This is a genomic window from Micropruina sp. (assembly GCF_047602085.1).
Lineage (GTDB): Bacteria > Actinomycetota > Actinomycetes > Propionibacteriales > Propionibacteriaceae > Micropruina.
This window is the reverse complement of the sequence record NZ_JASGID010000007.1, coordinates 401,769-517,111: the sequence shown is the minus strand read 5'-3', so window position 1 is coordinate 517,111 and position 115,343 is coordinate 401,769. Positions and strand designations below refer to the sequence as shown.

Below are 115,343 nucleotides of genomic sequence, written 5' to 3'. Positions count from 1 at the left end.
ACGTACTCACCGACCGCCCACGGGTCGGCCAGCTGGCCGGGGCGCTGCGGGTCGGGCACGTTGTTGTAGGCACCGCCGCGCACCTGGGCGGCGACCTCCTCGCGGCGACGGGCATACCAGCCGTCGAACTCGGCCACCGGACGTTTCAGGTTGAGGTTGTTGCCGAGGAACCAGGTAGCCACACCACCGGCGATCAGCATCAAGCCGACGAAGATCGGAGTCAGGGCCCGGTTTCCCATCGACATCGCGGCGCCCAACCCCGCTGCCGCACCACCGATCAGGATCGCCAGAATGCCCCAACCACGCCAGATGATCATGCGTTCAACGATAATCGCTGCGCGGGTCCATCCCCACGTTCGCTCACGGCAGGCTGGCCTGTTGGTGGCGCTCCGGCTCACCCCCGGCTATCCGGATGGTCTGGGGCAGGTGCCCCGCACCTGCGAAGCGCTGACTTTTCGTTGGTCGAGCTTGTCGAGACCTTGGTCGAAGCAGTACTGGCAAGGGGTTTCGACATAGCTCAACCACCGGTGGCTGCCAGGATCAGCACTTCCTCACTGGCGCAGGGCTTCGTCCACCAGTCCGGACGCCCTGCGCAGCGCAGCCAGTGCGCCTGAGGCCTGCCGCGTGGTGAAGCCGGCCAATCCGCACGCCGGGGTCAGCACCAGCCGGTCGGCCAACACCGGGCCCAGCTCAAGCGGCTGCAACAGCCGCAGCACCCGTCGGACGAGGTCGTCCGGGCGCCAGTCGCGCACCGGTCCTGAGGTCGGCAGGCAGCCGAGATACAGCCGCAACCCGCCATCCACGGTCTGGGCGATGCCGTCGAGGTCGGCGGTCAGGTCCTGGTCGACCGACGCCGCACCGAAGCCGGACGCCCCAGCCAGATCGACCGGAAGGCTGGGCGCGCAGCAATGCAGCACGCTCGACGCGGTCGCCTCGGCGAGCGGGCGGAGTGCTTCGGCGATCTCGGGTGGATGCACCGACCGGTGCCGGAAGTACCCGCCCTCGGTGGGTACCGCGCCGTTGAGGACCGCAGGCAGGGACGGCTCGTCCACCTGCAGCAGAAGCGTCGCCGACGGCAGGCGCCGACCCAGCTGGGCCAGTAGCTCACCCACCCCGTCCGCAAGCGACTGAGCCAGGTCCCGACGTGCGGCACGATCACCCAACACTCGTCCGCCGAGCGGGAGGAACAGGGACGAAGCCAGCGTCCACGGGCCGACCACCTGCACCTTGACCGTGCCGGTGTAGTCGTGGGCGTCCTCTTCGAACCGGTCCAGGTCGTCGCGCAGCGTGGCTTGGGCGCGTCGCTGATCGATCCCCGGATGGTCGCTGAGCCGCCACTCCCCTGCCGCCAGCTCGGTCGGCAGTCCGGTCAGGACCGCGGTGCCGCGTCCGATCATGGACGCCCACGGGCCTCGAGCCGGAAGCTCCGGCAGGTGCGGGATGCCCCCGTCGGAACCGAGGACGTCCATCACCAGTCGGACGGCCGCCGGATAGTCGGTGCCGGGCAGGGAGCCGACACCGGTGAAGCCGACCATCAGCGCCCCGTCGATGAAGGCACGGTCGATGAATGCGGCGTCGGTGAGCGGGACGCCGACGAGCCCAGGGCCGGGGAGGTCGGGGCCGAGTCGCTGGAGGCGATGGTGGCCGAGCCGACGACGCGGTTGCCGTCGTAGCAGACCACGGCCTGACCAGGGGCGATGCCGTGCGCGGGGGTGTCCAGGGTGACGGTGATGCCGTCCGGACGGCCGTCGATGGTGGCTGGTAGCGGTTCACCGTGGGCCCGCACCTGGACCACTCCGCGCCACGGGCCGTAGGCCGGCTGCTCGGCCCAGCTCGGCCGGATGCCGTCGATCACGCCGACCGCCAGTGCCTCGTGCGGACCGACCACCACCCGGTTCCCGGCCGGCTCGATGCCGAGCACGTACCGGGGTCGGCCGTCCGCAGCCGGGACGCCCAGGCGCAATCCACGGCGCTGTCCGACGGTGAACTGGTGGCTGCCGGTGTGCGCGCCGACTACCTCGCCGGTGTTGTCCACGAACTCGCCCTCGGCGGTGCCCAGGTGCCGGTTCAGGAAACCGGCGGTGTCGCCGGAGGGAATGAAGCAGATGTCGTGGCTGTCCGGCTTCTTGGCGAGATACAGCCCACGGGCCGGCCGCCTCGGCCCGGACGTCGGCCTTGGCGGTGTCGTGGCCGAGCGGGAACAGGCAGCGGCTCAACTGGCGCTGATCGAGCACCCCGAGCACGTAGCTCTGGTCCTTGGCGGCCTCGGCGGAGCGCCACAGCTGGGTGCGGCCGTCCACCTCACGCAGCACTGCGTAGTGACCCGTGGCGATGGCGTCGAAACCGAGCGCGATCCCCCGCTCCAGCACGGCGGCGAATTTGATCTTCTCGTTGCAGCGCAGGCACGGGTTCGGCGTCCGTCCCGCGGCGTACTCGGCGAGGAAGTCGTCGACCACGTCGGCGGCGAACCGGTCGGAGAAGTCCCACACGTAGAACGGAATGCCCAGCACATCGGCGGCACGCCGGGCGTCATGGGAGTCTTCCAGCGAGCAGCAGCCGCGAGCCCCGGACCGATACGTCTGTGGGTTCTTCGACAGGGCGAGATGGACGCCGGTGACGTCGTGTCCGGCGTCGACCATTCGCGCGGCCGCCACCGCTGAGTCGACGCCGCCAGACATGGCTGCCAGAACACGCACCGGGTGATTCTACAAACACTGGATCAAGACTGCGCCGAGGCTAGGCCGCCGCACGGGCCCTGGCCACTGCTGGTCGAGCTCGTCGAGACCTCGGCCGTCACGCTGCGGCAAGGCGTCTCGACAAGCTCGACCAGCGCTTCCCTAGATGAGTAAGTCCAAGGTCGGTGTGGCGTCTGGGGGTTGAAGGGGAGGGTGTCGCAGAGTCGGTGTTGCTAACCCATGTCAAGCTCTGGAGGCTTTGATGGACACCGATCTGGACACCCTCGCGACTGCACTCTACGTGACTGCTGATGATCTGTTGAAGGCTCACCCCGAACAGGTTCCTGCCCGGCCGGAGGTCGGGTTCGTGGAGCGGATCAGTGATGCTGAGCTGATCGTGTTGGCGGTGATGCAGGCGTTCCTGGGTTACACCTCGGAGGCCCGCTGGTTGCGGTACGCCCACCGGCATCTGAGGCCGATGTTTCCGTATCTGCCGCGTCAGTCCGGCTACAACAAGCGGTTGCGGAAGCTGAACGGCACCATGGCGTGGCTCGCTGCCGAGCTGGCCCGACATGTGCCGGTCGCGAGTGATGATGTGTGGGTGGTGGACTCCACCCCGGTGGAGTGTGGCCGGTCTCGGGAGACCGCGAAACGCTCTGACTTGGCCGGATGGGCCGAGTACGGCTATTGCGCGTCCCATTCCCGTTACTTTTGGGGGCTCAGGTTGCATCTGGTGTGCACCCTGCACGGATTGCCGTTGGCGTGGGCGTTGACCGGCGCGAAAGCCAACGAACGTGACGTGGTGGAGCACCTGCTCGATTCCACTGCGGCGTTGCAGGACCGGCCCACCCGGCGACGCCAGATCATCATCGCGGACAAGGGTTACAGCGGCCGCGAGTTCGAAACCGGACTGACCGAGGTCGGGATTGATCTGCTCCGCCCGGCCCGTAAAGGAGAGAAGCCCCGACCCGGGCAGCGGTTCTTCAAACCACTGCGCCAAATCATCGAATCGGTCAACGACACGTTGAAAGGCCAACTCGACCTCGAAGCCCACGGCGGACGCACCCCAGCCGGTGTCGCCGCCCGGGTCGCGCAACGCATCCTCGCCCTCACGACCGCCATCTGGCACAACCACCAAGCAAACTCCCTAGCCAGAAGAAACCTGGTCGCCTACGACCACTAACACCCCCTGGGACTTGGTCATCTAGGCCGCGGCACGGGCCCTGGCCACCGCTTCGGGCAGCACATTCAGCAGCCGTTCGACCGCCGAGTCGTCGGTGCCGGGGCCGAACGAGAAGCGCAACGACGCCGACGCGTCCGCCTCACTGCGCCCCATGGCCAGCAGCACCTCACTGGGCTGATGGACGCCCGCGGTGCAGGCAGACCCCGTCGAGCAGTCCAGCCCGGCGGCGTCCAGCATCAGCAGCAGGTCATCAGCCCGGCACCCGGTGAAAGTGATGTTGACGATCGCCGGGCTGACCGGCGCGGTGCCGTTCACGACCACCCCGGCCACGCTCGCCGTAACGCCGCCGACCAGTCGCTGCCGCAACACCCCCAGCCGTGCCGCCTCGTCGGTCAGAACGGCCACCGAGGCCCGCGCTGCCGCCGCGAAGCCGACCGCGAGCGCCGTCATCGCCGTGCCGGAGCGCAGCTTGCGCTCCTGCCCCCCGCCGAACCCCGGTGCCGCCAGCGCCAGGTTGCGCTTGACCACCAAGGCCCCGATGCCCACCGGGCCGCCCAGTTTGTGCGCGGTCACGGTCAGCCCGTCGACGCCCAGAGCGGCGAAGTCCAGCGGCACGTGGCCGAAGGCCTGGACGGCGTCGGTGTGCAGCCACGCTCCTGCCTGCCGGGCCTTCGCGAGCGTGGCCTCCAGCGGCTGCACCACGCCGGTCTCGTTGTTCACCAGCATCACCGACACCAAAGCGGTCTGGCTGCCGATCCGTTCCAGGGCCGAGGGCAACAGCCGTCCGTCGGTGTCGACGTCAAGCACGTCCACCCGGCCGGGCAGCCGCTCCAGCACCCCGGTGACGGACGGGTGCTCGGTGCCGCCGATCGCCAAGCGCGGCCGATCCGTCCGCCCCGCCGCCGCACCCAGCAACGCCAGGTTGTTGGCCTCGGTGCCACCGGAGGTGAAGACCACTTCCGTGGGGTGTGCCCCCAGGCATTGCGCCAACGATTCCCGGCTCTCTTCGAGCAGGCGGCGCGCGGTGCGCCCCGCGGCGTGAAGCGACGAGGGGTTGCCGGGCAACCGCCAGACCTCGCCCATCGCGGCATATGCGACCTCGAGCAGGGGTGCCCCGGCCGCATGGTCGAGGTAGACCGGCTCGTTCACGGCGCTCCCGTCCTGTCGCATTTCGTTGCCCCCTGCGAACCACCCAGAATGTATCCACACCTGGTGAAATACTTGCTTCGGCGAAGACTTGCGGCACTATGTACCGGTACTCCCCGCCCCGCCGAGCAGCCAGTCGTCGGCGGCCAGGGCATCGACATCCGATCGATCGAAGGCAGCCTATGTCCGAGCCCGTGCCCAGCGCACCGGCCATCACTGTTCGTCTGGGCGCGCACCCTCGCGACAACGGCACCCAGTTCGCCCTCTGGGCGCCACGGGCCGAGCGAGTGGAGCTCTCCCTCATCGACGACGACAACAATCAGACCAACGTCGATCTCACCCTGAACCCAGACGAGGGTATCTGGACCGTGTTCGTCCCCGGCGTCGGAGCAGGCCAGCGTTACGGCTACCGGGTGCACGGTGCTTGGAAGCCCGAGGAGGGCCAGCGGTTCAACCCGGCAAAGCTGCTGCTCGACCCCTACGCGCGGGCCATCACGGGGTACGTCGACTACCGCGGCCCGATCAGCGACCACACCACCACCTCGAATTTCGAGAGCGACATCACCGACAGCTTCGGGGCCGTTCCGCTCAGCGTCGTAGTGGCACCCAGCCCGCCGCCCACTCCGTTGACCAGGCCGCTGCCACTGGCCGAGATGGTGATCTACGAGACGCACCTCAAGGGGTACACCCAACGTCACCCCGAGGTGCCCGAGGGGCTGCGCGGTACCTACGCGGGGTTTGCCGACGACGCGGTCATCCGGCACCTGGTCGACACCGGCATCAACGCCGTTGAGTTCCTGCCGGTGCACCACTTCGTCTCGGAGCCGTTCATCGTCGGCCGAGGCCTGGTGAACTACTGGGGCTACAACACGATGGGCTTCTTCGCTCCGCACGCCCCCTACGCCAGCGCCACCGCCGGCACTCTCGGCGGCCAGGTGACCGAGTTCAAGCACCTGGTCAGCAAGCTGCACGAAGCCGGTATCGCGGTGATTCTCGATGTGGTCTACAACCACACCGGCGAGGGCGGCCACGAAGGCCCGACCATGTCTTTTCGGGGCATCGACCACGGCGGCTACTACCGGCTGACCACCGACCACCGCAACGACTACGACGTCACCGGCTGCGGCAACGCCGTCGACACCAGCAACCCGCGAGTGCTGCAAATGGTGCTCGACTCGCTGCGCTACTGGGCAACCGACATGGGGGTCGACGGCTTCCGCTTCGACCTGTGCACCACGCTGATCCGCGACGCGGCCCAGCACGTCGACCAACACCACGAGTTCAAGCGCCAGGTCGCCGCCGACCCGCTCCTGGCCGGCAAGGTGATGATCTCGGAACCCTGGGATCTCGGCCCCTACGGCTACCAGGTCGGACGCTGGGGCAAGGGCTGGTCGGAATGGAACGACCATTTTCGCGGCTTCACCCGCGACTTCTGGCGCGGCGCCACCACCGGCGTTCAAGAGTTGGCGACCCGGCTGTCGGGGTCGTCCGACACCTTCGACCACGGCGGACGTCCGGCCACCAGCTCGATCAACTTCGTCACCGCGCACGACGGCTTCACCCTGCGCGACGTGGTGACCTACGACCTCAAGCACAATGACGCGAACTCCGAACGCAACCGCGACGGCACCGACGACAACCGGTCGTGGAACCACGGCTACGAGGGCGAGACCGACGACCCCGAGGTGAACGCCGCCCGGCAGCGTACGGCTCGCAACATGATGGCCACGCTGCTGTTGGCCGCGGGCGTGCCGATGATCACCGCGGGCGACGAGATGGGCCGCACCCAGAACGGCAACAACAACGCCTACTGCCAGGACTCGCCCACCTCGTGGATCGACTGGCACACCACCGACGAGTGGCCCGGCCAGGTGGCCCTGACCCGAACCCTGCTCAAGCTGCGGGCCGAACACCCGGTGCTGCGCAACCCGCGGTTTCGCGCCCATCGCGAGGTGGTGGACGATTCGGGCGTCGGCCTGGGCCGCACCGAGGTGGCCTGGTTCACCGAACACGGCACCGAGATGGCGATCGAGCACTGGCACGATTCCGGACGCCGCACGCTCGGTCAGTACGTCTCTGACGTTGACGACGCATTCCTGATCTTCGTGCATGCCGGGGATTCCCCGATCGTGCTCACCCTGCCCGGTCAGCCCTGGGCCGGACGGTGGACGATCGTGGCCCACACCGGGCTCGACAATGAATTGCCGCACCGGCCCATGGCGGTCGGCTCGATCGTGACCGTGCCGGCCAAGACCGTGGTGGTGCTGCGCGCCGCTGTGTTGGGCCACCTGCCGGAGGTGGTTGCTTCGCCGACCACCCCTGAGGATCCGGACGACTCCGGGCACGAGCCGATCGGCGAAGCTGTGCCCGACCCGGCCATTCAGAAACGCTGACCACCACGCCCATCGGCGGTTGAGCCTGTCGAAACCCCCCACCGCAGCACCTCCACGGTCTCGACAAGCTCGACCAACCAAAGCTGGCGCGGGGCCTGCATCTGCGAGGCGTCAGCCGCTAGGTTGTTGCCGTGAGCGAACCGACGAAGGGCATCGAAGCCCCGCTACCAGTCGACCTGTCCCCCGTGATGACCGGCCCGTTCGGGTTCGGCCGCATTCCCGTCGCCAAGGTGTGGCCGGTAATCGAGGGTGGCGCCTACCCGGCCAAGGCCACGGTGGGCGAACTGATCCCGATCCGGGCCAAGGTTTTTCGCGAGGGCCACGACGCGGTGAACGCCTCGGTGATCTTGACCAGCCCCGACGGTGTCGAGACCCGCACCGACATGCAGCCGTCCGGACCGGCCGGTCTCGACGGTTGGGAGGCCTGGGTGCGGCCCGACTCCGAAGGTCCCTGGACGTTCCGGGTCGAGGGCTGGTCCGACCCGTGGGGAACCTGGCACCACAATGCCGAGGCCAAGCTTGCCGCCGGCATCGACCTCGAGTTGGTCTGCCTCGAAGGCCGCGACCTGTTCGAGCGCACCGCGGTGGTCGCCGACGCGGCCGGCGATCCGGTCGAGGCGTCCATTCTGCGGGCCACCGCCCAGTTGCTGATTCCGCAACGCAAGGCGTCCGACCTGCTCGAGGTGGCCAACGGCGCCGGGCTCGCCGCCGCAATGAAAACCTACGGCCCGCGTGAACTGGTCTCGCCCACCGCCGACTTTCCGCTCTGGGTCGACCGCGAACGGGCCCTGTTCAGCGCGTGGTACGAGTTCTTCCCACGCTCCCAGGGCGCCAGCTACGACGCGGCCACCGACATCTGGACGTCCGGCACCTTCGATTCTTCGCACGAGCGGCTCGAGGCGGCTGCCGCGATGGGCTTCGACGTGATCTACCTGCCGCCGATTCACCCGATCGGCAGCGCGTTCAAGAAGGGCAAGAACAATACCCTCGACGCCACCGAGAAAGACCCGGGCTCGCCGTGGGCGATCGGCAGCCCGGCCGGCGGCCACGACGCCATTCATCCCGATCTCGGCGACTGGAGTTCGTTCGACCGGTTCGTGGCCCGCGCCACCGAATTGGGCGTCGAGGTGGCGCTCGATTTCGCGCTGCAGGCCAGCCCCGACCACCCCTGGGTGACGGAGCACCCGGAGTGGTTCACCACCCGGATCGACGGCACCATCGCCTATGCCGAGAACCCGCCGAAGAAGTACCAGGACATCTACCCGATCAACTTCGACAACGACCCGGTGGGCATCTTCAACGAGGTGCTCCGGTTGTTCAAGCTGTGGATGAGTCACGGCGTGCGGATCTTCCGCATCGACAACCCGCACACCAAGACCGTCCAGTTCTGGGCCTGGATCATCGAACAATTGCGCCGCACCGACCCTGACGTGATCTTCTTGGCCGAGGCCTTCACCAAGCCCGAGATGATGCACGCGCTGGGCAAGGTGGGCTACCACCAGAGCTACACCTACTTCACCTGGCGCACCAGCAAGTACGAGCTCACCGAGTACGCCAACGAATTGGCCGGCGACATGTCGGCCTTCTACCGGCCCAACTTCTTCGTGAACACCCCCGACATCAACCCCTTCCACCTGCAGTCGGGCAACCCTGCGATGTTCAGCATTCGCGCAATTCTGGCGGCCACCCTGTCGCCCACCTGGGGGGTGTACTCCGGCTTCGAACTGTTCGAGCACGAGGTGCTGGCGCCGGGCCGCGAAGAGTACCTGAACTCTGAGAAGTACGAGTTCCGGCCGCGGGACTACAACGCCGAGCCGAACCTGAATCTGTTGTTCGGCATGCTGAACTCGATTCGTCGGGCGCACCCAGCACTGCAGCAGTTACGCCAACTGCACTTTCACCACGCCGGCCACGACGGGGTGATCGCCTACAGCAAACGCGACGGCGACGACGTGGTCATTGTGATCTGCAGCCTCGATGCCGACAACCAGGTCGAGTCCGACGTGTGGCTCGACCTTGGTGCGCTGGGCCGGGCCGGTCACGACTCGGTGCAGTTGCGCGACGAGCTGACCGGTGCGGTGTTCAGCTGGGGCGAGCGCAACTTCGTCCGACTCAGCCCCGGCACGCCCGCGCACATTCTGCACGTGCTGCCCGGCTGAGGTAAAAGCTGTTGTCCGCAACGCTTTACTGACAGGATGGTCGGGTGATCGACGAGCCGCTCGCAGCATGGTGGAGGGTGATCGCGAACGCGCGCTGGTTCGGCGGCAAGGGCCTCTCGGCCAGTCTCGAGGCGCTCACTCCGCTGCCCTGGCTCACCGATCCCGGCACTCTGCCGGCGGTTCGGCCCGAAGTGGCCACGGTGCGCTATGTCGACGGACGCACCGAGCACTATGTGCTGCTGGTGGGCCATACAGCCAGCCCCGCCGTCGGTGTGGTTGCGCAGGTCGATCACGAGGGTCTGGGCCGGGTCTCGGTGGTGGACGCCACGGCTGACCCCGACTGCATGGGAGCGCTGCTGAGCGCCCTGACCGACCCGCGGCACGCCGCCATGGAGTGGCTCGACGCCTCAGCCATCGAGCCCAGTGCCGAATGCCGGGTGTGGCCCGGCGAGCAGAGCAACACCACGATCTGCATCGGCCCCGACCGCATGCTCAAGCTGTTCCGCAAGGTCGAGCCGGGCCGCAACCTCGACGTCGAGGTGCTCACCGCCCTGAACGGTTCGGGGGTCACCCCTGAGGTGTACGGGACGCTGCTGGGCGACCTGCCGGACGGGGTGGGCCGTGCCGATCTGGGCATGTTCGTCGAACGGGTGCAGAACGTGCGCGACGGCTGGGAGTGGGCCTGTGCGGCCTGCGCCGACGACCGCGACATCAGCGCCGAAGCCATGCAACTGGGCGGCGCACTGCGGGCGGTGCACCAGCGGCTCGCCGACGTATTCGGCACCGCCGTGGTGCCGGGCGCCGAGCTGGCGGCGCTGATCGGCGACCGGCTGGACGCCGCCGAGGCGCAGGTCGGTGAGTTGGCCGCCGTCCGTTCGTCGGTGCAGGTGGCGCTGAGCGCGCTGGCCGCCACCGAACTTGTGGTGCAGCGGGTGCACGGCGACTTTCACCTGGGCCAGGTGCTGCGCTCGGCCGACGGCTGGACGATCATCGACTTCGAGGGCGAACCGTTGAAGACCCTGGCCGAGCGGCGCCGCCCCGACAGCGTCTGGCGCGATGTCGCGGGCATGGTGCGCTCGTTCGACTACGTGCGCGGCGCCCACCCCGAACCCACCTCAGCTCAGGCTGTGGCCTGGGCAGCAACGGCCCGTCAGGCATTTCTCGACGGGTATTGCGAAGAAGCCGCGCCCGATCGTCCGGTACTCGATGCCTATGAGCTCGACAAGGCGATCTACGAGGTGGTGTATGAAACCCGCAATCGGCCCGATTGGGTACACATCCCCTTGGGAGCCGTCCACAATGTGGCTAGGCGGACGACGCCGTCCCCCACGCACAATTCGAAGGAGAACTGATGGCACACGATCAAGCCGGCGGCCTGACCGGTTGGGATCTCGAAGGGTTCCACAACGGTGGCGACACTGAGGCGTGGCGCCGGCTGGGTGCCCACCGGGTGACGATCCACGACGATGAACGAGGCGAGATCAGCGGCACCCGGTTCGCGGTGTGGGCACCCAACGCGCAGGCGGTACGGCTCAACGCCGACTTCAACTGGTGGACCGGCGACGCCATGCAGTTGATCCCCGGGTCGGGAGTCTGGGGCACCTTCATCGAAGGCGTCGGCGATGGCGCGTTGTACAAGTACAACGTGCTCGGTAGCGACGGGGTCTGGCGTGAGAAGGTCGACCCGATGGCACAGTTCGCCGAGCAGGCGCCCGCGAACTCGTCGATCGTCTACACCAGCCAGTACATCTGGTCCGACGACGAGTGGATGGCCAAGCGCGCGCAAACCCAACCGCACGAGTCCCCGATGTCGATCTACGAGGTGCATCTCGGCTCCTGGCGCAAGGGCAAGACCTACCTCGACCTCGCCGAGGAACTGGTGGAGTACGTCACCTGGCAGGGCTTCACCCACGTCGAGTTCCTGCCGGTCACCGAGCACCCGTTCGAGCCGTCCTGGGGCTACCAGGTGACCAACTACTTCGCCCCGCAGTCTCGGCTCGGCAAGCCTGACGAGTTCCGATACCTGGTCGACCGGCTGCATCAGGCCGGCATCGGCGTCATTCTCGACTGGGTGCCCGGTCACTTTCCCAAGGACGAGTGGGCACTGGGTCGCTTCGACGGCACGGCGCTGTACGAGCACGCCGATCCGCGCCAGGGCGAGCACATGGACTGGGGCACCTACATCTTCAACTACGGCCGCAGCGAGGTGAAGAGCTTCCTGGTCAGCAACGCGCTGTACTGGGTCACCGAGATGCACATCGACGCGCTGCGGGTCGACGCAGTGGCGTCCATGCTCTACCTCGACTACAGCCGCAAAGACGGCGAGTGGGTGCCCAACCAGTTCGGCGGCAACGAGAACCTGGAGGCGATCGACTTTCTGCGCTACGTCAACAAGCACCTGTACGAACGGGTGCCGGGCGTGTGCATGATCGCCGAGGAGTCCACCTCGTTCGGCGGAGTCACCAAGCGGGTTGATCAGGGGGGTCTGGGATTCGGCTTCAAGTGGAATATGGGCTGGATGAACGACTCCCTGCGCTACCTGGCGCTGGAACCGATCTACCGGCAGTACCACCACCACGAGATGACCTTCGCCATGGTCTACCAGTACTCCGAGAATTTCGTGCTGCCGATCAGCCATGACGAGGTGGTGCACGGCAAGGGGTCGATGATCAACAAGATCCCCCAGGACTCGTGGCGCCAGTTCGCCACGCTGCGCGCCTTCTACTCGTTCATGTGGGGCTTCCCCGGCAAGCAGTTGCTGTTCATGGGCTGCGAGTTCGGCCAGCGCACCGAATTCAACGAGGCGACCTCGCTGGAGTGGTGGGTTTCGGACCTGTGGGGCCACCACGGTCTGCAGCGGCTCGTGAAGGATCTCAACGAGCTGTACACGACCAGTCCGGCACTGTGGAAGCTCGACAGCGACCCGGCCGGGTTCCGCTGGATCAACGCCGACGACGCCAGCGGCAACACGTTTAGCTGGGTGCGCAGCGACGGTCAGGGCGAACACATTGCGGTGGTGGTCAACTTCTCCACCGAACCGTGGACGAACTACAAGATCGGCCTGCCCGCTAGCGGCGTCTGGAAAGAAGTACTCAACTCAGACGCCGGCATCTACGACGGTTCGGACTCGCACGGCAACCTCGGGCAGGTCCAGGCGTACCCGGAGCACTTCAACGGCTTCGGTGCGGCGGCGACGATCGTGGTGCCTCCGCTGGGCGCCGTCTACTTCCGGTACGAGGGTTGAGCGAGGGCAGCCACGAGTTCCAGGTACACCTGCGCGTCGGCGAGGCCGGCGTTGGGGTGTTGGATTGGTCTGGGCGGGCGCCGCAGCAGGCGATCGACGAGGCGGTCAGCCTTGCCTCCGACGACGGGCTGATCGCCCGCGGGCTGCGACGCATCGAGGTGTCGTTGCCAGCCGCTGACGTGGTGGGACGGCGGGCTCTACAGCGGGCGGGTTTCCGGCTTGAGGGCACCCGACGACAGGCCTACGCGCTACCGGACGGCAGCTTCGACGACGTCGTGCTGTATGCCCGGCTGGCCAGCGACCTGGTGTACGGCGCGGGTGGCTTCACCGGGGTGATGAACTCGGTGCTCCCCCGCAAGCGGCTGATCGCGCACGCCCTGATCACCGACCCGTGGGATCGGGTGTGCGTGCTCGAGACAACGTTCAAGCCCGACTGGGAACTGCCGGGCGGCATCGTGAACCCGGCGGAGTCGCCGTGGCAGGGGGCGGTGCGTGAGATCGACGAGGAATTATCGCTCGACGTCGGTCTCGGCCGGGTGCTGGTGATCGACTGGCTGGCGCCCTATCTGGGCTGGGACGACGCAGTCGAGCTGATCTTCGACGGCGGCCAGCTCACCGCGGAACAGGTGGACGCCGTCGTGCCCGACCCGGGCGAGATCCGCGCCGTGCACTGGCTGCCCCCCGACAAGGCCGCCGACAAGATGGCGCCGTTCGCCCGGGGCCGGATGCTGGCCGCGGTGGCGTGCCGGCTGGGCGGCGGCACCCAGTACCTGGAGCGCGGGCTGCCGCGCCGCGAGACCGAGTAGAGACCGCCGCTCGCCAGTCGAAACCGCTGGTTGAGCCTGTCGAAACCCCTGGTTGAGCTTGTCGAAACCGCTGGTTGAGCTTGTCGAAACCCCTGACCAGAGCACTCCAACCGAGGTCTCGACAAGCTCGACCAACGAAAACTCAGCGGTCCCTTCGGTAAGCGCCGATCAACACAGCCCTCGCCCCCTGCGCCGGCTCCGAGCAGAGGTAAAGATGAGTGCCCGAACTTCATGAACCATCACAAATTGGGGGCCGGCTCGCCGTCCTCGTCGAGCAGGTGAAGTTCGTGTCGGCCAGCGGTCTCGACCAGCACGGTCAGCGCCGCCGCGCGACGTGCCGGAAGTGCCCGGATCGTGACCTCTCCCGACTCGACCTGGTTCACGATCTCGGCCACCGCCGTGTCGAGCCGGCCAGAGATCGGCTGACCCGGATCGCTGTCGTGCCCCATCTCAACCACGCGTACCCCTCGAAGACGTGCGTCGTGTACGGCGCGGCGAATCTGCTTCGTCTGCAATTGGGGTGCGCGGATGCGGTCGCGAATGGAGGCCTCGGTCATCACCAGTTCAATCTGCTCCACGGCCAGCCCCTCCCGCAGCCGGGAGAGCACGTCCGCCGCCTCGTCACGAACCAGGCCCAGTTCGTCGACCGTTCGACGCTCTGCCTCCCTCGCCAACTGGGCGGCGAACTCGGCCTGGGCCGCGTCAGTTCGATACGTTCTCTCACGCTCTGCGATCCACAGCGCCAGCCAGCGCCACAGGCAGGCCCAGACCAGTGCCGCCGGCGGAACGAATTGCGGCAGGCGCTCTGCGACCGGAATGTCTCGCACCAACGCCCAGCCAACGCCGACGGCCACCGACGCACCGGCACCGAACCAAGCCGCCACCATGTGACCGCGTATCGCCAGGACGGCCAGAATGAGCAGCGTGGCTTGAAACGCCGCAGCGGAGCGCAGATCTGAGGTATCGGTGACGATCACGATCGTTGCGGCCAGCAACGTGCACCCGAGCACCGCTGCGATTCGGAGCGGAGCGAGACGGTGTTCGCCCTGCTCGGTGAGCAGCAGGCAGGCGAAAGCCCCCAGCGCGTAGGCACCGAATCCCATCACGTTGTGGGCGCCGAGATACCCGGTCGCGATCCCGTTCACGGTGTACAGCAGCGCGACCAGCAAAAGGGCGTACCGGAGGACCGGAGTACCGATGCCCAAGCCTCCAACTGCGGAATCGGTCACCCTGGCCATCGGATGTTCACTGTCGTTTCCCCCCCGACCCGGCTGACGACGGACGCGTCTCCCCCGACGCCGCGGGTGCGCGCCAGAATGCTCTCGCGCACCCCCATCCGCGTGCCGGGCACCGCTGCCACGTCAAACCCGAGCCCGTCATCACGCACCAGCACGTCGACTGACCCATCCAACAGCCGCGCCTCGATCGTCCGAGAGGCGCGTGCGCCCGCGTGATACACGCTGTTTCGCAACGCCTCGCAGGAGGCGTCCTCGATGGCCGCTGCGACTGTGAAGGGGACTTCTCCCAGACCGACGTCTAGCGAAATCGGGCACCGTGGATCGATGCGCCGCCAAGCCTTCTCCAATCGGTTCGCCATCACGCCGAAGGCCAGCCAGGTGTCGTCGGGCTCACCGACTCGCTCGGTGGAGTTGAGCCGGCCCAGGGCGATGCCTGCCTCGGTACGCAGCGCCGCCGGTGACGCTCCTTGCAGGGCGATCGCGGCGTTGAGGACGGACAGGACGTGATCGTGCACGAACCGGGATACCTCGTTGTGACGCTGCAACTCGACCTCCGCTCGCGCCCGTCGCTCCCCTGCGTCGCGCGCGCGCTGCTCGTGTGCGTGGAGGCGCAGCAGCCGCCTGCGCATCATCAGGAAGAAGACCGTGTAGATGAACTCGCTGATGCGGATCGGCACGAGAGCGGCGAGGTCCGGCGGGATCTCGCCGAGGAAGAACTGAGCGGAGGCAACCGTGAGCAGCGGCAGCACCACCGGTCCGACGAATGCCCAGATTGCTCGGAATACCAACAGCGTCAGGTAGCCGTATGCCGTCGGGAACATCGCCCAGGGCCAGGCATTGGGGTCGGTGGGCAACACGCCGTCGCGGGGGGCGAAGGCGGTCGCGCTGAGCAGCGACAGGCCCAACGGCACCGCCGCCCAGATAGCCGTCAGTGCGCGCATGGGCAGGACGAGCCCGAACAGCGCCAACAGCATGATGAGCGCGGCGATCGCCACACCACCGGCGTTCCACCAGGGCGGGTGTTGGGACGCGGCGGGCAATGCCGGCCAGGCAGTGCCCGCGAACAGGAGGAGTCCTGCCACCGAGAGCATCCAGCCGAGCCACCGTTCGACCACCCCGGGCGCACCGAACCTGTTCGGCTCAGCAAGCAAACCGGGCGTCGGCAGCGGAGTGGCAGTCCGACCGTTGCTCATGGCCGGATGATGCCGTCTTCGACCGCCCGCTGGTACAGGTCGACCTTGTTAATGGCGGTCCGATCCACCGCCGCGTACTTCGCGCGGATCCGGCGGATGTGGTCGATCACGGTCACCCGCGAGATGTAGAGCCGCTGAGCGACCCGCTCCGCGGTCTCCCCCGAGGCGTAGAGCGCGAGCACCTCGGCTTCCCGAGCCGTCAACTGTGCCGTCACGAACTCGTCGTCGGTGTCGATCGCGGCAGCCCAATCGGGCGAGACCACGACCTCACCGCGCAACACGGCGTGAATCGCTGCGATCAGCCGCTTCGGGGGCTCGGACTTGCGGATGACACCCATCACTCCCGCCCGGCCCGCCTCCCTGATGAGTTCCGGACGGTCCCCGCTGGTGTACGCCAGCACCGGTACACCGCGAGACACGAACGCCGAGACATTGCCCGCGGTCCGTGCGCCATCGGCCAGGATGAGATCCAGCAGCACGATGTCATAACTAGCGCCGGAGGCCAGAAGCGCCGCGGCCGAGGCACCGGTTCCGGTGACGACCAAACCGGGGTGAGCGTTGATCAGGACTGACGTGCCCAGGATCAGCGCCGGGTGATCGTCGACGATCCCCACCTTGGCCTGATCCACTGTTTGACCTCCCCGGTTCCCGCAGCGGTGTCACGCCCCGCTCCCCGCGGGCATGGTCACCAGTTGAGGTCAACAATCTAGATCAGCGAAAGCCGAGAAGCATCCCTGCCCGCCCAACCGGGAAAGGGAGCGTCGATCGAGCCGACCAAGCCGATCGCCATCATGAACCGACCGGCGCTTCGTTTGCATGCCCAGTGGATCTTTGACGTCTGCCGGGTTGGCCGGGACCTGCTTCTTGCTCGTTGAATAGTCAGCAAATTCTTGTCGAACGGACGGCGTCTGGTCGGTAACGCCTTCGCCTCGTCACGGGTGCTCCCCATTCGTGAGGCTGGCCCACGGAAGCGCTGATCAATGCGCCCACCCCTGGTGCAGGTTGTCGAAAGCGCAGATCTTTCGCTGGTCGAGCTTGTCGAGACCTCAAAGAGAGCGCTCTGACTAGAGGTTTCGACGTCTCGATCAATGACACTCAGCGCATTCTTAACCACCCGTTGGGCCCGCCGAAACACCTTGCCAGGAGCGTCGTATCCAAGGTCTCGACACACTCGGCCAACGCCCCTTTAGGCAAGCAGCATCCCGACGCCGCAGGCGACCACCAACCCGACCACCATCAGCGGAAAGCCGAACCGGGTGAACTCGGCACGGGAGTAGCCGATCGGATCGATCACCATCAGGTTCGTCTGGTGGGCGAACGGGTTCAAGAAGGTAAACGAGATGCACGTTCCGATCAGCGCCAACAAGACCACCGGGTGCATCCCGACCTCCATCGCGACCGAGATGCCCACCGGGGTAAGAATGGACGCGGCCGCGGCGTTCGACACCACGTTGGTCAGCAGAGCCGTGACCAGGGCGAAGATGAGAATCACCAGCAGCTTGTTCCCCCCGACGGCGTGACGGATGCCGACCGCGAGCAGGTCGGCCAGGCCGCTGCTCTGGACGATCACGCCGAGGCCGACCGATCCGGCCAGGACTGCCAATACATTCCAATCCAGGGCTCGCGAGGCCGAGGCCGGCGTCAGCACTCCGGTCACCACCATGGCCAGGGCTCCCCCGACCGAGGTGAGTTCTATCGGCGTGAGCCCGAACGAGGCCGGCAACACCACGACGGCCAGAATGAGCAGCGCCTTCCAGGTGTTCCCCGGCTGTGGCACCCGGCCGCCGATCATCTGCCACAACGCGACGTATTCGCTGCGCTCCACCGCCTCGGCGTTCGGAGCCGAGACGTAGCAGGTGGCACCGGCGACCAGTGGAGTACGGCGCAACGGCCTGGCGGTCTTGGCCGCAATCACGTCGATGTCGTCGTCGGAGGTCCCCAGGTCGTGCAACGTGCCGCTCTCGCCGGACCTCACCGACACCTCGAACAGCCGCTGCGGTGCCAACCCGAACAACGGGCTCCCCCACAATGCGCGCACGCCCGCCTGCGTCGCCTCGAACACCAGGACGTCGCCGACCGCGATGATGCTGTCGGCGAGGAGTACCTGGCCTTCGCGCCTCACCTCGCGCAACTGGTAGTCGAGCGCGCTCGCGAGACCCAGCAGATCGGCCCGGCGACCGCTGGCGAGCGCTTCGGCACCGATCGGGATCTCCACCCGCCAGTCGCGAGACTTCGGCTTGAGCACGTCCACGCCGCGCAGCATCCGCGGCGCGGTGAAGTAGAGCAGCACAATGCCGGCCAACGCGACAGGCAGGGCGACCGGAGCAAACGAGAGCATCGTTATGCGCACGCCGCGGTCCTCGGCGAGTCCGGCGATCAGCAGGTTCGAGCTGGTTCCGATCAGCGTGATCGACCCGGTCAGCGTGGTCAGGTGAGCGAGTGGGAGCATCAGCTCACGCGCCGGTATCGACCGGGTCTGCTCGAGCTGCTTGGTCGCCGGCACCAGCATGGCCACGATCGGAGTGGTGTTCATCAGCCCCGATGCGACGCCGAGCGGTGCCGCCAGCCTCACAAACGCCCGCTGGGCGCTGCGGACGCTGCTGAGCAGCACCCGGGTCATCCGATCTACCAGCCCGGTCTGCACAATGCCCTTGGCGATCACCAGCATCGCACCGACGGTGATCACGCCGCCGTTGCTGAGTCCGGAGAACAGCTCGCGCGGCGACGCTATGCCGAGAAGCCCGGCGATCACGATGGCGGCGCCGAGGGCGATCACCGGACGCACCCAGCCGACCGTCATCGCCACCAGCGTGCTCACGACCAGGAGTGCCGCGACGACGATCATCGGGTCACCCCCCCTGCCTGGGTGTTATTCGGGTCGGTCAACTCCGAGCGGCCTGGGCGCGAACGTCGGGTAAGCCACGGTCAGAGTCGCATTCGAACTCGGACGTCGAGTGCGACGTGCCAAGTGAACCAAAGGCAAATCCGACATGACGCTCATGCGAACAACAAGGGTACTGTGCCTTTCCCCGTGTCTCGCCGACCGGGAGAGCGCGACGACGCGGCTGGGCGGGGGCGCCTGCCGAGCGCAGTGGAGGCGGCTCAGAACAGCGCGCTCATCAGGTCGCGCCGGGCCTTGAGTACCGCCGGATCGGCGTTACCGACCACCTCGAACAGTTCCAGCAACCGCACGCGCACCGACTCGCGTTCGGCTCCGGCCGTCTCGCGCACCAAGTCGATCAGCCGCTTGAAGGCGGCGTCCGGACGGCCCGACAGCACCTCGAGGTCGGCTGCGGCGAGTTGGGCGTCCACCGAGGTCGGCGCCGCCTCGGCGGCCGCCAGTACCGCGGACGGATTGCCGCCGGCCGAGCGGGCGAGCAACGCGACCTGGGCACGTCCGGCCTTGGCCTCGGGGTCGTTCGGCGACTGGGCCAAGATCTTGTCGTATTCGACCACCGCAGCCGCGAAGTCGCCGCGTTCCAGCGCCGCGTCGGCCTCGGCGAACCGGGGGTCGGCAATATCGGCCTCACCTGCTCCCCCGGCCACTGGTTCGGCCCGTCCGACCAGGCCGTTCTGGGCCGCCACCTGCAGCAACTGCCCGAGCAGTGCCTCGGCCTCGGCCTTCGACCGGGTGCCCTGAAAGAGCGGCGCAAGCTGACCGGCGACCACTCCCATCACCGTCGGCACCGCCTGCACGCCGAAAGCCTGGGCGATGCCTGCGGCCGCTTCGACGTTGACCCGGGCCAGCAGATAGGCGCCCGCAGCGGCGTTGGCGAGCGCGATCAGGTCGTCGGACAAGGCCTGGGCGTTCGCCCGCGGCGAGTACAGCTCGACCACCACAGGGTGCTTCATCGACAGTTGCATCACCTGCTCGAAATTCTGTTCGTCGACCTCGACGACGAACGAGGCACCGGGCGGAACCGGCGGCGCCTTCGCGGCAGCGGCGATTCCAGACAGGTCCATGGCGCGGGAGGTGAACTTCGGCAGACTCATGGCGCCATTGTGTCAAAGTTGGCGCATGCCACCCGCACCGCTCATCGCGATCGTGCAGCATCAGGCGGAATGCCCGGCGGCCTTCCTGGCGGACTGGCTGGACGATGCCGGGGCGCGGTTGGTCACGGTGCGTCCGGACCTCGGGGCCAGGCTGCCGGCCGTTGACGAACTGCAGGGGCTGGTAGTGCTCGGCGGCGTGATGGGGGCCACCGACGACGAGCTCGCCCCCTGGCTGCCTCAGGTGCGGGAACTGATCCGCTGTGCCGCGGCGGCGGGACTACCCACCCTGGGCGTCTGCCTGGGCCATCAACTGGCGGCGGCGGCGCTGGGCGGGCAGGTGACCCGCAACCCTCACGGCCGGCAGCGCGGCCTGCTGCCGATCGGCTATCGCTCCGCGGCGGACGGCGATCCGCTGTTCGGCTCCCTGGGGCGCACTGTGCGCGGCGTGCACTCCAACAACGACGTGGTCACGCGGCTGCCTGGCGACGCGGTCGTGCTGGCCGACGCGCCCGGCGGGGAGGTGCAGGCGGCCCGGTTCGCACCGACCGTGTGGGGGGTGCAGTGGCACCCCGAGGTCGACGCCGACGTGTTCGCCGGCTGGTGCGAGATCGAACCGGCGGCCACCGAGCAGCAGACCCGCGACCAGATCGCCGAGGTGGCGTCCGCCCGGGACGAACTCGACCGGTCGTGGCAGCCGCTGGCAGAGTGCTTCGTGCGGCTATGCCGCGAGGGGGCCTCAATCGGCTGACACGCCTGCCTGCCCGCCGACAAGCACCGACGATGTCGCGGAGTTTTGTCTGGGGGTCGCCCCGACGGCCTCGCGTTGGCATGATGTTGGGTATGGTTCATGAACGCGCCGGGCAGGTCGCACTGCCTGAAGACCTCGTCGATGTCGACGCTTTACTCGCCGCCTACTACGACCTGGTACCGGATCCGAACAACATCGATCAGCGGGTCGTCTTCGGCACCTCGGGGCATCGTGGCTCCAGCCTGAAGACCTCCTTCAACGATCTGCACATCGCCGCCACCACCCAGGCGATCGTCGAATACCGCGCCTCGCAGGGCGTGGACGGTCCTCTGTTCATCGGCAAGGACACCCACGGGCTGTCGCTACCGGCGTGGAAGACCGCGCTGGAGGTGCTGGTCGCCAACGGTGTCGACGTCCGCGCCGAGAACGACGAGGACTACACCCCGACCCCCGCGGTGTCCCGGGCGATCATCGTCTACAACCGCGACCACGAGGGTCCGCGGGCCGACGGCATCGTGGTCACTCCCTCCCACAACCCGCCCACCGACGGCGGCTTCAAGTACAACCCGCCGCACGGCGGCCCGGCCGACACCGACGCCACCTCGGTCATCGCGGCGCGCGCCAACGAACTGATGGCCTCCCCCGGCGACATCAAGCGGGACCGTGCCTACGACCAGATCGCTGACGGCATCGTCCGGCACGACTACCGGACGGCGTACTGCGAGGACCTGAAGAACGCGATCGACCTGGACGCCATCCGGGCCGCCGGGCTGAAGATCGGCGCCCACCCGCTGGGCGGTGCCGCCGTCCAGTACTGGCAGTACATCGCCGAGAACCTGAACATCGGCCTCGAAGTGATCGACGCCACCGTCGACCCGGCCTGGCCGTTCATGACGCTGGACTGGGACGGCAAGATCCGGATGGACTGCTCCAGCCCGTACGCGATGGCGTCGTTGATCGCCAACAAGGACAACTACGACATCTCGACCGGCAACGATGCCGACTCCGACCGGCACGGCATCGTCACCCCCGACCACGGGCTGATGAACCCGAACCACTTCCTGGCCGTGGCGATCTGGTACCTGTACACGCACCGTCCCGGGTGGAAGCCGGACGCCGGCGTCGGCAAGACCCTGGTCAGTTCGTCCTTCATCGACAAGGTGGCTGCCGATCTTGGCCGCACCCTGATCGAGGTGCCGGTGGGCTTCAAGTGGTTCGTGCCCGGCCTGATGACCGGTGACATCGGTTTCGGCGGCGAAGAGTCGGCAGGCGCGTCCTTCCTGACCCTGGACGGCCAGACCTGGACCACCGACAAGGACGGCATCCTGCTCTGCCTGCTGGCCTCCGAGATCCGTGCGGTGACCGGCAAGTCGCCGTCCCAGATCTACGCCGAGATGGAGGCCAAGTACGGCCACAGCGCGTACGCCCGGGTGGACGCCCCGGCCAACCGCGAGCAGAAGGCCAAGCTGGGCAAGCTGTCGCCCTCCGACGTCACCGCCACCGAGTTGGCCGGTGAGCCGATCGTGGCCAAGCTCACCCGCGCGCCGGGCAACGACGCGCCGATCGGCGGGTTGAAGGTGACCACCGAGCACGCCTGGTTCGCGGCTCGTCCATCGGGCACCGAGGACGTTTACAAGATCTACGCCGAGTCTCTGTTGGGAGCCGAGCATCTGGCCGAGGTGCAGGCCGAGGCAAGGGACGTGGTCAGCGCCGCCCTGGGCTGAGATCGGCGCTGGGCGAGACCCCGTCGTGCGATCGATTCACGTGGGAGACGCTGATCCGTCGCCGGTCGAGCTTGTCGAGACCTCGATCATCACGCTGCGGCAAGGGGTTTCGACAAGCTCAACCAACGGTGCCCACACTGACCAGCACTCCCCAGGGGAGACGCTGATCCGTCGCCGGTCGAGCCTGTCGAGACCTCGATCATCACGCGGCGGCAAGGGGTTTCGACAAGGTCAACCAACGGTAGGCATTCAGTCGCCGCTGGCGACGTCGGCTTGGACGCGTCCGGTGAGACCGGCGCTGATCACCACGCGCTGAAACAGGTGCAACCGGGCGTCCGGGTCGCCCACGTAGGTAATCTCACGCAGTCCCTGGTCTTGGGCTGCGCTCTCGAACACGAAGATCGCGTAACCGAAAATCTGCCCCCAGAACGGACGCTGCATCGCGATGTCGAGCACCCGAGACAGCGGCATCGAGGCAAACTTCTGATCGAGCACTCCGTTGACCCGGTACACCCGCAGGTTGGTGACCACGAACCGGTCCATGTACTCGACGTGCATCTTCCAGAACCCGCGCAGACCGAGCAACAGTCCCACGACCAACGCCAGCCACCACGAATGGCCGAGTTGCGGCATGATGCCGAAGGCCATCATGCCGATCACTACCTGGCAGCCCGGCCAGAGCCGGGTCACCCAGTGCCGGTGAATCTCGTCCAGAACGTACTCGCCCTCTTCGGCGATCAGCCGGTCATCGACGTGCGGGTCGATGAAGCGCGACCAACCCAGCTTCAGCCGGGCGGACTGTTTTCCGAGCACGCTCATGGGTCACTTCGACAGGGCGACGAAGAACCGTCCGATCGAGTCGAACGCGCTGAAGAAGCTCTTGACCGCCGAAGCGGCGGCCTCCGGCCTGTTGAACAGGTAGAACAGGCAGAAGCCGACGACGAGCACCAACAGGATGGTCTTGATCCATTTGCTCACATCTGCCTCCGGGGAAGTCGGCCCACCACACTCACCCTGCCATCTTCTGCCAGGCGAAGGCAGTACCCGCTGTGCCACGCCGCCGGAGCGCACGGGTTTGCCAAACCCTCAACCCCGGCTCGAAGGATGTGAAAGCCTGGAGCCATGGACGGTCTGTTTGTTTGCATTGATCACGTAGGTCTCGCCGTACCCGATCTTGACGAGGCAATTCGCTTTCACACCGAGGTGATGGGGTGGCGGGTGCTCCATCGCGAAGAGAACGAGGAACAGGGTGTTGCCGAGGCCATGATCGGTACCGGTGACCAGGGCGTCGAAAACGCCCAGATCCAGTTGCTCGCTCCCCTGAACGAGAACTCGACGATCGCCACGTTCATCGGACGCAACGGCCCTGGCATGCAGCAATTGGCGTACCGTGTGCGCGACCTCGACTCCGTCAGCGCCACCCTGCGCGAGCGGGGCGTCCGGCTGCTCTACCCCACGGCCAAGCGGGGCACCGGGGGGTCGCGGATCAACTTTTGCCACCCCAAAGACACCGGCGGCGTGCTACTCGAACTGGTGGAACCACCCAACCTGTGAGTGTCCCGGCTCAACCGGAGGGCCGCAGTGGGTAGCATCATGGCAACACCCCATAGAAAGGACCCTCGGGTGAGCCAACAGCCAGAAGAGACGGTCGGCCTCGACCTCTTCGACGAGACCGCGAGCGCTGCGGGCAGTTTTCCCCACTCGATGCTGGGTTACGAGCGCCAGGCGGTCGACGCCTACATTCGCGACATCGAGCGCCAGTTGAGTTCGGCCAAGCGCAAGGTGCGTTCGCTGCAGAAGCAGTTACTCACCAAGGCGGACGAGACCGACTACTCCCGGCTCGGTGCCTTCACTGGCGACATGATGCGCAACGCCGAGGCACAGGCCGCCGAGATCATCAAGGCCGCTCAACACGAGGCCGAGCGCATCGAAGAGGCCGCCAAGGCGCGGGCCGGTGACCTGACCAGGCAGACCGACGAGGGCCTGGCCCAAGCGCGGATCGCCGGCCTGGACGACCTGCACCGGCTGCGCGACGACCTGGCCGGGCAGACCGGGGCCGAACTCGCCAACGCTCAAGAAGAATCGCGGGTGCTGCGCGAGGCGGCCGAGAACCACCGCGCCATGGTGCTGGCCGATGCCGAACGCAGCGCCGCCGCGATGCGTGACCAGGCCATCATCGAGGCCGATCGGGTGCGTCAGGCGGCACAGCACGAGGCTGCCGACGTGCGCGCAAAGCTCGCCCAAGAACATGCCGACGCCCTCGACGCATTGCAGCAGCGGCAGGATCAGGTCACTGCACTGCTGCATGAACTGGCCGAGAAGGCGCGGCTGCAGTCGGAGGAGTTCGGGGTCAAGATGGCCGAGTCTTCTGCCCTGATGGCCGAGCGCCGGCAGAAGGCACTCGCCGAGGCTGACCAGATCGTGGTGGCCGCCAACGAGCAGGCCCGGGCCACCGTGGCCGAGGCTCGGGCACGCGCGGCCAGACTGGTCGCCGACGCGCAGGCTGAGGCAGCCGCGAAGAACGAGCAGTTGCGCCGCGAGAACGAGCGGCTGAACCAGCGCAAGGCCGCCATCGTCGGACAGTTGAGCAGTCTGTCGGCGCTGGCCACCACCAGCGTGGCCGAGTTCCCGGGCGACGACGAGCACCCCTCGTCCGCCGACCAGGTCGAGGCCGTCACCGACCAGCTCAACGATTCGGACGAACAGCTCAGCGAGTCCGACGCCGAACCCGACCAGGCCGACGACGACGCCACCCGGGTGCAGCCTGCGGCCTCGGGCGGTTCCAAGCGCCGCTAGCCGATGGCCTCCGCCCAGCCGAACGACATCGGTGACGCACCGGAGGACGGTCGCGCCGACCCGGTCATTCCGCAGGCGGCGGCCACCGCTGGTGCGACCCCGACACAGGGCCGTCCGCGCGGTTGGCTACACCGTCTCCGCCGGGCCACCCAGCCGACTCCGGCCGACCTCGACGCCGACGTGGTCACCGCTGGCCCACGGCATGAGGTCACGCTGGGTCGCCGCAGCCCGTTCGCGATCGGCTTCTTCATCACGCTGGGGGCGCTGACGGCGTTCGGCCTAGTCTTTGGGCTGTACCGCATCTCATCGGTGGTGCTGTTGGTGATGCTGGCGTTGTACTTGGCGCTCGGCCTCAACCCGTTGGTGGAGCGGGTGGCGTCGATCGGCGTGCGGCGTGGCGTCGCCGTTCTGCTGGTCGCGCTGGGCGCCCTTGGGGTGCTGGCGCTGGCAATCTGGGCAGTGCTTCCGGTGGCGTATGAGCAGATCAACCGGCTGCTGCTCAACGCGCCGTCCCTGTTGCAGGAGTTGCGAGCCAATCCGCAGATCGCCGACCTCGATGCCCGCTACGACGTGATCAGCCGGGTGAGTACCTTTCTAACCTCGGGCGAGTTGCTGACCGGCCTGTTCGGGGGCCTGTGGGGGGCGGGCCAGGCGGTGGCCGGCGTGGTCTTCAGCACCATGATGACGATCACTCTGATGCTCTACATCCTGGCCTCGTTGCCCACCTTCACCGACGCTGTTCTCGAATTGGCCCCCGCTTCGCGGCGGGCCCGGGTGCGCTACCTGGCCAACGAGATGTTCAGCCGCATCGGAGGCTACGTCACCGGACTGTTCATCATCATCACGTTGTCTGCCACAGTGGCTTTTCTGTTTCTCAACATCGTCGGACTCGCTCAGTACGCGCTGGCCCTTGCGGTGGTGGTGGCGCTGTGTGCGGTGATTCCGCTGATCGGGTCGACGCTGTCGATGATCATCGTGTCGATCGTCGCGTTCACCTTCTCGCCCACCCAGGGCTTCGTGACCCTGGCGTTCTTTCTCAGCTACCAGCAGATCGACAACTACTTCATTCAGCCCCGGGTTTTTCAGCGTTCGGTCAGCGTGCCGGGGCCGCTGGTGATTCTGGCGGCCGTCTGCGGTGGCCTGCTGTACGGGCTGCTCGGGGCGCTGCTCGCGATTCCGTCCATGGCGGCCCTGATGCTGCTGTACCGCGAGGTGCTGATTCCCGCGCTGAACCGGCGGTAGATCGGCTCCGGATCAACCGGTGGAACCGGTTCCCGTGGCAAGCTGACGAGCGGCGAGGGAGGAGCCGCGAGCGGACGAGCGCAGCGACGTCCGTTCTCCCCTGCATTGGCCATCTTCGCAACGCAGGCCCGTCTGCAGCACTGATCAACCCAACCACCCGCCGGTTGAGCTTGTCGAAACCCTCGCCAGAGCGGCACCTCCGAGGTTTCAACAGGCTCGACCAACAAGAATCAACGCTTCCGATACGACCCGAAAGTGTGCCCAACGAGCCTCAGAACAGCCGATCCTCGGCATCGTCGAGGCCCCGCAGGGCGTCATAGTCGACGCTCACGCAGGCAATTCCCCGGGTACCGGCCAAGGTCTTCGCCTGTGGCTTGATCAACTGCGCCGCGAACACCCCGCGCACCGGAGCCAACAGCGGGTCGGCGTTCATCAACGCCAGATACCGGGTGAGCTGTTCCACCCCGTCAATCTCGCCTCGGCGCTTCACCTCCACCGCCACGTACGCGCCGGACGCGTCGCGAAACAGTAGATCGACCGGGCCGATCGGGGTGAAGTACTCGCGCTGCACCAGCGTCCAGCCGGCACCGAAGGTCTCGGGGTGCTCGGCCAGCAGGGCCTGCAGATGCGCCTCGACGCCGTCCTTGATCAGGCCGGGGTCCACCCCCAACTCATGAGACGAGTCGTGCAGCACCTCGGCGATCGAGATCACCAGGGTGTCGGCGTCCTTGTTCCGCAGCTCCCACACCTCAGCGAAATCGGAGTCGTCGGGGGTGCTGACGCTGAGCGTGCACGGCGGGTTCATCCAGTTCAGCGGCTTGTAGGCGCGGTCGTCGGCGTGAATCGACACTGAGCCGTCCGCCTTGGCCAGAATCAGCCGGGTGGCGAGCGGCAGGTGGGCAGAAAGCCGTCCGGCGTAGTCGACCTGGCAGCGGGCAACGATCAGACGCACCGGCCCACCGTACCCAATCGGGCGCGGCTCACGGGCGCTGGCCCAGCGGGCAGGCACAGCAGGCTCCGCGGCGGTCAGTGCGGACGCCCACCGCCGGTGGTCCGGCCTGGCGCAGTAGGCTCGGTATCGTGCCAAGACGACCCAGCAAACACCTGCGCCCGGCGCGACCGCTGTCGTCGTCGCATGCCTCGGCGGTCGACAAGGCGGACGGCCGCTGGATGACCCAGACGATGCCCGCCCAAGCGGCGCTGAAGGACTACCGCTGCCCCGGCTGCGAGCACCTGATCGCCCAGGGCACCCCGCACGTGGTGGTGTGGCCGAACGTTGCCCCGCTCGGGTCGGCGCGGGCGGTGGACGAGCGACGGCACTGGCACACCTCGTGCTGGAACCGGAGGCGATGATGGCCCTGTTCACCCAGTTGGTCGGCACCGGACGGCCCGACCTGGTGTTTCTGCACGGCCTGTTCGGGCGCGGCAAGAACTGGGCCGGCATTGCGCGTGCCCTGGCCGATCACGACCACACCAGCGTGCTGTTCGACCTACCCAACCACGGCCGCTCAGGTTGGACCGACACCTTCGACTATGGCTGCATGGCTGACGAGGTGGCTGACGAGTTGCGGCTGCGATTGGGCTCGGCCGCCTCGGTGTCGCTGGTCGGGCATTCAATGGGCGGCAAGGTGGCGATGCTGCTGGCCTTGCGCCACCCCGGCCTGGTCAAAAGCCTGGTGGTGGTCGACATCGCCCCCGACTTCTCGTCGAAGGTCGTCACCAATGTGCCGCTGGTCGCAGCCATGCGCGCGCTCGACCTGGAGTCGTTGAGCAGCCGCGGCGAGGCCGAGCGCCTGCTCGCCGCCGCCGTGGACGATTCGGCGGTGCGCCAGTTTCTATTGCAGAACCTCAAGCACACCAAAGAGCCGGGCGGTCGTAACGGATGGCAGTGGGAACTGAATCTCGAGCTGCTGGGCGATCACCTCGACGAGGTCGCCGAGTGGCCTGAGGTTGAGGGCGTAAGCTATGACGGCCCGGTGCTGTGGGTGGCTGGAGCCGACTCGCCCTACATCAGGCCCGAGCATGCACCGCGCATGCGGCAGCTCTTCCCCCGCGTGCGACTGGTCCGGATTCCCGGAGCCGGGCACTGGGTGCACGCCGACGCCCCCGCCGCGTTGACCGCCGAACTGGCGCCCTTCCTGAACTGAGCAGGCACGTGAGGAAGCGCTGAGTTTTCGCTGGTCGAGCCTGTCGAGACCCCAAACAGAATGCTCTCACTAGGGGTTTCGACAAGCTCAACCAACGGTGAACGCATGGACCAGCACTTCCCAAGAACGCAACCATCCGCTGGCTGAGCCCGTCGAAACCCCTCCTTCCACCCTCGATGCAGCGAGGCAGCGCCGGGCGGGCCCCGGGCAAATCACCCCAGCGATCGGCGTCGCTCAGCCGACCGTGACGGATTTGATCGCAAACGGGTTCAGCGGACGTCCGGTGCCATCGCCCCAGCTACCGTCCTGGCCGTCGGCGGCCATCGACTCGATCACCGTCAGCGAGGCAGCGTCCACTCGCCCGAACACGGTGTAGTTCGCGGGCAGTGGCGAGTCACGGTAGACGATGAAGAACTGCGACCCGTTGGTATCGGCGCCGCTGTTGGCCATCGCGACCGTTCCCGCGGTGTATTTTTCAGAGCCGGTCAGCTCGTCGGCGAAGCGGTACCCAGGCCCGCCCTTGCCGCTGCCGGACGGGTCGCCGCACTGCACCATGAACATGCCCGAGTCGGCGAGACGACTGCAGGCTGTGCCATCGAAGAACTTCTGCTTGGCCAGTGACTCAAACGAGTTGAGCGTGCAGGGTGTGGTCGAGCGATCGCCGGTGATGGTGACGGTGCCTCCGGTCATGGCGAGGGTAAAGGTTGCCGTGCCGACGGCGGGCACGTCGCTCGACGGCGGCGGATCGACCGCGCGGGCCGGGCTTCCGGTGCTCGGGTAGCTGCATGTCGTGGTGCCTGCAGCGGGGGTTCGCGGCGCCGGCGCTGAGCCGGATGAGCACGCGGTGAGCCCCAGCAGAGCAACGATCAGCAGGGCGAGCAGGCGAGGCACCCGCCCGAGTCTGCCACACACCCCGCCCTGGGTTGCGTCTATCAGCGCTCCCCCAACGGTTGTGCCAGTGGCGACCGAGCCGGGTTGGTTAGGCTGGCGCCATGGTGCAGTTGAGCAAGATCTACACCCGCACCGGCGACGCCGGCCAGACCCGGCTCTCTGATATGTCGCTGGCGTCCAAGACTGATCTTCGGGTCGAGGCCTACGGGCAGGTGGACGAGGCCAACTCGGTGCTGGGTGTTGCGACCAGCCGGGGTGACCTGCCGGAGGCCCTGCAGAGCGCCCTGCGGCTGATTCAGAACGAGCTCTTCGACCTGGGCGCCGACCTTTCCACACCGCTGGCCGAGAACCCGCCCTGGGAGCCCCTGCGGATCGTCCAACCCTGCATCGATCGGCTGGAAGGCTGGTGCGACGAGCTCTCCGGCCAGGTGGGCCCGCTCAGTTCGTTCATTCTTCCGGGCGGCACGCAAACCGCGGCCCAGTTGCACGTGGCGCGCACGATCGTCCGGCGGGCCGAACGCACCGCCTGGCGAGCGGCTCAGACACACGGACTAGACATCGAGGGCGGTCTGAACCCGCTCGCGATCACCTACCTGAATCGATTGTCCGACCTGCTGTTCCAGGCCGCCCGGGTGGCGAATGCCGCCGAAGGCGACGTGCTGTGGGTACCGGGCACCGACCGGACGCCGGCGGAGCCCAAGGCAGCCAAGCGCCGCCAACGCGCCGCCCGCGTCAATGACCAACAGGCGGACGGCTGACCGCGGTCTCAACAAGGGCGGCCACGGCCGCTGCGACAGCACGCCTACCTGCAAAGAGGGGCCCGACACCAAGGGCCTGACTCGAAGATGGCCCCGCTGTCAGTGGTTTCGACACGCTCAACCAACCCGCTGGATCGAGGCCCAGGAATACGCTGATCCTTCGCTGGTCGAGCGTGTCGAGACCTCAGATGCGCTCTGGCGCGGGGTTTCGACGAGCTCAACCAGCTATGGGCCAAGTGATCACTGCTCTCGCTGGTCGAGCGTGTCGAGACCTCGGTCATCACGCTCTGGCGCGGGGTTTCGACAAGCTCAACCAGCTATGGGCCAAGTGATCGCTGCTCTCGCTGGTCGAGCGTGTCGAGACCTCAGATACGCTCCTGGCGCGGGGTTTCGACAAACTCAACCAGCGCCTCGCCACTGTAGACAAGCGATCGAGGCTCAGCCAGCGGTGCAGGCGCACCCACGCCATGAGCAGAACCGGGAGCCCACTCCGCCATCGACCCCCGCCCCACAACAACGCCCGGCGTTACTCGGGCGAAGTCGGCGACAACCGATAGCGCATCCCCGGCGGGGCCGCCTCGAGCCAGCTCAGCAGGCCGGTCAGCGAATCGGTCTCCATGGCCAGCTCGACGTCGCCCGACGGCCCGTCCAGGCCCAGAATGCGCTGGCTGTCGAGCAGCAGCCCCGCCTCGGCCGGGGTGGGAAGCCGTTGCTCCCCCGCCCGCACCTCGCCGCGATCGAAGCACAGGTCGGGCCACAAAGACAGCGAGAACGACGGAAACCATTCCAGTTCATGGTCCCGATAACGAGCGACTCCGAGCACCCAACGGGAACTCGGAGTCGACGGACGGCGGCGCAAGCTACAGCTGAACGTGGCACCGGCACGCGACAACCAGCGACGGCGCAGCCACAACCATGCGACGGCTAGCATCAGCACGGCGGCCACCGTGATCAGTGCCACTTCAGCAGCCTGAAGCACGGTGCCCACGGTGTCTTCCCTTTTCGCTCAGTTGGCCCGATCGGCCCTCTTGGCGGCGGCCAGTTGCGAGATCGCGCGATCATGATGCTGGCGGGTCTCGTCGCTGTTGTCACCCTGATTGCGCTTCTTGTGGGCCTCCAGCAGTTCGCGCTCGGCCTCCTCAAGCGAAATCTCGTGCGCCAACCGCGCATACTGGCTGAGCAGCGAAACCCGGTTCTCCGACACGGCGATGAAGCCACCGTCGACCGCGATCACCTCACGCTTGCCGTCGGCGGTCAGCACCTCGGCGGCACTGGGCGCCAGCAACGCCAGCACCGGCTCGTGGTTCGGCAGAATGCCGATGTCGCCTTCCAGGGTGCGGGCGATCACCGACAGTGCCTCGCCCTCCCAGACCCTGCGGTCGGCGGCGACCACCTCGACGAACAGCGTGTCGCCCTCGGCCACGATCAGCCCTCCTTCTGCAAGCGTTCCCAGTTCTCCATCACCATGTCCATGCCGCCGACGTTGAAGAACGCCTGTTCGGCGATGTGGTCGACCTCGCCGTCGCAGATCATCTTGAACGACGCGATGGTGTCGGCCAGCGGCACGGTCGAGCCCGGAACATTGGTGAACTTGGTGGCCATGTAGGTGTTCTGGCTCAGGAACTGCTGAATGCGGCGCGCCCGTCCGACCAAGATCTTGTCTTCTTCAGACAACTCGTCGACACCCAGAATGGCGATGATGTCTTGCAGTTCTTTGTTGCGCTGCAGAATCTGCTTCACCCGAGTGGCCGTGTTGTAGTGGTCATCGCCGATAAACTGCGGATCAAGAATGCGGCTTGAGCTGGTCAGCGGGTCGACCGCCGGGTACAGGCCACGGGAGGCAACCTCACGCGACAGCTCGGTGGTTGCGTCCAGATGCGCGAAGGTGGTGGCCGGTGCCGGGTCGGTGTAGTCGTCGGCGGGCACGTAGATCGCCTGCATCGAGGTGATCGAGTGGCCCCGGGTCGAGGTGATCCGCTCCTGCAACTGACCCATCTCGTCGGCCAGGTTCGGCTGGTAGCCCACCGCGGACGGCATCCGTCCGAGCAGCGTGGAGACCTCAGAACCTGCCTGGGTGAACCGGAAGATGTTGTCGATGAACAGCAGCACGTCCTGGTTCTGCACATCGCGGAAGTACTCCGCCATGGTCAGCGCCGACAGCGCCACCCGCAGCCGGGTGCCCGGCGGCTCGTCCATCTGGCCGAAGACCAGGGCGGTGTCTTTCATGACGCCGGCCTCGATCATCTCGTGGATCAGGTCGTTGCCCTCACGGGTGCGCTCGCCCACGCCCGCGAACACCGACGTGCCACCGAAGGTGTGCGCGATGCGGTAAATCATCTCTTGAATGAGCACCGTCTTGCCCACGCCGGCACCGCCGAACAGGCCGATTTTGCCGCCCTTCACGTAGGGCGTGAGCAGGTCGAGCACCTTGATGCCGGTCTCGAGCATCTCGGTCTTGGGCTCGAGCTGATCGAATTTGGGGGCGGCGCGGTGAATCGGCCAGCGCTGGGTGATCTCGACCGATGCGGTGTCTTCGTTGAGGCACTCGCCGGTCACGCCCCAGACCCGGCCCTTGGTCACGTCGCCCACCGGCACCGAGATCGGACGCCCGGTGTCAACGGCCTTGCTGCCGCGGCGCATGCCGTCGGTCGGCTTCAGCGAGATGGCGCGCACCATGTTGTCGCCGATGTGCAGGGCCACCTCGGCATAGATCGTGCGCTTCTCGGCACCGGTGTCGATGTCGACCAGCAGTGCGTTGTAGATGTCGGGCATCTGGTCGGCCGGGAACTCCACGTCGACCACCGGGCCGATCACGCGCGCGACGCGGCCGACGCCACCCAAGGCTTCGGTGTCGGTGTTGTTGGTGTCCAGTGTCACGGTCATTGATCCACTCTCGTCTCTCGAGCCCTAGTCCTGGGCGGCGGCATCGGCCAGCGCGCCCGCGCCACCGACGATTTCACTGATTTCCTGGGTGATCTCGGCCTGCCGGGCCTGGTTGGCCTCGCGGGTCAGCCGCTCGATCAGTTGCTTGGCGTTGTCGGTGGCTGATTTCATGGCCCGCTGCTGGCTGGCCAACTGTGAAGCCGCCGACTGCAACAGGTAGAACCACACCCGGCTGCGCACGTACATCGGCAGCAAGGCGTCCAGCACCGTCTCACCGTCGGGCTCGAACTCGTACAGCGGCAGTAACTCGCCCTCGTTGGGCACGTGCACGCCCTCGACCACCTCAAGGGGCAGCAGCCGCCTGGCCCTGGGATTCTGAACGAGCATCGACTCCATGCGGGTGTAAATACCGTAGATGGCGTCGACACCCCCCTCTTCGTAGGGCGTCATGAAGTCGGCGATCAGGGCGTCCGCGATCTCTTGGGCGTGCGCGAACGTCGGCGAGTCGGAGAATCCCTCCCACTGTTGCCGGATCGGCAGGCCTCGGAAATTCATGTAGGCGATGGCTTTGCGCCCCACGGCATACCGGACCACCTCGACGCCTTCGCGCTCGAGGCGCTCGCGCAGCCGGGCGGCGGTCTTGATCGCGTTGGCCGAATAGGCGCCGTTCATGCCACGGTCGGAGGTGATCACCATCATCGCGACCCGGCGCACCTGCTGGGGCTCCGCGGTCAGCGGGTGTTCGTCGTGGCTGTAGGTGGCCACGGCCGAGACGGCCCGGATGAGTTCAGTGATGAACGGCTCACCCTCCTGAGCGACGCGCTGCGCCTTGATGATGCGGGACGCCGCGATCAACTCCATCGCGCGGGTGATCTTCTGGGTGGCTGCAACCGACTTTCGACGCTGTCGCAGTTCACGCAAGCTGGCTGCCATCGATCAGACCTTCTGCGTCTGAATCGTCTCGACGCCGATGTCCTTGTCTTTCAGCGGCTTGTGACCCATCTCTTGCGCCAGCGGCTTGCCCTGGCTGGTGGTGAACTGCCGTTTGAAGTCGGCGATCGCCTTGGCCACGGCGTTGGCGGTGTCGTCGTCCCAGCCACCGGTCTCGGCGATCGTGGAGAGAATGCTGGTGGAGCGGCGCAGGTGGTCGAGCAGTTCGCTCTCGAACCGCAACACGTCGTTGACCGGAACGTCGTCGAAATGACCGTTGGTGCCGGCCCACACGCTGACCACCTGGTCTTCGACCGGGAACGGGGTGTACTGCGGCTGTCGCAGCAACTCGGTGAGCCGGGCGCCGCGTTCGAGCTGGCGCCGCGAGGTGGCGTCGAGGTCGGAAGCGAACATGGCGAACGCCTGCATGTCACGGTATTGAGCCAGGCCGATCTTCAGCGTGCCGGCCACCTTCTTCATGGCCTTGATCTGGGCGTCGCCACCCACCCGCGAGACCGAGATCCCCACGTCGATGGCCGGACGCTGGTTGGCGTTGAACAGATCGGACTGCAAGAAGATCTGGCCGTCGGTGATCGAGATCACGTTGGTCGGAATGTAGGCCGACACGTCGTTGGCCTTGGTCTCGATGATCGGCAGGCCGGTCATCGAGCCGGCGCCCAGCTCGTCCGACAGCTTGGCGCAGCGCTCCAGCAGCCGGCTGTGCAGGTAGAACACGTCGCCCGGGTAGGCCTCGCGGCCCGGCGGACGGCGCAGCAGCAGCGACATGGCCCGGTAGGCCTCGGCCTGCTTGGTCAGGTCGTCGAAGACGATCAGCACGTGCTTGCCGCCGTACATCCAGTGCTGGCCGATGGCCGAGCCGGTGTAGGGGGCGATGTACTTGAAGCCCGCCGGATCGGAGGCCGGCGCGTGCACGATCGTGGTGTACTCCATGGCCCCGGCCTCTTGCAGCACGCTGCGCAGCGACGCGATGGTGGAGCCCTTCTGGCCGATCGCGACGTAGATGCAGCGCACCTGCTTGCTCGGATCGCCGGTCTCCCAGAAGGCCTTCTGGTTGATGATCGTGTCGATCGCGATGGCGGTCTTGCCGGTCTTGCGGTCGCCGATGATCAACTGGCGCTGGCCGCGGCCGATCGGGGTCATGGCGTCGATGGCTTTGATCCCGGTCTGCAGCGGCTCTTTGACGCTCTGCCGGTCCATGACCCCGGCCGCCTGCAGCTCGAGCGCACGCTGCCCGTCGAGATCGGTGATGGCGCCGAGCCCGTCGATCGGGTTGCCCATGGCGTCGACCACGCGGCCCAGGTAGCCGTCGCCGACCGGCACCGACAGAATCTCGTTGGTGCGCTTAACGGTCTGGCCCTCTTCGATGCCCTCGGAGTCGCCCAGCACGACGACGCCGATCTCACGGACGTCGAGGTTGAGCGCAATGCCGCGGGTGCCGTTCTGGAACTCGAGCAGCTCGTTGGCCATGGCCGAGGGCAGCCCCTCGACCTTGGCGATGCCGTCACCCGACACCACCACCGTGCCGAGCTCTTCGCGGGCCGCAGTGTCGGTGGAGAAGTTCGCCACGAACTTCTGCAGCGCGTCCCGGATCTCGTCGGGACGAATGGTCAGTTCCGCCATGTGTTGGTCCTTGTTCTGTGCTGGTTCGTGCGGTTGCGGATTCGGGTGCAGATGGGTCAGTGAAACTGCCGGCGCGCGCTCTCGAGCCGGCCCGAGACGCTACCTTCGATGAGCTCGTCGCCGACGGTCACCCGGGCGCCACCGATGACCTGCGGGTCGACCACGACCTGCAAGTTGACCGGACGGCCCAACTGGCCGGCGAGCACCGTGGCCAACCGGTCGTGCTGTTCGTCGGTCAGCGGCCGGGCTACCACCACCTGGGCCAGGGCGCGGCCACGTTGAGCGGCGGCGATCGACAGGTAGCTTTCGAGCGTCAGGTCGAAGCTGCGGCTGCGAGCAGCGACCGCCCGCTTGGCCAACTCGACGGTCACGGCGTCGGCACGGCCGTCCAGCAGGTCGGTGATCAACTGGGTGCGCGCACTCAAAGGTGCCGAGCGGTCACTGATCGCGGAGCGCAGCGCGGCGTCGCCGTCGACCAGCCGGCCGAACCGGAACAGCTCGTCCTCCACACTCTCGAGCGTGCCACTGGCCTGGGCGGTCGCGAAGGCGGCCCGGACCGCCTGGCGTTCGAGCGCATCGGCCAGCCGCGCGCCGCCGCCCCAGCGCAGCCCGACGGCTTGGCGCAGCACCTGCTGCGCGGCGGCCGAGACGCGCTGGCCGAACAGTGCGTCGATCAACTGGCCCCGCTCGGCGGGTTCGATGCCCGGATCGGTGAGCACGCGGCGCAGCGCCGGCTGTTGGTCGAGGACGTCGACCACGGCGAACAGCTCTGCGGCCAACTGGGGTACGACCTGCTGGCCGTCCAGCACACCGTCCAGTTCGCTCTGCCTGGCCTCCTCTTGGGTGGTCATACCTTCTCCGTGTTGCTCGCTTCGAGATCGGCGATAAAGCGGTCGACCGTGCGCCGAGCGCGCTCGTCGTCGTCGAGCGACTCTCCGACGATCTTGCCCGCCAAGGTGGTGGCCAGCCCACCGACCTCGGAACGCAACTGCTGCACGGCCTGCACTCGCTCGGCCTCGATCTGCGACGTGGCCTGAGCGATCAGGCGCCTGGACTCGTCCTGAGCCTCGTTACGCATCTCAGCCAGAATCGCCGCACCCTGGGCTTTCGCCTCTTCGCGCAACGCGCTGGCCTCGTCACGGGCCGTGGCCAACTGTTCGTTGTAGCGCCGCAGCGCCTCGGCAGCCTCTTTCTGCGCCTGTTCGGCCTTCTCGATGCCCCCAGCGATCTGCGCGGTGCGCTCGGCGTAGGTCTGCTCGAACCGCGGCACGACGAGCTTTGCGATGCCGAACCAGACGACGATGAACAGGACGATGCCGGCGATGAACTCAGGCAGCGCCGGCATCAGCGGGCCGAAGCTGATTTCGAGAATCATCGGTCGGCGCTCAGAGCACGAAAGCGAGTGCGATGCCGATGATGGCCAGCGCCTCGACCACGGCGAAGCCGAGCCATGCGGTACCCATCAGCGCACCGCGAGCCTCGGGCTGACGCGCCGTGCCGTTGATGACGGCGGCGAAGATCAGGCCGACGCCGACTCCGGGGCCGATGGCACCCAGACCGTAGCCGACCATGTTCAGCGAGCCGGAGATCTCCAGGAGCGTGAGCATCAGTTGTTCCCTTTCGGATTGTTTGGTGAAGCGATCAGTGCTCTTCGGCCAGCGCCGAAGAGATGTACTGGGCGGACAGGACGGTGAAGATGTAGGCCTGCAGGCAGGCCACGAAAATTTCGAGGGCGAAGATAGCCGAGCTCAGCAACCACGAAGCGACCCCCGCCACAGCGAGACCGCCGCCGGCCTGCACCAGCAGGGTGCCCCCGACGATGAACACGATCACCAGCAGGTGACCGGCGAAAAGGTTGGCGAAGAGTCGCAGGGCCAATGTCACGGGGCGCACGACGAAATTCGACAGAAACTCCAGCGGAATCAGCAGCGGCCACATGACCCACGGCACACCCTCGGGCAGCGACATGCGCCGGATGTAGGTGAAGAGCCCCCATTTGCGAATACCGACCGCGTTGTAAGTGATCCACACGATCAGGGCCAGCGCATAGGGAAAGCCTATGTGGCTGAACGTCGGCAGCATGAAGAAGAAGAACTGGCCGAACAGGTTGTTGATCAGGATGAAGCTGAACAATGCCAGCAGAAATGGCACGAACCGCTGGTAGTCGTGGCCCAGAATGTCGCGGGCGATGCCGTTGCGCACCAGGTTGTACAACTGTTCGCCGACGAACTGCTTCTTACCCGGCACCGCCTTGTGCCCACGGGCCAGCCACCACCACACGACGACGGCCAGCAACGCTCCGAGCACGCTTTGAAACAGGTAATTATTGATCCAGTCGACCCCGGCATCGGGGAAGAGCGGACGTGGGTCGAAGCTGTGTACCCCGGGCGGCCAGTGGCTGTCTTCGCCACTACCCTCCATCGGGATGATCAGGCCCGGGCCCATAGCACCTCCGTCGTCTCTTTCGTGGTCATGAGTTGCGCACGAACCGCTGGTGAATCAGGTAAACCCCACCCGCAGCACCGAGCACGATGCCGAGCGGAAGGAGGAAAACGGTTCCCAACCAGCGATCCAGCAGCCAGCCGACACCACCATAGAGGAGCACTCCCGCGATCAGATAGCTGACCGACCGAACGCCCTCGTCAGTGCTGTTCATACCGTTACCCGAACGCACAGTCTCGTGGGTGCCCCGCTGCTGCTCCATGACGTGGGGAGCCTATCAGCAAGCCGTCGGCACGGGCCAGCGCAACTGCCTCAGTGGGACGTGTCGTCGGGCGGGTCGAAAACCGGTATTCGCAGCCGGCTGAACACCCAGATCTCGGCGGCCAACCAGCCCACCACCACACAGATCGTGGTGACCGCGACCGCCAACCGGTCCATTCCGGCGAGCCGTTCGGGGTTGGCTGCGGCGGCGAACAGCACCACGCCGGGAACCCCCACCCGGAGCAGATACGAGACGAACCAGGCGAGCATCATCTGCTGCGGGGCCGCGTCGGCGTACCGCACCTGCACCCACTGGCCCAGCCCCATGAAGGCGAGGGTGGCCAGGGCTGCGACCAGTGCGCTCAACCCGGCGGACGGACCTCGGGTCCAGAGCATCAACGGCACGACGAACAGCGCAACGATGTGGCCGCCCATCGCGCCACCGGCCATCAACTGGCGGGCGCGCCGGGCGTTGGCACTGATCGGACGGACGTCACGCGGCACGGTTCACCGGCTTCCAGGTCAGCCATGCGGCGAGCGCGACACCGGCGGCCAGCGCCGCGATCGCCCATGGGGTGGTGGCCATGCCGATCAGGATGGCCCCGAAGGCAAGAACGGCCGTCCACAGCCACAACAGCGCCACCGCGCGCCGGTGACTGTGGCCCAACTCGAGCATCCGGTGGTGCAAGTGCTGCTTGTCGGCCTGGAACCACAGCCGCCCGGCGATAGTCCGCCGCACGTAGGCCAGGATCAGGTCGCCCAACGGCAGCGCCATCACCGCCAGCGGCAGAATCAGCGGCAGGTAGGCGTTGAAGGCCAGCCCGGTGCCCTCGATAGCGATCTGGGAGGGATCGAGCTGGCCGGTCAGACTGATCAGCGAGGTGGCCATCAAGAAGCCGAGCAGCATTGACCCGGAATCGCCCATGAACATGCGCGCAGGGTGCACGTTGTAGGGCAGGAAGCCCAGGCACATGCCGACGGTGACCACGGTGATCAGACTGGCGGTGGTGGCCCGCACCAGTTCTTGCTCGTAGCTGAGCCAGTAGGCGTACACGAAGAACGAGGTCGCCCCGATGGCCACCACGCCGGCGGCCAGGCCGTCGAGGCCGTCGATCAGGTTGATCGAGTTCACGCACAGAAAGATCAGCGCCATGGTCAGCAGAATCGACATGGCGTCGTCGAGGGTGAGAATGGTGTTGGGCAGCGGAATCCAGTACACCTTGACACCGTTCAGCACAACGATGCCGGCCGCCAGCATCTGCCCGGCGATCTTGGCCAGGGCGTTCAGGTCGAACATGTCGTCGAGCACCCCCACCGCACAGATCACCAGGCCGGCAATGAACACCGCCCGACTGTCGTGGGCCACCAGATCGAACCGGCCCAGCCAGGGCAGTTGGCTCGCCACCAGCAGCGCAGCGGCAAGCCCGCACAGCATGGCGATGCCGCCGAAGTAGGGAATCGGACGGGTGTGCACGTCGCGATCCCGCACCAGCGCCACGGCGTTGTAGCGGAACGCGAGCCGTCGGCACAGCCCGGCCAGCAGGTAGGTGGACCCGGCCGCGATCAGCAGAACCAGCAGGTACTCACGCATCGTCGCCGAACAGTCCTGGAACGATGCTGGCCAGTTCGTCGGCGCTCAGCCTGCCGGCGCGCAGAATGTGCGGCTCGCCAGTCAGGTCGACGATGGTTGACGGCACGGCGTCCGACCCGGGGCCGGCATCAAGGTACACCGACACGCTGTCGCCGAGCTGCTCGATCGCCTCGTGCACCGTGGTAGCCGCTGGACGGCCGCTGACGTTGGCGCTGCTCACCGCCAACGGCCCGGTGTGGCGCAGCAGGGCCCGGGTAAAGTCCTGGTCGGGCACCCGCACCGCGATGGTGTCGCCGCGGTCGCCCAGGTCAAGCTGCAACTCGGGTTGCGCGGTGACCACCACGGTCAGCGGTCCGGGCCAGAACGCCTTGGCCAAGTCGAGGCCACTGCGAGTGAGCCCGGTGGCCAGCGAGCGCAGCATGGACGGTTCGGCGATCAGCACCGGCGGCGGCATGTCGCGGCCACGCTGCTTGGCGTCGAGCAGTCGTTGCACGGCCGCCGCGTCGAAGGCTGCGGCGCCGATGCCGTAGACGGTGTCGGTGGGCAGCACGATGCACTCCCCCGCCGCCACCGCTGCCTCGGCTGCGGCCAGTGCCTCGTCGCCTTGAGTGGCGCAGTCGAACAGCCGCGGATCGCTCACGTAGGCCATCCTGCCACCGCGATGCTGCGCCGGGCCGTCACGAACCGCGGACGGTCGTTCAGGTCGCGATGGCCGTGCACCTGGTCGTAGCCGCCGTGCCGCAAGAACACCGCCGGAGCGCTCGCGTGCTGCAGTTCAGCATGCTCGGCACACACCCAGCCACCGGGGCGCAGCAGGCGGGCCGCAACGGTGGCGACCACACGCAGGGCGTCCAGGCCGTCCGGCCCCGAGAACAGCGCCAGGGCCGGCTCATGGTCGCGCACCTCGGCCGGAATGCCGTCGAACGAATCGAGTGGTACGTAGGGCGGGTTGGCAATCACCAGGTCGACGGTGCCGTCGAGCTCGGCGAACGCGTCGGCCATGTCGCCGTGCACCAGCGCCACGCCGCTGCCGGCCAGGTTCGCGGCGGCATAGCGCACCGCCTCGTCGCTGAGCTCGACGGCATGCTGGCGAGCCCCGGGGTATTCGTCGGCGATGGCCAGCGAGATCGCTCCCGAGCCCGCGCACAGCTCCACCACCACCGGCTCGGCTGAACCCTCGTGCAGCCGATCGAGCGCCCAACCGGTCATCACCTCGGTCTCGGGGCGCGGAATGAACACGCCCGGGCCGACCGCCACTTCGACGTGCCGGAACGCCGCGCGTCCGATCAGGTATTGCACCGGAGTCCCGCCCGCCCGAGCGGTCAGCAGTGTCTCAAAGGCGGTGACTGCCTCGGGCGCCACCGACTCGTGGGTGAGCAGCCGCGAGGGCGGCACGCACAGCACCCCGGCGAGCAGCAGCCGGGCGTCGGCCGACGGCACCCGGCCCGCGGCGGCGCGCAACAGGGCGGTGACCGAGGTCACCCGATGCTCTCAAGTCGTTCGGCCAGGTCTGCGGCCTGCAGCGCCTGGATCACGCCGCCCAGGTCACCGGCCAGCACCTGGTCGAGGTTGTACGCCTTGTAACCGATGCGGTGATCGGCGATCCGGTTCTCGCCGAAGTTGTAGGTGCGAATGCGCTCGGAGCGGTCGACCGTGCGCACCTGTGAGCGGCGTGCGGCGGACGCGTCGGCAGCGGCCTGCTCCTCGGCCGCGGCGACCAGGCGGGCCCGCAGCATGCGCAGGGCGGAGTCCTTGTTCTGCAACTGCGAGCGTTCGTTCTGGCAACTCACCACGATGCCGGTGGGCAGATGGGTGATCCGCACCGCCGAATCGGTGGTGTTGACGCCCTGCCCACCCGGCCCCGAGCTGCGGTACACGTCGATGCGCAGGTCGTCGGGGTCGATGGCGACCTCGGCCTCTTCGATGTCGGGCATCACCAGCACCCCGGCGGCCGAGGTGTGCACCCGGCCCTGGGTCTCGGTGACTGGCACCCGCTGCACGCGGTGCACCCCGCCCTCGAACTTCAGCACGCCATAGGGAAAATTGTCGGGGTCGTTGCCCTTGGCCTTGACCGCCAGGGTGATCGACTTGTAGCCGCCCAGATCGGTCGGCTGGCTGTCGAGCACGTCGACGCTCCAGCCGCGGGTCTCGGCGTAGCGCGCGTACATGCGCAACAGGTCGCCGGCGAACAGGGCCGATTCTTCGCCCCCCTCGCCCGACTTGATCTCAAGCAGGGCATCGGAGCTGTCGTGCGGGTCGCGCGGTGCCAGCAGCGTGGTGAGCCGGGCGGTCACCTCGTCGAGTCGCTGGGCGAGGTCGTCCGCCTCGTCGGCGAATGACGCGTCGTCGGCCGCCAGTTCGCGGGCGGCGTCCAGGTCGCCGGTGAGCTGGTCGTACTCGGCCAGCCCTTTCACGATCGGGGTGAGTTCGGCGTAGCGGCGCCCGATCCGGCGGGCCAGGGCGAGGTCGGCGTGCGTGGCCGGATCGGCAAGCTGCCGCTCGAGCTCGGCGAACTCACCGCGCAGCGACTCGGCTGCCTCGAACATGCTGCCCCCCTTCTCTTCGGTGCCCGCTGTGGTGCGTAACGACGACGAAGCGCCGGGGCCCCTCGGGCCCCGGCGCTCACGCAGGCTACTTCTTCTTGGCCGGCTGCTTGGCGTAGCGGCGCTCGAACCGAGCCACGCGGCCGCCGGTGTCGAGGATCTTCTGCTTGCCGGTGTAGAACGGGTGGCAGGCCGCACAGACCTCGGCGTGAATGACGCCGTTCTTGGCGGTGCTGCGAGTGGCGAACGTGTTGCCGCAGGTGCAGGTGACCTCGGTCACGTTGTAGTCGGGATGGATTCCCTGCTTCATGGTGTGAGCTCCTTGTTCTGTGCCGGGTCGCCTCGCTGGGAAAGATGGGGCTGGATGGGCCCTGGCGTGAACCGGCAACGACCGTCCATTCTGCCCGATCCCCTCGCCCCCAAGCAAACGCCCCCACCACCCCGCACCCCCTCCCCCGCCCCCTCCCACGTTTCCGCGTTTCGGCGTCCTTTCAGTGGTTCAAACCCCGGAAGTGACGCCAAAGCCCGGAGACGTGGTGCTGTCCACCCCAGGGGGGGCGGGGGGCGGGGGTCAGGGGGCTAGCTCGCGTGGGAGTGGGTGTTGGTGGACGATCGTCAGGCCGCTGACCGCCCGGGTCAGGCAGACGTAGAGGCGGCGCAGGCCGGTGACCCGGTCGGGCTCGGCGGCCACGATCGCGGACGGCTCGAACAACACCACCTGATCGAATTCGAGGCCCTTGGCGAGGCTGGCGGGCACGACGTCGAGGCGATGCTCGAAGGCATCGGCGGCGGGTTGTGCGCCGAGCACGCCGAAGCCGAGAGCAGCGTCGCTCAGCACGTCGATAGCGGTACTCAGCTCTGCGTCGGCGACGATCACGCCCACGGTGCCCGGGTGATGCAGCGCCCCGCGCACGGCAGCGGCGAGGGCGTCCGAACCACCGGTGACCACGCTGAAGTCGCCGGGTGAGCGACGCACCGAGTGCGGCGGGGTGAGGGTCGGCGCGATGCTGGGCAGCAGCCGGGCGGCGTACGAGATCACCGACCGCGGCACCCGAAAGCCGGCGACCAGCTCGGTCAGCGCACTGTTGGGCTTACCCAAATGGTGCAGCGACTCGGCCCAGCTCGTGGCGGCGTACGGAGTGGTCGCCTGAGCCAGATCGCCCAGCACGGTGACCGAGCCGGTACTGGCGCGTCGTCCGACGGCCCGCAGGCCCATCGCCGACAGGTCTTGTGCCTCGTCGACGATCACGTGGCCGAGGCTGGGGGTGCGGACGAGCAGATCGGTGGCCTCGTCGATCAGCACCAGGTCAGCCAGGCTCGGCTTCCAGGCAGCCACCGATCGCGGCAGCCGGGCCCGTCCGGTGACACCGTGGCCGAGGCCGAGCACCCGCTGCTCGTCGGCGCTCAGCAGATCCTGCGCATGCCAGGCCAGAAAGGCCGGGTCGGCGAGCAGCCGCACAACCAGCCTGGCGGCGTCCAGCGCCGGCCAATGGGCCTCGACATAGGCCTTCACCGGACGGGAGCGGGCCACCGCGTTCTGCACCCGATCGTCGGGCAACTCCCCCGCCTGCTCCATGCGCAGCAACACCTGGTGAGCGAGCCGCTGGGCGAACATCTCCCGCCCCGCCGCATACCGGACTCCCCGCGCCCGCAACTCGTCGACCACGGCGGCACAGCGGTGCGCCGGTACGCGCCACTGGGCCGACCCGCGCGGCACCACCAGCGTCTCGGTAGGTTGCACGATCGACTGCCAGACTGCCCGGCGCAGCAACTCGGCCATCCGCGGATCGCCCTTGAGCACGGCCGCGGTAGGACTGTCGGAGCCGGCGACGGGGCGTCCGGTGGCTCGCGAGACGAGCGATTCGAGCGTCTCTTGTGCCGCGTCGATCTCACCCAGCGCGGGCAGCACGTCGCCGATGTAACGCAGAAACGACGCGTTGGGCCCGACCACCATCACGCCACTGCGGCTGAGTTGGTCGCGGTAGGCGTACAGCAGGTAGGCCGCGCGATGCAGGCCGACGGCGGTTTTTCCCGTGCCCGGGGCTCCTTGAACGACCACCGACTCGTTCAGCGGCGCGCGCACGATCAGATCCTGCTCCGGCTGGATGGTGGCGACGATGTCGCGCATCGGCCCGGTGCGCGGCCGCTCGATCTCTGCTTCGAGAATCTCCGACTGGCCGAAGGCGACCTCAGGCCCCGTGCCATGGCCGACCAGCCGTTCGTCTTCGAAGGCAGTGATTGCCCCGTGCTGAAAGCCGAACCGACGGCGCAAGGCAACCCCCATCGGTTCGGTGCGGCTGGCCCGGTAGAACGCCAGCGCCACCGGCGCCCGCCAGTCGTACACCATGGGTTCGCTGCCCATCTCGCGGGTGACGTGCAGCCGTCCGATCCAGCAGTCCTCGTTCTCGTCCGCGCCAGCACCGATGCGGTAGTCGATGCGGCCGAAGAACAGCGGCGTGGACGGGTCGTCGCGCAACGCCACCATGCGGCGGTACAGCGCCTGCTTCAGGAACTCCCCGCTCAGCCGGTCGCCGGCCAGAGCCTCCAAAGACGCCGTGTGTTCCCGCATCTCATGCAGCGCCGCCCGCGACTCGACCAGATGTTCTCGAGCTTGGGTCAGGGCATCGGTGGCCGGCACGGCAAGCACCTCCGGGGTTGTCAGCAGCCAGCCAGCTTAACCCCGTGCCCTCCGATCACCAAGGAAGGGCCGACCACCAAGGAAGGGCCGATCAGCGCCCCGCCGCTGGTTGGGCTCGTCGAAACCCCTTCTCCCGGCGGCACGTCCGAGGCCTCGACAATGCCCGGTCCCCGCGATGCACATTCAGCTGACCGGGTTCCAGACCTTGTTCCGGCGCTCGCCGACGCTGACAGACCACGGGAACCAGACCGATGGCATGACCGACAAAGCGACCGTCACCGACCCGGTCAACCAGAACCTGGACGGCTGGGAACTCGGCATCACAGACGCCTTCGTGATCAGGCCAGGCCCCTGGCAAGCGGTGGCCGGCCCCGCTGGTCGAGCCTGTCGAGCCTGCAGACACTCCCCAACAAGGGGGGGTCGGCAAGCCCAACCGGCGGTGACGGCGTTGACCAGCTAGTTCGCCGAGGGCGTGGTCCGGGTCACCTGAATCAGGAACTCGCGGTTCGACTCGGTCTTGCGCATCCGCGACAGCAGCGTCTCTAGGGCAGCCTGCGGATCGAGACTGGCCAGCACCCGCCGCAGCTTCCAGATGATCTGCAGCTCCTCGCGGGTAAACAGCATCTCTTCGCGTCGCGTTCCGGACGCCGCCACATCGATCGCCGGGAAGACCCGCTTGTCGGCCAGGTCGCGGCGCAGCCGCAGCTCCATGTTGCCGGTGCCCTTGAACTCTTCGAAGATCACCTCGTCCATCTTCGAGCCGGTCTCGATCAGCGCGGTGGCCAGAATCGTCAACGAGCCGCCGTCCTCGATATTGCGCGCGGCGCCGAAGAACTTCTTCGGCGGGTACAGCGCCGCCGAGTCGACACCGCCGGAGAGGATCCGTCCCGACGCGGGCGCGGCCAGGTTGTAGGCCCGGCCCAGCCGGGTGATGCCGTCGAGCAGGATCACCACGTCCTTGCCCAGTTCGACCAGGCGCTTGGCCCGCTCGATGGCCAGCTCGGCGATCGTGGTGTGGTCGTCGGCCGGACGATCGAACGTGGAGGCGATCACTTCGCCCTTGACGCTGCGCTGAAAATCGGTGACCTCTTCGGGACGCTCGTCGACCAGCACCACCATCAGGTGCACTTCGGGGTTGTTGGTCGTGATCGCGTTGGCAATGGCCTGCATGATCAGTGTCTTGCCGGCCTTGGGGGGCGAGACGATCAGGCCGCGCTGGCCCTTGCCGACCGGGCTGACCAGGTCGATGATGCGGCCGGTCATGCCCACCGCCGAGGTCTCGAGCTTGAGCCGCTCCTGCGGGTACAACGGGGTCAGCTTGCCGAACTCCGCGCGGTCGCGCGCCTTCTCGGGGGCGTCGGCGTTGATCGTGTCGATGCGCACCAGCGGGTTGAACTTCTCTTTGCGCTCCCCGTCACGCGGCTGCCGGATCGCACCGGTGACGATGTCGCCCTTGCGCAGCCCGAATTTGCGCACCATCGACAGCGACACGTAGGCGTCGTTCGAGCCGGGCAGGTAGCCCGAGGTGCGCACGAAGGCGTAGTTGTCGAGCACGTCGAGAATGCCCGAGATGGTGACCAGCACGTCGTCGTCGCTCACCACCGGTTCGGCCTCGAGCCCAGCCATCGCCCCGCCCTGCCCGCCGCGGTTGTTGCCCCGGCGGTTCTGTCGGTCGCGGTTGCGCCGGCGGCGGGAGCGCCGTCCGGTGCCGAAGTCGTCGTCGTCCCGCGGCTGCTGCTGACGCTCGTTGCCGCCGCCGCCGTTCGCCGCCGGACGGAAGTCGACGGTGGGCTCGGAAGGCTCGGCGCTGACCTCGACGGCCGACCCGGCAGCGGCCTCGCCGTCCCCTCGGTTGCGTCGGCGCCGTCCGCGCTCGCCCTGCAGGGCGTCGAGGCGGGCTGCGACGTCATCGCCGGCCGGGGCGGTTCCGTTCGAACTTGCCTGCGCGGCTGACTCCGCCGAGGTGCTGGGCGTGGCCGGGACGGACTCGGCCGGGGCACTGGCCTGTACCTGCTCGGTTGCCGGGCGCTCCTTCGCGGCCCGCTTGTGCTGTTGCTGCTCCGGCTCTTCGGCACGGCCGGCCCCGGTGCGCACCGCTGCCGCCCCGCCCTGGGCGGAGCGGATGGCGTCGATCAACTGGCTCTTGCGCATGGCGCCGGTGCCTTTGAGGCCGAGCGAGGAGCCGAGCTGCTTGAGCTCGGGAAGCAGCATGCCGCTCAGCCCCTTGCCGTTACCCGAGGCGGTGGCGGCTTCGATCGTGTCGGTCACATGGGTCCTTTCGGAACATCCGGACGGGTGCCTTCACCGGCGCCCGGACAGCAATTTGGGAGGAGCGTGACTAGCTCCGGCACAGATCCTGGATGCGTTTCATCTCCCAAACCAAAGGGCTTTGATGAAAGGAGTCCTCGACGAATCAGATCGTCAGCCCCGATCTGCGGGGGCGATTGGCTGCTTTGCAGCGCGCTGTAAGCGTAGCACCGCACCGGCCAATTGCTCGAAACGACGCGGCTGGGCGAGATATTCCGCCGATCAGAACCCCTAGAGCAGCGCTGATCAACGCAACCCTCGCTGGTTGAGCGTGTCGAAACCCCTAGTGAGCGCATTCCGTTCGAGGTATCGACAAGCTCGACCAGCCAAAAAAACCGCGCTGCCCTAGGGTGCTGTCGAATGCTGCAGGGCGAGTTGCGCCCGGCGACGGTCTCGGCCCCAGGGTGTGTAGGCCGCGACGATGCTGGCGATCAGAATGGCCACCCCCAGGTAGACGCCGAAGTTGTCGACGAGCATCTGCAGCGGCGTGTAGGTCAGTTCGATGTTGTTGTCACCGGGCAGCAACTTGAACGGCGCGAAGGCCGTCCAGATCGCGTAGAACAGCCCTGTGACGCGCAAGTAGCCCGGCAGCCGCTGATTGCGCAGCAGCACGACCCCGAACGGCACGATCCATACGTAGTGGTGCGACCACGAGATCGGCGAGGCGAGCAGGCTGGTCAGCCCGGCCAGGCACAGGGCGTAGGCCACCTCGCCGGCCCGGTGCATCAGCACGGCGGCGACCAGGCCGATCACCCCCACCAGCGCGGCCATTACCAGCCCGCCGCGGCTGGCCTCGCCCAGCAGCCGGGTCCACACCCCGAGCACCGACTGGTTGGTCTTGTACACGATACCGCTGTTGAGCCCCGAATCGCCCGAGAGCAGCATGCCGAAGTACGTCAGCGACGGCCCCCACAGCACGACGAACCCGATCGCCGTGCACGCCAGAAAGGTGATGAAGCTGACGATGCCTTCTCGTCTCTTGCCGGCGCAGAAGTTGTAGACAGCGATTACCGCCGGTGTGAGCTTGACGGCCGTAGCCACGCCCGTGAGCCACCCCTCGGGCAACAACCGGCGGCGAAAAACCGTGGGGCCCGGCATCGAATCAAGCACGGCTGCAGTGACCAGAAACACCGCCAACTGTCCGAAACCGAGGGTTTCGCGCACCGGCTCGACCAGCCACACGATCGCGGTGGCGGCCAGGCTGAGCCGAGCCCCGGTCAGGCCGAGCCGGTGCAGCATCGCCATGAGGCAGACCACGTTCAGCCCCAGCCACACCCATTGCGCAACGGCCAGCGGCAGGACGGCGAAGGGCACCGACAGCAAGGCGGCGAAGGCCGGGTAGATCCAGGGCAACCAGGCTTCCACGTGGTAGAAGTCTTGGCCGCGCAACACCAACTCGCCGGTGCGGCGGTACACGTCCAGGTCGATCATCGCAGGCGCCCACGGTTCGAAGCTGCCGCCAGGAATAGTCGTCGCGCCGGCGTAGAGGCCGGCCAGCAACGGAGGCAACGCCAGCAACACCACGTACCCGATGCGGCCGATCTTCACGTGCCTCAGTTAACCATCAGGCGCCGCTGCTGGTCGGTTGAGGCGCGCCGAGCGCGGCCGAGCGGCACTGGCCCCCGGGCTGTCGCGCGACCTCAGACGACCGGCAGAGAGGCTGCAGCCCGCTCGAACGCGGCCCGCAACCCGGCGTAGTCGGTGGTGACCGGAAACTGCGGGAATTCGGCGATCACGTTGGCCGGCGGCCGGAACAGGATGCCGGCGTCGGCCTCGGCGAGCATGTTGGTGTCGTTGTAGGAGTCACCCGTGGCTATGACCTTGAAGTTCAGCTCGTGGAAGCGGCGCACCGCCTCACGCTTCTGGTCGGGCATCCGCAGGGTGTAATCGACGATCCGGTCGTCAGCGATCTGCAGCTTGTGGCACAGCAGCGTCGGGTAACCGAGCTTGGCCATGAAGGGCATGCCGAACTCGTAGAACGTGTCGGACAGGATGATCAACTGGAACCGCTGCCGCAGCCAGGCAACCATCTCGACGGAGCCGGGCATCGGGTCGAGGGTTCCGATCACCCGCTGGATCTCGGTCAGCGTCAACCCGTGGGCGTCCAGCAGGTCGAGCCGGTAGCGCATCAGCACGTCGTAGTCGGGCTCGTCGCGGGTCGTCCGGCGCAGCCCGTCGATGCCGGTGGCCTCGGCCACGGCGATCCAGATCTCGGGAATCAGCACCCCTTCCAGATCGAGGCAGGCCAACTGCATGACTCAGCCCTCGACCCGCATCAGGGCGATGTCGCCGGTGACCTCGGGCATGGCGCGCAGGTCTTCGACGGCCGCCCGCATGTCGCCCACCCGGGCCGCGTGGGTCAGCACCGCGAGCCGCGCCGCATGGCCCTCAGGACGCCCCGGCTCGCTCTCTTGCCGAACCGCCTGAATCGACACCTGGTAACGGGCGAAGCTAGCCGCGATCTTGGCCAGTACGCCCGGCTCGTCGTCGACGCTGAGCGACACATAGAACCGCGACGGCACCAGGCTGCGCGGGGTGATCGGACGGGCCGAGTACGACGACTCCCCCGGGCCGGCCACGCCGCGCACTCGGTTACGCGCCGCGGTGATCACGTCGCCCAGCACTGCCGACGCGGTGGGTGCGCCACCGGCGCCGGGGCCCATGAACATCAACTGCCCGGCGTGCCGCGACTCGATGAAGACCGCGTTGAACGCTCCTGACACGTTCGCCAGCGGATGGTTCGCCGGCACCATCGTGGGGTGCACGCCGACCGAGATTGAGCCGTCCGGCGCCAGCGCACAGCGGGCCAGCAGCTTAATCACGTAGCCGAGCTCTTTGGCGGTGGCCACGTCACCGGCGCTCACCTTGGTGATGCCCTCACAGTCGACGTCGTCGAGCTTGACCCGGCTGTGGAAGGCCAGGCTGGCCAGAATGGCGGCCTTCGCGGCGGCGTCCAGGCCCTCGACGTCAGCAGTCGGATCGTCCTCGGCGTACCCCAGCCGTTGCGCCTCGGCGAGCACCTCGTCGAACGAGCTGCCCTCGGTGTGCATCTTGTCGAGAATGAAGTTCGTGGTGCCGTTGACGATGCCCTTCACTGCGGTCACCTCGTCGCCCACCAACGACTCGCGCAGCGGCCGGATGATCGGAATGGCGCCCGCGACGGCGGCCTCGAAGTACAGGTCGACACCGGCCTTCGCCGCCGCCTCGTAGACGGTCGCGCCGTCTTGGGCGAGCAGTTGCTTATTGGCAGTGATCACCGAAGCGCCGCCGTCAATCGCGGCCAGAATGAGGCTGCGCGCGGGCTCGACGCCACCCATCACCTCGATCACCAGGTCGATGCCCTTGCGGGCCACGAGTTCGGCGGGGTCGGCGGTGAGCAGCGCCGGGTCGATGCCGGGGCGGGGCTTGGTCAGGTCGCGCACGGCGATGCCGACCAAGTCGAGCCGACGGCCCACCCGGGCCTGAAACTCGTCCCCGCTGTCGAGCAGGAGCCGGGCCACCTGGCTTCCCACCACTCCGCAGCCCAACAGGGCCACCTTGAGCGGTCTCGCTGGCGTCATCGCGTCCTCATCTTTCTCATCTCGTCGGCAGGCGGTCGTTCTCGAGCCCATACCTCAGGCCCCGGGGTCGAGCGCCAGTAGATCGTCCAGTGTCTCGCGGCGCAGCAGCGTGCTGAGCCGGCCATTCGAAACGGCCACCACCGGCGGGCGCGGAACGTGATTGTAGTTGCTCGCCATCGAGCGGCTGTAGGCGCCGGCGGCGGGCACCGCGATCAGGTCGCCGGGCCCGATGTCGTCGGGCAGAAACTCGTCCCGCACCAGAATGTCGCCGCCCTCGCAGTGCTTGCCGACCACCCGCGACAGCACCGGACCCCCATCACCGGCCCGGTTGGCCAGGGCGGCGGAATATTCGGCCGCGTAGAGCGCCGGACGAATGTTGTCGCTCATCCCGCCGTCCACGGCAACGTAGCGGCGGGACTGGCCGCCACCGAGCTCGACGGTCTTCACCGTGCCGACGGTGTAGATCGCGGTTCCGGACGGGCCGCAGATGGCTCGTCCGGGTTCGATCGAGATGCGGGGAACGGCTAGGCCGAAGCCGCGGCACTCGTGCTCGACGATCGAGCGCAGCCCGTCGGCCAGCTCGGCGGGGGTGGCCGGTGTGTCTTCCTTGATGTAGCTGATGCCGAACCCCCCGCCCAGGTCGAGTTCGGGCAGCGTGACCCCGGTGGCCTCGCGAAACTGCGCGAGCAGCTTCAGCGTGCGCCGGGCGGCAACCTCGAAGCCGTTGGTGTCGAAGATCTGCGAGCCGATGTGGCTATGAATGCCCTTCAGTACCAGGTGCGGGCTGTGATGGCTGCGCACCATGGCCACCAGCGCGGCACCGCCGTTGATCGAGAAGCCGAACTTCTGGTCTTCGTGGGCGGTCGCGATGTACTCGTGGGTGTGTGCCTCCACCCCGGTGGTCACCCGGATCATCACCTCGGCGACCGTGCCCGACTCGGCGCAGAGCTGCTCGAGCCGGGTGATCTCGTTGGAGGAGTCCACGATGATGCGGCCCACGCCGGCGTGCAGCGCGGCTCGCAGCTCGTCGGCGCTCTTGTTGTTGCCGTGCAGGCCGATGCGCGCGGGGTTCACGCCGCCGCGCAGGGCCACCGCCAACTCGCCGCCGGTGCACACGTCGAGGCCGAGCCCCTCCTCGGCGATCCAGCGCGCGACGGTGGTGCACAGAAACGACTTGCCGGCGTAGTAGACGTCCCAGCCCTCGAAGGCGTCGCGCCACTGCCGGGCTCGGGTGCGAAAGTCGTCCTCGTCGATCACGTAGACCGGGCTGCCCGCCTCGGCGACGATGGAGGCGGCGGTGCGTCCGGCGATCTCGAGCTCACCCTCGGCGTTGCGTGACGCGTTCTTGCTCCACAACTGCTCGGTCAAGGCATTCACGTCGTCGGGACGGGTCAGCCACAGGGGTGCCGGCGACGTCGCGTCGGCATGAATCGAGCCGGCGACATGCATGTGGGTCATGGGGCAACACTCTGCCAGAACGGTGCCGTTGCGACGCTCCGCTCCCGTCGGCTGGGATCAGGCGCCGCGGACGTCGAGCCGCACCCGATCGTCGATGCTGGCCAGCCGGAGCGCGAGCGGATCGGCGACCGGGCGGCCGTCCGCGTTGACGGTGAGAGTGCCGCAGGTCGCCCCCAGGCACCGGGCGTCGAAACGCACCCCCCACAGGGTGAAGAACTGGCCCAGCGTCACGGTGTCGGCGCCGCGACCCTCAAGCCAGACCAGGCCCGAGTCGTCGTGGGTGTGCGCCGGGCCTTGCAACGCGCGCGGGCGGTCCATGCCGATGTAGGCCGCCAGCGGCACCGGCGTGCCGTCGATGGTGATGGCCAGGGTGAAGCGGCGCTGGCCGGTGGTGTCGTCGAGCCGAGACGGTTCCAGGCCGGCGGCCTCGATCTGGGCCAGGCCGTCGCGGGGAGCCGGCCACGGGGGTGCCGAGCTGCGCAGCACCGGATCGCCCGGCGGCGTTGGTGCCGAGCAACCGGCCAGCAGCATTGCCAGCAGCAGTGCCACTCGCCGTACCCGCATACATGGCACCTTAGGCGACTCGACCTCGGCGCGGGCAGCACAACAGGTTCCCGACGTCGGCCACCGGCCCGACCCCGTTGCGCCGGGCTCCGTTCGGGGCTGCGGCGATTCGATGCGACCAGGGGCGATGCGGTACAGTCGTGGCCGGTCCGCTGGCCCGGGCCCCCGTAGCTCAGGGGATAGAGCGCCGCCCTCCGGAGGCGGGTGCGCAGGTTCGAATCCTGCCGGGGGCGCAGATGCGAGAGCCGTTGTCAGAACCGTGAATCGGTCGGGCAGCGGCTCTCGTCGCATCTGACGCCAGGACACATTCAGGACACGCCAGCTTTCAGCGCATCCTTGCGGGCCACCTCCACCGGCCTCACCCTCACTCTGGAATGCCTCATGGTTCGTTGGTTCAGGGGACGGTTCTCGTCGGTTCAGCCAACCTGCCTCTGGCGAGGCGTCCGTTCCCGCCGAAAATCGATGGTCCCTCGTCGCCACTAACGCATGCGTCCAGCCTGCATCCATTTTCAGTTGATGGACGGTTCGGCGAAGCATCCGGAACCGTCCCCTGAACCATCCGGAACCGTCCCCTGAACCATCTGGAACCGTCCCCTGAACCGACGAGAACCGTCCCCTGAACCATCCGGGTGGCTACGCCGACGGCGAAATCAGTGACGCGTCAGGCCCGGTTGCGGCATGGCCGGTTTCCCCTCACCGACTGGCTGAGTAGCATCGGGGAACAACAGGCGTCGCGGCCTGTGCGGCAACGGAAGAAGGCGATCGTGGTCCTCGCGCCCGGTAATTTGACGGCGGACAACCCATCCACTGATGAATTTGGTGCCAACGACTGGTTGATCGATGAGATGTTCCAGGCCTATCAGACCGATCCGAACTCGGTCGACGAACGCTGGCAGCGGTTCTTCGCTGAGCGCGCCGCCATCGACGTTCGTCCCGACGCCGCCAAACCGCCGACGGCACCCGAGCTCACGGCACCCGAGCCCACGGCGCCCGAACCGGCCGCGCCCCAGGCGAGCCTTGCCGTTGCCGCGCCCAGCCCTGCGGAGCCCGCCGCGCCCCAGGCCACCACACCCGCTCAGCCTGCGACCCCGACGGTCGCGCAGCCGTCCGAGGCCGCTGCTGCACCACGGGCCGTTGCGCACGAGCAGTCCTACACCGTGGTCGCCGAGAGCGCCCCGCGCCCGGCCACGCCTCGCCCGGCGCCGGCTCCACCGGCGGGTCAGACCCCCGCGCCTCAGGCGACGGTCGAGTCGTCCGCCTCGACCGGTCACGACGCCGGGCCTGAGTCCCCCGGCACCGGCATGGGCCTGTCGGCCAACCGGCCCAGCCTGGTGGTGCGCAAGGAGCAGTCGAGCGAACCCACCCGCACCCAGCTCAAGGGCGCACCCATGCGCACCGCGCGCAACATGGACGCCTCGTTGGCCATGCCGACCGCCACCTCGGTGCGCAATATTCCGATGAAGCTCGCCATCGATCAGCGGTTGATGGTGAACGCGCACCTGGCGCGATCGACCGGCGGCAAGATCTCGTTCACGCACCTGATCGGCTACGCCATGATCAAGGCACTCAAGCAGGTGCCGGCGATGAACAACGCCTACGAAGAGGTGGACGGCAAACCCTTCCTGGTCGAACCCAACGCGATCAACCTGGGCCTGGCCATCGACCTGCCCCGTCCGGACGGCGGGCGGCAGCTACTCGTTCCCAACATTAAGGGCTGCGAAAGCCTCAACTTCGGTCAGTTCTGGGCGGCCTACGAGGCGGTGGTGCGCAAGGCCCGCAAGGGCGAACTGACCGTGAGCGACTTTCAGGGCACCACCGCCACGCTGACCAACCCCGGCGGCATCGGCACCAGCCATTCGGTGCCGCGGCTGATGGCCGGCCAGGGCCTGATTCTGGGCGTGGGGTCGATCGACTACCCGCCGGAGTTTCAGGGCGCGTCGATGCGCCGCATCACCGAAGGCGGCGTCTCGAAGGTCACCACGCTGACCTCCACCTACGACCACCGCATCATTCAGGGTGCCCAATCGGGCGAGTTCCTCAAGGTGATCCACGAACTGCTGCTCGGCAAGCACGGCTTCTACGACGAGATCTTCGCCTCGCTGCGCATTCCCTACGCCCCGGTCCGCTGGGCCCAAGACGTCAGCGCCGAGCGTCCGGGCCAGATTCCCAAGCCTGCCCGGGTGTTCTCGCTGATCGCCGCCTACCGGCAGTTCGGCCACCTCATGGCCGACATCGACCCGCTCGAATACCGGCAGCGCTCGCACCCCGAGCTCACCCTGGAGTACCACGGCCTCACCTTGTGGGATCTCGACCGCGAGTTTCCGGTGGGCAACTTCGGCGGTCACGACGGCGAAGTGATGGCACTGCGCGACATTATGAGCACGCTGCGCGGCTCGTACTGCCGCAGCATCGGCATCGAATACATGCACATTCAAGACAACGAGCAGCGCGCGTGGATTCAAAAGCGGGTCGAAGTGCCGCACGCTTCCTGGCCCCGCGAGGAGCACCTGCGCATACTCGACCGGCTCAACGAGGCCGAGATCTTCGAGACCTTTCTGCAGACCAAATTCGTAGGCCAGAAGCGGTTTAGCCTCGAGGGGGGCGAGTCGACCATCGTGCTGCTGGACGAGTTGTGCGACGCCGCCGCCAACGCCGGGCTCGACGAGGTCTGCATCGGCATGCCGCACCGTGGCCGGCTCAACGTGCTGGCCAACATCGTGGGCAAGAGTTACGGGCAGATCTTCAAGGAGTTCGAGGGCAGCGTCGACCCGCGGCACGCCCAGGGCACCGGTGACGTGAAGTATCACCTGGGCGCCGAGGGTCAGTTCACCGCGTTGTCGGGCAAGACGATCAAGACGTCGGTGGCCGCCAACCCGAGCCACCTCGAAGCGGTCGATCCGGTGCTCGAGGGCATCGCCCGGGCCAAACTCGACCAACTCGGGGCCCACGAGGGCTACCCGGTGCTGCCGATCCTGCTGCACGGCGACGCCTCGTTCGCCGGCCAGGGCGTGGTGTACGAAACCCTGCAGATGAGCCAGTTGCGGCCCTACAAGACCGGCGGCACCATTCACGTGGTGGTGAACAACCAGGTCGGTTTCACCACCTCGCCGTTCGACTCGCGCACGTCGGTGTACTGCACCGACGTGGCCAAGGCCATTCAGTCGCCGATCTTTCACGTCAACGGCGACGACCCCGAGGCCGTCGCCCGCATCGCGCAGCTCGCCTTCGAGTACCGCCAGCGGTTCAGCAAGGACGTCGTGCTCGACATCGTCTGCTACCGCCGTCGCGGCCACAACGAGGGGGACGACCCGAGCTTCACCCAGCCGCGCATGTACGACCTGATCGAGCAGAAGCGCAGCGTGCGCAAGCTGTACACCGAAGCCCTGATCGGCCGTGGCGACATCAGCACCGAGGACGCCGAGGCCGTGCTCACCCGGTTTCGCGACGGCCTCGAAAGCGTGTTCAAACAGGCCCGCGAGGACGCCGAGGCCGACGACTCCTACCGCCGGGTGCCGTACTACCCGCCCAAGCTCGGCAAGACCCAAGGCACCACGATCAGCGCCGAGACGATGGCGAAGGTGGCCCGGGCACACGTGACGTTCCCCGAGGGGTTCGCGGTACACCCCAAGGTGCTGCCGCAGTTGCAGCGGCGGGCGGACGGCATTCTCAACGGCCCGATCGACTGGGCCACCGCTGAACTGCTCGCCTTCGGGTCGTTGCTGCTGGAGGGCCGTCCCGTGCGCCTGGTGGGCCAGGACTCCCGCCGCGGCACGTTCGTGCAGCGGTTCGCGGCGGTGATCGACCGCGACAACGCCGAGAGCTACGTGCCGCTCAACCACCTCGCCGACACGCAGGGCACTTTTCACGTCTACGACTCGCTACTGAGCGAGTACGCGGCGATGGGCTTCGAGTACGGCTACTCGGTGGCCGCTCCCGACGCGCTGGTGTGCTGGGAGGCCCAGTTCGGCGACTTCGCCAATGGCGCTCAGACCATCGCCGACGAGTTCATCGCCTCGGCCAACGCCAAGTGGACCCAGAAGTCGGGCGTCGTGCTGCTACTCCCCCACGGTTACGAAGGTCAGGGCCCCGACCACTCGTCCATGCGCATCGAGCGGTGGCTTCAGCTATGCCATGAGGGCGCGCTGGCGGTGTGCCAGCCGTCCACCCCGGCGAGCTACTTTCACCTGCTGCGCACGCACGCGTACGTGAACTGGCACCGTCCGGTGGTGATCGCCACGCCCAAGTCGATGCTGCGCAACAAGCTGGCCGTTTCACAGCCCACCGACTTCACCCAGGGGCGCTGGCAGCCGGCGATCGGCGACGCGTCGATCACCGACCCGTCGCAGGTCGACCGCATTCTGCTCTGTTCGGGCAAGCTGCGCTGGGATCTGGCCACCGCCCGGCACGAGGCGGGTCTCGACGGCAAGGTGGCGATCCTGTCGCTGGAGCGGCTCTACCCGCTGCCGGCAAAAGAGATCGCCGCACTGTTGGCCGAACTGCCCAAGACCGCCGTGGTGCGTTACGTGCAGGACGAGCCCGAGAACCAGGGTGCCTGGTGGTTCATTGAACAGCACCTGCCCGAAGCGGTTGCCGCCTTCCTGCCCGGCTACGACCTGCGCATGACGTCGGTCACCCGTCCGGCTGCCTCAGCGCCGTCGGTCGGGTCGCTCAAGGTGCACCGTGCACAACTGGACGCGCTGCTCGAAGCGGCCTTCGCGTGACCCTCGATCTGGCGGTGCTCGAGGCCTACCACGACCTCACCGGGGCAGCACCCGAGGGTATCTGGCGTGCTCCGGGGCGGATCAACCTGATCGGCGAACACACCGACTACAACGACGGCTTCGTCATGCCGTTCGCGTTGCCGCAGGCCGCATACCTGGCCGCCGGACGCCGCGACGACGGCGTGATCCGGATTGTCTCGGTCGACCTGGGCGAGACCTTCGAGACCTCACTGCACGAGCTGCGGCCCAACCACGACGGCTGGCACGCCTACCTGGCCGGGGTGTTCTGGGCGCTGCGCGAGGCCGGGCACGATGTGGGCGGCGCCGACCTGGCCCTGGCCTCGGACGTGCCGATCGGGGCCGGGCTGTCGTCGTCCGCGGCGATCGAGTGCGTGCTGGTCGAGGCGCTGAACGACCTGCACGGCCTGGGGATTGCGCCGATGGCTCGGGCCAAGCTTGCCCGAATCACCGAGAATGCCTACGTCGGCGCACCCACGGGCCTGATGGACCAGGCCGCGTCCACGTTGTGCACCGAAGGCCACGCGCTATTTCTGGACTGCCGCTCACTTCAGGTGCAGCAGGTGCCACTCGACCTGGCCGCGCACGGCCAGGCGATCTTGGTGATCGACACCCTCACCCGGCACAGTCACGCCGGCGGTGAGTACGCCACCCGGCGCGCCGATTGTGAACAGGCGGCCCGCCTGCTCGGCGTCGCTGCCCTGCGCGACGTGAGCGTGGACGAGCTGAACCGCAGACTGCCCGAGCTGCCCGACGAACGCCTGGCGCGTCGGACGCGGCATGTGGTGACCGAGAACCAGCGGGTGCTGAGCGCCTGCGCCGCACTGCGGGCCGACGACCTGCCCCGGCTTGGCCAACTGATGACGGCCTCGCACGCATCGATGCGCGACGACTACGAAATCACTGAACCCTCGGTCGATCTGGCCGTCGAGACCGCACTGGCCAACGGCGCCTTGGGCGCTCGCATGACCGGCGGGGGTTTCGGCGGTTGCGTGCTGGCACTGGCGCCACTCGATCGCGTCGAGGCCATCGCCACGGCGGTGACTACGGCGTTTTCTGAGTCCGGACGAAACGTCCCAGCCACGTTCGTGGTGCTCCCGGCGGCCGGGGCTGGTCGGCTGGCTTGACCCGCGACTGAAGCGCCCTGGTGGTGCTGGGCGCCACAATGCCCACCACCGAGGCCACGCACAGCAGCACCAGTGCCAGCATCCACACCTGATCCTTCAGGTATTCGCCGAACCCGAAGCCGGCCATCAGGTTGAACGCCGCCAGTGGACCCCGGGCCCACATCCGCAACTGCCACACCCCGATCGCCGAACCGATCAGCAGCAACCCGAACGCGGCCAGCAGAAGGCCGATCTGCAGGCTGAAGATGCCGTGGCCCGACGCGACGCTCACGCCGGCGAACACCACGAAGACCAGCCCCAGCAGGGCGGTGCCGGCACAAGCCACGATCAGGCCCCACGGTCGGTTCTGCACGGGCCCACGGTAGTGCAGGTCGCACACCTGCGCGGGGCCGGGAATACTCGTGGCGATTCGTTCATTTACTGATCGGCATCTTGTACTGACTGGCAATGACTTGTCAGGCTATAGTCGTTAAGTTGTGCGCCATCGCAGAGGTGGCGCTCCTGCCCTCTCGGGCACAAGATCTTCACAAGAAGGAGTTGGAAGCCGCATGGATTGGCGCCATCGCGCTGCCTGCCTCACCGAGGACCCGGAGCTATTCTTTCCCGTCGGGAACACCGGCCCGGCCCTGATGCAGATTCAGGAGGCCAAGAAGGTGTGCAAACGCTGCGACGTTCGTGAAGCGTGTCTTCAGTGGGCGCTCGACGTCGGCCAGGACCACGGCGTCTGGGGTGGCCTGAGCGAGGACGAGCGGCGGGCCCTCAAGCGGCGCGCGGCACGTTCGCGCGTGCGAGCAAGTTGAGCCCGACCGGCTGCTGAGCCCGACCGGGCGGCCCGGACGCTGCGCTCAACCCGAGCCACGTCCGGTGCCTGATCCAGCCTTGGGGCCTGAACCAGGGAAGCGCTGGTCGACCTTGTCGAACCCCCTTGCCGGAGCGAAATATCCGAGCTCTCGACGAACTTGACCAGCCAAATCATTGGGGAAACGCTGATTTTTCGCTGGTCGAGCTTGTCGAGACCTCAAACGGTGTGCTCTCACTAGGGGTTTCGACAAGCTCGACCAACGGTGGACGCAGCGATCAGTACTTCCTTAGGCCAGCGGAATCGACACCCGGGCCACCGTGCCCACCGAGGTCTCGCCGGAACTGAGGGTGAACTCGCCGCCCAGGTCGTCCACCAGCGTGGTGACGATCGACAGCCCCAGGCTGTTACTGGAGCCCAGTTCGAACTCGGGCGGCAACGGCTCGCCCTCGTTGATGACCTCGACCACTAGCTGTCCGTCGTGCTGGCGGGGCTTCACCCACACCACTCCGCGATCTTGCCCAAGACCGTGTTCGATGGCGTTCTGGCACAGCTCGGTGAGCACCAGTGACAGGCTGGTGGCGACATCGGCCGGCACGTAGCCGAAGGAGCCTTCACGCTTGAGCTGCACCGGTTCACCGGTAGCGGCCACGTCAACCACCATACGCAGCAGCCGGTCGGCCACGTCGTCGAACTTCACCGAGGTGTCGAAGGCCTGGGACAGGATCTCGTGCACCACCGCGATGGCACCCACGCGCTTCATGGCGTCGTTGAGCGCCCCTTTCGCCTCGGGCAGTGAGATACGCCGGGATTGCAGTCGCAGCAAGGCGGCCACCGTCTGCAGGTTGTTCTTCACCCGGTGGTGAATCTCGCGGATCGTCGCATCCTTGGTGACCAGTTGCCGTTCACGGCTACGCAGTTCGGTGGTGTCGCGGCACAGCACCAGTTGGCCCACCGGGCCCTCGTCGTTCTGCAGGTTGATGATGCGCAACCGCAACTGCACGTCAGGGGTCTCGACCTCGACCTCGTGCTGGCCCCGGCCACGCAGCACGTTGGTCAGCGACATCTCGACCGGGGCCCTGGTGCGCAGCAGCGCCATAGTGACCCGGGCCAGGTTCTCACCCTCCAGGTCGGCGGTCAGACCCATCCGGCGATAGGCGCTGACCGCGTTCGGGCTCGCGTAGGTGACCATGCCGTCTGCCCTCACCCGGAGCATGCCGTCGCCGACCCGGGGCGAGACCCAGGGCACCGACTTGTCGACGTCGGCCGGGTACTCGCAGCGGTGCACCATGCCCGACAGCACGTCCGCGGCCTCGAGATAGGCGTCTTCGAGCGCGCCGGGCGCGCGCACCCCCATCTGGTTGGTGTGCGCCTCGACTATGCCGATCACCCGGCCGCCCCGCACCACCGGAATGGCATGCACGTCCACCGGGATGCCGGCGCGCAACTGATTGCCGCTGGTGAGCACGATCTCGTGCGACAGGTACGCCTCGGTCACCTGATGCTCGGGGTCGTAGTGGATGTCCTCCCCCACCACGTCGTCTTCGAGTGCGGTCGGCCCGGTAGTGGGACGTACCTGCGCGCAGGCCCAGAAGACGTTGTCGTCGACGCCCGGCACCCACAGGATCAGGTCCGAAAACGCCAGATCGGCCAGCAGGTGCCACTCGGCCACTAGATGGTCCAGCCAGGCCACGTCCTCTGGGCCGAGGGAAGTGTGCGCGTCGATCACCTCGGCCATCGTCAGCATGCCTGCCACCCTATGGCAGAATAGATGATCGCGCCGACGGGCGCCCACGAGCACACACGAAGGAGACCGGCATGGGCAAGGGTGGACGTAAGCGTCGTTCCCGCAGGAAGAACAAGGCGAATCACGGCAATCGTCCCAACGCCTGAGTCGCCGAGTCGCTTCACCCGAGGAAGCGCTACTCAACGTAACCACCGCTGGTTGAGCTTGTCGAAACCCTGAGCCAGAGCAGCACGGCCGAGGTCTCGACAAGCTCGACCAACGAACGTCGATGCCGGTTGGGCTTGTCGAAACCCCTTGCCACAACGGCATTGCCACGGTCTCGACCAGCAACAAGTCAGCGTTCCTCGAAAAATGAGATTCCACAGGTAGGCGAAGTCGGCTGGCCGCCGCTCACCCGCGGAATCTGTCAAAAACCCCAGCACCTAGTGCCGGGGTTTCGTCGTCGCTACTTCGCGGAAGGTCCTGCGGCGTTGCTGGTGATTTGCCTCAGCCGACCGGCGGCTGGCGCACGACCACCGTCAGCGCTGTGACCTGGGTGACCCGCACCCGCAGCCCGTCCGGCGCCCGCGACCCGGCGCAGCACCGCTTCACCAGCGAACGGACGTGCTCCTCCACGCCGTATGCGTCCAGGCAGGGCTCGCAGGCCTGCAGGTGAGCACGGATCGCGTCGGCGTCGGCCTCGTCGAGCTCGTTGTCGAGAAACTGGTAGAGGCGCTGCAGAGCCAGCGTGCACTCATGACTGGTCATGGTCACCGCCCCGGCGCCGCAACCCGTGCTCGCGGGCGTAATTAGAAAGCGCGGCCCGCAGTTGGTTGCGGCCGCGGTTGAGCCGTGACATCACGGTACCGATCGGGGTGCCCATGATCTCGGCGATCTCTTTGTAGGCGAAGCCCTCCACGTCGGCCAGGTAGACCGCCAGCCGAAAATCGGGCGACAGCGCGTTCATGGCCTCGGTCACCGCCGAATCGGGCATCCGGTCGAGGGCGTCCATCTCAGCGGTGCGCAGGCCGTCCGAAGCGTGGGCCTCGGCGCGGGCCAACTGCCAGTCTTCGATCTGGTCGCCGCCCGAGGTCTGCGGCTGGCGCTGCTTCTTGCGGTAGGTGTTGATGAAGCTGTTGGTGAGAATGCGGTAGAGCCAGGCCTTGAGGTTCGTGCCCGGGGTGAACTGGTGGAACGACGCGAACGCCTTCACGTAGGTGTCTTGCACCAGGTCTTCGGCATCGGCCGGGTTGCGGGTCATTCGCAGCGCGGCACCGTAGAGCTGATCGAGGTAGACCAGTGCGTCACGCTCGAACCGGGCGGCCCGCTCGACCTCGGTTTCGGTGGCTGGATCGACGACGGGCTGCTCTTCGGCAGCGAGCGCCTCGCCGGCGGCAGGAATGGTCATCAGATATGAGCCTAGCCGGTCGGCCACCGCGGACGGCGGATGCTCCAGTACCGAGCCCCTGGCGTGGATGCTGCTCACATCGCTGACAACGCCGGCCGGCTCGGCGAGTATTCCCTGGCCGAGGGCCATCGGCCCCCGGGAACGGCGACGCCAGCTCGGATTGGTCCAGATGCGACGACGGGCTCGGCATTCGGTGGGTTAGCCCGAAAACCGGGCTCGGCACTGAACCATTGGGAACCGTCCCCTGAACCACTGGGAACCGTCCCCTGAACCACTGGGAACCGTCCCCTGAACGGGTCAGGACTGGGGAAGCGGCTCGACCAGCTCGGGGCCGTCGTTTCCGACCCTGCTGACCAGTCGTGAAACTGCGTACGCCTCAAGATCGGCGCCCGGAGCCTCCAGCAACTCCAGCGCTCCCTGGGTGAGCGTCGGGTCGAGCCAGGCGTTCCACCGGTCGGGACGGACGGTCATCGGCATTCGGTCGTGAATGTGACCCACCGCGTCTGCGGCCGCGGTGGTGATGATCGTGCAACTGGTCAGCCACTGGCCCTGCGGGCTCTTCCAGAACTCGTACAGCCCAGCCATCGCGAGCAGGCCACCGTCGGTGCGGTGAATGTAGAACGGCTGCTTGGGCGGACGGCGGCCGGCCGGCCCGGCGGCGGCCACCGCCGAGGTGTACCACTCGTAGTAGCCGTCGGCGGGGAGCAGGCAGCGCCGGGTTGCCAGCGCTCGGCGAAAGGCCGGTTTCTCGGCGACGGTCTCGACCCGGGCGTTGATCATCCGGGCCGCGCCCGTCGCGTCCCTCGACCATGAGGGCACCAGCCCCCAGCGCAGTGCTACCAGCTTGCGGACGACCCGCTCGGGTTCGTCCTTTCGCGCCCGTTCGATCACTGCAACGACCGGATCAGTGGGGGCGATGTTGTAGCGGGCGGGGGGCAGCGGACCGTCCACTTCGTCGACCAGGAACACCTCTTCGAGCAACTCGGCATCGGCCGAGGCCGCATAGCGACCGCACATGGCAGTGAGACTAACCACAAATGGCTTGGCCAAAGCCGACGCAGGCGCTAGACATAGGGCATGAGTCTGTTGCGTTTCGCCGCCCGCACCATGCTGGCCAGCTTCTTCGTGATGAGCGGGGTGAAAACCCTGCGCGATCCGGCGTCACTGGTGCCGGCCACCGAGCCGATCGCCAAGACGTTCCTACCGTTGGCCGAGAAGACGCTACCGCCGCAGGCCGCTGCCTACCTGCCCGAGGACGCCAAGGGTCTGGTCAAGCTGACCGCGCTTGCCCAGATCGTCGGCGGCGTCAGCCTGGCCACCGGCATCGGACGCCGGACGGGCGCCGCCGTGCTGGCGGTCTCGATGTTGCCTCAGCTCATCGCCAGCGCCCCGTTCGGACCCTCCGGCGACCGCGAGGGGTCGGGCGACTTTCTGCGCGACGTCGCGTTGACCGGCGGCGTGCTGCTGGCCTCCGGCGACACCGAGGGCCAGCCCAACCTGGCCTATCGCGCCAAGACCCGGGCCGAGGCGTTGAGCCGCGAGGCCGAGCACACCAAGGCGGCAGTGGCGCGCGAGGCCGCACGCACCAAGAAGTCGCTCCAGCGCGAGGGCAAGAAGGCCGCCCGCCAGGCCAAGAAGTTTGCCTCCAAGGCGACCAAGACCGTAGAAGGCGCACTGACGTGACGTGGCCGACGGCGCCCGCCTGTGCCGGGCCGCTGTCGGCCACCATCGTGGTGCCGGGTTCGAAATCGGCGACGGCACGCGGGTATGTGCTGGCCGCACTCGCCGACGCACCCAGCACCCTGACTGGCGTGCTGGACGCCCGCGACACCCGGCTGATGCGAGCCGCACTCACCGCGCTCGGGGTCGGCTTCGCCGATCTCTCCGACGGTGCGCTGCGGGTCACACCCCCGGCGCGGTTCAGGGCCGCCGAGATTCAGGTCGGCCTGGCCGGCACCATCATGCGGTTCGTTCCGCCGATCGCGGCGTTGGCGGAGGGCCGCAGCCGGTTCGACGGCGATGCCGAGGCGCGACTGCGTCCGGTCGCTCCCTTGCTGGACGGGCTGCGGCAGGCCGGCGTGCGTATCGACCACCCCGAGTCGCTGCCGTTCACGGTGCACGGGGCAGGTCGGGTCTCGGGTGGGGCGGTGAGCATCGACGCCACCGGATCGAGCCAATTCGTCTCGGGGCTGCTGTTGGCCGGAGCGCGGTTCGAGGCCGGCCTCGACCTGCGGCACGGGGGCGGTTCCCTGCCGTCCCGCCCGCACATCGGGCTGACCGTCGCCATGCTGCGCGACCGGGGCGTCGAGATCACCGAAGCAGGAGCCGACCGCTGGGTGGTGGCACCCGGCCCGATCGCGGCCAGCGATGAGTCGATCGAGCCCGACCTGATCAACGCCGCGACCTTTCTGGCCGCGCCGCTGGTGTTGGGCGGCAGCGTTACCACGGCGTGGCCCGCGCACACCGTGCAGGCCGCTGACGCCATTCTCGAGGTGCTGCAGGCCTTGGGCGGCGAAGTCGTCCTGGAGCCCGGCCAGGTGACTGTCACCGGCACCGGAGCAGTCCGGGCCGCCGATTTGAACCTGGCCCTGACCAGCGAACTCACCTGCGTGGCAGCGGCCTTGCTGGCGCTGGCCGACGGGCCGGGCCGGATTCGCGGCGTGGCCCATGTCCGCGGCCACGAGACCGACCGGCTGGCGGCCTTGGAAACCGAGTTGAACGGGCTGGGTGGCCGGGTCGTCCAGACGGCGGACGGGCTGAGCGTCACCCCGGTGGCGTTGCGTGGCGGCGTCTTTCACACCTACGCCGACCACCGCATGGCACACGCCGGGGCCTTGCTGGGGCTCGCCGTGCCGGGCGTTGCACTCGACGACGTGGGCTGCACCACCAAGACCTTGCCCGACTTTCCCGGTCTGTGGCAGCGGCTGCTGGGCCAGCGGTGACGCGCCGGCTGCGCGGGGCCGTCACCGACGACGATCACGAGGGCTTCGGACGTCCGGGGCGGCGTTCGCGCCCCCGCACCAAGGACCGTCCGGACTATTCGGCGGCCGCTCAGGCGATCGTGGTGACCATCGACCGCGGCCGCTACCGCTGCCTGCTGGGCGAGCTGCACCTGACCGCCACCAAGGCGCGGGCGCTGGGCCGCAAGGGAGTCATCGTCGGTGACCGGGTGCGGGTGGTGGGCGACCTGAGCGGCGAGGAGGGCAGCCTGGCCCGCATCGTCGAGGTGCTGCCCCGGCGCACCGTTCTGCGCCGCACCGCCGACGACACCGACCCGTTCGAGCGGCCCATCGTGGCGAACGCCGACCAGTTGGTGATCGTGACGGCGCTGGCCGACCCGCCGCCGCGGATGGGCATGATCGACCGCATTCTGGTGGCCGGCTACGACGCGGGCCTTGACCCGGTGCTGTGCCTGACCAAGCAAGACCTGGCCCCGGCCGACGATCTGATCGCCGCGTATGCGCCGCTGGAGATTCCGGTCGTGGCGGTGCGCCCCGGTGCCGATCTGGGGCCTTTGCACGCCTTGCTGACCGACCGCACCAGTGTGCTGATCGGCCATTCTGGGGTGGGCAAGTCCACCCTGGTGAACGCGCTGATCCCCGGCGTCGACCGGGCCACCGGCGAGGTCAACGAGGTCACCGGACGCGGGCGGCACACGTCGACCTCGGCCGTGGCACTGGAGCTGCCCGAGCATGCCGGCTGGGTGATCGATACCCCCGGCGTCCGGTCGTTCGGGCTCAGCCACGTGACACCGCAGTCGATCGTGGCAGCGTTTCCCGATCTGGCCGAGCTGACCGCCGACTGCTCACGGGGCTGCACCCACGAGACCGGATCTGCCGAGTGCGGGCTCGACACCGCCGTCGCGGACGGACGGCTGGCGCCCGCGCGGCTGGAGTCGTTCCGGCGCATGGAGGGGGCGTGGCGCGACCGGCCGTCCAGTGCCTGATGCCGGGCGGCGGCAGGTCGAGCCGATAGGTTGAGCATCATGCCCGACCAGAGCTATCTCGACGATCTCAGGCTCGCCCACATGATGGCCGACAACGCCGACTCGCTGACCATGAGCCGGTTCAAAGCCCTCGATCTGTCGGTCGACGCCAAACCCGACCTCACCCCGGTCAGCGACGCCGACGTGGCGGTGGAGGACGCAATCAGGCGGACGCTGAAGACCGCCCGTCCGCGCGATGCGGTGCACGGCGAAGAACGCGAAGACACCGGATGGGGGCCGCGGCGCTGGGTGATCGACCCGATCGACGGCACCAAGAACTATGTTCGCGGGGTGCCGGTGTGGGCCACCCTGATCGCGCTGATGGTCGAGGGCCAGGTGGTGGTCGGGGTGGTGTCGGCGCCGGCGCTCGGACGGCGTTGGTGGGCCAGCGCGGGTGGCGGAGCGTTCAGCGGCAAGACGTTGTTGCAGGGCAGCCGCTGCCACGTGTCGGGTGTGGGCGAGGTGAGCGATGCTTCGTTGTCGTTCAGCTCGTTGCACGGCTGGGTCGAGAGCGGCCGCGGGCAGCAGTTCGTCGACCTGATGCGTGAGTGCTGGCGCACCCGGGCCTACGGCGACTTCTGGAGCTACATGCTGGTCGCCGAGGGTGCGGTCGACATCGCCTCCGAGCCCGAGCTGGCACTGCACGACATGGCGGCCCTCGATGTGATCGTCCGTGAGGCCGGCGGCAGGTTCACCAACCTGGACGGCACCCCCGGCGTCGCCGGCCCGGGTGCGATCGCGACCAACGGCCTGCTGCACGACGCCGTGGTCGAGCAACTCGCGGATTGATCCAGCGACGGTTCCGCGCGGGAAGCGCTGATCAACACAACCACTGGTTGAGCGCGGTGGGACCCTTGCCCCAGCGGCATCCCAGGTCTCGACAAGCTCGACCCCCCCCCCCGATTCAAATGGTTCAGGGGACGGTTCCCCGATAGTTCAGGGGACGGTTCCCCGATAGTTCAGGGGACGGTTCCCCGATAGTTCAGGGGACGGTTGAACCAAAGGAACCGTCCCCTGAACCATCGAGAACCGTCCCCTGAACCAACCTGAGTCAGATGCGGATGCGCGGTACTGCCGCCCACAGGGCCCGGGTGTAGTCGGCCTGGGGGTTGCTGAACACCTGGTCGGCACTGCCGCGTTCTTCGATGCGGCCGGCGCGCATCACCACCACCTGATCGCACAGGTGGCGCACCACGGACAGGTCGTGGCTGACGAAGATCAGCGTCAGCCCACGGGCTGCCACCAGATCGCCGAGCAGATTCAGCACCTGCGCCCGCACGCTCACGTCGAGCGCCGACACCGGCTCGTCGGCGATCAGCACGGCGGGGTCGGGTGCCAACGCCCGGGCGATCGCGATGCGCTGTCGCTGGCCGCCCGAAAACTCGTGCGGGTAGCGTTCCGCGGCATCGGACGGCAGGTCGACCGCCCGCAGCACCTCGCGCAGCCGTTCCCGCGGATCGACCTCGACAAGCGCTCCCCGCACGTGCTTCGAGCGCAATGGCTCGGTGACGATCGAGCCGACCGTCATGCGCGGGTTGAGCGACGAGCGCGGGTCTTGGAACACCAGTTGCACGGACGCTCGCAGAAACCCAAGGTCGCGCTCGCGCAACGCAGTGATCTCACGCCCGTCAAACGCAATGCTGCCCACGGTCGGACGATCGAGTGCCGCCATCAGCCTGATCAACGTCGACTTGCCCGACCCGGACTCGCCGACGATGCCGAGACGCTGGCCACGCTCCACCACCAGGCTGACCCCGTCGAGCGCTCGCACGCGCCCACCCCGTCCGAAGTGTCGCACCAGCCCGCTCACCTGGTATAGCGGCGCGGAACTCATCGCACCCCCTCCCGCGGGTAGAAGTCCTCGACGGTCGGCAGCCGCTCCCCCGGCTGCACCTGGTCGATGCGGGCCGTCGCCACCAGGCCGCGGGTGTAGGGGTGCTCCGGCGCGCTGAACAGCGTCGCCACCGGACCGGCCTCGACGATGCGTCCGTTCAGCATCACCAACACATCGGTGCAGACCTGCGACACCACGGCCAGGTCGTGGCTGATGAACAAGCACGCGGCACCCTCGACGCTCAACACCTCGTCGAGCAAGCGCAGCACCCGTGCCTGCACCGTGACGTCGAGCGCGGTGGTCGGCTCGTCGCAGATCACCAGGTCGGGCGAGTTGATCAGCGCCATGGCGAGCAGGCAGCGCTGCCGCTGCCCGCCCGACAACTGATGCGGAAAGCTGTCGGCCACCCGCTCAGCGTCCGCCAGCCCGACCCGGCCCAACATCTCGATCACCCTGACACGCGCCGAGCCGCTTCGTTCGGAAGCGTGCAGCAGCAGCACCTCGGCCACCTGCCGACCGACCTTCATGGTGGGGTCGAGCGCGGTCATCGGCTCTTGAAAGACCATCGACACCAGATCGCCGCGCAGCCGGGCATGGGCCCGGTCGGGCAGCCCGACCAGTTCGCGTCCGTTCAATCGGATCGAACCGGTCACCCGTGCGGTCTCGGGCAGCAGACCCATCAGGGCCAGGGCGGTGACGGTCTTGCCCGAGCCCGACTCGCCGATGATGCCCAGGCGCTGACCGGCAGTCAGCTCGAACGACACCGCATCGACCGCGACGGCGCGGCGACGACCGAAGCCCACGCTCAACTCGCTGACCTGTAGCAGAGTCATGTCACCTCCCGCAGCCGGGGGTCGAGCAGGTCGCGCAAACCGTCGCCGAGCAGGTTGAACCCGAGCACCGCGATGGCGATCGCCAGCCCGGGCCACACCGCCTGCAGCGGCGCGTTGAACATCACCGACTGGGCGTCGCGCAGCATCTTGCCCCAGGTTGGCACGATCGCCGCCGTGGACAGCCCCAGGTAGCTGAGCGCCGCCTCGGCCAGAATCGCCATGGCGAAGGTGACCGATGCCTGCACGCCGATCAACGGCGCGATGTTGGGCAGCACGTGCCGCAGCGACACCCCGGGCCAGCGAGTTCCGGACGCCCGGGCGGCCAGCACGAAGTCGGTGCTGATCACCTGCTTGGTGCCGGCCCTGGTGACCCGGGCGAAGCTCGGAATGGTGGCCAGCCCGATCGCCGTCATGGCCGTCACCGGCGAGGCCCCGAACCGGGCGGCGAGCAGAATGGCGAGCAGCAGCGCCGGAAAGGCGTAGGCGATGTCGGTAACCCGCATCACCACCTCGTCGACCCAGCCACCCACCTGACCGGCCACCATGCCCAGTGGCACCCCGATCAGGGCGGCGATCGACACCGACACCACGCCCACCACGATGGTGGTCTGGGCACCCACCAGAATACGGCTGAACACGTCGATGCCCATGCCGTCGGTACCCAGCCAGTGTTCGGCACTGGGCCCCTGAAGCCGCTGCCCGGCCACCACCAGGGTCGGGTCGTGGGGCGTCCAGACCAGTGACAGCAGAGCCATCAGCACCACCAGCGCGACCAGTCCGCCGCCCAACCAGAGACCGAGCCGCCTCATCGGTCAGCCCCCGTCCGCAGTCGCGGGTCGATCCATGCGTATGACAGGTCGACCAGGAAGTTGATCAGTAGCACCGAGGCGGCCAGGAACATCACCACGCCCTGCACAATCATCAGATCGCGTTGCGATACCGCATCGAGCAGGGCCGATCCCAGGCCCGGCAGCGCAAACACCGACTCGATCACGATCGCACCCACCAGCACCGACGCGAGCTGCAGGCCAACAACCGTCACCAACGACAGCGCGGCGTTGCGCAGCCCGTGCCGCCACAGCGCCGGGAACGGACGCCAGCCCACAGCTCGGGCGGTGCGGTAGTAGTCCTCGCTGAGCACCTCGATGAACGCCGAGCGCACGTAGCGCACCAGCACGGACGCCTGGACGATCGCCAGCGAGGTCACCGGTAGCACCAAGTGAGCGGCCCAACCGCCGACGCTGGTGCTGATCGGCACGTAACCGTTGGCGGGCAGCCAGCGCAGGCCGACCGCGAACACCAGCACCAGCGCAATAGCTGCCCAGAACACCGGGACGGCCATGCCCAGTTGCGCGGCGCCCGAGGCGACGAAACCGACCCACGAGCGGCGCTTCATCGCCGCCAGCATGCCCACCGGCACGGCGATCAGCACCGACAGCAACAGGGCGAACAGGACCAGCCACAGGGTGACCGCGATGCGCGGCACCATCAGTTGCAGCACGCTCTGCCCGGTGAACAACGATGTGCCGAAGTCGCCGTGCAGCATGCCGGACACCCATTCGAGGTAGCGCGTCAACGGTGGACGGTCGAGGCCAAGTTCTACGCCCAGGGCGGTGATCTGTTCAGGAGTCGCACCCTCACCCAGAATGATCGCGGCCACCTCGCCGGGCAGTGCCGAGCACACAGCGAACACCAGCATCGACGCGCCAACCAGGCTGATTGCGAAGATGCCCAGGCGCCGGCCCAGAAAGGCGAGGATCCGCACGAGGTGCCAGGGTGCTAGCGGGTGGCGATCGTGGTCAGGTCGAAGCTGAGCGTGGCGGCGTTCTGCGGCACGCCACTGATCGTCGACTTGGTGATCACCAGGTTGGGCAGATCGAACAACCAGACCGCGGCGGCATCCTCGGCCAGCGTGCGCACTGCCTTACGCATCAGCGGCACCAGGTCGGCCGACGCCGCCTCGTCCGCCTGTTCGAACTCTTTGTTGTACTCGGCGTTGTCGTAGTGAAAGTAATAGTCGGGGTCGGTGAACCGGCGCAGGTCGCGGGCTTCGACGTGCGCCACGATCGACATGTCGTAGTTGCCCCCGTTGTGCACGTCTTTGAGCCAGGTGGCGAAGTCGAGTTCTTCGACCGTCACCTTGATGCCCACCTGGCGCAGCGCGCTCTCGACGAACTGGGCACTCTTAGTGGCGTAGGCGATGGTCGGCACCCGCAGCTTGAGGCTCAGATCGGTGGCCTTCGCCTCGGCCAGCAGCTTCTTGGCGCCGGCCGGGTCATAGGCGTTGATCGAGGTGAGGTCTTCGTACCACGGGTCGGTGGGCACCGCCATCGAACCGATCAGGGTGCCCTTGCCGTTCCACACCGTGTCGAGCAACGCCTGCTTGTCGATCGCCATCGAAATCGCCTTGCGCACCTTCACGTCCTTCAGGCTGTCGCGGGCATTGTTCAGGGCCAGCACCACCTCGCCGGTGGTGGTGCCCTGGATGACAGTGAACCGGCTGGTGTCGGCGAACTGATCGATGGCGTCCGGGGCCTGCAGGTTGCTGATCACGTCGATGTCGCCGGCGAGCATGGCGGTGTTCATGGCATTGGGGTCGGCGAAATAGCGAAATGTCACGGTGTCGAGCCGCGGTGCCGTGCCCCAGTAGCCGCCGTTGGCTGCCAAGACGACGCTTTGGCCCTTGTTCCAGGCGCGCAGCACGAACGGACCCGAGCCGGCCGGAGTGGTGTCGAGAGTGGCCAGTCCGTCCGGGTCGTAGATGATGCCCGCGGTGGAACTGATGTCGTAGAGCCACAGGTTGGACGGATGCGTCAGCGTCACCTTGACCGTGTGGTCGTCCACCACGTCGGTGGCCTTGACCACGGCCATCTGCTCGACCAGGGGCGCCGCGATGCCGGCCTCGGTCTTGATCCGGTTAAAGCTGGTGGCCACCGCCTGGGCGGTGACCGGCTTGCCGCTGGCGAACTTCGCCGCCGGGTTGAGCTTGAAGGTGTAGACGGTGCGATCGGTGCTGATGTCCCAAGTCTGGGCGAGCAGCGGCTTGAGGTTGCCCTCGGCGTCCATCTTCACCAGTGTCTCGTAGACGTTGTAGAGCAGCACCTGCGGAATGGATGCGGCCGGCGACGCGCTCGGGTTCATGGTGGGCGGCTCGAGGGCGGCCCCGACCACCAGCGTGTGGGCCTGCTGCGTGGGTAGCGTGGGCGCTTGGCCGGCGCAGCCGACCAGAAGAGAAACGGTGAACAACAGGGCCGCCCAGCGCCAGCCGCGGCGCCTTGCAACGGACGCGGACGTGCTGCAGACCATCTGTCCTCCTCGTGGCGTGCCCCCGGGGGCAGCGGATCGCGCGACGAGTCTAGCCGAGCAGTGCGCCCGGCCAGGGCAGGGTATGTCGGGCGATTTGGGCCAACCGCCGCCGTCCCGTATAGTTGAACGAGCGACGCGGGGTGGAGCAGTTCGGTAGCTCGCTGGGCTCATAACCCAGAGGTCACAGGTTCAAATCCTGTCCCCGCTACGAAGACGGCAGGTCAGCAAGAGAAGTCGGTGCACCCACTGGGTGGACCGACTTCTTCATTTTCGCAACGGTGCGCACACGCCGGCGCCTGGTTCGGCTTCGCACTGCATCACCACGGGCGTTGGCCTCGCGCCATTCGCGTCGGACGTGAGCATTGGTGGCCCTGTGCCCGGCGACAACAATCGAGCAGCGCATTGCCGCCCGACGTGCCTGCTTCGGCGGCCCCTTGCGCGCGGGTCACGCAAGCCGCGCGGACCACCGGCCTGAATCAACGACCGCGCCAGCGACGTCCTTGATCTGCCTCTGCTCCGTCATCTCTACGTCGAAACCCCTTGTCTCGATGGCCGACCCGAGGTCTCGACAAGCTGGACCGGCGAAAATCAACACTTCCTCAAGAAGCGCTGGGCCTGGCACACGACCGTTGACGGGCCCCAAACCCTCAACCATGAAGCGGGCCGCCGGGCGCGTCACGACAAGAAGGGGCGTCGATCTGTACGCTAGGCACTTGAGTGCGCTGGGGGGTGGATGAACGGTCAGCTCGGTCTGCGGTTACGCGTGTCCGTTTGGGGCGCCGCGGCGATACTGGGTGCTGCCCTGATCGCCGCCGCACCGGCATTCGCGCACACCAATCCATCTCCTTGTCGCGGCGACCATGCAGGCTGCGAAAGCACCCCTTCGCGGACGGCAACGCCCAGCCACACGCCGCGGGCCGATCCGTCGAAGACCCCAACGCCACCTCTCAAGGCATCCCCCAGCGGCCGTCCGACGCCCACCGGAACGTATTCGCCGTCGCACACCGCGCAGCCGACGGCCACACCGACCCGATCGGGCCGCCCTACCGATGAGCCGACGGTTGTCGAGCCGACCGAATCGACCACAGCGGTGCCAACACCCACCACGACGCCGACAAGAGGCCCTGAGCCCACCGAGCGGCCTTCGCACCAGCCGACCCGGCAGCCCACCTCCCGGCCGTCGGAGGCACCAACCTGGCAGCCCGCCCCGACGCTGACGGGCCTGCCGACGCCCTCGCTCACCGACGGGCCCACAGCCACGCCCAGCATCACCGAGGAACCCACCGCCCTGCCCTCGACAACCCCGACCGTCGATGTGCCACCCATCATCTGGTGGCCGACGAACGCGCCCACCGCGCCGACACCCAGCGCGAGTCCGACTCGCACCCCGACACCCAGCGCGAGTCCGACACCCACACCGACACCGACCCGCACCACGGCACGTCCGACTCCGACGCCCACCCGCACCACGGCACGTCCGACACCGACCCCCACCCGCACCACGGCACGTCCGACACCAACTCCCACCCGCACCACGGCACGTCCGACACCAACTCCCACCCGCACCACGGCACGTCCGACACCCACCGTCACGCGCACCATCACGCCGACCCCGACGCGTACGTCGAGCGTGCGGGCGTCAACCACCGCGACTGCCACGGCCTCGTCGGCCGCACCGTCCAGCACTGCACTGTCACCGTCGCCGTCCAGCACCCCGTCGACCTACCTGCCTCAAGGCACCCCGACCGATTCGCCGTTGCCCGTCCCACAGCAACCCGGCGGCGGCGGGCCCGGCTCGTGGCCCTCGACGATCACCGACTCGTTGTCGCTGCAGCGCGGCCTGGCCGCCATGCTGCCGATGATGGCCGGTGCCGTCGTCGTCATGGGACTCAGCCTGCTGGTCCGGCCGCCGCGCCGGCACATCGGCTGATATCTGTCAGCTCCAGTAACGCGGGTGTGGTTCGATGACCCACATGGCCACGGTCGTCCGCTACTCACTGCATCAGGCCACACTCGACAACGGCCTTCGGGTGATCGTCAACCCCGATGTCACCGTGCCGGTGGTGGCCCTCAACCTCTGGTATGACGTCGGCTCGCGCGACGAACGCCCCGGCCGCACCGGGCTCGCCCACCTGTTCGAACACCTGATGTTCGAGGGCTCGGCACAGGTCGGCCCCGGGGAGCACCTGGCGGCCATTCAGTCGGTGGGCGGATCGGCCAATGCCACCACCTGGTTCGACCGCACCAACTACTTCGAGACCGTTCCCACCGGCGCCCTCGACCTCGCCCTGTGGCTCGAAGCCGAGCGGCTCGCCAGCCTCGACGTCACGCAACACAACCTCGACAACCAGCGCGACGTGGTGATGGAAGAGAAGCGCCAACGCTACGACAACGTGCCCTACGGCGACGTCCTGATCCACCTGGTGCAACTCACCTTTCCGGCCGATCACCCCTATGGTCATGCCACCATCGGGTCGATGGACGATCTCGCCGCAGCCACCCTCGACGACGCGCGGGCGTTCTTTGCCACTCACTACGCCCCGAACAACGCCGTGCTCACCCTGGTCGGCGACGTGCACCCCGACGACGCACTCGAACGGGTACGCCGGGCGTTCGAAAGGCTCCCCCGAGCCGGCACACCAACCCGTGCCGAGACCCTCCCGCTTCCGCCGCTGGCCGCGGTCCCGCGACGGACGGTGTCGGCGGCCGTGCCGTCGGATGCGACCTACCTGACCTGGCGACTGCCCACCCGCGACACCCCGGCCTTCGATGCCGTCGAGGTTGCCCTGTCGGTGCTGGGCGACGGGCAGACCTCGAGGCTGCATCGCCGGCTGGTACGCGCCGATCGGATCGCTGAAGGAGCGGGTGCGTCGGCCACCGGGCTGATCGGTGGCACCAGCATCGGCTTCGCCCACGCCCGCGCGTTGCCGGAGGTAGGTGCTGAGCGGCTGGAGGAGGCAATCGTGGCCGAACTCGCCCGGTTCATCGCCGACGGGCCGACCACCGCCGAGGTCGACCGGGTGAAGGCCCAGTACGAGCGAATGTGGCTGGGCGAACTGGCCCGGTTCGACAGCCGGGCCGACCTGTTCAGTTGTTACGCCACGCTGCACGGCGATCCCGACGCGGTGAACCGGCGCCTCGACGAGGTGCGTGCGCTCACCGTCGGGCAGGTCGCCGAGGCCGCGGCCGCCTGGCTGGCGCCCGACCAGCGAGCCGTGCTCACCTATCGAAAGGCGCCGGCATGAACCGCCCGGTGATCGCTCCCCCGCAGCCCTGGACGTTCCCCTCCCCAGACACCTCGCGGCTGCCCAACGGCATGGCGGTGCAGGCGTTCCACCGTCCCGGCCAGCACCTGATCAACGCCACTATGGTGATCGATCTGCCGCTGAACGCCGAGCCCGCCGCCCTTGAGGGGGTTTCGGGCAATTCTGCAGCGCTGCCTCGACGAGGGCACGCTTTCCCACCCGGGCACCGACTTCGCCGAGCAACTCGAGAATCACGGCGCGGTGTTCGGCGGCGGGGTCGGCCACGCCGCCACCCATATCAGCCTCGAGGTGCCCACCACCCGGTTCGCCGACGCGCTGTCGTTGTTCGCCGAAGCGGTGCTGGAGCCGGCCCTGGACGAAGCGGACGTCCGCCGTCACGTCGAACTACGGCTGGCCGAGATCGAGCAGCACCGGGCCCACCCGGCTCATCGTGGGGCGGAGGCCTTTCGCGGCGTTGTCATCGACGCCTCCTTCCGCGCGTCGCACCCCACAGCGGGCACCTCCGTCACGATCGCTGAGCTCTCCACCGCCGCTCTGCGGGGCCACTACGACGCCCACTACGGGCCGTCCCGGGCCACACTGGTGCTGGCCGGCGACTTCTCCACCGACCCGCTGCCCACCGTGGCGGACGCCTTCGGCCGCTGGCAGCACCCGGTGCCCGCTGTGCGCGCCGACCGGCCCGAGCCGGGCCGTCCGCAGGTGCTGGTGATCGACCGGCCGGGAGCCGTGCAGGCCGATGTGCGCCTGGGCACCTTCGGCATCGATCGCACCGACCCGCGCTGGCCGGCATTGCGGCTGGGCGCGTTCGTGCTGGGCGGCGGCTTTCTCAGCCGGCTCAACCGGGTGCTGCGCGAAGAACGCGGCTACACCTACGGTGTGCAGTTGTCGAACGTCCCGGCCAGACATGGTGGCCTGCTTGCCATGCACGCGTCTTTTCGCACCGAGGTGGCGGCGGCGGCCGTGGCCGAGGCCCGCGACCTGATCAGGGTGGACGGAGACCGGGCGATCGGCGCCGGCGAACTCGCCGATGCGCTCAACTTTCTGATCGGCATCACCCCGCTGCGCTGCGCCACCGCGGCCGGCATCACCGACCAGGTCGCCGCCCTGGTCGAGGTGGGGCTCGACGCGGACTTCGTCAACCGCCATGCTGACGCGCTGCGACAGGTGACGCCCGAGCAGGCGACCGAAGTCGTTGCCGAACTGCTGCGGCCCGACCGGCTCAGCCTGGTGGTAGTGGGCGACGCGTCGGTTCTGGTCGACGGCCTGCGGGCCGGCGGCCTCAACCCCGAGGTGGTCAGCGACCCATCAGCTTGAGCGCCTCGGCCAGAGCCGCCTTGGCCTCATCGACCTTGCTCTGGTAGGTGGCCAGGTCGCCGTTGCGCAGAGCCGTATCGGCGGCCTCGAAAGCGGCCTGCGCTTTGGCCAACAGCGCCACCGCCTGCGGGTTGGCCGTGGCCGAGCCGGTGGGGCTGGTCGTGGGTGAGGCCGTAGTGCTCGGCGACGCGGTGCTGGTGCCGGTGCCGGTGCCGGTGGGTTTCTCGCCGGTGGTGGCTCCGGCATCGCCGGCGAACACCTTGTCGAGCGCCTCTTGCAGCGTGGAGCCGATGCCCACGTACGAACCGAACCGCACCACGACGTAGGCCAGCGCCGGGTACGACCCGGTGTTGCCCTGCCGCATGGTGTAGATCGGCGCCACATAAAGCAGCCCGTTGCCCATCGGCAGCGTCAACAGGTTGCCGTAGGTGGCCGACGATGCGCCCTGGTTGAGGTAGGGACGCAGCATCTCGGCGACCTTCTGGTCGTTGTTGATGGCGTTGAAGGTCTGGCCCGGCCCGTCGATCTGATGGGTGTCAGACATTCGCAACACCCGTAATTTGCCGTAGTCGGGGCTGGTCGCCTCGGCCACCACCGCCAGGTAGCTGGCCAGGTTGGAACGCCCCCGAGGCACGAACACCGTGGTCTGGCTGAACACCGGGTTGGCATCGCCGGGCCACTTGATGCTCAGGTAGTACGGCGGCTCTTTGGCGTCGCTGTTCGAGTTCACCGGGTTGTTCGGCACCTGCCACAGGTCGGACTGCGCGTACCAGGTGTAGGGGTCGGTCATGTGGTAGCGACCGAGAATCTCGCGCTGCACCTTGAACAGGTCTTCGGGGTAGCGCAGGTGGCTGAGCAAGTCGGGACTGATCGCGCTCTTGGGCTGCACCGTGCCCGCGAATGCCTGCGCGTAGGCCTGCAGAATCGGGTCGGACTCGTCCCAGGCGTACAGGGTGACCGTGCCGTCGTAGGCGTCCACCACCGCCTTGACCGAGTTACGAATGTAGTTGATGTTCTGGTCGACCTGCGTGCCGACCGAACGCGACTGGGTGTCGGCCGCGGAGTCGCGCAGGTTGACCAGCTCGCTGTTGGGGTAGCTACTTGAGGTGGTGTAACCGTCGACAATCCACACCGTGCGACCGTCCACCACGGCCGGGTAGACGTTGGAGTCGACGGTCAGCCAGGGAGCCACCTCCTGCACCCGCTCTTTGGGTGTGCGGTTGTACAGGATCTTGGACTGGCTGTTCACCCGGTCTGACAACAGCAAGTTGATGTCCATGAACCGCGCCGCGTACAGCGCGCGGGTGAACGCGTCACCGATCGACACCCCGCCCTTGCCGGTGTACACGTTCGACTTGGCGTTGGGAGTGTCGAGTTCGATCGGCTCCTGCCCCTCCTCGCGTCCGACGATCGCGTACTGCGTGGACTGCTCGCCGAAGTAGATGCGCGATTCGTGATCAGGCAGCTTGCCGACCGGCGGAATGTCACGGACGATCCACTCCGGCTCACCCATGGCCTGGCGGCGGTTGCCGTAGGCGATCACCAGGCCGTAGCCGTGGGTGTAGACGGTGTGGATGTTGTTCCAGTTCTGGTCGGGCACCCCGGCCAGGTTCATCTCTCGGGCAGCCACCACCACATCGGTCTCGGTGCCGTCGATGGTGTAGCGGTCGACATCCAGCGTCTCTGGAAAGGTGTAGTAGCCGCGCACTTGCTGCAACTGTTCGAACGTGGGGCCGATCACGGCCGGGTCCATCAACCGAATGCCGGGCAGCGCCTCGGCGTCCGACTTGAGCTGGCCGGCCTTCACCTGAGTGACCGCCTCGTACTCGGTCACCTCGGTGTCGGCGATGCCGAAGGCGTCGCGAGTCATGTCGATGTGCGACTGCATGTACGGGTTCTCTTTGTCGGGCTGGTTGGGCGCGACCACGAACGACTGCACCACGGCCGGGTAGATCAGGGTGAGGATCAGCCCAGAGATCACCATCAGCACCACTGCGGCGGCCGGGTAGATGGTGCGCTTGACGATCGGGTTGGCGAAGAACAGGGCGGCGACCAGAAAGGAGATCACCGCCATGACCAGCTTGGCGCCCATCCGGGCGTGGTCGTCGGTGTAGTGGACGCCGGTGAACAGCGTGCCCTGGCTGAGCAGCAGGCCGTACCGGTCGAGCAGGCACTGCAGGCCGTACAGCACCAACAACACACCAGCCAGCACCGACAGGTGCACGCGGGCCGCCGGGCTCAGTTGCGGACGGCCCAGGGTGCGCACCGCGCGCAGTCCCCCGGTGGCGAAATGCACGATCAGTGATGCGACCAGGCTGAACGCCACCGCAGCCAGCACAAAGCTCAGCAGACTCTGCCAGATCGGAAACTCGAAGACGTAAAACCGGTAGTCGAGGCCGAAGCTGGGGTCGGTCTTGCCAAAGGGTGCCGCGTGCAGCCACCCCAGCACCGGCAGCACCTCAGCGGTGGCCGATATGCCGGCCAGTACGCCCAGCGCTACGGCCGGAACGAGCACTGCGATGCGGGTGTTCTTCTCGAGCAAACGCCGGTAGGCGTCGAGCACGGCACTGTCGCCCTGACGGCTGCCCTGCGGGCGCAGCCGGATGGCCAGCCACATATTGCCGCCGATCAACAGCGCCATCACGCCCCCGATGCCGACGAACAGTGCCAGCCGGGTGATCAGTTCGGTGGTGAACACCGTGCCGAAACCCATCGAGTCGAACCACAGCTTGTCGGTCCACACCTGGGTGAACACCGCGAACACGACCACCGCCACGGCGGCGATGGCCAGGGTGAGCAATAGCGGCGATCGACGATGAATGCTTGTCGACAGGCTCACGGGGGAAGTCTCCTCGCTCAAACGTCAATCCAATGTACGTGACAGGGCAGCAGTCAGGCCGGGCACCAGATCGCTACCCGACAACAGTTCGTCGGGGTGGCTGCGCAGCCGGGCCACACCGTACCCGGCGTCACCCCTGAGCACCCCGGCCACGACGCGAACCTCTTGGCGTTCGGGGTGCTGGCGAGCCTGCTCGGCACCCGCCGACCCGGACGGCAGGCCGGCATCCGCCCGGCCTGGCAGGAAAAACCGCTCCAGGCTGAGTGCGACACCGTGCACGCTGGCCGGCCAGGTGATCCGGGCGAGCGCGTCGCCCAGATCGGCACCCGCCGCGAACCCCTCCTGCTCGATTGCCGACAGTTGCCCGGGCTGGGGTTCGGTGCCACCGGTGAGATGCTCGGCCAACTGCGGTTCTGCCGCGATCAGATCGGCTGTCGGCACCAGCGCGAACAGCCGGGACGGCTGGTCCCAGCCCAGCCCACCGACGTGCCGCTCGATCTCGATCAGGCTGGCCACGAGGGCGTCCGACACAGTCACGCGCACCCCTGCACCGAATCGGCCGTGGCCGGGTCGCTGAGGGTGCGTAGCGCCGTGATGGCCTGCGCCAGAGTTTCAACCCGGACCAGCCGCACCGGCGTCGATAGTTCACGAACATCGTCGCAGTTGGCCGCGGGCACCAGAAAGATGGTGGCTCCGGCCGCCTCCGCCCCGGCGATCTTCTCTTGAATACCGCCGATCGCGCCCACCGTGCCATCGCCGGTGATGGTGCCGGTGCCGGCCACCGCTCGTCCGGCGATCAGGTCGGCGGGGGTCACCAGGTCGTAGACGGCCAGCGCGAACATCAACCCCGCGCTCGGGCCGCCGATGCCAGCGTCGATGCGAAAGACCACCGTGGGTTCGTAGGAGTACCCGACGGCCAGGTTGATGCCCACGACCGGGCTCGTCGGGTTGGTGTTGGACGCCACCCCGGTGACGGTCTCAGTGGCCTGCTGGCCGTCGCGCAGCACCGTGAACACGATGGCCTGGCCGACCTCGTGGGACTGGATGGCGCGCCGCACCGCGTCGATGGTCGAGACCACCTTGTTGTCGATGCGCACAATGAAGTCACCGGGCTTCAGCTTGCCGTCAGCCGGGCTGCCGTTTGACACCGCCTGCACCATCGGGTACTCCACGACCTTCTCGCCAGCGGCCCGAAGGCCCGCCGCGACCGCTGCCGATTGCGAGTTGTCCATGCTCTGCGCTTCGCGGGCCTGGATCTCGTCGGTGCTGACACCGGCCGGGTACACCGCCTCACGGGGCAGTACCTCGCGCGCCGACAGCCAGTACGACAGCAGCGCCTCGGGCAGGGTGAGCCGGCTGTCCACCCGGGTCACCGACACCGTGGTAAGCCGCAATTGCCCGGTGGTCGGGTAGGTTTCCACGCCCTGAATGTCGACCCGCGGCTGGCCGTCCACCGCCTCGAACAGGTTGACCGTCGCGCCGGGCGACCAGCTCACGAACGGCACCGGCACCAGCGACACGACAGCGGCCAACGCCACGAACAGCACCGCCGAGACGGCCGCCGTCCACGTCTGCTTGGTCACCCGGCCGAGACTACCGGACGCCACCTGGGCGTTCAGCCCACCCCACACCTTGCGATGTGCGGGACAATGGGTTTCGTACCGCCGCAGTCGCCCCGGCACTGCGGCCCACACCACCACCGACCATCAGGAGTCAGTCATGGCCAACGACCCGGACCTCCCCGGCCAGGGCGGCGATCGCCCCGAGGAGAACCCGCTGGCCCAGTTTCTCGCCCAGTTCGGCATCACTCCCGGCCCGGACGGCGAGTTCGACCTCGCCGCCATCACCCAGCGGCTGCAGTCAGTGATGTCGCAGTTCCAGACCCAGATGGCCGGTTTCGGCCCCACCGACCCGGCCAGCGGCATGAACTGGACCTTCACCCATGACATTGCTCGCCGGGTAACCGCGGCCAAGGGTCCCGACACGACACCGACCCCCTCCGAGGTGGCCAAGCTGCGCGACGCGGTGGGACTCGCCGAGCTGTGGCTCGACGAGCAGACCACGTTTCCACGGCTCAGCGCACCCGCGGTGGCCTGGAGCCGGGCCGAATGGGTCGAGAACACCTTCGCCACCTGGCAGCAGCTCAGCAATCCCATCGTCGCCAGCCTGTCGGCGGCGCTCGGCTCGCTGATGGCCCGCGAGGCCGGCCCGGGTGAGGAGTTCATGAAGCCGATGGTGCGGGCGGCGGCGTCCGGCATGTTCGCCGCCCAGGTCGGCCAGTCGCTAGGCAGCCTGGCCACCGAGGTGCTGAGCGTCAGCGACATCGGGCTGCCGCTGGGTGAAAGACCCCAGGTGGCGCTGCTGCCCACCAACATCGAGGCGTTCGGGGCCGAACTCGAGAACGTGACCGCCGCCGACGTGCTGCTGTTCCTCGCGCTGCGCGAGACGGCGCGGCAGCGGCTGTTCGCGGCGGTCGGCTGGCTGGGCCCGCAATTGCACGCCCTGGTCGAGCACTACGCCCGCGACATCACCATTGACATCACGGCGCTGGAAGAGGCCATCGAGTCGCAACTGAGCGCCGCGATGAGTGCCGACGACCTGGAGCGGGCGGGGCAGGCGCTGGCCGGCACGCTGTTCGAGCCGGCGGTCACCCCCGAGCAGGCCGAGGTGCTGGAGCGCCTCGAAACGCTGCTGGCCCTGGTGGAGGGCTGGGTCGACGAGGTGGTCGGGCACACCATGAGCCGCTGGATGCCCAAGGGAGCCGCGCTCACCGAGGTGGTGCGGCGCCGGCGGGCAGCCGGCGGCCCGGCCGAGGCGGCACTCAAGGCGCTGGTCGGCCTGGAGTTACGCCCCCGCCGCACCCGTGACGCGGCCAACCTGTGGGCTGCGACGCGGGCCACCCGCGGCGCCCAGGCGCGTGACGCGTCCTGGCGACACCCCGATCTGATTCCGACCTCTGCCGATCTCGACGATCCGCTCGGCTATGCCGAGCACGGGCACCAAGCCGCCGGGCCGGACGACCTGGACGCCGAGTTGGCCAAGCTGTTGGACGAAGAGGGCGGGAGCCGGTAGCCGCTCCCAGCCGACGCGCCTCGGCTGAGCTGATCTTCGCTGGTCGAGCCCGTCGAGACCTCGGGAATCGCTGGTCGAGCCTGTCGAGACCTCGGAAGTCGCCGGTCGAGCCCGTCGAGACCTCGCAAGTCGCCGGTCAAGCCCGTCGAGACCTCGGTCACCACACCGGGGAAAGGGGTTTCGACAAGCTCAACCAGCACTGATCAATCGCTGGTCGAGCCCGAGCGCGTCCAGTCGTGTTGCGCAGCCCCGCTCAGCAGCCGGACGCGGGCAGGTTCTGGGCGCTCTGCCAACCCTCGAGAAAGCCCTTGGCGCGCTCACTGTGGGGGTAGCGGGCCACCAACTCGTGAAAGCGCCGGGAGTGGGTGCGTTCGATCAGGTGGGTCAACTCGTGCACCAGCACATAGTCGGTGACCCAGTCGGGCATGGCCTGCAGCCGGTCGGAGATCCTGATTTCACCGGTCGCGGTGGTGCACGAGCCCCAGCGCTGCTGCTGACGGGCCGACCAGGTGACGCTCAACGACGGCGGCTCGCCGCCGGGCTCGGCCAGGTGGGCAGCGAAGAGCGCGCGCGCCCGATGGGTGAGCTCGCGATCGCCCACCGGTGGCCGGCGCGCCGCCTCATGTTCGAGGTAACGCGAGACGAAGGCGGGTACGAGTTCCCGTTCTTGTTGGCGCGTCATTCGCTCGGGCACGACCACCACCAGCGTGCCCCGTTCGCGCATGATGCCCATCGTGGTGCGCCGCCGCGCGCTGCGCCGCACCTGGTAGTGCTCCGAACCCATGCCCAGAAGCGTAATCGTGGGCACTGACACGTTCGCCCGTGTTGACTGCCCAGTCGCGACCCCACTACCGTCTAGGCGGCGAGGCCCTCAGGCACGCGCCGCTCGCAGGGGAAGGCAAGCGGAAACCGGTCGAGGGCCTCGTTTTGCTTCCCAGGTGTGGCACCTCGGCCAACGCAACCGTCGAAGGTGGCCGTCCACAGCCGCCCGTGCCGTATGCTGAACCGGCAAGCGCGCTGTGGTTGCCCCAGCGCACCCATCCAACAGGAGGAAATAACGTGGCCGACGAGACCTACAGCGGTTCGTTCTACTGCGTGAAGTGCAAGGACCACCGCGACGCCACCGGCGACGTGACGGTGAACGCGAAGGGAACCCGGATCGCCAAGGCCAAGTGCCCCACGTGCGGTACGAACCTGACCCGCTTCCTGCCCAAGGCCTGAACTTCTTCCACGAGCGCCGCGCCCGATTGCCGGGTGCGGCGCTCGTGGCATGTCCGGACGATCCCTCGGGTGTTGTCAATTGACTCGTAGGTGTTGTCCGTTGACCCCGGCTCGGCGTGTCGCCACCCTCCGATGCCCACCATGACGGGTGTGCACAACGAGAGCTGGCAACTGTCCGCGCCACTGGTCACGCTGTGGCGATCAGACCAGCGGCTGCAGCTCGGCCTGGAACCACCCGGCGGCGTGCTGATCGATCAGCCCGCACCGGGCATGGAGCCCGTGATCGAAGCCCTGGTCAAGCCCCGCACGAGGGACGAGTTGCTGCACATCGGGGGCCAGCATGCCGACCACTGGCTCGACCGGCTGCTGGGTCTGCTGCAGCGTTCCGATTTGTTGCATCGCCCCGCTGCCGACCCGGGGCCGGTCGCGGTGATCGGACGGGGCCGACTCGCCACGCTGATCGCCGAACTGCTGCTGCAGCAGATGAGCACACCGGTGCGGCTGGTCTGGCCCGGGGCGTCCGGCACCCCGCGAGCCGTGCTGGGGCTGCAGAACCGCTACCCCGACCGGCTGCAGTACGCCGGCCACTGGGGCTACCGGGCCGCCGGCGCCGGCATCACGGTGGTCGCTGCCCAGGCGGCCGAGGCCGACCGGAGCATACTCAGCCAGTTGGTCACCGACGGGCAGCCGTTCCTGGTGGTGCGGGCCAGTGATCTGGGGGCAACGGTCGGGCCGCTGGTGGCTCCCGGACGGTCCCCGTGCCACCGGTGTGAAGATCTCAACCGTGCCGCGGCCGACCCGGCCTGGCCTCGGCTGCTGGCCCAGCTCTGCCGAGAACGGGCCGCGGCGCCGCGGCTGCAACTGGCCTGGGCAGCCAGCACCGGCGCGCTGCACGCGTTGGGCTGGCTTGAAGGAGCACTCCCCGATTCCCTGGGCGCGGCCCTCGAACTCACCGCCGACCGGCACGTGCGGGTGCGTCCGGTGCGCGCCCACCCGGCGTGCGGCTGTCTCGACTACGGCTGACCACCGAACCCGCCCGTCCGGGCCGCTGGCGGCGGTTGGCACAATGGGCCAGTGACCGGCACCGATGACCCCGAACGGCAGAGCGGCGGCCTGCCCACCTCGTCGTTCGCCCGGGCCTCACGGATGCTGCAGTTGCCGCTGGGCGCTGCGCAACGGCAGGCAGTCGGGTTGAGCCGCCGGCTCTTGGGCGCGGACGCCGACCAGGTCGAACGCGAACTACGCGGCGCGGCCGCCGAACAACTGTTCAGCGTGCTCGGCGAACTCAAGGGCGGAGCGATGAAGTTCGGCCAGGCGCTGAGCATGTTCGAGGCGTTCCTGCCCGAAGAGGTCGCCGCACCCTACCGGCATCAATTGGCCAAGTTGCAGGATTCTGCTCCCCCGCTGCCCTCGTCACGGGTGCAGACGGTGCTGCGCAACGAACTCGGCCCCGGTTGGCGCGACCGGTTCGAGTCGATCGACCTGCGTCCTGCGGCCGCGGCGTCGATCGGGCAGGTGCATCGCGCCGTGTTGACCGGGGGCCGTCCGGTCGCGATCAAGGTGCAATACCCCGGGGCCGACCAGGCGCTGCGCTCCGACCTGCGGCAGATCGAACGACTCGCGGGCGTGGTGGCGCCGCTGGCCGGTGGCGTCGACGTGGTGACGATCAGCCGCGAGCTGGCTGCCCGCATCTCCGAAGAGGTCGACTACACCCTGGAGGCGCAGCACCAGAGCCAGGCCGCCGCGGCCTTCGCCGGTGACCCCGAGTTCACGGTGCCACAGGTACACCACGCCACTTCGCGGGTGTTGATCAGCGACTGGCTGGACGGCCGCAAGCTGAGCACGGCCGCCGACTCGCCACGGGCCGTCCGCAACCGGGTCGGGCTGTCGTACGCGCGCTTTCTTTTCGCCGGACCGGCCCGAGCCGGCTTGCTGCACGCCGACCCGCACCCGGGCAACTACCTGGTGTTGCCCGACGGACGGCTCGGCGTGGTCGACTTCGGCCTGGTCGCCCGGTTGCCGGACGGGCTGCCCCCGGCGATGGGGCGGCTGATTCAACTGGCGATCGCCGACGACGCGTCCGCCATGACCGCCGGCCTGGCCGCCGAGGGCTTCATCGCCAAGGACATCGACGCAGGCGAACTGCTCGGCTACCTGGCCCCGTTCGTCGAGCCGGCCCGCTCGGAGGAGTTTCACTTCGACCGGGCATGGATGCGTGAGCAGTTTCTGCACGTGCGCAACAGTTCAACCCGCGACGGGGTGAGCATGAAACTCACCATTCCGCCGGTGTACGCCCTGATTCACCGGGTTTGGCTAGGCGGAATCGCTGTGCTGGCCCAGCTGGACGTCACGGCCCGGTTTCGCGACGTGCTCGCCGAGTTCTTGCCCGGCTGGCACGACTGAGTCGTTGCTCAGAATCGCGAACACCGCATCGGCGTACTGGTCGGCCTTGCGACGGCCCACGCCGGCGATGGCCAACAGTTGCCGTTCGTCGACTGGGCGGGCCTCGGCGATGGCCATCAGGGTGGCGTCTGTGAAGATGCAGAAGGCGGGCAGGTTGGCCTCGGCTGCCTCCTGCCGCCGCCATTCGCACAGCAGTGCCCACGTGTTCTCGTCGTAGCTGGAGGGGCAGTCGGCATGCCGTCCGAGCTTCAAATCGGCACCCGGAGCCAGCGGACGGCCGCAGACCCGGCAGCTCAGGCCCTTCCGGCCCCTAGCCTTCGGACCGGCCGCGCGGGCCGGCCTGCCCGGCTTGGCCTCGGGCCGGATGCCGTCCAGGAACCGCGACGGCTTGCGCCGGACGCCGCCACCGCCGCGGGTCGGCGCCCACGAGAACCACAGGTGACGCCGGGCTCGGGTGATGCCGACGTAGAGCAGTCGCCGCTCCTCAGCGAGCTGGTCGGGCGATTGGGCCAGGGCGAACGGCAGGGTGCCCTCCTGCAGGCCGACCAACGCCACACCCGTCCACTCCAGGCCCTTGGCGGCATGCAGGGTCGACAGGGTCACCCCGGCTCCGGGCGGGGCATGCTCGGCGCGGGCGCGTTCGTCGAGTTCGGCCAGCAGGTCGGCCAGGCCGGCGACGGGGTGCTGGTCGACGAAGTCCTCGGCGAGGCTGAACAGCGCCGCCAGCGACTCCCAGCGCTCGCGGGCCTGGCCCTGGCCCGACGGGGGGTCCGCGGTCCAACCGGTGCCGGCCAGCACGCCGCGGACCACGGTGACCAGGTCGTCGTCGGTCCGCGCCGCCGCCTGACCCCGCAGCGCCTGCAGCGCGGTGCGCACCTCCTGTCGCTGAAAGAAGCCCTCCGAACTGCGCAGCGCGAACGGCACCCGCGCCGACGACAAAGCCGCCTCATAGGCCGGAGACTGGGCGTGAATGCGGTACAGCACGGCCAATTCGGCCGCCGGCACGCCGTCGCGAATCAGCCCCGCCAACCAGGCGGCCACCAGTGCCGCCTCCTCAACCTCGGACTCGGCCTGCCGGAACAACGGCGGCGGGCCGTCGCCGCCTTGAGCCACCAGTCGGACGCCCTGGGCCGGGCCTTGGGCTCGCAGCACCTGGTTGGCCACCTCGACGACCTGGTTGGTCGACCGGTAGTCGCGCACCAGACGGATCACCTCGGCGTTCGGGTGACGCACCGCGAACCGAGTGAGATAGCTGGAGCGGGCGCCGGCGAAGGAATGAATCGTCTGCGCGGGGTCGCCGACCACGCACAGGTCAAAGCGCTCGCCCAGCCACAGCTCCAGCAGCTTCTGCTGCAGCGGGCTGACGTCCTGATACTCGTCGACCACTAGGTGCCGGTAGGCGCGACGCACCTGCGCTCGCACGTCCTCGTGATCGGACAGCAGCGCCACCGTGCACAACAACACGTCGTCGAAGTCGATCACTCCGCGGTCGACCTTGAGGCGTTCGTAGCGGTCGTAGACGCGACCCACCCCGGTGGGGTCGACCGCGGCCACCTCGCGCCCGCCGGCGATGGCCAGTTCGGCGTAGTCAGCCGGCGGCACATTGCTCACCTTGGCCCAACTGATCTCGGTGAGCAGGTCGCGCAGGGTGCCCGACTCGACCCGCCGGTCGAGTTGCCGTCCGGCCGCCTCGGCCATCAAACCGGCCCGCTGGTCGCTCACCCGGGGCAACTCGCTGCCCATCGCCGCCGGCCAGAAGTACTGGGCCTGGCGCAACGCCGCGGAGTGAAAGGTACGGGCCTGCACCCGGGGTTGGCCCAGGTCGCGCAGCCGTCCGCGCAGCTCGCCGGCCGCGCGGGTGGTGAAGGTGACCGCCAGCACGCCCAGGGGGTCGTAGGCGCCGATCGCGCACCCGTAGGCGATCCGGTGGGTGATCGCCCGGGTCTTGCCCGTGCCAGCCCCCGCGATGACGCAGACGGGCACCCCGAACGTGGTCGCCACGGCCCGCTGCTCGGGGTCGAGGGCGGCCAGCAGATCGTCGGGTTCCGGCACGCCCATCACTGTAGAACCCGGCCCGGACACTCGGTGAACCGCCGCGGGGCAAGCCGGTGCCGCTCGCCGGCCGAGCCTGATCAAACCCGTTCGGCACCCGCTGGTCGAGCCCGTCGAAACCCCCGGCCGATACCCGCTGGTCGAGCCCGTCGAAACCCCCGGCCGATACCCGCTGGTCGAGCCTGTCGAGACCCCCGGCCGCTTCTGGGATTCACTATCATGCGGACGCAAGCCGACCTCCCGAGGGATCACCATGGAACAACCGTCGAACACCGATGCCGGCCCTGCCCATGCCAGCGACGAGGCGACGCCCGGGTCGTCTCCATTCGCGCGCGCGACCGCCTGGCGCGGCCCCGGCGGCATCCGCGTTTCGGTGGTCGGGCTGATCGGTGTCGCGCTGGTGATCGCCGGCATCCTCGCCCTCGTCATGTCGGGCAACGCCGCCTTCAGTAGCGGCGTCGTCGTGGCCGGTTTCGGAGTCTTGTTGATCGACGCACTGCGGGCGCGCTGAAGGCTCGACGAAAACTGTCGGAGCAGCCCCCTAGGGTGTTGCCCAGCATGACCGGACTGATTCTTCATCGCAGCGACGACGCCTCCGCCCTGGCCGCCGAACTGGCGTCGCGGCTGGGTGGCGTCCGCACCGACCCGTTCGCCACCGACCTGGTGGTAACGCCACACGCGCACCTGCGCCGCTGGCTCACCAACGAGTTGGCCCACCGTCTGGGAAGCCCCGGTGAAGGCATCTGCGCCGGCGTCGATTTCGTCACCCCCGCACGCCTGCTGCGCGATCTGGGCGAACCGCTCGCGCTCTGGCGCGCCCGCCACCTGACCTGGCGGCTGCTGGCCGTGATCGAAACCCGGTCCGACGTTGCTGAGTTGGCCCAGTTGCGGCGGCATCTGGGCAACTCCCGCGATGGGTACCGGGTCGCTCGCCGGATCGCCCGGCTGTTCGAACGGTACCTGGAGTGGCGGCCCGACCTGATCGCCCGGTGGCGCGCCGGTGACGACTGCGACGAACAGGGCCGGCCGCTGGGCGTCGACGGTTGGCAGCCGGTGTTGTGGCGGCTGCTCGCCGCCGAGGCGGACCCGCTGGCCGAACGTGACGCCTTCCTGACCGACCTGCGCCAACGGCCGCAACGGCTTGCGCTGCCCGGGTCGGTGTCGTTCGTGCAACCCGACCCACTATCGCCATGGTGGGTGCAGATCCTGTCAGCGCTCGCCGAGCACCGCGACGTCCACGTGTCGCTGCGGCAGGTGACCGCCGCGTCCTGGCCGGCGCCGCTGCCCGACGACCCAGCCGCTCGGCTGAGTGCCTTTGAGTGCGGCGCGCAGCGCGGCCTGCTGCCCCTGGCCCGCGACGAACTGCTGGCCGGAACCGTTCAACCGCCCGGCACGCTGGGCTGGCTGCAATCCCGCCTGACCGGACGGCAGGAGCCCCCGCCGGCACCGGACGGCAGCGTTCAGGTGCACGCCGGCCACGGGCTGGAGCGACAGGTCGAGATTCTGCGCGACGCCATCACCGGGCTGCTGGCCTCCGATCGCAGCCTCGAACCCCGACACATCGTGGTCGGGTGCGCCAACCTGGCTGCTGCGGCGCCGCTGGTCACCGCAGCCTTCCGGCTGCCGTCCGAGGTGCCCGGACGGCACCCCGCCAACGACTTCCGGGTGCAGGTGGCCGACCGCAGTTCGGCCGACACCAACCCGCTGCTCGGCATCATCGTCCGGCTGCTGGGCCTGGTCGAATCGCGCGCCACCGCCGCCGAGGTGCTCGACCTGTGCGGCCAGCCAGCGGTGGCCGCTCGCTTCGGATTCGATCCAGACACCCTTAAGCGGCTCGGCCAGTTGGCAATCGAGTCCGGGGTGCGCTGGGGGCTGTCGGCACAGCACCGCCAGCGCTACGGGCTGGGCAGCCTGCGGCAGAACACCTGGATGGCCGGCCTGCAACGCATGCTGCTCGGGGTCGCACTCAGTGAGGACCGGCTCCCGGTGGTCGGCACCACCCTGCCGCTGCACGACGTCGAGGATCGCGACCTGGACGGCCTGGGCGGCCTGGCCGAACTGCTCGCCCGGCTCGGGCTGTTCGCCGCCGCGTCAGCCGCCCCGACCACCCTCGCCGGCTGGGTGCAACGGCTGCAACAGGCCGTGGACGACTTCACCCTGACCAAGGGTGACACCGCCTGGCAGCGCACCGACGCCCAGGCCCGGCTGGCCGAACTCGCCGAACGCGGCGCCGGGGATGCCGTGCTGAGCCTGGCCGACCTGAACGCACTGGCCGTCGACGAGTTCGAGCGGGGCTCAGCCCGTTCAACCTTCGGCAACGGTGCCCTCACTGTCTGTTCGCTGCGCTCCCTGCGTGGCGTGCCCTACCGCGTGATCTGCCTGATCGGCCTCGACGACGGGGTCTTCCCCGCCCGTGGTGAGCGTGACGGCGACGATCTCATGCTGCGCGAGCCCCGGCCTGGTGAGCCCGATCCGGTCGCAGAAGACCGTCAGGCACTGGCCGACGCCGTGGGCGCAGCTCGACAGGCCCTGGTCGTGGTGCATCAGGGTCGCTCGGCGCTGAGCAACGAGAAGGTGCCGCCGCCGGCCGCGCTCGCCGACCTGCTTGACGTGCTCGCCGAGGGCGGGGTGATGCCACGCCAGCATCCGCTGCAGCCGTTCAGTCCGCACCTGTTCGGGGCAGGCGGGGCCGAACCGGTCAGCTACGACCCGTCAGGCTTGCGCGGCGCGCGCGCCCTGCTCGGCCCGCGCCGGGAGGTACGCACCGACACCGTCCTCCCCCCGGCCGGCCCGCTTACCGAGGTGACCCTCGACGACCTGATCGCCCTAGCCTCCGACCCGGTGAGGCATTATCTGCGGGTCCGCTGCGATCTGAGTCTCGGCGAGCCGGAGGAACCAGGCGAAGAGGTGCCGATCGAACTGGACGGCTTGGCGCAGTGGGCGGTCGGCGACCGGATGCTCCGCCTCGCCCGCGAGGGCCACAGCCGCGACGACGCCGTGCGGGCCGAATGGCTGCGTGGCCAGGTACCGCCCGGTGAACTCGGCAATCGCCTGCTCGCGGGCATCGCCACGACCGTTGGCCGAATCATGGGCAACCTGCCGGTTCCGGCGGGCGTCCCCGTCGTGCACCACGACCTGGTCATCGACTGCGGCCCCGTCCGGCTGACCGGGCGGGTATCGACGCAACAGGATGTGATCGTCGACGCCACCTATTCCAAGCTGAGTGCCAAGCATCGGCTGGGCAGTTGGCTGCGGCTGATCGCCCTGACCGCCGCCACCGGGCAGTCGTGGCGGGCGGCGGTCGTGGCCAGAAGCTGGACATTGCGGCTGCGAGGCCCCGAACCCGAAATGGCCCGGGTGTTGCTCGATCGTTGGGTGCGGTTGTACCGGCTGGGCCTGGACACCCCGCTCCCGGTTCCGGCCCAGTTCGGCGCCCGACTGGCCGAACTGCTCGCCGACGGCAAGGACCCGTTCGGTGAGCTGACCGACCTCGGCAAGGCATACCGCACCTGGGGCGACGAGACGTGGCCGATGTTCTACCCCACCGTCGACGACTTGTTGAGCGTCGGCATCGGCTCCGACGATCTCGACCAACCCGGCGAGACCGTGCTGGCCTGCGCCGCCGCCCGGCTGATCTGGCAGCCGCTGACCGATCATGAGGTGCGCTGATGGAGCGCTTCGACGACTTCGACCCGAACCGTCCGCTGGGCAGCGCAACCACCGTGCTCGAGGCGTCCGCCGGCACCGGCAAAACGCATGCCATCGCCGATCTGGCCGTGCAGCTACTGGGTTCGGGTGGCACCACGATCGAGCGGCTGCTGCTGGTCACCTTCGGCCGCGACGCCACCCGCGAGCTTCGTTCCCGGGTCCGCGAGCATCTGCTTCGCGCTGCCCGCGACAGCGACGATCCGGACGTCCGGGCGAACCTCGGCCGGGCCATCGCCGGCTTCGACGCGGCGGCCGTGATGACCATTCACGAGTTCTGCCAGGCGTTGTATGCCCGGCTCGGAGTGTTGGCAACCGGTGATCCGTCCGGCACCCCGCTGCCCGACCTGCGTCCGCTGGTGCGTGAGGTCGCCGTCGACGAGTACCTGCGGCGCTATGCCTTCGCCGAGCGGCGTCCGCCCATGCCGCTGACCGATCGCGATCAATGGCGCGAACAGAACGGCGCCGACCGGCTCGCCCGGGACGCCGTCGAGAACGCGCTACGGACCATCGTCCCGACCAGCGCGCCCAATTCGGCCGCGGAGCGGATTCGGTTCGCTGAGCAGGTGCGGCGGGTGTCGAGCGAGCGCCGGCATCGGCTGGGTGTGCTCACCTTCGACGACCAGTTGCTCCGGCTGAGCACTGCGCTCGCTGACCCGGTCACCGGCGCACAGTCATGCCAACGACTGCGCGCAACGGTCGACTACGTCCTTGTGGACGAATTCCAAGACACCGACCCGGTGCAGTGGGACATCCTGCGGCGGCTGTTCGACGGGCACCGTCCGATGGTGCTGATCGGTGACCCGAAACAAGCGATCTACACTTTCCGCGGGGCCGACGTGCAGGCCTATCTGCGGGCTGCCCGCGGGGCCACTGAGCGCTTCGGGCTGAGCCGTAACTACCGCAGCGACGCGGCCCTGGTCGACGCGCTGGGCACGCTGTTCGACGGGCTGCGGCTCGGCGACGGCATCGACGTTCGCCCGGTGCGCGCCGACCGGCCCGCCTGCGGGTTGCGGCACGGCGACAGCGACGTCGCACCGGTGCTGTTGACCACCATCGACCAGCCACAGAAGTGGACTCAGGCCCGTGACCAGATCGTCGCCGACGTCGCCGTCCACGTGTCTGCATTGCTGCAGGATCATCACCTTTTCGATGACGCTGATCCGGGTGAGAAACTGGCCGGCGACAAGGCATGGCGCCCCGTTGATCCGGGTGACATCGCGGTCTTGGTGCGCACCAATCCGACCGCCCAACGGGTGGCCGACGCGCTGCGTGCGCGAGGCATCCCGGTCGCGCTGAGCGGCGCCGAAAGCATCTTCTCCACGCCCGCAGCCACGGACTGGTTGTTATTGCTGCGGGCCTTGGCCAGCGGGTGGCGCGGCGATCTGCGCAAGGCTGTTCGGACCGCCTTCTTCGAGGCATCGCTGGCCGACCTGGCCAGCGCGGACGAACAGCAGGTGGCCGGCTGGACGGCAATCCTGCGGCAGTGGGATCGCATCCTGCACAGTGCGGGGGTGGCGGCTCTGTTCGCCGCCATCGGCGCCGAGACCGGGTTCATCGACCGGGTGCTGGCCCGGCCCGACGGCGAGCGGTTGATGACCGACTTCCGGCACGTCGCCGAGCTGCTGCATGCGGCGTCTGGGCGTCAACGGCCCAACGCGACCTGGCTGGCGCAATGGCTCGCCGAACAATTGAAACGGCCGGCGGCCGAAAGCGAACGGACCCGCCGGCTAGAGACCGACTCGCGTGCCGTCCAGGTGAAGACGGTGCATCGCGCCAAGGGTTTGCAGTACCCGATCGTGCTGCTGCCCGATCTGTGGAAGCCGTTCGGTTCCAGTGGCGACAACGGCGGCGCGTTGCTGTTCCACGATGACGACGGGCGGGCATTGGTCGACCTGGGCGGCGCGGACGCAGCCGGTCGCGTCGAGCGTTACCGCCAGGCGCAACTCGAAGCCGACGAGGAGGAGTTGCGGCTGCTGTACGTGGCCTTCACCCGGGCCCGCTGCCAGGTGCGGGCCTGGTGGGCGCGCACCGAGCAGACCGCCGACTCGGCGCTGCAGCGGGTGCTGTACCGGGCTCGGACCGTGGAGCCGTCCGTGCCCGCCGCCCGCTATGCACTGGACACTCCGCCCGGCACGCTCTCGCCCGCCGAACTGGCATGGGTGCGGAACGCGCCCGGCATCGTGGTGCGCCCGATCGAGCCGCACACCCGCCCGTCCGAGCCTGTGGTGGGGCCCGAGCGCACCGAACTGCGCGCCCGGAGCTTCGATCGCCCGATCGATACCGACTGGCGCCGAACGTCGTACTCGGGCCTGACCGTCGGCGTTCACCACGACGCCCCGCTGTTGCTCGACGAGCCGGAGGAACCCCAAGGCGCGACTCCGTCCGGGTCGTCCGCCGCGCCGTCCCCGATGCGCGATCTGCCCGGCGGCACCCAATTCGGCACCTTGGTGCACGCCCTGTTCGAGCACGTCGACCCCGGGATGGATGTCGGCACGTTGCGCGCCAACCTGGCCCGCGCCGCCACCGAGTGGCTGCCCCGGTTTCCGCTGCCCGGGGTCGAGGCCGACCAACTAGCTGAGTCGTTGCTGCCCGCATTCGCGACCCCGCTCGGCTCGTTGGCCGAGGGACGCAGCCTGGCTGAGTTGCCGCTGGCCGACCGGCTCGCCGAACTCGCCTTCGACCTGCCGATGGAACCCGCGCGAACACTCACCCTGGGCGATGTCGCAGGGCTGATCCGCCGGCACCTGCCGCCCGCGGATCCGCTGGTCGGCTACCCCGCGCTGCTGGCCGATCCGGCGTTGTCGGGCCAGCGGTTACGGGGTTTCCTGACCGGCAGCATCGACGCGGTGCTGCGGGTCGGGAGCACCGAGCACCCCCGGTTCCTGGTGGTCGACTACAAGACCAACCGGCTCGGCGGCGACGACCTGACCCTCGGCCACTACGCGCAGGGCCCGATGGCGGCCGCGATGTGCGCCAGCCACTACCCGTTGCAGGCGTTGCTGTACTGCGTCGCCCTGCACCGCTTCCTGGCCGGACGGCTGGCCGGCTACGACCCGGAGCGGCACCTCGGCGGGGTGCTGTACTTGTTCGTCCGGGGCATGGGCGGGGCCGAGGCCGGACCCGATACCGGGGTGTTCGCGTGGCACCCCCCCGCCGCCCTGGTCACCGGACTGTCCCGGCTGCTGGGCGGAGGTGCGGCCGATGCGTGATCCGGAACTGTCGGTGGTCGCCGACGGACTGGTCGGCAAATTCCACGCCCTCGGCGTCTTGGACTGGGCCGATCTGCACCCCGTGCGGCACTGGTCGCTGCTGTACGGCGAGTCCGATCAACGGGTTCAACTTGCCCTCGCGCTCGCCGTCCGGGCGTTGCGGGCGGGTTCGGTCTGCCTCGAACTCGACCGGGTGCGCAGCACCGTCACCGGACGCGACGACGAACTGGTTGAGGTTCCCGACGAGCTCTGGCCCGCCCAGGCCGATTGGCGCGCGGCGCTGCAGGCCAGCCCGCTGGTCGCGCGCGATCCGGACGGTGACCTGCGGCGCCCGGCCCGGCTGGTGGGCGAGCGGCTTTACCTGACTCGGTACTGGGAGCAGGAAGAACGGGTCCGCATCGCCCTGATCGAACGCACCCTGGCCACCCCGACCAGCCCCGGCCCCGGCAACCAGTCGCTCGATGTCGTCCTTGACGAGTTGTTCGGCGCCCAGGCCGACCCCGACCAGCGCCGCGCCGCCGCGCACCTGGCCGGCTCCGGCGTCACGGTGCTGGCCGGCGGACCCGGCACCGGCAAGACCACGACCATCGCCCGGATGCTCGCCCTGCTGTTCCGTCAGGGGGTGCGCCGGATCGCGCTCGCCGCACCCACCGGCAAGGCGGCCGCCCGGATGGACGAGGCGCTGCGCGAGGCGGCCGAGCACCTGCCCGCCGATGTGGCGGCCTGGATCACCACGCTCAGCGCCTCGACGGTACATCGCCTGATCGGTTGGACGCCGCGGCGGCGCGCCACGCCCCGGTTCAACGCCGCCAATCCACTCCCGCACGACGCGGTGATCGTCGACGAGCTGTCCATGGTGTCGCTCACCCAGATGGCGCAGTTGGTCGACGCGCTCGGGCCGGCCACCCGGCTGGTGCTCGTCGGCGACCCCGACCAGCTCAGCTCGGTCTCCGCAGGAGCCGTGCTCGCCGACCTGACCCGGGCCGGCTGGCAGGGCACCGGCGGGGCCAGCCCTGTGGTCCGATTGAACCGCAACTACCGCTTCGCGGGCGTCCTGGGGCAACTGGCGACCGCGGTCCGCGACGGCGATGCCGACGCCGTCCTCGACCTGGTGGCCGCAGGCGATCCGCACCTGACCCTCACCGATCCCGCCCAGCCCCAAGACGCCCTGCGCGCCCGCGTGGTGCACACCGGCCGGGCCATCCATTCCGCGGCAGTGGCCGGGGACGCGGCGTCCGCGCTCGACCTGCTCGAGCGGCACCGGTTGCTCTGCGCCCACCGGCACGGCCCGTTCGGCGCCACCACCTGGGCACGTCAGGTCGAGTACTGGCTGCGGGCGTCCGTGGCCGGGTTCGGCGCCGAGGGCGAATGGTATGCCGGACGGGCGCTGCTGGTGACGTCCAACCAGTCCGACTGGGGGCTGTGGAACGGCGACACCGGCGTGGTGCTGCTCGACTCCGGACGCCCGGTCGTGCACTTCGCCGGACGAGTGGACAAGGCGCTCAGCCCCGACCTGCTCGGCCCCACCCAGTCGGTGGACGCCCTCACCGTGCACAAGTCGCAGGGCAGCCAGTTCGCCGAGGTGACGCTGGTGGTGCCGCCGGTCAGCTCTCCGCTGCTCACTCGTGAGTTGCTGTACACCGCAGTCACCCGAGCCCGCGACGCCGTCCACCTGATCGGGACGCCGGACTCACTCGCAGCCGCCGTGGAGCGGACGGCACGCCGGGCGTCGGGGCTGCGGGAGCGGTTGTGACAGGGCCGGCTGCTCGTCGATGGAGCCTGGCCGCCCGCGCGACGATCTCGGCAACCGAAGATCGCCCGCTGCACGCGCCGTCTCGACGGTTCAGCGATCTCCCCGGCGAGCCATCTGCTCCACAATCCAGCGCGCCGTCTCGCGGGTGCACGCGCCCGGGTCACTGAAGCTGACGGCGAACACCCCGGTGATCTCAGTCAATTGCGGCACACCGCGCAGGGCCAAGATCGCGTCCGCCTCACTCGCGTACTCGTCCGGGGGCGCGCCGCCGGCGATCAGCCCGACGGGATCGGCCTCGGCAAGAATCGCGATCATCTGATCCCTGGTGACGGCCATGTGGCTGAGCCTATGGCCTGCGTCGTCAATCACCTGCAATCACCATCACTGGGCTGCGTGGGTCTCAAGCCAAGGGAATGCTGATTCTCGTTGGTTGAACTCGTCGAAACCCACTGGCCAGAGCCGCACAGCAGAGGTTTCGACACGCTCGACCGACGAAGAATCGGCGGCTTCCTAACCCTCCGGTGCCGGCAACTCCCCTGAGCGCCACTCGGCCACCAGCCGGCTCGCGATCGAAGCCGACCCCGGCAGGCTGACCTCGCCGGCATCTTCGGCCGCCGTCAGCTCCTCGCGGGTGAACCACCGCGCGTGCTCGATCTCGACCCCGTCCACCTCGATCCGTGTGCCGGCTGCCCGCGCGACGAAGCCCAGCATCAACGACCGGGGCAAGGGCCAGGGCTGGCTGCCTACGTAGCGCACCGATGACAGCCGCAGCCCGCTCTCTTCGCCCACTTCGCGGTGCACGGCCATCTCGAGCGACTCACCCGCCGACACGAAACCGGCCAGAATCGACATGCGTCCGGTCGGCCAGGCCACCTGGTGCCCGAGCAACAGCCGGTCGTCTGCGTCGACAACGGCGACGATGATCGCCGGATCGCTGCGCGGAAACCGCTCCCGGCGGCATCCGCCGCAATACCGCACCAGGCCGCCGCTGGTCACCACGGTGAGCGAGCCGCAGACCGAGCAGTGCGGTGACGTGCGGTGCCAGTTCACCAGCGCCACGGCCTTCACGACGAGCTCGCGATCGGCGTCGTCGAGCACCGGCATCAGCTCGCGCAGGCTCGCCATGGCGTCGGTCTCGCCAGCCTGCACGAACACCGGACGACCCGCGGCTAGGCCCAGCAGAAAGTGACGCTGCGCGTCGTAGGCTCCGTGCGGCGACTGCTCCGGCACCGTCAAGCCCTCGCCGGCGCTGACCCGCCCCAACTCGTCCACGGCCAGCAGCAGTGCTTGCGGCGACGCCCACTGCGCGGCGACCCACGTCGCGTCGCTGCGCAGGCTCTCGCAGTGATCCAGCAACCCCGCCTCGCCCCAGTTCTGCATGTCTTCAACCTACGACGCTACCGTCCGACGCACGCACCATGCCCAACCGGCGCGACCCCCGCTGAGACCCTCCGACCCTGGCCCAGGCCGGCGGTAATGCGGGCGAAGCGGTCGCGATCTAGCTGGCAATCGGTCGTCCATGGGCGAGAATGGAAGCCTCAGCCACGGTTCTGGAGACGAGTGACATGACGGACGAGAAGCACACCACCGAGGAGTTCCAGGTCACGCTCAGCAATGTGATCGGCAAGATCGTGGAGCTGATCCGTGAGGGGAATGTGCGCCGAATCACCCTGCGACGGGGCGGCAAGACGCTCATCGAGGTTCCGCTCAACGCAGGCCTCACCGTTGGGGCGGTCACCGCGCTGGTCGCCCCGGTGCTGCTCGGCGTGGGTGCGCTCGCCGCGGTGGTCACCAAGGTGACCATCGTGGTGGAACGGCCCGCCCAGCCCGAGTGACTCGCCCAGCCCGGACCCGTCCAGCCCCAGTTCTCGGGGCCTTAGGCCTGCGCGGCCAACAGGGTTTCGACGGGCTCAACCAGCGGTGGGTGCGCTGATCGGTACCTCCCGACGCCGACACAGTTGACCCCAGCAGGGCGAGATCGCACCCGGTGTGGCGCAGGTGCGCCCACTCCTCCTCAAGGATGACCCGATGCAGTCACCGACCGTGGGCCGCCAGTCACCGCCGAGGGGTCGGAGCGTGCCTGGGCGAGCAGATCCGGTGTGAGTTGCGCCAGGAGGTCGGTGACGAACTGTTGTCGCTCGGCGCGCACGACCTGACGACCCGAGCCAGGCTGTCGGCGCTGGCCCCTACCATGAGTCACGTGCCTGACCTGTTGCCGCTGGACGTGCTGCGCACCACGTTCGGGTACGACGACTTCCGTGGCGAGCAGGGCGCCATCATCGACCATGTCGCCGGCGGCGGTGACGCGATCGTGCTGATGCCCACCGGCGGCGGCAAGTCGCTGTGCTACCAGATTCCGGCGATGGTGCGGCCCGGTGTCGGTGTGGTGATCTCGCCGCTGATCGCACTGATGCACGACCAGGTGACCGCCCTGGAGAACGTCGGCGTGCGGGCCGGGTTTCTCAACTCGAGCCAGAACTACGACCTGCAACGGCTCACCGAGCAGCAGGCGACCGCTGGCGAACTCGACCTGCTCTACCTGGCACCCGAACGCCTCGACCTGGCCCGAACCCAGGAGTTCCTCGATCGGCTGACGCTGTCGGTGTTCGCCATCGACGAGGCGCACTGCGTGTCGCAGTGGGGGCACGACTTCCGCCCCGAATACCTCAAGCTGTCGGTGCTCGGGCAGCGGTGGCCCGACGTGCCGCGGATCGCCCTCACCGCGACCGCAACACCGTCCACCCGACGCGAGATCGCCGAACGGCTCGGTCTGCAGCAGGCCCGCACCTTCGTCGCCAGCTTCGATCGTCCGAACATCTCCTACCGGATCGAACCCAAACAGCAACCGCTGAAGCAGTTGCTGACGCTGATCCGCTCCGAGCACGACGGGGACTCCGGCATCGTCTACTGCCTCAGTCGCAAGTCGGTCGAAGCCACCGCGGAGTCCCTGGTCAAACAGGGAATCGACGCTCTGCCGTACCACGCCGGGCTGCCGGCCGGCGTGCGCTCTGCGAACCAGTCGCGGTTCCTGCGCGAGGACGGCGTCGTGATGGTGGCGACCATCGCCTTCGGCATGGGTATCGACAAGCCGGACGTCCGGTTCGTCGCGCACCTCGACCTGCCGCGCAGCATCGAGGGCTATTACCAAGAAACCGGACGGGCCGGCCGCGACGGGCTGCCAGCGACGGCCTGGATGGCCTACGGGCTGGCCGACGTCGTGCAGCAGCGCCAGATGATCGACCGCTCCGAAGGGGACGCCGCCCATAAGCGCCAGCTCGGACAGCACCTCGAGGCGATGCTCGGCCTGTGCGAGACCTTGCGCTGCCGACGCCAGTTGATGCTCGACTACTTCGGCGAACCCAGCGAACCCTGCGGCAATTGCGACACCTGCCTGAACCCGCCCACCCCGTGGGACGGCACGGTGGCCGCGCAGAAGCTGCTCTCGACCGTGGTGCGGCTGAAGCGGGAACGCAACCAGCGCTTCGGCGCCGGCCAGTTGATCGACATCTTGCACGGCCGGCGCACCACCCGCGTCGAACAATGGCGGCACGACCAGTTGAGCACCTTCGGCATCGGCACCGAACTCACCGACCTGCAATGGCGGGCGGTCATCCGCCAACTGCTGGCCGCCGGCGTCCTGGCGGTCTCCCCCGACGGGCACCACACGCTCGAGATCACCGACGCTTCGTGGCCGGTGCTGCGCGGCGAGCGCCCGGTGCCGCTGCGCGAGGACGCGGTCGTCCGGGCCGGCTCGACCCGGAAACGGACGGCGTCGGCGGCCACCAAGGGGCCCGCGGCCGCGACCGAATTGAGTGCGGAGGACCGCGAGCTCTTCGAACGCCTCCGTACCTGGCGTGCCGAGACCGCCCGAGCCGCCGCCGTCCCCGCCTATGTGGTCTTCCCCGACGCCACCCTCGCCGCGATCGCCCAGCACCGTCCGGCCAACGCCGACGAACTGTTCGCGATCAGCGGGGTCGGGGCCAAGAAGCTGGATTCCTACGGTGACGCCGTCTTAGCCGTGGTCATCGGACGAGATGGCGATCGGCTGATCACCACGCCCACCCCCGGTTGAGCTTGTCGAAACCACTGCTGGTCGCGTTGATCAGCGCTTGCCTGGAAAGGCGCCGATTCTCGCCGGTCGAGCCTGTCGCGACCCCAGAACTACGTCCCCGGCGCGAGGTTTCGACACCCTCAACCAACACGAACCCCCGCCGGTCGAGCCTGTCGAGACCCCAGAACTACGTCCCCGGCGCGAGGTTTCGACACGCTCAACGAACAGTGGTTGCGATCAGCGCCTCGCCAGGCAAACGCCGACGATCGTGGGTCTCACCGACACCTCCGTGGCAAGCTATTTCACCGCGTTCGCTCAGCTACGGGATCTGTTCAACCGCCCCACCGCGCTGGCCCACTCCGATTCCGCCGGCAACACCGGCGGCAGCACCAGCCGGTCGGCGATGATGTCGAAGAACCCGGCCCGCACCCGCTCCATCGGTACCCCTGCCAGTTCGGCCCAGGCCTGGCGGTAGACGGCCAACTGAATCGGATCGGCCCGGGTCACGTCGCCGGTCTTCCAGTCGACCACCAGATAGCCCTCGCCGTCGGTGAACACGGCGTCGATGCGGCCCCGCACGATCGTGCCGGCCACCATCATGCTGAACGGCACCTCAACGCCCAGCGGACGGCGGGTGGCGAACTGGCCGCGTTCGAACGCCGCGCTGAGGTTGGCGAAGTGGGGGTCGTCAGGCGGTTCCTGCCCCGGGTCGAGGTCGAGCGACGGCGCCAGCGCGAACCGTTGCTCCAGCCAGCGGTGAAACCGTGCGCCCAGGCGCTGGGCGGCCACCGGACGCTGCGGCATCGGACGGCCCGACTCGGCCAGAAAGCCGTCCGGGTCACGGGTCAGCCGCCCCAACCCGGTCGCCGACAGGTATGCCGGACGCGCCGGTGCCACCGAGTCGACCGCCGCCGCGACCAGCCGCTCCAGATCGTCGTCCCAGAGCGCCGCCTCGGCTCGTTCGTCGGGCGACAGACCGGGGGGCTCCACCGGCACCAGGAGTTCGGCGGCATGCTGCACCTGCTGCGCCAGTCGTGCCCGGCGCTCACGCAGCTCGGGGTCACCCGGCACCGGCCAGGCCAGCGCCGAACCTGCCCCGGCCAGCGGGTTCTCACCGGTGGTCGGCGGCGCCTCGGCCACCACCCGGCCCTGCCGGGCGATCACGTTGAGGTAGGGCGACGGCACTCGCGGTGTGGTCAGCTCCCCTGCCCAGGTGTGGGTGCTGGCCACCAGCAACCGCTTGGCCCGGGTGACCGCCACGTAGGCCAGCCGGTCTTCGGCGTGCCGCGCCTGCCGTTTCAAGGCGGCGGCGTGCTGCTTGAACCCGGCGTCGGAGACCTCATCCAGTTGCGGCACCGCATTCGCGTCGCCACGCAGTTCGGCCGGCAACGCCCCGGCGTTGGTCACCCAGTTGTCGCTCACCCGGTCGTTGGGGAACACCTTCTCGGCCATGCCAGGCAGAAACACCGCCTGCCACTCCAGGCCCTTGGCGCGGTGCACCGTCAGCAGCTTGACCGAGTCGGCGTCGGTGGCCACCGCTTGGTCGAGGCCCACGCCGTGCTCCCGCTCCACGTCGAGATAGGCCAGCAGCCCGCCCAGGGAGGCCTCACCGTCCACGTCGCAGTAAGCGGCCACGGCGTCGGTGAAGGCGCCCAGTTGAGCCCCGGACGACCCCGCTGCAGCCAGCTCGGCCTCCAGCCCCAGGGTGGCCACCACCCGCCGCACCAGGTCGAGCACCGGCTCGCCGGCATGCCCCCGAAGGCCGGCAAGCTCTGTCGCCAACCGGCCGAATCGGTCCCGGGCGGCGGCGCTGTAGGGCAGGTCGCCCGGGTCGTGCAGCGCCTCCAGCAGGCTGGGTGTGGCGACCGCATCGGTGCTCGACAGCGCTCGACCCAGATCGTCCACCAGGTCGCCGGCCCGCGGCCCGGGCTCGTGCCGCGCCAGGTCGGCGGCGCGCCGTCCGAGCAGGGCCAGGTCGCCGATGCCGATCGCCCAGCGCGCCGAGGTGAGCAGCCTCACAGCAGCCGGGTTGGCACTCACGTCGTCGAGCAACGCCAGCACCGAGCAGACCTCGACGATCTCGGGCAGCTCCAGCAGGCCACCCAGCCCAACGATCTCGACCGGTACGTCGCGGGCCAGCAGGTCGGCGTACACCGCGGGAATCTGCGCATTGCGTCTGACCAGCACCGCAACGTCGGCCCAGGACGCGACCCCGCCCGAATCGTGCAGCGCCACGATGCGCTCGCCGATGAATCGCACCTCGTCAGGCCAGGTCTGAAACGAGGCCACCTCGACGGCTCCGGGCGGCGTGCCGGGCGGCGCGGTCAGCTCCAGCGATTCGCCGCCCAGCAGGGGGTCGGCCCGCAGCCCGGCAGCCAGATCGTTGGCCGCGGCCAGAATCATCGGCCCCGAGCGCCGGTTCACGCTCAGCGCGAACGCCGCCGCGGGCAGTCCTTCGGCGGTGGGAAAGTCGTGCGCGAACTGCAGAATGTTGCTGGCCGCGGCCCCGCGCCAGCCGTAGATGGCCTGGTGCGGGTCGCCCACCGCGGTGACCGCGTGGCCGCGGCCGTGCGCGGCGTCCGGACCCGAGAACAACGCCCGCAACAGGGCGGCCTGGGCCGACGAGGTGTCTTGGTACTCATCGAGGAGCACCACCCGAAACTGTTGCCGCAGTAGCCCCGAGACCGCCGGCACCTGTTCGGCGAGCCGCGCCGCCACCGCCATCTGGTCGGCGAACTCCACGTAGCCGAGCCGGCGCTTGAGGTCTGCGTAGGCGCTGGCGAGGCCCAGCAGTTCGAGACGCTGTTCGGCGGTGGCGCGGGCCGCGCGCACCGAGACGTATTCGCGCCCAGACCGGTTCAGCGGGGCCTCGGCGAGCGCCGACAGATAGTCCCTGGCGTGTGCACCAACCTGTTGCGACGTCACCAGATGTGAGGTGAGCTCGGCGTCAAGCTTGAGCAGCCGTTCGGTCAGCGTTGCCGGCACGAAGCCCGACAGGTGCTCGAACGGCCCCGCCGCGTTGGTGACCACCCGGGCGGCCAGCCGGTAGCGCGACGCCCCGGTGATCATCACCGGGTCGCTCTCGACCCCGATGCGCAGCCCGTGCTCGCTGACCAGCCGGGCGGCGAACGCGTCGTAGGTGAGCACCAGTTGCTCGCCGGCCTCGTCGACGCCGGCGGTGTCGACCACCCCGGCTCGCTGCAGCGCCGAGCGCACCCGACCCGACAATTCGGCGGCGGCCTTGCGGGTGAAGGTGAGCCCGAGCACCTGTTCAGGGGTGACCTGACCGCTGCCGACCAGCCACACCACCCGAGCCGCCATCACCGTGGTTTTACCCGAGCCGGCGCCGGCGATGATCACCCCGGGCTGCAGCGGTGCCGTGATGGCGGCCAGTTGCTGGTCTGAGAATGGCAGTTCGAGCACCTCGCTGAGCTGCTCGGGTGCGGTGAGGGCGCTCACCCGACCACCTGCCGTCCGGACGGCTTGGCGGGGCAACTGGCCTGAAACGGGCAGTGGCCGCAGCCCGCGCCCGGGGTGGCCGGGTAGCTGCCCTGGCGCACGATTGCCACGGCGCGGGCCAGCCGCTCATGCACCCAACTGGGGTGTTCGGCGTCGTCGTCGGCCAGGTGCGGGCGCTCGCTGAGCGCCGCCTGGTGGTACTCCTTCGGGTAGTCGTCCAGATCGTTGCCGGCCGGCAACCGCAGAAACACCAGCGACGCCCCGGCGCTGCTCGCCCCCGGCCCGGCCAGGCTGGCGAAGCCCCCTGCCTCGATGGCCAGTTGGTATACCCCGAGCTGCTCGTGAGCGGCGACCGCGGCAGCCGTGATGGCGCGCTTATTGGTCTTGAAGTCGACCACCCGCAGCCGTCCATCGGCTGCCCGCTCCAGCCGGTCGACAGTGCCGACAAGTTGCACCGGGGTGCCGTCGAGGTCGAGTTGCACGTCGAAGGCAACCTCTACCCCGAGCACGTCGGCGTGGAGGTTGTGCTGCTGCCAGTTGACGAACCGGGCCAGCGCGTCTTCGGCGTTGGCACGCTCGGCCTGCGACAGCCAGGCAGCGTCAAACGGTAGCTGCGACCACACCTCATCGAGTTGATCGGTCAGCTCGGCCAGGGTCAGGTCGTCGTTGCGGGCGTGTTCGGCCAGCACGTGAATCACCGACCCCAGGCTCGCGTTCGCGTTGCGCGGCGGGTCGGCGCGCACCTGCCGGGTCAGGTAGTGCTGGCGCGGGCAGGTGAGCAGGGCGGTGAGCGACGAGGGGCTGAGCCGCACCGGTGCTGCCGCCGGACGAGCCCCGCCGGTGGGTTCGGCCAGCCCCCACCAACGGGCCGGCTGTGCTTCGGCCGCCAGTGGACGCCCGTGGGCATCGGTCAGCGCCGCCAGCCGGGCAAGGCGCAGCGCGGCCGCCTCGCGCAGCGCCGCCGAGCACTCCACGCTGGTCGCCCGGCGGCGCAGTTGGGCGACCAGAGCGGGCAGGGTGAGCGGGCGGGCGCTCGGCGTGTATTCGGTGACCGGCACCCCCAGCTCGGCGATGAACCGGGACGGCTGGTTGGCCTCGCCGTCGGAGCCCTGCACGGCGGTGACGATCAGCCGCTGCCTGGCCCGGCTGCAGGCCAGGTGGAACAGCCGGCGCTCATCGGCCAGGCTTTCGCGCAGATCGGGCCGGCCGATCAGGCCGTCACTGACCAGCTCGCCCGGGTCGAGAATCGCGCCGCCCTGGCCCGGCGCGGGCCAGAGGCCCTCTTGCACGCCGGCCACCACCACCACGGCCCACTCCAAGCCCTTGGCCCGATGCGCGGTCAGCAACCGGACGCCGCGCCCGCGCACCTCGGCCTCGCGCGTGGTGTCGGCCGGAATCTCCTGCGCCGCCACCTCGGCCAGAAACCCCCGGACACCGCCCGTTCCGGCCGGCTGCTCGGTAGCCGCCGCGGCGGCGAACAACGCGATCACCGCGTCGAGGTCGCGGTCGGCCCGCCGTCCGGCCTCGCCGCCGTCACGGCTGGAGCGCCGCAACCGCTGCCCCCAGTCGGTGCCCGACCACAGCGTCCACAGCACCTCGGCGGCGCCGTTACCGGGCACCGCCAGCGCGCGGCCCGCCGCCCCGAGCAGCCCCGCCAGTGCCCGCACCGCACCCACCTCGGGGGTGTCGGGCAGCCCGGCCAGCCGCTCGGGTTCGCTGAGCGCGTCGGCGATCAACTGGCCGGGTGAGCGGCCGACGATGGCCGACCCGGTGGCCGCGCGCTCGGCGTCGAGCAACAGCCTGCCCAGACTGCGCAGCCCCACGGCGTCGAGCTGGGCCAGCGGCGAGGTGAGCAGGCGTTTGGCCTCGTCGGCGTCGAGTTCGGCACCCCGCAGCACCACCTCCAGCGCCAGCAGCAGGGGCCGCACCGCCGGTTCGGCCAGCAGCGGAATCTCGTCACCGGCCACTTCGACCGGAATGCCCGCCGCCACCAGGGCCCGCGCGATCGGGGCGATCTGGCGCCGACCGGAACGCACCAGAACGGCCAGGTCGCCGTGCTCGAAACCGTCGTCGAGGTGCGCCCGGCGCAACTGTTCGGCGATCAACTGGGCCTGTTCCGACTCCGACGCGCACACCACGGCCTGCACCTGCGGCCCGGGTTCGCTGCCCGGCCCCGAGACACCCCCCAACCCTGGCTCGCCCCGCTGCCCCGGCTCGCCCCCTCGCGCCGGACCACCCACCGGCACCGGACGCAGCGCGGACGCCGCCTCGTCACCCAGCACCGGCAGCGGCAGCCGACGTGCCACCCGGCCGACCGCGTCCGCCACCGCTGCGCTCGCCCGGTGACTGCCGTGCAGCACCACCACTGGCGCCGGCTCGCCCATTGCGGTGGCGAAGGTAGAGCCAAACTCGGCCAGCGCCCGCGGGTGGGCACCGCGAAACCGGAACACCACCTGGTCGGGGTCACCGACGGCCAGAATCGGCCCGCCCGTCGGCACCAGCGCGCGCAGCAGGCCGATCTGGGCCGGGTCAAGCTCGCCGTACTCGTCGACGATCACCCGCGAGACCCTGGCCCGCACCACTCGGACGAGTTCGGCGTCGGTCAGCGCGATGCGGGCCCGGTGCACCAGTTCGGCGTAGTCGAGGCTGCCCTCGTGATCGAGCACATCGAGATACTCGGCGAAGAAATGCCCGGCACTTACCCACTCGGGCCGCCCCGCTGCCGCGCCGAACGCCACCACGTCGTCGGGGTCGAGCCCCAGTTGCCGCACCCGCGCGATCGCCCCCCGCACCTGGCGGGCGAAGGCCCGGGTGCCGATCGCCTGCCGCGTGTCGGCCGGCCAGGCCAGGGCCCCCCGTCCGGTGAGCAGTTCGCGCACCCGGAACTCCTGCTCGGGGGCGGTGAGCAGCCGCGGCTCGGGTTGCCCTGGCTCGGCCGCCAGCCGCAGCAGCCACAGGCAGAACGCGTGCAGGGTGGTGACCCACGGCGGGCTCACCGTGCGATTCATCGCCCGCGCCACCGTGTTGCGCAGTTCGCTGGCCGCCCGGCGCGAAAAGGTGAGCACCAGCGGCTCGGCACCGTCGACGGGCCGGGAGCCGAGTTCGAGGGCCGCCGCGGCCGCCACCACCGTGGTCTTGCCCGAGCCGGGCGGCCCGACCACCAGGACCGGGCCGCTGCGGAACCCCTCGACGGCGGCACGCTGCTGCCCACTCAGCCCCCACGAAGGGGGCAGCTCGCCGATTCGCTCCATGCCCTCATGCAATCATCCGGCACCGACAATTCCGGTTCGACGACACGCACCGCGTGGCACCCGCGTGAGTGACAGGTGTCGCACGAGTGTGACAGGGTTTACAGCGCTGCTGCGACGGTGGCCATCGGTCACCGGACAGCTCGAGCGGCAGCGTCCTTTGATCCGCCCGAGAGGATCACCGAGGTAGCAGAGGGAGAATTCCATGGCGCAGGGAACCGTCAAGTGGTTCAGTGCCGAGAAGGGCTACGGCTTCATTGAGGTCGACGGCGGCACGCAGGACGTGTTCGTGCATCACACGGCGATCGATGCACACGGCTTCCGCACCCTCACCGAGGGTCAGAAGGTGGAGTTCGAGATCACCACCGGGCCGAAGGGCCCGCAGGCCGATCAGGTCAGACCTCTCTGACGTCAGAACCGAACCCAGTCAGCCGACGGGGCCCCGACCTTGCCCAGGTCGGGGCCCCGTCGGCTGCTGGTCGAATGCTTCAGCCCAGCGACGCTCGTTGCACGGCGAGAGCGATCTGCACACGGTTGGTCGCGGCAAGCTTGCCCAGCAGCCGACCCACATAGGTCTTCACTGTCGGCAGCGACAGGTAGAGCCGGTCGGCGATTTCTTGGTTGCTGAGGCCGTCAGCGATCAGCAGGGCGACCTCGCGTTCCCGATCGCTCAGTTCGGCAAGCGGGTCGCTGCCTGGTGGCCGCGGCGCGCGAGCGGCCAACTGGGTGACCCGGCGCAGCACGGCCGGGCTGAACGGCATCGCGCCGGCCGCCGCCTGCCGAACCGCGTCGATCAGTTCCTCCGGCGGGGCGCTTTTGAGCAGAAATCCCTGGGCACCGGCCTCGAGCGCATCGGCGATGAACCCCTCGGTGTCGAACGAGGTGAGCGCCACCACCGCTGCTGTGTGCCCTGCGGCGACGATCGCGCGAGTTGCGGCGATCCCGTCCAGAACCGGCATGCGCAGGTCCATCAACACCACCTGGGGTCGCAGTGACGCCACCGCCTGCACACCGGCCCGTCCGTCACCGGCCTCGCCGACCACCTCGATGCCGGGCGTACCGTCCAAGATCAGGCGTAGTCCGGCCCGAATCAGCGGCTCGTCATCGACCAACAGGGTGCCGACGGTGGGGGGCGTGCTCAGGTCCATGGCAGCCATGCTCGCAGTACGAAGTCGCCGTCTTGGCGGTCGGCGTCCAACTGGCCCCCGGCGAGTTCGATACGTTCGCGCAACCCGATCAAGCCGTAGCCGCCGGCCAGCGCTGACCCGGCGCCGAGCCGATTGCGGACCTCCACCTGCGCCCACTCACCCGGTAGCCCGGTGACGGTGAGGGTGACGATCTGTCCGGGGGCATGCTTGACCCCGTTGGCTATTCCTTCGGTGACGACCCGGGCGAGCGCCCGCGATGCCGACGGTGCGAGCGTTTCGAGCTGTCCGGCGAGGGCCGGGTCGAAACTGAGCCGGACGTCCGCTCCTGGTACGGCTGCGAACCCCTGCCCGTCGGCCACTGTCAGGTCGGCCAGGGTCACGTCGGGCCGGACGTCGTGCTGATCGTCACGCAGCACGGTGAGCGAGGCATGCAGTTCCTCGGCCGCCGTCTGGGCCACCTGCTGAATCAGCCGGGCAGCCTCTTCGACCCGGACGGGTCCGGCGTCGGGGTGCACCGCCAGCCCACCGGCGTGCAGCGAGATCAGCGACAGACGGTGCGAGAGCGTGTCGTGCATCTCGCGGGCAATCCGGGTTCGCTCGGCGAGCCGGGTGCCGGCGACAACCGCGGCCTGTTCGCGCTCCACCGCCTCCGCCCGGTCGCGAAGGGACACCAGCAACTCGCTCCGGCGCCCCAGCGACAGGCCGACCAGCACGACGACCGCTCCCACCAAGCCCCCCGAGGCGAGGCTCAGCCAGCCGTCCGGGTCGGCTGCGGCGATCGGAAGCAGCATCGCAACCCAGGCCGCCCCGGCCGCGATCAGCCAGCCGCGGCGACGCCAGGCAGCCACCGCACCCAGCGAGACCAGGGCGACCGGCACGGCGAACGTGGATGCCGCCGCCGCACAGATGATGGCCAGGGCGGCGACGCCCGCGCGGGTTCCTGGCCGGGCCCGTGCCCCGATCACCAGCGGCAGCAGCGCGATCACCAGCAGCCCCAGCACCACCTCCCCGAGCATGCGCACCGCGATCGGCTCAAACTCGGCGTCCGGTAGCTGCGCCAAATCGGGATAGGCCGTCATCCACGCGACCACTTGCGCCAGGGCCCCCAGCAGGGCGATCCCGGCCAGCAGCGCCGGCGTCCGGGTTCGGCGCAGAATGCTCACCCGGCGCAATCTACCGGCGTGGCGGGCTGGCCCAGGTCAGTCGAAAGGATGCCCGTCCCAGCCGAAAGTATGACCCAGCCAGCGACCTGCGACGACACGCTTCGTCCGGTCGGCCGATCCCGCGGGGCGGGCGCTCACGGCGAGGGTGAAGCCATGACGCTTTCACTGGCACGCACCACAACACCCGCCCCGGCTCGCAACCCGGAAGAATTTGACCTATTTTCGGCTGAGCCGATGCACGCCCGGCTGGTCGCGGCCGCTCGCCACCATCGGCCTGTTCGTGCTGGCCTACGTGGTCTTCGGAGCCTGCCTGGTGGTGATCTGGGTGCTGCTGCAGCTCTCGCCTGAGGCCTGGAGCGTCGAGGAGTTCGACATGAACGATCCGGTGCAGGCGGCGTTCGCCGCCCTGATGCTCGCCCTGTTCATTCCGGCCGCGCGACTGACCGTTCGACTCATGGGGCGCCGCGGCACGCTCGACTCGGTGGCGGGACGCATCCGGTGGAGCCTGCTGGCCCGAGCAGTGGCGCTGATGACGGTTCCGGTGCTGCTACCGGCGGCCAGCTGGGTGGGCGCTGGATCCGGTGCTGCCCGTGATCACCCCTCGCACGCTGGGCCTGCTGGCGGTCGGGGTGCTGATCATTCCGCTCCAGGCCGCGGGCGAGGAGTACCTGTTTCGCGGCCTGCTGATGCAGGCCATCGGGCACTGGCTGCGGGCACCGGTCTGGGGGCTGCTGCTCTCAGTGCCGCTGTTCGTGTTCGGGCACAGCTACGACGCCTGGGGGCTTGCCTCGATCGGTGTGTTCGCGGCGGTGGCGACCTGGCTGACCTGGCGCACCGGGGGCCTCGAGGCCGCCATCGCCATGCACGCGGTCAACAACGCTGTCGTCTTCGTCATGGCCGCGTTCGGGATGGGTGACCTGAACGCGACGCTCACCACCTGGTGGAGCGCTCTGCTGTCGTCCCTGATCTCAGTCTGCTTCGCGGTGATCTTCGCCGGGTGGTGGCGCCGAATCGACGGCGACTCCCGTTACGGCCGGACCAGCACACCGCACCGACCGTCCTGCTGATCGGCTGCTGCCCGGACGACCCCGTGACCGTCCGGATCCGCGCTTCATTGGCGGGCACGCCGAGAAACGCACGTATTGATGTGTGCCCCAGCCGCCGTTCGCTCCCGCCGCGCAGAAATGAGGGTTATGGCCTGCCCTGGCGGCCGGCATAACCCTCATCTCTGGGCGCGGGGGTCTCAGCCGGACGCCGGGGATCGTCAAAACGCAGCTATCGCCGCGTGCCTGCCCCGACTTCCAGGGTTGCCCCCGAGCGCTCCCCACTGCCTGCTCACCCGCCCGCCCGCTAGATTGGACGGCACCGCCCTGTTGACCGTTTCGAGAGGCAGTTCATGAGCTCGACCACTCCCGCCGGCGGCGCCGCGGCCATGCCGCTGCAGCCGCCGACCACCCTGTCGCTGACCGTGCCCGAGGCGCCTGCCGCGGTGGTCGCCACCCAGGCGCCCGCCATGGCCCCGCAGGTCGAGGCTGCCCAAGTGCCGGTGCTCGACGCCAAGGTCGACGAGTTCCTCAACGCACTGGGTTCGGCCGAAGAGAAGTCGCCCACGTTCGCGGCGCAGGCCGACGCCGTGCGCAGCATGGGTGACGCCGACATTCGCAAGGCCGCCGAGACGTCCAACCGGCTGCTCAACACGCCGGTGCGCGCGCTCAAAGAGGGCGGTCTCTCCGAGGGGTCCAAGGTCGGCCAGACCTTGATTCAGTTGCGACGCACCGTCGAAGACCTCGACCCGGGCCAGGCCCGCGGCCCCAAGAAGTTTCTCGGCATGATTCCGTTCGGCGACCAGGTCACCGACTACTTTCGCCGCTACCAAAGCAGCCAGCAGCAACTCAATGGCATCCTGCACGCGCTACGTTCGGGCCAGGACGAGCTGACCAAAGACAATGTTGCGCTCAACATGGAGAAGCAGAATCTGTGGACGGTGATGGGCCGGCTCAACCAATACGTCTACATCGCCGAACGGCTGGACGCCCGGCTTTCGGCCCAGATCGCCGAACTGCAGATCACCGACCCCGAGAAGGCCAAGGCGCTCAGCCAGGACGTGCTGTTCTACGTGCGCCAGAAGCACCAGGACCTGCTCACCCAGCTCGCGGTGTCGATTCAGAGCTACCTGGCCATCGACATCATCATCAAGAACAACATCGAGCTGATCAAGGGCGTCGACCGGGCCAGCACCACCACCATCTCGGCCCTGCGCACCGCCGTGATCGTGGCGCAGGCGCTGGGCAACCAGAAGCTGGTGCTCGACCAGATCACGGCGCTGAACACCACCACCTCGCAGATGATCCAGCGCACGTCCGAGATGCTCAAAGACAACTCGGCCCGCATTCAAGAGCAGGCGGCCAGCTCGACCATCGGCCTGGAGCAACTGCAGGCGGCCTTCGCCAACATCTACGCCACAATGGACTCGATCGACGAGTTCAAGGCCCGGGCGCTCGACACCATGGCCCAGACCATCGGCGTGCTCGAGAACGAGGTGGTCAAGAGCAAGGACTACCTCGATCGGGTGGCACAGCAAGACACCCGCAGCCAGTCGATGCCGCAGATCAGCCTCTGATCGACCGCCTCATCGAACCGACACGACAACGCAGTTGGGCACACCATGGGTTTTTGGGACTGGCTGACCGGCCGTGATTCCACGCCGCCGCCGGCTGCCCTGCCCGAGGTCGACCCGGCGCCCACCGAGGCCGACATCATGGCCTCGCTGGCCGGGGTCGACCAGTTGATCGGTTCGGGCCGGCTGCCCTCGGTGGTGCGCTCGCGGGCCGCCCGGGTGGCCGACCTGGTGCGCAAGACCCTGCCCCGGCTGGAGTCGCTGGGGCTGGGCAGTTACGACAGCTATTCGGTGGTGGCCACCGCGACCGACTACCTGCCCGAGGCGATCGGCGCCTACCTGCGGCTGCCGCAGGACTGGGCCGACTCGCGTCCGGTCGAGAACGGCAAGACCCCGCTGCTGCTGCTGATCGACCAGCTCGACCTGCTTGGCGCGACCATGCAGAAGATCTACGACGCGGCCAACTCCACCGATGCGGCGGCGCTGATCGCCCACGGCCGGTTTCTGCAGGAGCGCTTCGGCCACTCCGCGGCCCCCGTCGACCTGACCGTGCCGCCGGCCACCGACCAGCCTGCGACCTCCCTCAACCTGGAGCGCCCGTGACCGACCCCGACCTGGCCAAGACCCTGGACGACCTGGCTGCCGCAGCCCGCACGGCCGGGGTGGACGCCGCCGCTGCCCGGGTCGAGGGCGAACAACTGGCGGCGGCGGTGTCGGAGTCGGCGGTCGGATCGTTCGTCGATTGGTGCGCCGCCACCGGCCGGGCGATCAGCGCCGCCACCTTCATGGACGCCGCCCTGCGGGGCCGCAAATTCCGGACCTCGGCCACCCCGCTGGTCGCGCAACTGCACAACGCCCGCTCCAGCCATGCCGTGCCGTACGCGAGGGCCCTGGCCGAGGTTGCCACCGCGGCAGCCCTGCTCGGCTCCCCCACGCCGCAAAGCACCGGTGCCGCGCAGGGGGCGGCGGGCGTACAAGTGAGCGCCGCACAGGGCATCAGCAACGGAGGCCGCCCTGGGTTGACTGCGGCCTCGTCCGACGACGCCGAGTTCGTGCGGCAGGCACCGCAGATCTTGTCGTCGGTGCTCGGCCGGCTGCATGAGAACCAGGCCAGGCTGCTCGATCTGCGCCAGCTCGACCCGTTCGGGCCCGGCGCGATTCCCGGGCTGGAGTCGGCGCTGTCGGGCAGGGTCTCGACAGGCTCGACCAGCGGAGAAGTCTCGACAGGCTCGACCAGCGGGGAGCCCCCGGGGCAGGCCGCGCCGCCGCCGTCCGCACCCGAGCAGCCGGTACAGCCGGTGCAGCCACAGGCGCCCACACAGCCCGAGAAGAGCCTCGACGAACTGCTGGCCGAGCTCGACGCGCTGGTCGGGCTGGGCAGGGTGAAGGCTGAGATTCACCGCCAGACCGCCGTGCTCAAGGTGGACGCCCTGCGCGCCAAGGCGGGGCTGAAGAGCCCGACCATCACCCGGCACCTGGTCTTCGTCGGCAACCCCGGCACCGGCAAGACCACCGTGGCCCGGCTGGTGGCCGGCATTTACCGGGCGGTCGGGCTGCTGACCAAGGGCCAACTCGTCGAGGTCGACCGCTCCGAGCTGGTCGCCGGCTACCTGGGCCAGACGGCCATGAAGACCGCCGAAGTGGTCGCCAAGGCCGAAGGCGGCGTGCTGTTCATCGACGAGGCATACAGCCTCAACGGCGACCAGTACGGCGAAGAGGCGATCAACACCCTGGTCAAAGAGATGGAGGACAAGCGCAACGACCTGGTGGTGATCGTGGCCGGCTACCCGTCGCCGATGAGCGTGTTCATCGCCCAGAACCCGGGCCTGGCCAGCCGCTTTCGCACCACCATCGGCTTCGACGACTACACCGACGCCGAGCTGGAGCAGATCTTCACCGGCATGGTCGC

General features: G+C 68.6%; 97 protein-coding genes, 2 tRNA genes and 1 pseudogene (2 of these 100 cut by a window edge). 42 read left to right on the top strand and 58 right to left on the bottom strand.

Going from position 1 to position 115,343, the window contains the following annotated elements; translation table 11 throughout:
- The 3 genes and pseudogenes from QM721_RS14865 to mnmA form a co-directional block, all read right to left on the bottom strand.
- A protein-coding gene (locus QM721_RS14865) for a hypothetical protein (RefSeq protein WP_415123358.1) crosses the window boundary here: on the bottom strand, window positions 1-317 show its 5' portion. 136 nt of this gene lie to the left of the window's left edge; only the first 317 of its 453 coding nucleotides appear in the window; the start codon lies at window positions 315-317; the stop codon falls past the left edge of the window.
- A gap of 234 nt (window positions 318-551) precedes the next feature.
- Window positions 552-1,535: a methionine synthase gene (locus tag QM721_RS14860; RefSeq protein WP_415123356.1), complete on the bottom strand. Its 984-nt coding sequence runs from the start codon at window positions 1,533-1,535 to the stop codon at window positions 552-554.
- A pseudogene (gene mnmA / locus QM721_RS14855) lies at window positions 1,535-2,678 on the bottom strand (tRNA 2-thiouridine(34) synthase MnmA). Before mnmA ends, QM721_RS14860 begins: the two are co-directional and overlap by 1 nt.
- 259 nt (window positions 2,679-2,937) lie before the next feature.
- On the opposite strand from mnmA, the gene QM721_RS14850 reads away from it, so the two are divergent.
- Window positions 2,938-3,858: an IS982 family transposase gene (locus tag QM721_RS14850; RefSeq protein WP_415123354.1), complete on the top strand. Its 921-nt coding sequence runs from the start codon at window positions 2,938-2,940 to the stop codon at window positions 3,856-3,858.
- A gap of 21 nt (window positions 3,859-3,879) precedes the next feature.
- Here QM721_RS14850 and QM721_RS14845 read toward each other — a convergent pair whose 3' ends face one another.
- A complete protein-coding gene (locus QM721_RS14845; RefSeq protein WP_415123352.1) occupies window positions 3,880-5,007 on the bottom strand; it encodes a cysteine desulfurase family protein in 1,128 nt (375 codons plus the stop codon).
- A gap of 179 nt (window positions 5,008-5,186) precedes the next feature.
- On the opposite strand from QM721_RS14845, the gene glgX reads away from it, so the two are divergent.
- The 5 genes from glgX to QM721_RS14820 all read left to right on the top strand — a co-directional run bounded on the left by glgX (window position 5,187) and on the right by QM721_RS14820 (window position 13,606).
- The gene (gene glgX / locus QM721_RS14840; protein WP_415123350.1) at window positions 5,187-7,397 is read left to right on the top strand and encodes a glycogen debranching protein GlgX; all 2,211 of its coding nucleotides are present in this window, start codon (window positions 5,187-5,189) and stop codon (window positions 7,395-7,397) included.
- Between the two features lie 188 nt (window positions 7,398-7,585).
- Window positions 7,586-9,556, top strand: a complete 1,971-nt coding sequence (locus tag QM721_RS14835) for an alpha-1,4-glucan--maltose-1-phosphate maltosyltransferase (RefSeq protein ID WP_415123457.1) — start codon at window positions 7,586-7,588, stop codon at window positions 9,554-9,556.
- A gap of 44 nt (window positions 9,557-9,600) precedes the next feature.
- A complete protein-coding gene (locus QM721_RS14830; protein WP_415123348.1) occupies window positions 9,601-10,908 on the top strand; it encodes a phosphotransferase in 1,308 nt (435 codons plus the stop codon).
- The gene (glgB, locus tag QM721_RS14825) at window positions 10,908-12,800 is read left to right on the top strand and encodes a 1,4-alpha-glucan branching protein GlgB (RefSeq protein ID WP_415123346.1); all 1,893 of its coding nucleotides are present in this window, start codon (window positions 10,908-10,910) and stop codon (window positions 12,798-12,800) included. Before QM721_RS14830 ends, glgB begins: the two co-directional genes overlap by 1 nt.
- Window positions 12,797-13,606: an NUDIX hydrolase gene (locus QM721_RS14820; protein WP_415123344.1), complete on the top strand. Its 810-nt coding sequence runs from the start codon at window positions 12,797-12,799 to the stop codon at window positions 13,604-13,606. The genes glgB and QM721_RS14820 overlap by 4 nt, the downstream gene beginning before the upstream one ends.
- Window positions 13,607-13,845: 239 nt before the next feature.
- Here QM721_RS14820 and QM721_RS14815 read toward each other — a convergent pair whose 3' ends face one another.
- The 5 genes from QM721_RS14815 to QM721_RS14795 all read right to left on the bottom strand — a co-directional run bounded on the left by QM721_RS14815 (window position 13,846) and on the right by QM721_RS14795 (window position 20,030).
- Complete coding sequence (locus QM721_RS14815; RefSeq protein WP_415123343.1) at window positions 13,846-14,835, bottom strand: hypothetical protein; 990 nt, start codon at window positions 14,833-14,835, stop codon at window positions 13,846-13,848.
- The gene (locus tag QM721_RS14810; RefSeq protein WP_415123341.1) at window positions 14,832-16,037 is read right to left on the bottom strand and encodes a hypothetical protein; all 1,206 of its coding nucleotides are present in this window, start codon (window positions 16,035-16,037) and stop codon (window positions 14,832-14,834) included. Before QM721_RS14810 ends, QM721_RS14815 begins: the two co-directional genes overlap by 4 nt.
- Window positions 16,034-16,666, bottom strand: coding sequence for a DNA-binding response regulator (locus QM721_RS14805; protein ID WP_415123339.1), 633 nt, complete (start codon window positions 16,664-16,666; stop codon window positions 16,034-16,036). The genes QM721_RS14810 and QM721_RS14805 overlap by 4 nt, the downstream gene beginning before the upstream one ends.
- 557 nt (window positions 16,667-17,223) lie before the next feature.
- Window positions 17,224-18,882, bottom strand: a complete 1,659-nt coding sequence (locus QM721_RS14800) for an SLC13 family permease (protein WP_415123337.1) — start codon at window positions 18,880-18,882, stop codon at window positions 17,224-17,226.
- A gap of 257 nt (window positions 18,883-19,139) precedes the next feature.
- Window positions 19,140-20,030 carry a tetratricopeptide repeat protein gene (locus tag QM721_RS14795; RefSeq protein ID WP_415123335.1) on the bottom strand — a complete coding sequence of 297 codons (891 nt, stop codon included), beginning with the start codon at window positions 20,028-20,030 and terminating at the stop codon, window positions 19,140-19,142.
- 25 nt (window positions 20,031-20,055) lie between these two features.
- On the opposite strand from QM721_RS14795, the gene QM721_RS14790 reads away from it, so the two are divergent.
- Window positions 20,056-20,778 (top strand): type 1 glutamine amidotransferase, encoded by a 723-nt coding sequence (locus QM721_RS14790; protein WP_415123333.1) that lies wholly within the window; start codon window positions 20,056-20,058, stop codon window positions 20,776-20,778.
- 92 nt (window positions 20,779-20,870) lie between these two features.
- The gene (gene pgm, locus QM721_RS14785; protein WP_415123331.1) at window positions 20,871-22,502 is read left to right on the top strand and encodes a phosphoglucomutase (alpha-D-glucose-1,6-bisphosphate-dependent); all 1,632 of its coding nucleotides are present in this window, start codon (window positions 20,871-20,873) and stop codon (window positions 22,500-22,502) included.
- A gap of 249 nt (window positions 22,503-22,751) precedes the next feature.
- Here pgm and QM721_RS14780 read toward each other — a convergent pair whose 3' ends face one another.
- A complete protein-coding gene (locus QM721_RS14780; RefSeq protein ID WP_415123329.1) occupies window positions 22,752-23,321 on the bottom strand; it encodes a PH domain-containing protein in 570 nt (189 codons plus the stop codon).
- Window positions 23,322-23,324: 3 nt separating this feature from the next.
- Window positions 23,325-23,480, bottom strand: a complete 156-nt coding sequence (locus QM721_RS14775; protein ID WP_415123327.1) for a hypothetical protein — start codon at window positions 23,478-23,480, stop codon at window positions 23,325-23,327.
- Between the two features lie 144 nt (window positions 23,481-23,624).
- On the opposite strand from QM721_RS14775, the gene mce reads away from it, so the two are divergent.
- From mce to QM721_RS14760, 3 genes are all read left to right on the top strand, one after another.
- Window positions 23,625-24,056, top strand: coding sequence for a methylmalonyl-CoA epimerase (mce, locus tag QM721_RS14770; RefSeq protein ID WP_415123325.1), 432 nt, complete (start codon window positions 23,625-23,627; stop codon window positions 24,054-24,056).
- A gap of 69 nt (window positions 24,057-24,125) precedes the next feature.
- Window positions 24,126-25,298 (top strand): DivIVA domain-containing protein, encoded by a 1,173-nt coding sequence (locus QM721_RS14765; protein ID WP_415123323.1) that lies wholly within the window; start codon window positions 24,126-24,128, stop codon window positions 25,296-25,298.
- Between the two features lie 3 nt (window positions 25,299-25,301).
- The gene (locus tag QM721_RS14760; protein WP_415123321.1) at window positions 25,302-26,540 is read left to right on the top strand and encodes an AI-2E family transporter; all 1,239 of its coding nucleotides are present in this window, start codon (window positions 25,302-25,304) and stop codon (window positions 26,538-26,540) included.
- A gap of 271 nt (window positions 26,541-26,811) precedes the next feature.
- On the opposite strand, the gene nucS is transcribed toward QM721_RS14760, so the two are convergent.
- Entirely contained in the window at window positions 26,812-27,492 is a 681-nt protein-coding gene (gene nucS / locus QM721_RS14755) for an endonuclease NucS (protein ID WP_415123319.1), read from the bottom strand.
- Between the two features lie 128 nt (window positions 27,493-27,620).
- Here nucS and QM721_RS14750 point away from each other — a divergent pair, with 128 nt between their 5' ends.
- Together QM721_RS14750 and QM721_RS14745 are read left to right on the top strand one after the other, a co-directional pair.
- A complete protein-coding gene (locus tag QM721_RS14750; protein WP_415123317.1) occupies window positions 27,621-27,893 on the top strand; it encodes a hypothetical protein in 273 nt (90 codons plus the stop codon).
- The gene (locus tag QM721_RS14745; RefSeq protein ID WP_415123315.1) at window positions 27,872-28,687 is read left to right on the top strand and encodes an alpha/beta fold hydrolase; all 816 of its coding nucleotides are present in this window, start codon (window positions 27,872-27,874) and stop codon (window positions 28,685-28,687) included. The genes QM721_RS14750 and QM721_RS14745 overlap by 22 nt, the downstream gene beginning before the upstream one ends.
- A 234-nt stretch (window positions 28,688-28,921) precedes the next feature.
- On the opposite strand, the gene QM721_RS14740 is transcribed toward QM721_RS14745, so the two are convergent.
- Window positions 28,922-29,578 carry a peptidylprolyl isomerase gene (locus QM721_RS14740; protein WP_415123313.1) on the bottom strand — a complete coding sequence of 219 codons (657 nt, stop codon included), beginning with the start codon at window positions 29,576-29,578 and terminating at the stop codon, window positions 28,922-28,924.
- Window positions 29,579-29,679: 101 nt separating this feature from the next.
- Between QM721_RS14740 and QM721_RS14735 the strand changes: the two genes are divergently transcribed.
- Window positions 29,680-30,336: a cob(I)yrinic acid a,c-diamide adenosyltransferase gene (locus QM721_RS14735; protein ID WP_415123311.1), complete on the top strand. Its 657-nt coding sequence runs from the start codon at window positions 29,680-29,682 to the stop codon at window positions 30,334-30,336.
- A 526-nt stretch (window positions 30,337-30,862) separates the two neighbouring features.
- On the opposite strand, the gene QM721_RS14730 is transcribed toward QM721_RS14735, so the two are convergent.
- The 23 genes from QM721_RS14730 to QM721_RS14620 form a co-directional block, all read right to left on the bottom strand.
- The gene (locus QM721_RS14730; RefSeq protein WP_415123309.1) at window positions 30,863-31,324 is read right to left on the bottom strand and encodes a DUF2550 domain-containing protein; all 462 of its coding nucleotides are present in this window, start codon (window positions 31,322-31,324) and stop codon (window positions 30,863-30,865) included.
- 18 nt (window positions 31,325-31,342) lie between these two features.
- Entirely contained in the window at window positions 31,343-31,759 is a 417-nt protein-coding gene (locus QM721_RS14725) for a F0F1 ATP synthase subunit epsilon (protein WP_415123307.1), read from the bottom strand.
- 2 nt (window positions 31,760-31,761) lie between these two features.
- Window positions 31,762-33,219: a F0F1 ATP synthase subunit beta gene (gene atpD / locus QM721_RS14720; RefSeq protein ID WP_415123305.1), complete on the bottom strand. Its 1,458-nt coding sequence runs from the start codon at window positions 33,217-33,219 to the stop codon at window positions 31,762-31,764.
- A 24-nt stretch (window positions 33,220-33,243) separates the two neighbouring features.
- On the bottom strand, window positions 33,244-34,152 hold the full coding sequence (locus QM721_RS14715; protein ID WP_415123303.1) for a F0F1 ATP synthase subunit gamma: 909 nt from the start codon (window positions 34,150-34,152) through the stop codon (window positions 33,244-33,246).
- 3 nt (window positions 34,153-34,155) lie between these two features.
- The gene (gene atpA, locus QM721_RS14710; RefSeq protein WP_415123301.1) at window positions 34,156-35,790 is read right to left on the bottom strand and encodes a F0F1 ATP synthase subunit alpha; all 1,635 of its coding nucleotides are present in this window, start codon (window positions 35,788-35,790) and stop codon (window positions 34,156-34,158) included.
- A 56-nt stretch (window positions 35,791-35,846) separates the two neighbouring features.
- Window positions 35,847-36,641: a F0F1 ATP synthase subunit delta gene (locus tag QM721_RS14705; RefSeq protein WP_415123299.1), complete on the bottom strand. Its 795-nt coding sequence runs from the start codon at window positions 36,639-36,641 to the stop codon at window positions 35,847-35,849.
- Window positions 36,638-37,165 (bottom strand): F0F1 ATP synthase subunit B, encoded by a 528-nt coding sequence (locus QM721_RS14700; RefSeq protein ID WP_415123297.1) that lies wholly within the window; start codon window positions 37,163-37,165, stop codon window positions 36,638-36,640. Before QM721_RS14700 ends, QM721_RS14705 begins: the two co-directional genes overlap by 4 nt.
- A gap of 10 nt (window positions 37,166-37,175) precedes the next feature.
- Complete coding sequence (gene atpE, locus QM721_RS14695; RefSeq protein ID WP_415123295.1) at window positions 37,176-37,397, bottom strand: ATP synthase F0 subunit C; 222 nt, start codon at window positions 37,395-37,397, stop codon at window positions 37,176-37,178.
- A 34-nt stretch (window positions 37,398-37,431) separates the two neighbouring features.
- Entirely contained in the window at window positions 37,432-38,235 is an 804-nt protein-coding gene (atpB, locus tag QM721_RS14690; RefSeq protein WP_415123293.1) for a F0F1 ATP synthase subunit A, read from the bottom strand.
- Window positions 38,236-38,260: 25 nt separating this feature from the next.
- The gene (locus tag QM721_RS14685) at window positions 38,261-38,494 is read right to left on the bottom strand and encodes an AtpZ/AtpI family protein (RefSeq protein ID WP_415123291.1); all 234 of its coding nucleotides are present in this window, start codon (window positions 38,492-38,494) and stop codon (window positions 38,261-38,263) included.
- 50 nt (window positions 38,495-38,544) lie between these two features.
- On the bottom strand, window positions 38,545-38,997 hold the full coding sequence (locus tag QM721_RS14680) for a hypothetical protein (protein ID WP_415123289.1): 453 nt from the start codon (window positions 38,995-38,997) through the stop codon (window positions 38,545-38,547).
- Window positions 38,987-40,084 carry a glycosyltransferase family 4 protein gene (locus QM721_RS14675; protein ID WP_415123287.1) on the bottom strand — a complete coding sequence of 366 codons (1,098 nt, stop codon included), beginning with the start codon at window positions 40,082-40,084 and terminating at the stop codon, window positions 38,987-38,989. Before QM721_RS14675 ends, QM721_RS14680 begins: the two co-directional genes overlap by 11 nt.
- Window positions 40,077-40,733, bottom strand: coding sequence for an L-threonylcarbamoyladenylate synthase (locus QM721_RS14670; RefSeq protein ID WP_415123285.1), 657 nt, complete (start codon window positions 40,731-40,733; stop codon window positions 40,077-40,079). Before QM721_RS14670 ends, QM721_RS14675 begins: the two co-directional genes overlap by 8 nt.
- Entirely contained in the window at window positions 40,721-41,566 is an 846-nt protein-coding gene (prmC, locus tag QM721_RS14665; RefSeq protein WP_415123283.1) for a peptide chain release factor N(5)-glutamine methyltransferase, read from the bottom strand. The genes QM721_RS14670 and prmC overlap by 13 nt, the downstream gene beginning before the upstream one ends.
- Complete coding sequence (prfA, locus tag QM721_RS14660; protein ID WP_415123281.1) at window positions 41,563-42,630, bottom strand: peptide chain release factor 1; 1,068 nt, start codon at window positions 42,628-42,630, stop codon at window positions 41,563-41,565. The genes prmC and prfA overlap by 4 nt, the downstream gene beginning before the upstream one ends.
- Window positions 42,631-42,715: 85 nt before the next feature.
- Complete coding sequence (gene rpmE / locus QM721_RS14655; protein ID WP_415123279.1) at window positions 42,716-42,937, bottom strand: 50S ribosomal protein L31; 222 nt, start codon at window positions 42,935-42,937, stop codon at window positions 42,716-42,718.
- A 261-nt stretch (window positions 42,938-43,198) separates the two neighbouring features.
- Window positions 43,199-45,265, bottom strand: a complete 2,067-nt coding sequence (locus tag QM721_RS14650) for a HelD family protein (protein WP_415123277.1) — start codon at window positions 45,263-45,265, stop codon at window positions 43,199-43,201.
- A gap of 456 nt (window positions 45,266-45,721) precedes the next feature.
- Complete coding sequence (gene rho, locus QM721_RS14645; protein ID WP_415123455.1) at window positions 45,722-47,476, bottom strand: transcription termination factor Rho; 1,755 nt, start codon at window positions 47,474-47,476, stop codon at window positions 45,722-45,724.
- 441 nt (window positions 47,477-47,917) lie between these two features.
- Window positions 47,918-49,120: a glycosyltransferase 87 family protein gene (locus tag QM721_RS14640; protein ID WP_415123275.1), complete on the bottom strand. Its 1,203-nt coding sequence runs from the start codon at window positions 49,118-49,120 to the stop codon at window positions 47,918-47,920.
- Between the two features lie 92 nt (window positions 49,121-49,212).
- Window positions 49,213-49,827 (bottom strand): bifunctional phosphoserine phosphatase/homoserine phosphotransferase ThrH, encoded by a 615-nt coding sequence (gene thrH, locus QM721_RS14635; protein WP_415123273.1) that lies wholly within the window; start codon window positions 49,825-49,827, stop codon window positions 49,213-49,215.
- 3 nt (window positions 49,828-49,830) lie between these two features.
- Entirely contained in the window at window positions 49,831-51,132 is a 1,302-nt protein-coding gene (locus QM721_RS14630) for a homoserine dehydrogenase (protein WP_415123271.1), read from the bottom strand.
- 54 nt (window positions 51,133-51,186) lie between these two features.
- Window positions 51,187-52,590 carry a diaminopimelate decarboxylase gene (gene lysA / locus QM721_RS14625; RefSeq protein ID WP_415123269.1) on the bottom strand — a complete coding sequence of 468 codons (1,404 nt, stop codon included), beginning with the start codon at window positions 52,588-52,590 and terminating at the stop codon, window positions 51,187-51,189.
- Between the two features lie 57 nt (window positions 52,591-52,647).
- Complete coding sequence (locus QM721_RS14620) at window positions 52,648-53,154, bottom strand: hypothetical protein (protein ID WP_415123266.1); 507 nt, start codon at window positions 53,152-53,154, stop codon at window positions 52,648-52,650.
- 161 nt (window positions 53,155-53,315) lie between these two features.
- On the opposite strand from QM721_RS14620, the gene QM721_RS14615 reads away from it, so the two are divergent.
- The 3 genes from QM721_RS14615 (at window position 53,316) to galK (ending at window position 59,020) form a co-directional block, all read left to right on the top strand.
- Window positions 53,316-53,387: transfer RNA gene (locus tag QM721_RS14615), tRNA-Arg, on the top strand.
- A 531-nt stretch (window positions 53,388-53,918) separates the two neighbouring features.
- On the top strand, window positions 53,919-57,875 hold the full coding sequence (locus QM721_RS14610; protein ID WP_415123263.1) for a multifunctional oxoglutarate decarboxylase/oxoglutarate dehydrogenase thiamine pyrophosphate-binding subunit/dihydrolipoyllysine-residue succinyltransferase subunit: 3,957 nt from the start codon (window positions 53,919-53,921) through the stop codon (window positions 57,873-57,875).
- Window positions 57,872-59,020 (top strand): galactokinase, encoded by a 1,149-nt coding sequence (galK, locus tag QM721_RS14605; protein ID WP_415123261.1) that lies wholly within the window; start codon window positions 57,872-57,874, stop codon window positions 59,018-59,020. The genes QM721_RS14610 and galK overlap by 4 nt, the downstream gene beginning before the upstream one ends.
- Here galK and QM721_RS14600 read toward each other — a convergent pair.
- The gene (locus QM721_RS14600; RefSeq protein ID WP_415123259.1) at window positions 58,938-59,372 is read right to left on the bottom strand and encodes a hypothetical protein; all 435 of its coding nucleotides are present in this window, start codon (window positions 59,370-59,372) and stop codon (window positions 58,938-58,940) included. The two genes, galK and QM721_RS14600, sit on opposite strands and share 83 nt — an antisense overlap.
- A 196-nt stretch (window positions 59,373-59,568) precedes the next feature.
- On the opposite strand from QM721_RS14600, the gene QM721_RS14595 reads away from it, so the two are divergent.
- Window positions 59,569-59,820, top strand: coding sequence for a WhiB family transcriptional regulator (locus QM721_RS14595; RefSeq protein WP_415123257.1), 252 nt, complete (start codon window positions 59,569-59,571; stop codon window positions 59,818-59,820).
- Window positions 59,821-60,108: 288 nt separating this feature from the next.
- Here the strand turns inward: QM721_RS14595 and QM721_RS14590 are convergent, their stop codons facing one another.
- Window positions 60,109-61,566, bottom strand: coding sequence for a sensor histidine kinase (locus QM721_RS14590; protein WP_415123255.1), 1,458 nt, complete (start codon window positions 61,564-61,566; stop codon window positions 60,109-60,111).
- 71 nt (window positions 61,567-61,637) lie between these two features.
- Between QM721_RS14590 and QM721_RS14585 the strand changes: the two genes are divergently transcribed.
- Window positions 61,638-61,712: a 50S ribosomal protein bL37 gene (locus tag QM721_RS14585; protein ID WP_415123453.1), complete on the top strand. Its 75-nt coding sequence runs from the start codon at window positions 61,638-61,640 to the stop codon at window positions 61,710-61,712.
- Window positions 61,713-62,052: 340 nt separating this feature from the next.
- Here QM721_RS14585 and rsrA read toward each other — a convergent pair whose 3' ends face one another.
- The 3 genes from rsrA to QM721_RS14570 form a co-directional block, all read right to left on the bottom strand.
- Window positions 62,053-62,313: a mycothiol system anti-sigma-R factor gene (rsrA, locus tag QM721_RS14580; RefSeq protein WP_415123253.1), complete on the bottom strand. Its 261-nt coding sequence runs from the start codon at window positions 62,311-62,313 to the stop codon at window positions 62,053-62,055.
- Window positions 62,300-62,953, bottom strand: a complete 654-nt coding sequence (locus QM721_RS14575; protein WP_415123451.1) for a sigma-70 family RNA polymerase sigma factor — start codon at window positions 62,951-62,953, stop codon at window positions 62,300-62,302. Before QM721_RS14575 ends, rsrA begins: the two co-directional genes overlap by 14 nt.
- Window positions 62,954-63,250: 297 nt before the next feature.
- Window positions 63,251-63,970 carry an SOS response-associated peptidase gene (locus QM721_RS14570; RefSeq protein ID WP_415123251.1) on the bottom strand — a complete coding sequence of 240 codons (720 nt, stop codon included), beginning with the start codon at window positions 63,968-63,970 and terminating at the stop codon, window positions 63,251-63,253.
- Between the two features lie 60 nt (window positions 63,971-64,030).
- Here QM721_RS14570 and QM721_RS14565 point away from each other — a divergent pair, with 60 nt between their 5' ends.
- The 4 genes from QM721_RS14565 to QM721_RS14550 are packed head-to-tail and all read left to right on the top strand — an operon-like array spanning window position 64,031 to window position 67,727.
- Window positions 64,031-64,636, top strand: coding sequence for a DoxX family protein (locus QM721_RS14565; RefSeq protein ID WP_415123250.1), 606 nt, complete (start codon window positions 64,031-64,033; stop codon window positions 64,634-64,636).
- Window positions 64,633-65,895 (top strand): 3-phosphoshikimate 1-carboxyvinyltransferase, encoded by a 1,263-nt coding sequence (gene aroA, locus QM721_RS14560; protein WP_415123248.1) that lies wholly within the window; start codon window positions 64,633-64,635, stop codon window positions 65,893-65,895. The genes QM721_RS14565 and aroA overlap by 4 nt, the downstream gene beginning before the upstream one ends.
- Window positions 65,892-66,899 (top strand): ribosome small subunit-dependent GTPase A, encoded by a 1,008-nt coding sequence (gene rsgA, locus QM721_RS14555; protein WP_415123246.1) that lies wholly within the window; start codon window positions 65,892-65,894, stop codon window positions 66,897-66,899. Before aroA ends, rsgA begins: the two co-directional genes overlap by 4 nt.
- A 39-nt stretch (window positions 66,900-66,938) precedes the next feature.
- Window positions 66,939-67,727, top strand: a complete 789-nt coding sequence (locus QM721_RS14550) for an inositol monophosphatase family protein (RefSeq protein ID WP_415123244.1) — start codon at window positions 66,939-66,941, stop codon at window positions 67,725-67,727.
- A 262-nt stretch (window positions 67,728-67,989) separates the two neighbouring features.
- Here QM721_RS14550 and QM721_RS14545 read toward each other — a convergent pair whose 3' ends face one another.
- From QM721_RS14545 to QM721_RS14525, 5 genes are read right to left on the bottom strand one after another with little or no spacing between them, the layout of a single operon-like run.
- Window positions 67,990-68,772 carry an ATP-binding cassette domain-containing protein gene (locus QM721_RS14545; RefSeq protein WP_415123242.1) on the bottom strand — a complete coding sequence of 261 codons (783 nt, stop codon included), beginning with the start codon at window positions 68,770-68,772 and terminating at the stop codon, window positions 67,990-67,992.
- Window positions 68,769-69,605 carry an ABC transporter ATP-binding protein gene (locus QM721_RS14540; RefSeq protein WP_415123240.1) on the bottom strand — a complete coding sequence of 279 codons (837 nt, stop codon included), beginning with the start codon at window positions 69,603-69,605 and terminating at the stop codon, window positions 68,769-68,771. The genes QM721_RS14545 and QM721_RS14540 overlap by 4 nt, the downstream gene beginning before the upstream one ends.
- A complete protein-coding gene (locus QM721_RS14535; RefSeq protein WP_415123238.1) occupies window positions 69,602-70,414 on the bottom strand; it encodes an ABC transporter permease in 813 nt (270 codons plus the stop codon). The genes QM721_RS14540 and QM721_RS14535 overlap by 4 nt, the downstream gene beginning before the upstream one ends.
- Window positions 70,411-71,370, bottom strand: coding sequence for an ABC transporter permease (locus tag QM721_RS14530; protein ID WP_415123236.1), 960 nt, complete (start codon window positions 71,368-71,370; stop codon window positions 70,411-70,413). Before QM721_RS14530 ends, QM721_RS14535 begins: the two co-directional genes overlap by 4 nt.
- Window positions 71,371-71,384: 14 nt before the next feature.
- Window positions 71,385-72,911 carry an ABC transporter substrate-binding protein gene (locus QM721_RS14525; protein ID WP_415123234.1) on the bottom strand — a complete coding sequence of 509 codons (1,527 nt, stop codon included), beginning with the start codon at window positions 72,909-72,911 and terminating at the stop codon, window positions 71,385-71,387.
- Between the two features lie 134 nt (window positions 72,912-73,045).
- Between QM721_RS14525 and QM721_RS14520 the strand changes: the two genes are divergently transcribed.
- Window positions 73,046-73,119, top strand: a tRNA-Met gene (locus tag QM721_RS14520).
- A gap of 533 nt (window positions 73,120-73,652) precedes the next feature.
- On the opposite strand, the gene QM721_RS14515 is transcribed toward QM721_RS14520, so the two are convergent.
- The gene (locus QM721_RS14515) at window positions 73,653-74,624 is read right to left on the bottom strand and encodes a hypothetical protein (protein ID WP_415123232.1); all 972 of its coding nucleotides are present in this window, start codon (window positions 74,622-74,624) and stop codon (window positions 73,653-73,655) included.
- A gap of 43 nt (window positions 74,625-74,667) precedes the next feature.
- On the opposite strand from QM721_RS14515, the gene QM721_RS14510 reads away from it, so the two are divergent.
- The 3 genes from QM721_RS14510 to QM721_RS14500 all read left to right on the top strand — a co-directional run bounded on the left by QM721_RS14510 (window position 74,668) and on the right by QM721_RS14500 (window position 77,491).
- Window positions 74,668-74,841, top strand: coding sequence for a hypothetical protein (locus QM721_RS14510; RefSeq protein WP_415123230.1), 174 nt, complete (start codon window positions 74,668-74,670; stop codon window positions 74,839-74,841).
- Between the two features lie 43 nt (window positions 74,842-74,884).
- Window positions 74,885-76,156, top strand: coding sequence for a M16 family metallopeptidase (locus QM721_RS14505; RefSeq protein WP_415123228.1), 1,272 nt, complete (start codon window positions 74,885-74,887; stop codon window positions 76,154-76,156).
- 162 nt (window positions 76,157-76,318) lie between these two features.
- A complete protein-coding gene (locus QM721_RS14500) occupies window positions 76,319-77,491 on the top strand; it encodes a M16 family metallopeptidase (RefSeq protein WP_415123226.1) in 1,173 nt (390 codons plus the stop codon).
- Here the strand turns inward: QM721_RS14500 and QM721_RS14495 are convergent.
- From QM721_RS14495 to QM721_RS14485, 3 genes are read right to left on the bottom strand one after another with little or no spacing between them, the layout of a single operon-like run.
- Window positions 77,472-80,330, bottom strand: a complete 2,859-nt coding sequence (locus tag QM721_RS14495; protein WP_415123224.1) for a UPF0182 family protein — start codon at window positions 80,328-80,330, stop codon at window positions 77,472-77,474. The genes QM721_RS14500 and QM721_RS14495 overlap by 20 nt on opposite strands.
- Before the next feature lie 24 nt (window positions 80,331-80,354).
- Window positions 80,355-80,867 carry a PPA1309 family protein gene (locus tag QM721_RS14490; RefSeq protein ID WP_415123222.1) on the bottom strand — a complete coding sequence of 171 codons (513 nt, stop codon included), beginning with the start codon at window positions 80,865-80,867 and terminating at the stop codon, window positions 80,355-80,357.
- On the bottom strand, window positions 80,864-81,913 hold the full coding sequence (locus QM721_RS14485) for a PDZ domain-containing protein (RefSeq protein ID WP_415123220.1): 1,050 nt from the start codon (window positions 81,911-81,913) through the stop codon (window positions 80,864-80,866). The genes QM721_RS14490 and QM721_RS14485 overlap by 4 nt, the downstream gene beginning before the upstream one ends.
- 136 nt (window positions 81,914-82,049) lie before the next feature.
- On the opposite strand from QM721_RS14485, the gene QM721_RS14480 reads away from it, so the two are divergent.
- Complete coding sequence (locus QM721_RS14480) at window positions 82,050-83,402, top strand: zinc-dependent metalloprotease (RefSeq protein WP_415123218.1); 1,353 nt, start codon at window positions 82,050-82,052, stop codon at window positions 83,400-83,402.
- Between the two features lie 253 nt (window positions 83,403-83,655).
- Here QM721_RS14480 and QM721_RS14475 read toward each other — a convergent pair whose 3' ends face one another.
- A complete protein-coding gene (locus QM721_RS14475) occupies window positions 83,656-84,186 on the bottom strand; it encodes a M48 family metallopeptidase (RefSeq protein WP_415123216.1) in 531 nt (176 codons plus the stop codon).
- A gap of 275 nt (window positions 84,187-84,461) precedes the next feature.
- Here QM721_RS14475 and QM721_RS14470 point away from each other — a divergent pair, with 275 nt between their 5' ends.
- The 3 genes from QM721_RS14470 to QM721_RS14460 all read left to right on the top strand — a co-directional run bounded on the left by QM721_RS14470 (window position 84,462) and on the right by QM721_RS14460 (window position 87,026).
- The gene (locus QM721_RS14470; RefSeq protein ID WP_415123214.1) at window positions 84,462-84,623 is read left to right on the top strand and encodes a DUF5679 domain-containing protein; all 162 of its coding nucleotides are present in this window, start codon (window positions 84,462-84,464) and stop codon (window positions 84,621-84,623) included.
- A gap of 132 nt (window positions 84,624-84,755) precedes the next feature.
- Window positions 84,756-85,646 carry a hypothetical protein gene (locus tag QM721_RS14465; protein ID WP_415123212.1) on the top strand — a complete coding sequence of 297 codons (891 nt, stop codon included), beginning with the start codon at window positions 84,756-84,758 and terminating at the stop codon, window positions 85,644-85,646.
- Between the two features lie 51 nt (window positions 85,647-85,697).
- Window positions 85,698-87,026, top strand: a complete 1,329-nt coding sequence (locus QM721_RS14460) for an ABC1 kinase family protein (protein WP_415123210.1) — start codon at window positions 85,698-85,700, stop codon at window positions 87,024-87,026.
- Here QM721_RS14460 and QM721_RS14455 read toward each other — a convergent pair.
- On the bottom strand, window positions 86,937-89,084 hold the full coding sequence (locus QM721_RS14455) for an ATP-dependent DNA helicase UvrD2 (RefSeq protein WP_415123208.1): 2,148 nt from the start codon (window positions 89,082-89,084) through the stop codon (window positions 86,937-86,939). The genes QM721_RS14460 and QM721_RS14455 overlap by 90 nt on opposite strands.
- A gap of 247 nt (window positions 89,085-89,331) precedes the next feature.
- Between QM721_RS14455 and QM721_RS14450 the strand changes: the two genes are divergently transcribed.
- From QM721_RS14450 to recD, 4 genes are read left to right on the top strand one after another with little or no spacing between them, the layout of a single operon-like run.
- Entirely contained in the window at window positions 89,332-89,589 is a 258-nt protein-coding gene (locus QM721_RS14450) for a hypothetical protein (RefSeq protein WP_415123206.1), read from the top strand.
- Window positions 89,590-89,636: 47 nt separating this feature from the next.
- Window positions 89,637-92,747: an exodeoxyribonuclease V subunit gamma gene (locus tag QM721_RS14445; RefSeq protein ID WP_415123204.1), complete on the top strand. Its 3,111-nt coding sequence runs from the start codon at window positions 89,637-89,639 to the stop codon at window positions 92,745-92,747.
- Window positions 92,747-95,995: a UvrD-helicase domain-containing protein gene (locus tag QM721_RS14440; RefSeq protein ID WP_415123202.1), complete on the top strand. Its 3,249-nt coding sequence runs from the start codon at window positions 92,747-92,749 to the stop codon at window positions 95,993-95,995. Before QM721_RS14445 ends, QM721_RS14440 begins: the two co-directional genes overlap by 1 nt.
- A complete protein-coding gene (recD, locus tag QM721_RS14435; RefSeq protein WP_415123200.1) occupies window positions 95,988-97,748 on the top strand; it encodes an exodeoxyribonuclease V subunit alpha in 1,761 nt (586 codons plus the stop codon). The genes QM721_RS14440 and recD overlap by 8 nt, the downstream gene beginning before the upstream one ends.
- A gap of 90 nt (window positions 97,749-97,838) precedes the next feature.
- Here the strand turns inward: recD and QM721_RS14430 are convergent, their stop codons facing one another.
- Both QM721_RS14430 and nudC read right to left on the bottom strand, forming a co-directional pair.
- Entirely contained in the window at window positions 97,839-98,084 is a 246-nt protein-coding gene (locus QM721_RS14430) for a hypothetical protein (protein WP_415123199.1), read from the bottom strand.
- A 174-nt stretch (window positions 98,085-98,258) separates the two neighbouring features.
- Window positions 98,259-99,128: an NAD(+) diphosphatase gene (gene nudC / locus QM721_RS14425; protein WP_415123197.1), complete on the bottom strand. Its 870-nt coding sequence runs from the start codon at window positions 99,126-99,128 to the stop codon at window positions 98,259-98,261.
- A 185-nt stretch (window positions 99,129-99,313) separates the two neighbouring features.
- On the opposite strand from nudC, the gene QM721_RS14420 reads away from it, so the two are divergent.
- Together QM721_RS14420 and recQ are read left to right on the top strand one after the other, a co-directional pair.
- Window positions 99,314-99,583, top strand: coding sequence for a DUF4342 domain-containing protein (locus tag QM721_RS14420; RefSeq protein ID WP_415123195.1), 270 nt, complete (start codon window positions 99,314-99,316; stop codon window positions 99,581-99,583).
- Window positions 99,584-99,939: 356 nt separating this feature from the next.
- Window positions 99,940-101,820 carry a DNA helicase RecQ gene (gene recQ, locus QM721_RS14415; RefSeq protein WP_415123193.1) on the top strand — a complete coding sequence of 627 codons (1,881 nt, stop codon included), beginning with the start codon at window positions 99,940-99,942 and terminating at the stop codon, window positions 101,818-101,820.
- A 294-nt stretch (window positions 101,821-102,114) separates the two neighbouring features.
- Here recQ and QM721_RS14410 read toward each other — a convergent pair whose 3' ends face one another.
- Window positions 102,115-105,258 carry a UvrD-helicase domain-containing protein gene (locus QM721_RS14410; protein WP_415123191.1) on the bottom strand — a complete coding sequence of 1,048 codons (3,144 nt, stop codon included), beginning with the start codon at window positions 105,256-105,258 and terminating at the stop codon, window positions 102,115-102,117.
- Window positions 105,255-108,509, bottom strand: a complete 3,255-nt coding sequence (locus QM721_RS14405; RefSeq protein WP_415123189.1) for an ATP-dependent helicase — start codon at window positions 108,507-108,509, stop codon at window positions 105,255-105,257. The genes QM721_RS14410 and QM721_RS14405 overlap by 4 nt, the downstream gene beginning before the upstream one ends.
- A gap of 202 nt (window positions 108,510-108,711) precedes the next feature.
- Here QM721_RS14405 and QM721_RS14400 point away from each other — a divergent pair, with 202 nt between their 5' ends.
- On the top strand, window positions 108,712-108,915 hold the full coding sequence (locus tag QM721_RS14400; protein WP_415123187.1) for a cold-shock protein: 204 nt from the start codon (window positions 108,712-108,714) through the stop codon (window positions 108,913-108,915).
- A 79-nt stretch (window positions 108,916-108,994) separates the two neighbouring features.
- Here QM721_RS14400 and QM721_RS14395 read toward each other — a convergent pair whose 3' ends face one another.
- Both QM721_RS14395 and QM721_RS14390 read right to left on the bottom strand, forming a co-directional pair.
- Window positions 108,995-109,654, bottom strand: coding sequence for a response regulator (locus tag QM721_RS14395; protein WP_415123185.1), 660 nt, complete (start codon window positions 109,652-109,654; stop codon window positions 108,995-108,997).
- Window positions 109,645-110,817, bottom strand: coding sequence for a sensor histidine kinase (locus QM721_RS14390; RefSeq protein WP_415123183.1), 1,173 nt, complete (start codon window positions 110,815-110,817; stop codon window positions 109,645-109,647). Before QM721_RS14390 ends, QM721_RS14395 begins: the two co-directional genes overlap by 10 nt.
- 590 nt (window positions 110,818-111,407) lie before the next feature.
- On the opposite strand from QM721_RS14390, the gene QM721_RS14385 reads away from it, so the two are divergent.
- From QM721_RS14385 to QM721_RS14370, 4 genes are all read left to right on the top strand, one after another.
- Window positions 111,408-111,884, top strand: a complete 477-nt coding sequence (locus QM721_RS14385) for a lysostaphin resistance A-like protein (RefSeq protein WP_415123181.1) — start codon at window positions 111,408-111,410, stop codon at window positions 111,882-111,884.
- A gap of 329 nt (window positions 111,885-112,213) precedes the next feature.
- On the top strand, window positions 112,214-113,437 hold the full coding sequence (locus QM721_RS14380) for a toxic anion resistance protein (RefSeq protein WP_415123179.1): 1,224 nt from the start codon (window positions 112,214-112,216) through the stop codon (window positions 113,435-113,437).
- A 45-nt stretch (window positions 113,438-113,482) separates the two neighbouring features.
- A complete protein-coding gene (locus QM721_RS14375; protein WP_415123177.1) occupies window positions 113,483-114,037 on the top strand; it encodes a hypothetical protein in 555 nt (184 codons plus the stop codon).
- Window positions 114,034-115,343, top strand: partial view of an AAA family ATPase gene (locus QM721_RS14370; protein WP_415123175.1) — the 5' portion only. The gene runs 388 nt beyond the window's last position; the window shows 1,310 of its 1,698 coding nt (coding positions 1-1,310); it begins with the start codon at window positions 114,034-114,036; its stop codon lies off the right edge, out of view. Before QM721_RS14375 ends, QM721_RS14370 begins: the two co-directional genes overlap by 4 nt.

Excerpts from the sequence above, each read along its gene's own strand:
- QM721_RS14860 (WP_415123356.1), bottom strand. The coding sequence starts at position 1,535 with ATGGTCGGCTTCACCGGTGTCGGCTCCCTGCCCGGCACCGACTATCCG.
- QM721_RS14850 (WP_415123354.1), top strand. The coding sequence starts at position 2,938 with ATGGACACCGATCTGGACACCCTCGCGACTGCACTCTACGTGACTGCT.
- glgX (WP_415123350.1), top strand. The coding sequence starts at position 5,187 with ATGTCCGAGCCCGTGCCCAGCGCACCGGCCATCACTGTTCGTCTGGGC.
- QM721_RS14835 (WP_415123457.1), top strand. The coding sequence starts at position 7,586 with ATGACCGGCCCGTTCGGGTTCGGCCGCATTCCCGTCGCCAAGGTGTGG.
- glgB (WP_415123346.1), top strand. The coding sequence starts at position 10,908 with ATGGCACACGATCAAGCCGGCGGCCTGACCGGTTGGGATCTCGAAGGG.
- QM721_RS14810 (WP_415123341.1), bottom strand. The coding sequence starts at position 16,037 with ATGAGCAACGGTCGGACTGCCACTCCGCTGCCGACGCCCGGTTTGCTT.
- QM721_RS14800 (WP_415123337.1), bottom strand. The coding sequence starts at position 18,882 with ATGATCGTCGTCGCGGCACTCCTGGTCGTGAGCACGCTGGTGGCGATG.
- QM721_RS14795 (WP_415123335.1), bottom strand. The coding sequence starts at position 20,030 with ATGAGTCTGCCGAAGTTCACCTCCCGCGCCATGGACCTGTCTGGAATC.
- QM721_RS14790 (WP_415123333.1), top strand. The coding sequence starts at position 20,056 with ATGCCACCCGCACCGCTCATCGCGATCGTGCAGCATCAGGCGGAATGC.
- pgm (WP_415123331.1), top strand. The coding sequence starts at position 20,871 with ATGGTTCATGAACGCGCCGGGCAGGTCGCACTGCCTGAAGACCTCGTC.
- QM721_RS14780 (WP_415123329.1), bottom strand. The coding sequence starts at position 23,321 with ATGAGCGTGCTCGGAAAACAGTCCGCCCGGCTGAAGCTGGGTTGGTCG.
- mce (WP_415123325.1), top strand. The coding sequence starts at position 23,625 with ATGGACGGTCTGTTTGTTTGCATTGATCACGTAGGTCTCGCCGTACCC.
- QM721_RS14760 (WP_415123321.1), top strand. The coding sequence starts at position 25,302 with ATGGCCTCCGCCCAGCCGAACGACATCGGTGACGCACCGGAGGACGGT.
- QM721_RS14735 (WP_415123311.1), top strand. The coding sequence starts at position 29,680 with ATGGTGCAGTTGAGCAAGATCTACACCCGCACCGGCGACGCCGGCCAG.
- atpD (WP_415123305.1), bottom strand. The coding sequence starts at position 33,219 with ATGACCGTGACACTGGACACCAACAACACCGACACCGAAGCCTTGGGT.
- QM721_RS14715 (WP_415123303.1), bottom strand. The coding sequence starts at position 34,152 with ATGGCAGCCAGCTTGCGTGAACTGCGACAGCGTCGAAAGTCGGTTGCA.
- atpA (WP_415123301.1), bottom strand. The coding sequence starts at position 35,790 with ATGGCGGAACTGACCATTCGTCCCGACGAGATCCGGGACGCGCTGCAG.
- QM721_RS14705 (WP_415123299.1), bottom strand. The coding sequence starts at position 36,641 with ATGACCACCCAAGAGGAGGCCAGGCAGAGCGAACTGGACGGTGTGCTG.
- QM721_RS14700 (WP_415123297.1), bottom strand. The coding sequence starts at position 37,165 with ATGATTCTCGAAATCAGCTTCGGCCCGCTGATGCCGGCGCTGCCTGAG.
- atpE (WP_415123295.1), bottom strand. The coding sequence starts at position 37,397 with ATGCTCACGCTCCTGGAGATCTCCGGCTCGCTGAACATGGTCGGCTAC.
- atpB (WP_415123293.1), bottom strand. The coding sequence starts at position 38,235 with ATGGGCCCGGGCCTGATCATCCCGATGGAGGGTAGTGGCGAAGACAGC.
- QM721_RS14685 (WP_415123291.1), bottom strand. The coding sequence starts at position 38,494 with ATGGAGCAGCAGCGGGGCACCCACGAGACTGTGCGTTCGGGTAACGGT.
- QM721_RS14675 (WP_415123287.1), bottom strand. The coding sequence starts at position 40,084 with ATGCGTGAGTACCTGCTGGTTCTGCTGATCGCGGCCGGGTCCACCTAC.
- QM721_RS14670 (WP_415123285.1), bottom strand. The coding sequence starts at position 40,733 with ATGGCCTACGTGAGCGATCCGCGGCTGTTCGACTGCGCCACTCAAGGC.
- prfA (WP_415123281.1), bottom strand. The coding sequence starts at position 42,630 with ATGTTCGAGGCAGCCGAGTCGCTGCGCGGTGAGTTCGCCGAGCTCGAG.
- rpmE (WP_415123279.1), bottom strand. The coding sequence starts at position 42,937 with ATGAAGCAGGGAATCCATCCCGACTACAACGTGACCGAGGTCACCTGC.
- rho (WP_415123455.1), bottom strand. The coding sequence starts at position 47,476 with ATGCTGCTTCCCGAGCTCAAGCAGCTCGGCTCCTCGCTCGGCCTCAAA.
- thrH (WP_415123273.1), bottom strand. The coding sequence starts at position 49,827 with ATGCAGTTGGCCTGCCTCGATCTGGAAGGGGTGCTGATTCCCGAGATC.
- QM721_RS14630 (WP_415123271.1), bottom strand. The coding sequence starts at position 51,132 with ATGACGCCAGCGAGACCGCTCAAGGTGGCCCTGTTGGGCTGCGGAGTG.
- lysA (WP_415123269.1), bottom strand. The coding sequence starts at position 52,590 with ATGACCCACATGCATGTCGCCGGCTCGATTCATGCCGACGCGACGTCG.
- QM721_RS14620 (WP_415123266.1), bottom strand. The coding sequence starts at position 53,154 with ATGCGGGTACGGCGAGTGGCACTGCTGCTGGCAATGCTGCTGGCCGGT.
- QM721_RS14595 (WP_415123257.1), top strand. The coding sequence starts at position 59,569 with ATGGATTGGCGCCATCGCGCTGCCTGCCTCACCGAGGACCCGGAGCTA.
- QM721_RS14590 (WP_415123255.1), bottom strand. The coding sequence starts at position 61,566 with ATGCTGACGATGGCCGAGGTGATCGACGCGCACACTTCCCTCGGCCCA.
- rsrA (WP_415123253.1), bottom strand. The coding sequence starts at position 62,313 with ATGACCAGTCATGAGTGCACGCTGGCTCTGCAGCGCCTCTACCAGTTT.
- QM721_RS14575 (WP_415123451.1), bottom strand. The coding sequence starts at position 62,953 with ATGACCATTCCTGCCGCCGGCGAGGCGCTCGCTGCCGAAGAGCAGCCC.
- QM721_RS14570 (WP_415123251.1), bottom strand. The coding sequence starts at position 63,970 with ATGTGCGGTCGCTATGCGGCCTCGGCCGATGCCGAGTTGCTCGAAGAG.
- QM721_RS14565 (WP_415123250.1), top strand. The coding sequence starts at position 64,031 with ATGAGTCTGTTGCGTTTCGCCGCCCGCACCATGCTGGCCAGCTTCTTC.
- QM721_RS14550 (WP_415123244.1), top strand. The coding sequence starts at position 66,939 with ATGCCCGACCAGAGCTATCTCGACGATCTCAGGCTCGCCCACATGATG.
- QM721_RS14545 (WP_415123242.1), bottom strand. The coding sequence starts at position 68,772 with ATGAGTTCCGCGCCGCTATACCAGGTGAGCGGGCTGGTGCGACACTTC.
- QM721_RS14540 (WP_415123240.1), bottom strand. The coding sequence starts at position 69,605 with ATGACTCTGCTACAGGTCAGCGAGTTGAGCGTGGGCTTCGGTCGTCGC.
- QM721_RS14535 (WP_415123238.1), bottom strand. The coding sequence starts at position 70,414 with ATGAGGCGGCTCGGTCTCTGGTTGGGCGGCGGACTGGTCGCGCTGGTG.
- QM721_RS14525 (WP_415123234.1), bottom strand. The coding sequence starts at position 72,911 with ATGGTCTGCAGCACGTCCGCGTCCGTTGCAAGGCGCCGCGGCTGGCGC.
- QM721_RS14505 (WP_415123228.1), top strand. The coding sequence starts at position 74,885 with ATGGCCACGGTCGTCCGCTACTCACTGCATCAGGCCACACTCGACAAC.
- QM721_RS14480 (WP_415123218.1), top strand. The coding sequence starts at position 82,050 with ATGGCCAACGACCCGGACCTCCCCGGCCAGGGCGGCGATCGCCCCGAG.
- QM721_RS14475 (WP_415123216.1), bottom strand. The coding sequence starts at position 84,186 with ATGGGTTCGGAGCACTACCAGGTGCGGCGCAGCGCGCGGCGGCGCACC.
- QM721_RS14465 (WP_415123212.1), top strand. The coding sequence starts at position 84,756 with ATGCCCACCATGACGGGTGTGCACAACGAGAGCTGGCAACTGTCCGCG.
- QM721_RS14455 (WP_415123208.1), bottom strand. The coding sequence starts at position 89,084 with ATGGGCGTGCCGGAACCCGACGATCTGCTGGCCGCCCTCGACCCCGAG.
- QM721_RS14450 (WP_415123206.1), top strand. The coding sequence starts at position 89,332 with ATGGAACAACCGTCGAACACCGATGCCGGCCCTGCCCATGCCAGCGAC.
- QM721_RS14445 (WP_415123204.1), top strand. The coding sequence starts at position 89,637 with ATGACCGGACTGATTCTTCATCGCAGCGACGACGCCTCCGCCCTGGCC.
- QM721_RS14440 (WP_415123202.1), top strand. The coding sequence starts at position 92,747 with ATGGAGCGCTTCGACGACTTCGACCCGAACCGTCCGCTGGGCAGCGCA.
- recD (WP_415123200.1), top strand. The coding sequence starts at position 95,988 with ATGCGTGATCCGGAACTGTCGGTGGTCGCCGACGGACTGGTCGGCAAA.
- QM721_RS14430 (WP_415123199.1), bottom strand. The coding sequence starts at position 98,084 with ATGGCCGTCACCAGGGATCAGATGATCGCGATTCTTGCCGAGGCCGAT.
- nudC (WP_415123197.1), bottom strand. The coding sequence starts at position 99,128 with ATGCAGAACTGGGGCGAGGCGGGGTTGCTGGATCACTGCGAGAGCCTG.
- QM721_RS14420 (WP_415123195.1), top strand. The coding sequence starts at position 99,314 with ATGACGGACGAGAAGCACACCACCGAGGAGTTCCAGGTCACGCTCAGC.
- recQ (WP_415123193.1), top strand. The coding sequence starts at position 99,940 with ATGAGTCACGTGCCTGACCTGTTGCCGCTGGACGTGCTGCGCACCACG.
- QM721_RS14405 (WP_415123189.1), bottom strand. The coding sequence starts at position 108,509 with ATGGAGCGAATCGGCGAGCTGCCCCCTTCGTGGGGGCTGAGTGGGCAG.
- QM721_RS14400 (WP_415123187.1), top strand. The coding sequence starts at position 108,712 with ATGGCGCAGGGAACCGTCAAGTGGTTCAGTGCCGAGAAGGGCTACGGC.
- QM721_RS14395 (WP_415123185.1), bottom strand. The coding sequence starts at position 109,654 with ATGGACCTGAGCACGCCCCCCACCGTCGGCACCCTGTTGGTCGATGAC.
- QM721_RS14380 (WP_415123179.1), top strand. The coding sequence starts at position 112,214 with ATGAGCTCGACCACTCCCGCCGGCGGCGCCGCGGCCATGCCGCTGCAG.
- QM721_RS14375 (WP_415123177.1), top strand. The coding sequence starts at position 113,483 with ATGGGTTTTTGGGACTGGCTGACCGGCCGTGATTCCACGCCGCCGCCG.